Consider the following 113007-nt stretch of genomic DNA (forward strand, 5'->3'; position numbering starts at 1 on the left):
TAGACGCACCCCGACACCACGTCAAGACGAGACGGTCCGTCTCGTCGTTGCTATCGTGGTGCCCCATGACGCCCAACACCGCCCGCCGGCGCGAGACCTCGCGGCGCGCCATCCTCACCGCGGCCTTCGACCTGCTTCAGGAGACGGGGTACGCGAAGCTCAGCATCGAGGGCATCGCCGCGCGGGCCGGCGTCGGCAAACAGACCATCTACCGCTGGTGGCCGTCGAAGGGCGCTGTCATCTTCGACGCCTTCCTCATGCTCAGCGAGGCCACCGAGGGTGGGCCGCCGACGCTGCCGGACACCGGCGACCTGGCGGCGGACCTGACAGTGGTGCTGCGCGCGACGGTCGAGGAGATGAACGACCCCCGCTTCGAGCAACCGATGCGCGCGCTGGCCACCGAGATCGCGCTCGACCCCGAGCTGGCCGCGGCGTACGCCGAACGGTTGGACGGGCCGTTGAAGGAGGCCAAGCGGCAGCGCCTGCGCAGCGCCCAGCAGGCGGGCCAGATCGCCGACGACGTCGACCTCGACGTGGCGGTGGACCTGATCTGGGGGCCGCTGCTCAGTCGCTGGCTGCACCGCAGCGGCCCGCTCACCGCCGAGTACGCCGACCTCGTCGTCAGCACCGCCCTCAACGGATTGCGCCCCCGCCGATCCGACGAGTGACGATCGGTGGGACGACTTTGCGCTGCCGCAGCGTGGTGCGGCAACATCAGGCGCCGTGACGGCACCAGGCACGGCCCCCGACAACGATCTCCCGGCCCGCACGCCCCGGGTGAGTCGGCGGGTCAGACACTGGTTGGCCGGTGCCGGGGTGGCCACCCTGGCCGCCGTCCTCGGCATCACCCTCGCCGTACGCGGCGGCGCCACCCCGGCCTGCGCCGCGCCGCCGACCGGTAACGCCGTCCACAAGGGCAAGGCCAGCTTCTACGACGCGGGCCGCTCGGGTGGCAACTGCTCCTTCCCGGGCCCGCCGGCGGACCGGCTCTACGTGGCTCTCGGCGCAGCCCAGTACTCCGGATCGGCGGCCTGCGGCAGCTACCTGCAGGTGAGTGGTCCGAAGGGCACGGTCCGGGTCATGGTGATGGACCAGTGCGGCGGCTGCGGACCCAGCAAGATCGACCTTTCCACCGAGGCGTTCACCAGGATCGCCGACCGGTCGCAGGGCATCGCGCCCGTCACGTACCGGGCGGTGGTGAACCCTTCGCTCGACGGTGGGCTCACCTTCCGGATGAAGGGCGGCGCTTCGCGGTACTGGTTCGCGGTGCAGGTCGGCAACCACGGCAACCCACTGCGCTCGGTCGAGGCGAAGGGGCCGGGTGGCGGCTTCCGCAAGGCCGTCCGCCAGAGCGACAACCACTGGACCATCGAGGGCGGGATCGGCCCCGGGCCGTACAGCATCAGGGTGACCGACGTGTACGGACGCCAGGCGACCGCGACCACCATCCGGATGGTCACCAAGCAGGTGCAGCGCAGCACGGCCACCCTCGCCAGCGCCTCCCCCACACCCGGCAACTCCCCCGCGGCCCCGCCGACCCCCAGCGCCGCGCCTTCGCCGACAGCGACGGAATCGGCAGCGCCGACGGCGACAGTCGAGGCGCTCGCCGGCGCCGCCGGACTCGACGCCCCTCGCTGCTGACCGACCTGCCGAACACCGTCGTCAATCCTTGCGGGCACGCAGGATCCGCCTCAGCGGAACACCCGCGCGACAATCGTCAGTAGCGCCGCACCGAACACCAGTACGCGGTACACCGCGTACACGATCCAGACGCCGAGCATGCCAACGGCGGTGACGATCAGGGCGGGCCCCACGAAGGCCGCTTCCTCCACCACCCAGCCCCCCGCGATCACCACCGTGACCACGACGCCGAGCAGTACGACAGCGCGTCCCACCCCCTTCGACGCCTGCCACAGGGCTGTCGCGTGGGCCCGAGCGGGCCGGGCGCCCGCCGGGGGCATGGTGGGCGATGCCGGTGCCCGCGCCGCCAATTCGTCGAGTTGCCGGCCCGCGGCGCGGTCCCGTTCGTCGGCGGAACGACGCAGCACCGCCTCCAGCGCGCGCAGGTCGTCCCGGTCACGGAGCAGCCCGGTACGTGGATCACCGAGGAGCAGCAGCGGAACCAGGGGTTCCTCGTCCGTCGAGCGAGCGAGCAGCCACGCATCGCCGAAGCCCTTCAGCTGACCCGGTCGCAACACCGTGACGATCCCGGAGAGCAGGCTGATCCGCGGCGATGCCGGAGCGGAACCGATCACCAGGTCAGCGCCGTCGATCATCGCTTCGGTGTCGATCAGGTCTCGGCAACTCTCGGTGAGACGCCGAACGACTGTGGTGACGATGCCGACCACCACCAGGGACACGACCAGCACGATGGCGCCGAGCAGCTCGTTGCGTTGTGTCGCCACGACGACGAGCACCAGCGCCGGGACGAGGACGACCAGGTACCAGCCGACGAACAGCACGGCCCGGCGTCGGTCCAGCCACCGGTTGAGCCGGGCACGCTCGGGCTGGTCCGGAAAGCGCCGCAGGGGAACCCCGTCGGCCGGCGGGACCAGTTGTCGGCTCAGCTGCTGGAAGCGCTCACCCGCCAGCACCGCCAGGTCCCGCGTGAACTCGTCCTCGTCGTAGGCCACCTCAGCGAGTTCGAACAGCTCGATGGCCGGCCGGCCGTCCACCGGGCTCTTCTCGGGCAGCGGGACACCCAGGCTCACCCCGGCCGCCGGCACCAGGAGCAGGCGCGGGCCCCGCAGCAGGTGCCGGCCGGCGGTCGCGGGTGGGTCGGCGAGCACGACCGCGTCGACCTCGTCCCACCGCAACTGGCGGTTGAGCTTCGATGTCCGCACCGACAAGCCTTGCGGATCGACATCGACGCGGAACGGCAACACCGCGTCCCGCACCAGCCGGCCACCTGTCGCCAGGCCGAACGCCACGGCCGCCGCGCTCAGGAACAGGCCGACCCAGGCGACGTCCAGCATCGCGTACGCGATCCCGACAGCGCCGGTGAGCAACAGCATCCCGAACAGCAGGAGGACGAGACGGTCGAAGTACGGCTGCCGTACCTTCACCAGCTCATCGTTGAGCACGAGGTCAAGCCCTCGCCACGAACGGCGAGGTGAGCTCAGGCCCAGTTGAGGCGGTGGCGCAGGAGCGAACGTTCGGCCGGGTTGGTGGCCAGGGCGAGGGCGCGTTCGTCGGCGGTGCGTGCCTGGGTGGTGTCGCCGAGGTCGCGGAGCAGTTCGGCTCGGGTGGCGTGGAACAGGTGGTAGTCGTTCAGTTCACCGGCCAGGGCGTCGACTTCGGTGAGCGCGATTGACGGCCCGCTGACGTAGCGCAGGGCGATCGCCCGGTGCAGCCGAGTGACAGGTGATGGTGCCAGGCGCAGCAGCATGTCGTAGAGCACCGCGATCTGGGTCCAGTCGGTCTCCTCCCACCGGCCGGCCTCCGCGTGGCAGGCGACGATGGCCGCTTGAAGCTGGTACGGGCCCGGTCTTTTCCGCGCTGCTGCCTGGGCCACCAGCCGGCCAGCGGCGGCGATCGACCGGTGGTCCCAGAGAGCTCGGTCTTGGTGCTGAAGCTGGACGATCTCGTGGTCCCGGTCGAAGCGGGCGCTGGCCCGGGCCCGGTGCAGCCGGATGAGCGCGAGCAGACCCGCGACCTCTGGTTCGGTGGGCATGAGCTGATGCAGCAGGGCTGCGAGGAACTCGGCGTCGTCAGCCAGGTCGCGGGATTGGGCCCGGTCGCCGCCAGTGGACAGGTACCCCTCGTTGAAGAGCAGATAGATCACCGCGAGGACCTCGATGAGCCGCGAGCCGAGATCGTCTTCCGACGGGATCCGGTACGGGATGGCCGCGTCGCTGATCTTCCGTTTGGCGCGGGTGATGCGCTGCCCTACGGTGCTCTCCGGAACGAGAAACGCTCGGGCGATCTGCGCGGTGCTCAGACCGCACACCACCCGAAGGGTGAGGGCGACCTGGGCGGCCCGAGGCAACGCCGGATGGCAGCAGGTGAAGATCAACCGAAGTCGGTCGTCCGGTGGTGGCTCGACCGGCCACGCCACCAGCGCGAGCTTGCGTCGGTGACGCTGGTCGCGGCGGATCTGGTCCAGACCACGGCGGCGGGCCACTGTGTACATCCAGGCAGCTGGCCGCTCAGGAATGCCCTCGACCGGCCAATGGGTCAGCGCGGCCTCGATGGCGTCCTGGACGAGGTCCTCCGCGGCGCTGAAATCACCGACCAGATGCACCAGGGACGCGGCGAGCTGGCCCGCGTGATCGCGGACCACGCGGGCCAGTTCGGCGTGTGTCGGTTTGCTCATCCGGCGATGGGACGGATCTCCACCACCGGGCAGGCCGGCCAGGACCTGGCGATCCGCAGCGCCTCGTCAAGGTCGGCCACCTCGATTTCGGCGTAGCCACTGATGATCTCTTTGCCCTCCACGAACGGACCATCGCAAACCAGCGGCTCGCCTCGGTCCAGCCGCAGCGTGGTGGCGGTGTCCGACGGCATCAGGTAGGCGTGATGAGTGATGGTGTCGTGGTGGTCGGCGAACCACTGCTGCACGCGGGCGTAGGCCCGGTTGCGCTCGGGTTCGTCCATGGCGGCCAGGTCGGCGGCGAACTGTGGTGTGTCGACGAACATCAGCACGTACTTCATCGTTCCTCCAGCAGCGGTCTACGGGACGAGGCGGGTGAAGCGCCTCCACCAACCAGACGACCAGCGAGGGCCCCCATCCGACAACCAGCCGAACCTGTTCCCGGGTACCTGTCAACGACCGGGCGCGGCACTGCGGTGACCACACCCCGTTCCGGCGGCGGTCGACCTCCGGCGTCAGGAACGCTGCGAGAGCGAATCCCGGGCTTCCGCCCTCGTACCCGGCGTAGCATCCGGCGGTGATTTCGGAATCCTTCGATACCCGTGGCGGGCTCACCTACGTGGACCGCCTCGACTTCACCCGGGGCAACCCCCTCAGAGCCGTCCGTCGAATGGCCTGGCCGACGGTGAAGCTGCACGCCGATGACAGCACGCTGACCTTCACCTCGCGTACCGGATCAGACACCCTGGAACACTTCTGGGTGACCGCGCTGGCGCACCGCCCGTTCCACGGGCGGTTCCCGCTGCCGGCGACGGCTGTCTCCTTCGAGGTCGAGGGGCGCGACCAGGTCCTGCTGTTCTGGACTCCGCGCGCGGGCGCGGTAGTGCGGGCACTCGGAAAGCTGGGCTGGGACGCCGAAGACGCCGGTCCCTAGACCCCGTACGTGTCGAGCTGCTGACCGGGCGGGAAAGAGAGAAGGGACACCCTCCGACGCATGTTGACAGCCGTTTCGGGCGAGTGACAGCGTTGTCATCGACTCATTTCCTCCATATGAGACGAGGAGCACATCTTGCTCTATCGGCACTCACCGCACCGCCGTGCGACAGCAGCCGCCGCAGTCGGCATTCTCGTCACGGGGCTGGCGCTCGCCCCGTCCGCGCCGGCCCAGGCCAGCCGCGACAAGGCGAAAGACGGGGCCGTTCGGTCGGGCAACGCACGTTTCGAGGTGCTGTCCCCAACCCTGATCCGCACCGAGTACCAGAAGCACGGCAGGTTCACCGACGCCGCCACCTTCAACGCCATCGGGCGCGACGACTTCCCCCGTACGCGTTTCACCCAGCGCGTCGAGCACGGCTGGCTCACCATCGACACCGGCGCGATGACGCTGCGCTACCAGGTCGGTTCGGGGGCGTTCACCGCCGACAATCTCACCGTGCAGCTCAAGACCGGCAAGCAGCTCGTGCAGGGCCAGCCCTGGGCCGGCCACACCGCGCCGGCCTGCGCGTTCGGCGCGCTCTGCGAGGCCGAGTCGCTACAGCTGAACGGCCCCGGTGTGGCGACCGACCACCAGGGACACACCGGGCGCGGCTTCGCTGCCGGTTTCGCCTCGTCCGGCGACTCGGCCACGTTCGCGCTGGACGCACCGGAGGCCGGGACGAAGCAGCTCACCGTCCGCTACGCCAACAGCACCGGCGGCGACGGCCAGAACGTGGCCCGCACCCTCACCGTTCAGGTCGACGGCGACGCCGGCCGCACGCTGACCCTGCCGCCCACCGCGAACTGGGACACCTGGGCCCTGGCCAGCGTGCCGGTCGACCTCACCGCGGGCCGTCACGAGATCAGCATCGTGCGGGGCCCCAACGACTCCGGCAATGTGAACATCGACAGCCTCGCGGTGGTGAACCCGGATGCGGCGTACCCGGCACCGGCCGCGCCCCAGCCGCAGTCGCTGCGGTTCGGCACCCTGGGCGAGGCCGAGACCGGCGCGCTGACCGGCGGCGCGAGGCCCGCGAACGACCACAACGGCGCTTCCGGTACGGGATTCCTGGCTGGCCTGGAAAGCACCACGTCCGCCGTCGCGCTCACCGTGACGGATGTTCCGGCTGCCGGCGACTACCAGCTGCAGATCCGCTACGCCAACGGCCAGGCCGGTGCCCAGCCGAGCCAGGCGCGCACCATGTCGGTCACCGCCGGGACGGCGGCACCGGTCACGGCGACTCTTGCGCCGACCAGCGGGTGGGACTACTGGAACACCGTTTCCGTGCCGGTCCACCTCGACCGCGGCACCACCACCGTGACCCTGGGCTGCCCCACCGACGCCAGCTGCAACGTCAACGTCGACACCGTCGCCGTGACGAGCAAGGACTCCCCGCTGCTCGCCCCGCACGCGCCGCTCGGCGGCTACCGCCGCGGTCTGGACGGCGTGACCGGTGCCGCGCTCACCGCCCCGGGCCTGCTCTACCAGGACGGCTGGTACCTCCTCGACGACTCGGCCTCGGCCCTGCGCGACACCAAGCCCCGGCCCGCCCCTGAACAGGACGGCTACGTCTTCGCGTACGGGCAGGACTTCACCCGTGGTCTCAAGGACCTGTCGACCCTGACCGGGCCCACGAAGCTGCTGCCCCGGTGGGCGTACGGGGTGTGGTACTCCGAGTACTACGACCGCACCGCCACCGAGTTCCAGGACCTGGTGAACCGGGCCAAGGCCGAGGGTGTGCCGCTGGACGTGCTCGTCCTCGACACCGACGTCAAGGCCCCGGACAAGTGGAACGGCTGGAGCATCGACCCCACCCGCATCCCCGACCCGAAAGCGTTCTTCGCCTGGGCGAAGAAGCAGGGCCTGCACACCGGCATCAACATCCACCCGAGCATCCTCGGCTCGGACCCGAAGTTCGCGCAGGCGCAGGCCACCGCGAAGGGCAAGCTGCAGCGCGTCGGCTGCAACGGCGGCCCCGACTGCTACGCGTTCGACTTTGGCGATCCGGACCAGCTCAAGGCATACATGCAGCTCCACGACGGGATGCTGCCGAAGGGCAGCAAGGGCCCCGACCTGTGGTGGCTGGACTGGTGCTGCGACAACACCAAGTCCTCGCTCGCCGGGGTGACCGGGGACGCCTGGATCAACCAGCAGTACGCCGACAAGACCGGCTTCGCCTTCTCCCGGGCGTACGGCTCGCTGCAGGCCGGCGGTTACGGCAGCCCGACCCCGGTGTCGACCGGACCGTGGGCCGACAAGCGCACCACGCTGCACTTCACCGGCGACACCACCTCCGACTGGTCGACCCTGCAGATGGAGGTCGGCTACACGCCGGGCGAGTCGGCAGCGACCGGGCTGGCCGCTGTCAGCCACGACATCGGTGGGCACACCGCCGGCCTCCAGGAGCCGGGCACCGAGCCGGGCAGCACCAAGCTGCCCGACGACCTCTACGCCCGGTGGGTCCAGTTCGGCACGTTCCAGCCGATCGACCGGCTGCACTCCAACCACAGCGACCGGCTGCCCTGGCAGTACGGTCCGGCGGCCAACGCATCGGCCAAGAAGTTCCTGAACCTGCGCAAGGAACTGCAGCCCTACACCTACGCCGCCGCCAAGGAGGCCACCCGCACGGGCACGCCCATCGTCCGCTCGATGTACCTGGCGTACCCGAATGAGCAGGCCGCGTACGCCACCGCCGGATCGCAGTACCTCTACGGCCCGGACTACCTGGTGGCACCGGTGACGACGCCCGGCACCACCGCCACCACGTCGGTGTGGTTCCCGCCGGGCAACAGCTGGACCGACATCTTCACCGGGAAGACGTACCGGGGCGGCACCACGCAGAACATCACCACCACCCTGGACACCATGCCGGTGTTCAAGAAGCACTGAGACGGCGCTCCTGAGACCGGCCGGGTGGGTTGCCCCACCCGGCCGGTTCGTCTTCCGGCTAGCCGTGTGACCGCCGAGTCATCGACAACCAGCCGAGGAACCGGGCGTGCAGTGCGGCCAGGTCCGGGCACAGCCCCAGGCCGTACGCGTCGTCGAGCGCCTCCCGCATCGACACGGCCAGGTAGAACGCCAGCGCGATCGAATGGCCGTAGAACTCCGCCGCGAGGGCGAGCTGGGCCGGGCGGCACGGCCAGGGCGCAGCACAGTTTCGACACAACCACGCCGGGCGCATCGGCAGGTGCGGGCGGGGACGCACGCTCATCCGACCCGCACCGGAGATCGCCGCCGTTTGACCGGCCTGCTCGGTGCGACGGGCAGGGCCTGCAATCGCACGCCCGCGCGCAGCACGTACAGCTCGCGGCGCGCCACCGCGTCGCCCGCCGCGTGCAGCTGGTAACCCTCAAACCAGACCCACCCGTGGTACGTGTGCCGCTCGGGCAGCTCACGGATGACGCGTACGAAGATCGGGTGCAGGAACTGCACGCTCGCCGCGGTGGTCAGACAAACCACGTCCCCGGCCTTCATCTTCGGGTACGCGCCCGGCGTGCTGACCGGCTCCGGAATGGGCTTCTCGGGTTTGTCGTCGGGCACGGTCTCCCCCTTCGATGCCGTTGGGAAGGGGCCGCTCCCGTGAGTGCTCGCCCGTCAGGAGCGGCCCCGCTACGAACGCGACCGCCGGGTTTCGTGGTCCTCACCAGCCGCGCCGCCTGGTGACACTCTGCTGTGGAGACCACTACGCTCGGAAGGTGCTTCCGTCGTCCGGGCTGACCTGGCTAAACGGGGTCCAGACGTGTGGCATCTCGGGTAGTCGATCTCCGATTTGAGGAGCGTTGAATGGCTGACGTGCCGAGCCCTCTCGCGGACTTCATCGTGAGCGAGATCCGCCGCGCTCGCGGAGCGTCCGGAATGACGCAAGAGTCGTTCGGCCGGGCAGCGGGCTTCAGCGCCTCACACGTCAGCGCCGTGGAAAGCGGCACCCGGGCACTCACGATGGACTTCATCCGGGGAGCCGACCGCGCCTTCAACAACGACGGGTTGTTCGGACGCCTGGTGGTGAAACTCGGCGCACCGTCGTGGTTTCTGCCGTGGCTGGACGCCGAGCGCGGCGCGCGACAGCTTCGTCTGTTCGAGCCGCTCCTGATCCCAGGCCTACTCCAGACCGAGAACTACGCCCGCGTCGTGATGCGTTTGAACGACCTCATGTCCGCCACCGAGGTCGACCAGCAGGTCAGCGCCCGGATGAGCCGACACAAGATCCTCACCGGCGACGCACCACCGCAGGTGGTGGCCGTGCTGGACGAGTCAACGCTGCGCCGCGCCGGCGACGAGCACTCCGGCATCATGGCCGAGCAGATCGCCCACCTCATCACCGTCGCCGAGCTGCCGCACGTTCACATCCACGTGATCCCGGCGGGCGCTGGCCTCCACATCGGGCTGTCCGGGCCGTTCGCGCTCGCGCGAGCCGGCGACGGGGCCTGGGTTGGGCACCTCGAAAATCAGCTGGGCGGCATCGTGGTCGATAACGAAGATGGCCTTCATACTCTTCAGACGAGGTGGGAGAACGTAAGGAACGAGGCACTCCCGCGCCGACAGTCCAACGAGCTGATGAAGGAAGTGCACAGCCATCATGGACCTCACTAACGCCACCTGGCGCAAGTCCCGGCGCAGCGGATCGTCCGGGGGCAACTGCGTCGAGGTCGCCGACAATTTGCCCGGCGTCGTCGGCGTACGGGACAGCAAGGACCCTGCCGGCCCGGCCCTGACCTTCGGTCCGGCGGCTTGGCGGGCGTTCATCGCCCGGCTCGTCGAGCGACCGTAACTGCCGCGACGGGCTTCGCGCCGAACCAAGGTGCCGCAATCGGGAACGTCACAGATCACTGCGGCAGTCCATCGACCTGCTGAAGGAGGGTGAGAGCCATCATGGACCTCAGTAACGCCCGGTGGCGCAAGTCCACCCGCAGCGGCGCGAGCGGCGGGAACTGCGTCGAGGTGGCAAGCAACCTGCCCGGTGTTGTGGCCGTCCGCGACTCGAAGGACGTCGCCGGACCAGCACTGGCCTTTCCCCCAGCCGCCTGGGCCGCGTTCGTCGCCCAGCTCACCGAGCGGCCGTAGCGCCCGTCCCCGAGGGGGATTGGGCGTGGGCGCATTGGGCTGGCATGCCCACTTGGCGCACTGTCGAGATCCCCTATGCAGTTGCCGGACGCCTCGCGCCCATCAGCTGGCCCGCCAACTGCGGTTTTCGTAGCGGCGGCAGCCACCGCCTCGTCTTGGGTCGGCGCGACCTTCGAGACTCGGCGGTGGCTGCTGCAACGTCTACGGACCAACGACACCGTCACCGCAGTTCACAGCAGACCTTTCCTGCAATGAGCCCTTGCCTGCTGCGCGGGAGGCGGTGGTGTCAGCCGAAGAGGGCGGCGGAGATGTCGGCGTAGAAGAGCGCCGGGTCGCGGGAGAGCGAGGCCTTGACCTTGGCGGTGGGGCTGTCGGCGATTACTTCGAGCTTGCCCGCCTCCAGGCCGTCCAGGGCCATGGCGACCACCTCGTGGGGTGGGAGTTTGGGGATGTCGTAGGCGGCCATCATGTCGGTGTCGGCTATCGCCAGGGCCAGCGCGGTGACCTGGGTTTTCTGGTCGGCCAGCTCAAGTCTGATGCCGTTGGTGAGAGACCATTCGGCGGCTTTGGAAGCGGCGTAGCCATTGCTGGCAGGGGCGAAGGTGTACCAGCTCAGCGCTGAGATGACGTTGAGAATGGCACCCCCGCCGAGCCGGGGAGCAAAGGCGCGGGTGACGTTGAGGGTGCCCCAGAAGTTGGTGTCGAACTCGCGGCGGATGTTTTCCGTGGAGGGGCCGAGCAGCGGCGCGTTCGTGGAGATGCCGGCGTTGTTGATGAGGATGTCAAGTTCGCCCACCTCGGCTGCCGCAGCCTCGATGGACGTCGGGTCGGTGATGTCCAGCTGAAGGGGCACCACGCCGGGGATGTCGATGCTCTCGGGCCGGCGGGCGGTGGCGTAGACGGTGGTGGCACCGCGGGCGACGAGAGCCTCGGCGAAGGCCTTGCCGAGCCCACGGTTGGCACCTGTGACGAGGGCTTTCGTACCGTTGATCTGCATGCCCTCCACGCTAAAACCTCACGTTAACGTCAGAGGCAAATCTCTGCGAGGTGGGTCACTGTGCGGCCGCGGGGCCCTTCAGCGGTGGTCATGAGCGGGGGGCGTGGGCTGGCCGAGGGCCGCTTGCGACTCGTCGACGAGTCCGGTCAGGCGCGCGACCTCGGTGTCGGTCAATTGTTCGGCAACTTCGGAAGCTGCGATGTTGGACCGCAGGTGGTCGGTACTGCTCGTGCCGGGGATGACGACCATGGAGGGCGAACGGCGCAGCAGCCAGGCCAGTGCGATCTGGGCCGGTGTGGCACCGAGGCGCTCTGCCGGGCCGGTCAGCTCGGGGTGGCCGCTGAGCCGTCCGGCGGCCAGCGGGAAGTAGGGGATGAAGAGGATGCCCTGGGTCTCGCAGTCGGCGAGGACCTGGACGCCGCTGCGGTCAAGCAGGTTGAAGCGGTTCTGCACCGCCGCGATGGGGGTGATCTGCTGGGCGCGGGCCAGCACCTGCGGGGACGCGCCGGACAGGCCGATGCGGCGGATCAGCCCCTGGTCTCGCAGCTGGACGAGTGCGCCGAGCGAATCCTCCAGCGGTACGTCCTGGTGCGCGCCGGGGGTGTCGCCGACGAGTCGGAGGTAGGTCAGCTCGCTCGCGTCCGTTCCCATGTCGGTGAGGGCCTCGTGAACCTGCCGCCGGATCGTCTCCGGGCGACCGTCGACGACCCAGGACTTGTCCGGGCCACGCTCCGCGCCGACCTTGTTGCCCACGATCACGCCCTCGGGGATCGGCCCCAGCGCCTGCCCGATCAGCTGGTTTACCGTTCGTGGGCCGTAGGCGTTCGCGGTGTCGAAGAAGGTCACGCCCAGCTCGACAGCCAGGCGCAACACCCGCCGCGCCGCCTCCGGGTCGTCCGGGAATCCCCAGACCTTGGGGCCCGCGAGCTGCATGGCGCCGTATCCCACACGATTCATCGACCTCTCCTGCCGTATCACTGCGACGGTATTTCCCGTATCGCTGCCGAACCAGTGATACGCCTTATGCCGTAGCATTGCAACCGTGGAGGATGCGAAGACCCACAGTCGCCGGCAGATCCTGGAAGTCGCAGCCGAGCTCTTGGAACGGGAGGGCGCCCAGGCGCTCTCCACCCGCGCCGTCGCAGCGGCGGCAGGCATCCGTGCCGCCTCCCTGTACCAGCTCTTCGGCGACAAGGACGGGCTCCTTTCGGCGCTGGCCATCCACGCCTTCGACCTCTACATGGCGCAAAAGCACACCGTGTCGTCGAGCGGCAACCCGGTCGACGACATGCGCCGCGGATGGGACATGCATGTCGACTTCGGCCTGAAACACCCCGCCTTCTACCTGCTGATGTACGGCACCGACCGTCCCGGCCGGCGCCCACCTGCCGCGCGGGAGGCTCAAGAACTCCTCATGACGTTCCTCGGCCGCGTCGCCTCCGACGGCCGCCTACGGGTGCCGCCCGTCCTTGCCGCCCACCTCACGCTGGCAGCGGTAACCGGCACCACGCTCTCCCTGATCGGCATCCCCGAGAGCGAACGCGACCCGGAGGTCTCACCGCGCATGCGGGAAGCACTCATCGACGCCCTGACCACCGACACGAGCCCAGCCCCGGACTCCACCCTCGCCGCTCGCGCCCTCGCGCTCGATGCCGCCCTCGGCGGGGCGGATCCAGCTGTCGTCCCGCTCCGCCCCGTCGAGACCGCACTCCTGCAGGACTGGCTCCAGCAACTCGCCCACTAGGACGAGCCGGGCCCCTCGAAGGTCATGTGTCAGACACGGCCTAGTTGCCGACGCCGAGGCTCGACATGAACGCCGCCGGGTAACGGTCACCGCGCGCGGCACCCTTCGGCACGGCCGCCTCGATCTCTTCGAGATCATCGGCCGACAGCTCCACGTCCAGCGCCGGCAACGCCTCGGCCAGCCGCTGCCGGGTGCGTGCGCCGACCAGCGGAACGATGGACGGGTCCTGCGCCGCGACCCACGCGATCGCCAACTGCGCCACTGTGCACCCCTTCGCGTCGGCAACCCGGCGCAACGCCTCCACCAGTGCGAGGTTGTGCGACGCGTTCTCGGCGGAGAAGCGGGGACTGTTATTACGCGGATCGTCCGCGCGCCCCGGCACCCAGTTCCCCGAGAGCAGGCCACGGCCCAGCACCCCGTACGCGGTCAGCCCGATGCCCAGCTCCCGCAGCGTGGGCAGCACGTCGGCCTCGACCGCCCGCGACAGCAGCGAATACTCAATCTGAAGATCAGCGATCGGATGTACGGCGTGCGCCCGCCGGACGGTCTCCGCGTCAACCTCGGAGAGCCCCACGTACCGCACGTAACCGGCGTCGATCATCTCCTTGATCGCGCCGATCGTGTCCTCGATCGGCACCGACCGGTCGAGCCGGGCCGGCCGGTAGATGTCCACGTGGTCGACACCGAGCCGAGTCAGCGAGTAGCTCAGGAAGTTCCGCACCGAAGCCGGGCGGGAGTCCTGACCGGCGAACCGCATGCCCGGCCCCACCTGCTGCCCGAACTTCACACTCAGCAGATAGCTGTCCCGGTCGCGTCCCCGCAACGCCTCCGACAACAGCAGCTCGTTGTGCCCCATGCCATAGAAGTCACCGGTGTCGACCAGCGTGACCCCCGCCTCCAACGCGGCCCGTACGGTGGCGATGCTCTCCTCGCGATCGGCCGGGCCGTACGTGCCCGACATGCTCATCGCCCCCAGCCCCACCGCGGAAACCGTGGGACCCGTGTTGCCCAGAGTGCGTGTCTGCATCGAAACTCTCCCTCATCGGTCGATGTCGGCTCCACCCTGCGCCGCTTTCCGGCCCGCCGGCAGCGGAGCGCTTATCGTGGGAGCGCCGCTCCCTGGCTCGGTGCACAGTCCCGGGGCAGCATGGAGGCATGCAGCGTGAGCAGCTCGCCGACTTCCTGCGGCGCCGGCGCGAGTCCATCCGCCCCGCCGATGTCGGCATCGCCGACGGCCCCCGCCGCCGCACCGCCGGCCTGCGCCGCGAGGAGGTCGCCATGCTCGCCGGCATGTCCGTCGACTACGTCGTCCGCCTTGAGCAGGGCCGCAGCAGCCAGCCGTCGACCCAGCTGCTCGCCGCCCTGGCCCGGGCCCTGCGTCTGAGCGACGACGAGCGAAGCCACCTGTTCCACCTGGCCGGCCACCAGCCGCCGCCCGCCGACGGCATCGCCCGCCTGGCCCGGGCCGGCCTGGTCCGCCTGCTCGACCTGGTGGGCGACACCCCCGCCATGGTCCTGTCCGACCTCGGCGAGGTCCTGGCGCAGAACCGCATGTCGATCCTGCTCACCGGCGACCACACCGGGCTGACCGGCGACCGCCGCTACGTCGCCTACCGCTACTTCACCGACCCGGTCATCCGCGACCTCCACGGCCCCGAAGAATGGCAGCGGCACGCCCGCCAGCAGGTCGCCGACCTGCGCACGGTGGCCGGCCGGCGGGCCGGCGACCCGGCCGTGACCGGCCTGATCGAACGGTTGCGGGCAGCGAGCGACGACTTCCGGCGGCTGTGGGCCGAGCACGAGGTGGCGGTACGCCGGGCCGACCGCAAGACGTTCCTGCACCCGCGCGTGGGCCGCATCACGATGGACTGCGAAACCCTGGTCACCCCCGACCTCGGCCAGCAGCTGCTGGTGCTGACCCCGGCCGACGCCGAGGACCGGGAGAAGCTTGAGCTGCTGCGCGTGCTCGGGGTCGAGGAGTTCCCGGCCGCCGCGCCGCACTGACCCTGGTCGCAAACTGCGGCCGAGCTACACAAAGACGGCCATGCGCTAGCGCCCTTGCCATGCAGCCTTGAACGGGTAATCCAGGTGCGCGGCGTCCCAGGCGGCTTGGTGGGCGACGGACGAGTCGACCTGTACGCCGGATTCTGTGCGCGGCGCGTACCCCGAGGGGTTTGCGCCGGCGGCGGCCATCCATCTCGGCCTGCCGTTGCCGGCAGGCTCCAGCGGCCTACCCGCAGACATCGGGCGGGCAGCCCTCAAGCGTCTGCGCCGGGTCGTCATCTTGCGGTGACGGCCCTTGCTTGGCCTTGCTCCGGGTGGGGTTTACCGAGCCACCCCGGTCACCCGGGGTGCTGGTGGGCTCTTACCCCACCGTTTCACCCTTACCGTCCCCGTTGGGGTCGGCGGTCTGTTTTCTGTGGCACTGTCCCGCGGGTCGCCCCGGGTTGCCGTTAACAACCACCCTGCCCTGTGGAGTCCGGACGTTCCTCGGCGGCGGGCCGAAGCCCGCCGACGCGGCCGCCCGGTCGACTCGTCCGTCGCGCTCTCATCCTAACGACGAGCGTGCTGCCGGTATTGCCGCCCCGCCTGGGCAAGATCGCCCAGTTCATGGAACGGTCCGCCGATTCCGTCTCGCGGGGCGACGGCTAGCCTCGTGGGGCTATGGATCTCTCCCACGCCGCGCTGCTGCTCGCCGCCGGTCTCGCCGCTGGCACTGTCAACGCGGTGGCCGGTGGGGGTTCGCTGATCACCTTCCCGGCGATGATCGCGGTCGGGTTGCCGCCGGTGCCGGCGAACGTCAGCAACTCCGTCGCGGTGTTCCCCGGGTACCTGGCCAGTGTGGCGGGCAGCCGGCAGGACCTGCCGCGTCCCCGTGCGCTGGCCACGCTGGTGCCCACCACCATCGTGGGCACGATCGTCGGGGCGTTGCTGTTGCTGGCCACTCCGGCCCGCGCGTTCGAGTTGGTCGTACCGTTTCTGGTCCTCGGCGCGACGGCGGTCCTGGCGTTCCAGGATCCGCTGCGCCGGCTGGTCGGTCACCCCCGGGACATGTCGCCACGCCAGCGGACGGTCGCGGTGCAGACGATGGTCGCGCTGGGGGCGGTGTACGGCGGGTACTTCGGTGCGGCGCTCGGGGTGATGCTGGTGGCCGGGCTGGCCCTGGTGCTGGACGCGACCCTGGCCCGGGTGAGCGCGATCAAGAATCTGCTCTCCGCGCTGGTGGGGTGCACGACGCTGGTGGTGTTCGCCCTGTTCGGCCCGTTGAACTGGGCGGCCGTCGCGGTGGTCGCGCCGGCCACCCTGATCGGTGGGTACGCGGGCGCCCGGCTGGTCCGTCGGCTGCCGCCGGTGGTGCTCAAGACGGTGATCGTGGTGTTCGGTACGACGATCGGCCTCTACCTGCTGTGGCGCGCCCTGAACTGAGGCCGGAGATCCGCAGGCTCCACCCCGACGCCAGCCAAGATCCGCGCAACATCAGGGAAAGTGCCGCCTCAATCGCCGTTGAGGCAGCAGTTTCCCCGAAAGTGCGCGGATCTTGGCCGGCGGTCGCGAGCCCGGGGTGGCGGGGCGGCGCCGGCGTCAGTAGGCCTCGCCGACCGGCTCCTCGGCGGTGTTCTCGGCACTGGCGGCGCTGCGGTTCCAGCGGGACCAGAGCACCCGCTCGCCGTAGCCGGCGGCCATCACGTGCGCGAAGGCCAGGTAGACGAGCACGCCGACGGCGAGCACCCCGAAGCCGACCCAGAACGGCAACGAGAGCGACTGCTCGGCGAGCTTGCCGGAGATGATCGGTGCCGGCGCGGCGGCACCCCAGCGGACCAGGTTGAACGCGCCGGTGGCCACCCGACGGTCACTGGAGCCGAGGCCGAGCGCCAGGTCGGTGAGGTTGGCGTTGGCGAGCCCCATGCAGAGCCCGGCGAGCACCAGGACCACGAGCGACTCGGCGGTGCTGCTGGAGGTGGCGAAGAGGACCATGCAGACCAGCAGGCCGGCGATGGCCACGCCGACGGTCTGTACCGCGCCGATGCGGTGGGCCAGCCGGTGACCGATGACCAGGATGCCGGTGGCCAGGCCGAGACCCCAGCCGGTGAACGCGAGCCCCAGCGGGATGATGTCCAGGCCGAGGAAGAGCGGCGTGTAGCCGAGCACCACGAAGAACACGAAGTTGTACGCGGCGGTGACCGCGCAGAGGGCGATGAACGCCGGCCGGCGGTAGGTGCTGAAGATCTGGCCGAGGCGTACCGGGGCCTGTCGGTTGGTGGGTTCGCGGAGTTTGCGGGAGGCCACGCCGAGGGCGAGGACCATGAAGACGCCGCAGACGAAGAACGGCAGCCGCCAGCTGATCTCGCCGAGCAGGCCACCGATCAGCGGTCCGACGGCGAAGCCGAGGCCGAGGGCGGTTTCGAAGAGGCCGACCACCCACTCCCGGTCGATGGCCAGGTTGACCAGCACCACCATGGCGGTGGCGAAGAACATCGCGTTGCCCAGCCCCCAGACGCCGCGCAGCACGGAGAGCTGCACGATGTTGTCGCTGAACGAGGCGAGGATCGCGGCGAGGCCGACCACGGAGACGCCGGTGATGAGCACCGGTTTGAAGCCGAACCGGCCGCTGGCGAGCGTCGCCGGGATCATGCCGAGGGCCATGACCGCGATGTACGCGGTGAACAGCAGTTCGACCTGCCAGGCGGTGACGCCGATCGCGTCGCCGATGGCCGGCAGGATCGGGTCGACGACGGCGATGCCGGCGATGGCGAGGAAGGCCACCAGGGTGGTGGCGTAGATGGCACTGCGGTTCGGTTCGGAACGCCGATCCACTCCGACTCCTCAGATAGCTGTATCGTACAGGTATTTATTCTGTATCATACAGCTATGAGCGACGACAGTGACGAGAGCACCCTCGGCCAGATCGAGACCGAGGTCGCCCTGCTGATGCGCTTCGGCGAGGCCACAAGGCGGGCCACCGGCACCGCCGAGCACCGGGTGCTGGACCGCGCGGCGTACGTCATCCTGCGCCACCTGGCCGACGCCGGCCCGCAGAACGTCTCGGCGCTCGCCGCCCGACTCAACCTGGACGGCTCCACCGTCACCCGGCAGGTGTCAGCGCTGCAGCGCGACGGCCTGATCACCCGTACCCCGGACCCGTCCGACGGCCGCGGCACCGTCATCTCCCCCACCCCGGCAGGCCTGCAGCGGATGGCCGCCGTCCAGGCCGCCCGCACCCGGCTCTACGGCGACATGCTGGCCGACTGGAGCGCCGAGGACCGCGCCACCCTCGCCGTCCTCCTGGGCCGCCTCAACCAGGCCCTGATAAACCGCAACCGCCCCCGCTGAACGACCCGCGACACCTGTGCCACCACCAAGATCGCGCAAGATCCTGGTGGTAGTGGCATCCCTCGCGGTCCGACAGCACTACAACAAGGATCAAGCACGATCTTGACGGTGAACCCGCCGAGCCCGCCCGGCCACCCGCCGAGCCCGCCCGGGCCGGCCGGGTTTCAGGAGAACGTTCGGCGCGCCCAGGCGCGGAAGTCGGTGGTGGGCAGGCCGAGGGCGCGGGCCATCTCCGGACGGGCCGGGCTTCCGTTCTCGTTGATCTGCTCGACCGCCTTGACCATGGCGGGCAGCAGGCCGCGCTCGACAGCCTCCTGCGGGGTGAGCACGGGAGCGGTAACCGCCCGGCCGGTGACCTCACTCAGGATGGCCGCGATCTCGGTCATGGTGAGCAGGTCGCCGGCGAGTTCGACGTCCAGGCCGTCGAGCTTCCCCGGGCTGGTGAACGCGAGCGCGGCGGCTTCGCCGATGTCGTCGACGGCGATCCACGGCATCCGCGTGTCTTCGGCGAAGCCGGTGATGATCGTGCCGCTGGACCAGTCGCCGAAGAGGTAGGACCAGCCGAGCAGGTTCTCCATGAAGGTCGAGGGCTTCAGGATGGTCCAGTGCGCGAAGCCACCGGAGCGCACCATCTCGTCGATGGCCGCCTTGCTCTCCCAGTAGTGCGTGTCCCACCGGCCCTCAGCCCAGCCGGGCTGGTTGCGGTGGAAGTCCCCGGCACCCGAGACGCTGCTGTGCACGACGTGCGCCACGCCGGCCCTGCGCGCCGCCTCGACGACGTTGCGGCCACGGGTCACCTCGGCGTCGCCCTGCATGTCCGTCACATCCGGATACGGGATGGAGAAGAGGCCGTCCATCCCGTATGCCGCGGCGAGCAGCGAGTCGGCGTCGTCCAGGTTGCCAGTGACCAGTTCGGCGCCCCGCTCCCGCAGGGCTTGGGCGCCGTCGGCGCCCGGATCGCGGACCAGGGCGCGGACCGGGACGCCACGGTCGAGCAGCGCCCGGGCCGTGGCCCCGCCCTGCTTGCCCGTCGCGCCGATGACGAGAACAGCCATGATGCCTCCCACGAAACAAGTGGGGTGTCCCCCCACTTTTCGTCGGCTACGATACGGGGGACCACCCCACTTCTGCAAGGCGGGTCATGAGAGCGGACGCGAAGCGCAACTACGACCTCATCGTCACGGCGGCGTCCGAGGCGATCGCCCGCGACGGCGCGTACGCCTCGCTGGAGGAGATCGCCCGATCCGCCGGGGTCGGTTCGGCGACCCTGCACCGGCACTTCCCCACCCGGTGGTCGCTGCTCCAGGCGGTCTTCGGCGGATGTGTCCGCAACCTGGCGACGCGCGCCGGAGATCTGCTCGCCGCGTCGGACGCGCTCGACGCGCTGACGACCTGGCTGCACGAGGTGACCGCGTACGCCACGACGACCCGCGGCCTCGCGGACTCGCTCCTGAACGAACCCGCCGAGGAGTCCGAGACCTGCGGCGCGACGCTCGTCGCCGCCGGTGAACCACTGCTCCGCCGAGCCGTCGACGAGGGATCGGTACGACCCGGCATCACCATGGCCGACCTGATGATCCTCGCCAACGGCATCTCACTCGCGGCACAACCGATGGGCGCGGCCAAGGCGGAACAACTGCTGACCCTCGCCCTGCGGGGAATCGGGCCAGCGGTCCGGCCACAGCCCTGAGCCGTCGCCGGCCCGGCCCGGCAGCCCTTGCTGACCCCGCCCTCGCTTCCTGCCCATGGTGGAGGGTGCCTGATTCGTTTGCGACATCAGCTCTACAGCATCTGAAGGCACCTCACTGCCCCCGCGACAACGCCTTCCACAGCAACGACCCGAGACGACCACCCCGAGACGACCAGACCCAGACGATGGCCTGGGCACAGATACGCCCGGGCACCGACCGACGTCGGCACCCGGGCGTATCAGCGGTCAGGCGACCGGCTCGCGGGCCGAGTCGGCGTCGCGCTCGGTGCCCGGGGTGACCCGAGGGTCGCCCTCGTCGGCGAAGTAGTCGTCCGGCTCGGTGCCGTCGATCCCCTCCTCGACCTTCGCGGCCCGCAGCGCCAGCGTCACCAGCGCCGCCACGGCCAGGTTCACCGCCACCGCCACGATGCCCACGTAGATCGTCTTGGTGGTGTCGAACCCGAACTCCGACAGCGGGAACGCCGAGCCACCGAAGTGCTTCCGGGTCGGGCTGGCCACCTGGTAGAGCATCCACATGCCCAACCCCATGCCGACCGCCCAGCCGACGATCAGGCCGGTGCGGTGGAACCAGCGGGTGTAGAGGCCCAGCGCCACCGCCGGCAGCGTCTGCAGGATGATCACGCCGCCGATCAGCTGGAGGTCGATGGAGAACTGCGGATCGAGGAACACGATGCAGGCCACCGCGCCGACCTTCACCACCAGCGAGGTGATCTTCGAGACGTTCGCCTCCTGGGCCGGGGAGGCGTCCCGCTTCAGGTACTCCTTGTAGATGTTGCGGGTGAACAGGTTCGCCGCCGCGATCGACATGATCGCCGCGGGCACCAGCGCGCCGATGCCGATCGCCGCGTACGCGACACCGGCGAACCAGTCCGGGAACTGCTGGTCGAAGAGCAGCGGCACGACGGTGTTGCTGTCGACAGTGCCCTCCTTGGCGCCGGGCAGCGGCTTCACACCGGCCGCGATCGCCATGTAGCCGAGCAGCGCGATCAACCCGAGCAACAAGCTGTACGCGGGCAGCGCCGACATGTTCCGCTTGATCACGTCGCGGTTCCGGCTGGCCAGCACACCGGTGATGCTGTGCGGGTAGAGGAAGAGCGCCAACGCCGAGCCGAACGCCAACGTCACGTACTGAAGCTGGTTGTTGCCGTTGAGCAGGATGCCGTCGTCGGCCCGCTGCGACGCCTGGAACTTGGCGTCCGCCGCATCAAAGATGTCACCCCAGCCGCCCAGCTTGTACGGCAGGTAGACGACCGCCACCAGGATCACGATGTAGATCAGGCTGTCCTTGACGAACGCGATCAGCGCCGGCGCGCGCAACCCCGACTGGTACGTGTAGGCCGCCAGGATGGCGAACGCGATGATGATCGGCAGGTGCCGCGCGATGGTGCTCTCCCCGGTGACGCCCATCGTCTTGAGCACCGCCTCGATGCCGACCAGCTGCAACGCGATGTACGGCATGGTGGCGACGATGCCGGTGATCGCGATCAGCAGCGCCAGCACCGGCGAGTCGAACCGCTTACGGACGAAGTCGGCCGGCGTGACGAAGCCGTGCCGGTGCGACACCGACCAGAGCCGCACCAGCACCAGGAAGACCAGTGGGTAGATGACGATGGTGTACGGCACGGCGAAGAAGCCCATCGCGCCCGCGCCGAACATCAACGCCGGCACCGCCACGAAGGTGTACGCGGTGTAGAGGTCACCGCCGACCAGGAACCAGGTGATCCAGCCGCCGAAGCTGCGCCCACCCAACCCCCACTCGTCCAGGTGCGCCATGTCCTTCGGAGCCCGCCACCGGGCGGCCACGAAGCCCATCACGCTCACCAGCAGGAACAGGAACGAGAAGACGATGATCTCGGTGAGATGGTCCCGCCACATCAGTGACCTCCCCGCTTCTTTGTCATCTGGTAGACCAACGTGGTGGTGCCGACGCCGAGCAGGATGAAGGCCAGTTGCAGCCAGTAGAAACGCGGGAAGCCGAAGACCCGGGGCGAGTCGCCATTGAAGAAGACCGGGACCAGCGGCACCACGATGGGAATGAACAGCAACCAGTTCCAGGGGCTGTGGTCCTTCGCCCTGGTCGGCGCCGTGGTGGTGGGCGCCTCCGGTTCGGGTGCAGCCATCTGACACACCTCCGGGGAGTCGTGGATCTCGATGTAACGGCCGGAGGCTACGGCTTTGTGGCGTCCGTCACGTGACCCGTCAGGCGCGTCGTGCGCCGAGCGGCGAGTGTGGTGCGCCGAATGACGCCCCGCCGGCACGGGACAGCGCAGACGGTGCCTGCCTACTAGCCTGATGGCGACCAAGGGTTGCGGGGTGATCACCGTGTCGCGGTACGAAGTCGAGGCCATGCGGGCGTTGGGCACGTCCTTCAGCACCTACGCCGACGAGCTGGACCAGCAGACCAACTGGGCACTGTCCGGGTTGGAGATGCCGTCGGCGGCGTTCCCCCTGTTCGCGTTGTCCGCCGTCGACGACTACGAACGGTCCCTCTCCGCCGTTGGCGCGGTGACGGCCACCCTGCGCGAGACGTTCGAGGCGATCGGCGCCGCGTTGCAGCGGGTCGCCGGGCACTACGACCAGTTGGAGGCCGACCAGGCCGACGGCTTCCGACGCCCGCACAACTGAGAGGGGCACGAGGTGTCCGGTTGGGACGAGGGCTCGTGGACCGACCCGAGCAGCGACGCCTTCGACACGCTGATGGTGCGCGGTCTTGTGGTGGCCGTGACGAGCACGTTGATCGTCGCCCTCGAACCGTCCGGGTCGGGGATGGCGGCGGCGTCGGTGGCCGCCCTGCTGGTAATGCCGAACGTGGTCGACCCTGAGCCGTGGTTCAACAACTCGGGCACCTGGGGCGAGCTGAAGAACACCTACGACAGCATGCACGCGCAACTGCTCAGCCAGGTTGAGAAGCTGAACGGCTACTGGGACGACTCGGCTGCCCGCCAGTTCCACGCGTTCGCCACCGGCGACCTGTTGCCCGCCCTGGATCGGCTGACCCAGACCTGCGCGCTGATGGATTCGTACTGCGCGCAGATGGCCGTCGGGGTCAGCACCACGCTGGCGGCCTTCCTGGTCGGCACGGCCGCCGCCATCGGTGGTGCGATCGCGGCGAACGCCTCCGGTCCGGTGTCGCCCGCGGTCAAGGTGGCGATCTTCGTGGCCTGGGCGGGCTTCGCGGTCGCTGTCATCGGCCTCCTGGTGGGTTTCGCGTTGCTGGTGTGGCAGTCGGCGAAGAGCCTCGGCGACGCGAACGACGCGCTCGCCAACAAGTTCGCCGACCAGGCCGGGAAGATCGATACCCGCAGCGTCCAGCTGCCCGAGTCGTTGAAGATCGAGATCGGTGATCCGAGCAGGTGGGAGACGCGGTGACGGGGGACGCGGAGGCGATCGCGGCGGCGGCGCGGGAGGCCCAGCGGCAGGGCTACACGGAGGCGTCGCTGCGGCAGGTCCAGAGCCGGGTGAACGAGCTCAACGAACGGGTGGCGTCGCTGCGGGAGGAGAGCGTCTCCGCCAGCGACGGGACGGGCACGGTGACCGTCCGGGTGACCGGCGACGGGGAGGTCGCCGGGGTGTACATCAGCCCACAGGCCATTCGGGACCTCGACGCGGACGCGCTCGGCAACGCCTGCGTGGAGGCGGTCCGCGAAGCCCAGACGCGACTCGCCGCAGTGCTCGGCGAGCGACTTCAGGAGATCACCGGAAACGACGGGGTGGACCAGGCGGTCAGCCTGCGGCAGGCCCTGGACGAGTTCCGCACTGCGGCGGGGAGGGCCAGCTGATGGGGCGTCCCGATCTGGGCGCGTTGACCCGACAGATGAACGCGCTCATCACCGCGACCGTGGAGTTCGCCGAGCAGGCCGCCGACCGGAGGCACGTGGTCTCGTCGCCCGACGGGGAAGTGACAGTCGAGATGTCCGGCAACCGGGAGCTGCTCACCGTCCGGATCGACCCCCGCGCCCGTCGCACGGTCGACAACCTGACCCTCGGTGACCTGGTCGCCGAGACCATTCGGGCGGCCGGCCGCGAGGTCGACCAGGCCCGGCAGGCACTGCTGGATTCGTTGCCGATCGGCGACCACCGGGTCGGTGAGGTGCTGCGCGACCCGCAGCGCCTGCTGCGGAACGGGCCTGGCGCGGAGGCGGCGAGGTGAGCCGCCGACCCCGCTCCCCCCGGGCCAACAGCGCGATCCTGCTGGTCTGGTTCGTCGCCGTGACCCTGCTGCTGGGCGGGCTCGCGCTCGACGGCGAGATGCCCGGCCTGATCCGGCTGGCGCTGGCGCTGCTCTGGGCCGGTCTCGCCCTGCCGACCCTCTACCTGCTGCGGTGGCTGCACCGCAGAGGCACCGCCGGGCAACCGGCCCGGTCGGGGCAGGACCGGACGAGCCGGTGAGCCCCGACCGCCGCTGATCAGAGCGCGGCGAGGTGGGCGGTGTCGTTGACCGTCCGCACGGCCACGCCGCCGTCGGGCCACATGTCGAGCACCGAGATGCCGGCCGCGTCCAGGAAGAGCCGGTGCAGGAAACCGTCGCCGGCCGCGAGGGCGTCGCGCAGCACCAGCTTGATCGGCGAGACGTGGGAGACGACCACCACTGTCTCACCGGGGTACGCGGTGAGCAGTCCGGCGATGACCCGGTTGGCGCGTTCGGCGACGTGGGTGAACGACTCCCCGCCCGGCGGCGCGATCCGGGGTGAGGCGAGCCAGGCGTCCATCTCCCCCGGCCACTGGTCGCGCACCTCGGCGAAGGTGCGCCCTTCCCACTGGCCGAAGTCGCACTCGATCAGGTCGTCCTCGGTGCGGACCGGCACGTCGCCGAGGGCCCCGGCGATCGCCGCCGCGGTGGCCGTACACCGGGACAACGGTGAGCTGAGCACGGCCGCGACGGACGGGGCCAGCTCCGCCACCCGGGCACCGGTGGCGCCGGCCTGGGCCCGGCCACGCTCGGAGAGCGGCACGTCGCCGCGCCCGGAGTAGCGTCGCTGCTCCGTGTACGGGGTTTCGCCGTGCCGGACCAGGATCAGCCGGGTGGCGGTGAAGGTGGGCCGTGGCTCCCAGGAGGCCGGCGCGGTCGCCGGGTCACTGCCGGTCGCCGGCTGGCCGGCGCCGCGCGACGCGGGACGGCCCACGGTGTCAGCCGACGCGGGACGGCCGGTGGTCGCGGTGGCCGGTGGGCGGCCGGCGGCGGCGTCCATGGCGGCGTTGGCGAGGGCGTCGGCGTGCCGGTTCTGCTCGCGCGGGATCCAGCTGAACCGGACCGCAGTGAACCGGCCCACCAGCGCGGCGGCCTGGGCGGCGAGGGGCCGCAGGCCGGGGTGCTTGATCTGCCACCGGCCGCACATCTGCTCGACCACCAGCTTGGAGTCCATCCGGACGTCCACCTCGGCGGCGCCCAGCTCGGCGGCGGCGGTCAACCCGGCGATCAGGCCCTGGTACTCGGCGACGTTGTTGGTGGCCGTGCCGAGCGACTCGGAGCGCTCGGCGAGCACCTCGCCGGTCTCCGGGTCGCGGACCACCGCGCCGTAGCCGGCGGGGCCGGGGTTGCCCCGGGACCCACCGTCGGCCTCGACGGAGACCACGCGCGGCGCCACGACCTACAGGCCCGACTCGTTGGTGCGGACCATGATCCGTCGGCAGTCCTCGCAGCGGACCACGTCGTCGGGGGCGGCCTTGCGGATCCGGGCCAGGTCGGCACCGGACAGCTCCAGGCGGCACCCGCCGCAGCGGCCCGCGGTGAGCAGCGCGGCACCCAGCCCGGTGTCCTCGCGGATCTTGTCGTAGAGGTTGACCAGCTCGGCCGGGAGGTCGGCGGCGAGCGGCTGACGGGCGCCCCGCTTGAACTCCTCCTCCTTGGCGATCTCGGCCAGTGCCTCGTCGCGGCGCTGTTCGGTGGCGGCCCGCTTGTCCCGGGTCTCGGCCAGCCGCTGCTCCACGCCGTCCAGTACGCCCTGCGCGGTTTCCCGCTGCTCCATCAGCTCCAGCTCGGCGTCCTCCAGGTCGCCCTGGCGGCGCTTCAGCGACACCAGTTCGTGCTGGAGCGCCTCCAGCTCCCGGGCCGGGCCGGTGCCGGCGGCCAGTCGGTTCTCGTCCTTCTCCTTGCGGGCCCGGACCTGCTCGACGTCCTTCTCCAACCGGGCGATGTCCCGGTCCAGGTCGTCCACCGCAACCTGGGCGCGGACCCGCTCGTCCTCCATCGACGACAACTCGCGGGCCAGCGCCTCCAGCTCGGCGCGCTCGGGCAGCGAACGCCGGCGGTGGGCGAGCTGGGCGAGGTTGGTGTCGATCGCCTGGAGGTCGAGCAGGCGGCGCTGCACCTGAGGGTCAGCCTTCACGGTCGGGCTCCTTGTCGTCCACAGCGGGTGCGGCGGCGTGCACGGTCCACGGGTCGGTGTCCAGGTCGGACACCAGCGTCTCGACGTCCAGCGCCTCCCGGAGGAAGGCGGCCAGGTCGTCCAGCCACGGTCGTTCGGTCGCCCAGTGGGCGGCGTCGATCAGGGCGGGACCATCGGCGGCGAGGTGCTCGCCAGCCGGGTGGTGCCGCAGGTCGGCGGTGAGGAACGCGTCCACCCCGGCGGCGGTCGCGGCGCCGAGGAAGCTGTCCCCCGACCCGCCGCTGACGGCGAGGGTACGAACCATACGCCCGGGATCCCCCGCCGCGCGAACTCCCCAGGACGTGACGGGGAGCACCGCGGCGGCGTGCCGGGTCAGTTCGGCGAGGGTCATCGGCTCGGGCAGCTCGCCGATCCGGCCGAATCCCCGGTCGTCACCGTGGGCGGGCGAGCCGGGCGCCGGCCGCTGGAGTGGGCGTGGACCGGTGAGCCCGAAGCGGGCGGCGAGGGCGTCGGAGACACCCGGGGAGGCGACGTCGGCGTTGGTGTGCGCCGTGTAGAGCGCCACCCCGGCCCGGATCAACCGGTGGATGATCCGCCCCTTGAAGGTTGTCGCGGCGACCGACGACACCCCGCGCAGCAGCAGCGGGTGATGCGAGACGATCATGTCCGCGTCCGCGGCGAGCGCCTCGTCGACCGTCTCGGGCACCACGTCGACCACGCAGAGCACCCGGCGGACCGGGGCGGCCGGCTCGCCGAGCACCAGGCCCACCCGGTCCCACTCCTCCGCCCAGACCGGCGGAAAACGCCGTTCCAGCTCGGCCACCACGTCGCCGACAGTGGGGGCGGATCCGCTTGTGCTCACGGCGGGCCAGCTTACCGGCGTGGCGGCCACCGGGCGGTGACACCCGGCCCGGCCGCGTCGGACGGACGCCCTAGGCGGCGGTCCAGGAGACGGTCTGCAACGCGGCCAGCGGCATCGCCCAGGGGAAGGCGTGCATGTGCTGTTCCCCCGTCCCGGGCGGATGCAGCGCGATCACGTCGTCGCCGAAGAGCACGGTGACGCCCCACTCGGCCAACCGGGCCACCCCGGCCCGAAACGCCGGGTGGCAGGCCATCGCCGCGTTGGTGTACGGCACCGCCACGATGGGGACGCCCTTGCCCTGGGCCTCGACCAGCAGCCCGAGCGCCAGGGTGTCGGTGATCCCGGCCGCCCACTTGTTGACCGTGTTGACGGTGGCCGGGCAGACGATCATGGCGTCGGCGGGCGGCAGCACGTCCGGGTCGCCGGGATTCTTGTAGTGCGTCCGCACCGGATGGCCGGTCTGCCGAATCAGGGCCGACTGGTCGACGAACTTCGCGCCGTCCGGCGTGGTGATCACGCAGACGTCCCAACCGTCCTGTTGGGCGAGGTCGACCAGACGACCGACGTGCCGTGCCAGCGGCGAACCGCAGGCGATGACGTAGAGCACCTCGCGGTGCCCGCTGTTGCGCGTTGTACCGGCCATCAGACCGGCTCCGCGCTCATACCCCTACTCCCATGTGCTCAGCCAACTCCGCTACCGGAGAAGGCGGCGCACCACGTGTGCGACGGAGGATGTCCGACATCACCTCGTGCGCGATCGGCCGGCAGCGGATCTCCGACGGGGCGAGCCGATCACCGAGCAGCAGCATCTCGCCGGCGTTCGCCACGTCACCGATCTGGGCGTAGCCGCGGGCGATGTCGAGCAGGTGGTGGGCGCGACGCTCGGGCAGCAGCGCGTTGAAGGACGGCTCCGCGATGCGCAGCCGGTGCACCTCCACGGCCCGCCCACCGTCGCCCAGCTCCACTGCGGCGGCGGCCCGGTGCAGCTCGACGTTGGTCGGGCCGAACGACGTCCAGTAGTGGTTGTGGTCGCCACCGAGCAGGTTGGCCGCCTCCTGCGCAGCGTTGATCAGGTCGTCGACGCTGGCCGAGTCGCCGATGCGGGACGCGGCCATCGCGCCCTGGAGCAGCAGCATCCCGTAGACGGAGAGGCGGGCCGGGGAGACCTCGTTGCTCCCACCCGGTGCCAGCCGGTTGGCGATCTGGACGTTCAGCTCCAGCGCGGGACGGGCCCGCCCCATCGCGACCAGGGCGTTGCACACCCGCGTGGTGGCGATCCCGGCCAGCAGGGGGTCGTCGGCGCGCTGGGCCACCGCCATCGACCGGTCGGCGGCCAACCAGGCGAGCTCGCACTCGCCGAGCTTGCGCAGCACCGAGGAGGCGATCTGGTAGACCTGGCCGAGCAGGTGGGCCGCCTCGGCGGCCTGCTCACCGCCGTACGCGGCGTCGGCCGCCTGGGCGTCGCGCAGCAGCTTGGGCAGCGCCCGGGTGAGCATCCCGTAGCGGCCGTACTGGTAGGTGAGCCAGGCGTGGTTGACGGCCTTGCGCATGTCGTCCATCGGCGGCGGGAACGGCGCCGCGTCGAAGTACGCGCTCATCGAGTCGTAGCGTTCCAGCGCCGCCCGGATCTCCTGCACCTCGACCTGGTCGATGCAGTTGAGGGCGTCGGCGCGGCGCTCCGGATCCTTGCCCATCAGCAGCTGGACGTCCATCTGGAGGATGTCGGCGATCTCGTAGAGGACGGAGAACTTGTCCAGCCGGCGGACGCCGCGCTCGACCTTGTCCACCCAGCTCTTGGACTTGCCCAGCCGGTCCGCGAAGACCTGTTGGGACATCTTGCGTCGCCCCCGCCAGTAGGCCACTCGCCGTCCTATGGGTAGCTCGTCCATCTCCCCATCCTCCCCTGCCACCGACGACCAATCGAGTCGGGGCGATGTCCGCGGGTGCGGCGGCCGCTTTTCACTTTCAGGTTTTGGCTGGTCGCACAGGATGTACGTCAGCCGTACAGCTGGTCCTCGTACTTTTCGTGCAAGTTGCACGAGCCGTTCGTCAACCTCAACGATCGTGGGTTACGGCAGTGACGGTGCTCGACATGCGACCTGGCGAACGCCGGGACCGACGAGAGGAGTTGGCACACATGTGGGGGAATGTCGGACCGCGCGTCGCCGAACTGTCGCCGCTGGAACGGGTCCGGCTGCGCCGGGTCGCCATCCGGTACGCCGCACACGGCTGGCAGGTCACACCGGGCGCCTGCCTGGCCCGCAGCCGTTTCGTCTGCGGCCGGGCCGGCTGTCCCACGGTGGGCTGCCATCCCGCCCTGGAGAACTGGGAGCTGGCCGCCAGCGCCGACCCGGCCCGGGTCGCCACCTGGTGGCGGAGCCGCCCGCACGGGGTGCTGCTGCCCACCGGTCGGGCCTTCGATGTGCTGGAGGTGCCCGCCCACCTCGGCCGGCACGTGCTCGACGCGGTCCAGATCCACCCGGCCGGCACCGGCGTACGCGGGCCGGTGCTGGTCACGCCCACCGGGCGGTGGATGTTCCTGGTCCGCCCCGGCGACCCGCTCCGGCCGGAGTTGGAGCACTGCTTCCACGTGGTCCGGCACGGGCCGGGCTCGTGGATCCCCGCGCCGCCCACCCGACTGCCGGAGGGCACTGTCCGCTGGGCGGTCGCCCCGGAGCAGGCCCGCTGGCAGCTTCCGGATTCGTACCTCGTGCAGAACACGTTGATCGGCGCGCTGCGCGCCACCGGGGTGACGCTCACCCCGGACCTGCTCCCCGGTCACCTGCCGCTGCCCCGACGAGGCATGTGAGACGGGCCCGCCCGACGATTCGATCCGGTGGCCGACAGCGTCGCCGGAGCGCCGGTCCTCGTTGACAGGGGGACGGTGCGAACGCGCGCCACGAACGGGGGAACGATGTCCACAAACGACAGGGCGCCTCATCCCGGCGGCACCGAGCCGCCCCGGCGCAGCCACCGACGGCACCGCTGGGCCGGCACCCGACCGGCCGGCTCCCGCCCCGGCCGCCCACGCCCCACCGGCTCCCGCCCCGCCGGCACCCACCGCCCCCTCCGCTAGGCGCTAGTCGGCTAGCGGCAGGTCGACGGAGAGATACTGGCGGGCGTTGTCGGTGATCGCCGCGTGGGTGTGGTCGTCCAGGCGGGCCAACCAACCGAGGCCAGGGGTGCCCATGGCGAGGGCGGCGGTGGCGTACGCGTCGGCCACCCCGAGGTCGGTGCCGACCACCGTCACCGAGCGCAGCCCACTGGCCGGCGTTCCCCGGCGCGGGTCCAGCACGTGCCGGCCTCGCTCGTACACGCCGGAGGTGGCCACCGCCAGGTCCGTCCCGGTGAGCACCAGGCAGGCCGCCATCGCGTCCCACGGGTGCCGGATGCCGATGCGCCACGGCTCCCCGGACGGCGACAGACCCCGCACCCGCACGTCACCGCCGGCGTTCACGCAGTGGTTGACGGCGCCGGCGGCGACGAGGCGGTCCGAGGCGACCTGAGCCGCCCAGCCCTTGACGAAGCCGGACGGGTCGAACCGACCGGTGGCGTACGCGTCGAAGAACCCGTCGGTGGCGCCCCACAGGTCGGCGCAGGTCTCCAGCACGTACCGCAGGTCCGCGGACGCCTCGGAGAGCAGCACCTCACCCCGGTCGAAGCGGCACACCTCGCTCGCCGGCTGGTAGGTGCTGAACCGCGCGTCCACCTCGTGCATCCAGGCGAAGACCTCATCGGCCAGCTCGCGCAGGGTCGCCGGGGGCAGATCGTCGGCGAGGTCCACTGTGACGGCCGTACCCATGATCTGTTCGACCCGGCACAGCCCGGGCCGGGTCAGCGTGGCCCGCACGTCAGAATGCCTGCTCGATGGCGGACCGCAGCGACTGCTTGTAGGAGTTGCTGGTCTCGGTGGCCCCGGAGACGGTGTTGAGGTTGGCGTTCTGCTTCTGCACCACCTCTCCACCGCTGCCGTCGTAGCGGTCGCGCACGTCACCGCTGTGGATGTCGGATTCACCCCCGCTGGGCAGCGACAGCGCGACCGCCTCGACGATCCGGTTACCCGAGACGACGATCTGCACCTGCACGTACCCGTACTCGTTGTCGAAGCCGTTGCCGGTGACCCGGCGGGTGGTCGGCTGGGGTGCCTTGGTGGTACGCGGGGTGCTCGGGGCCTTCGTCGTGGTCTTCGTGCCGGACGGGCGGGCGGTGGTCTTGCCGGGCTTGGGCGACACCGGCGCGTCGGCCGTCTTCGACGGCGTGGCCACCTCCCCGGCCGGGTCCGTGCCCGGCGCGGCCGGGTCGGCGCTCGGGTCGGCGCCCGGCGCGGTGGGGTTGACCGGCTGGGCGGTCGGCAGGTTCTGGGCGACCTGGGTGGCGCCCGGCGAGCCCTTGAACACCACCAGCGCGGTGGTGCTGGCGGCCAGGCCGGTGATCGCGAGGAGCGCGCGACGCATGGGTATGCCCTTCCTACAGCTCGAACGTGGCCAGGTGGATCTGCCGCCGGGGCACGCCGGCCCGGCGCAGCGCCCGCACCGACTGTTCCACCAACCCGGGCGGCCCGCACAGGTAGACGTCGCGCCGGGCCACGTCGGGCACCAGTTGGCGCAGCCCGTCCGGGCTCATCAGCTGGCGGGGTCCGGGGTCGTCGCGGGAACCGATGACGTACCAGAGCGAGGTGTCGCGCTCCTGGGCCAGCCAGTCCAACTCGCGGCTGAGCAGCACGTCGGCCGGTGTGCGGGCCCGGTAGATCAGCGCGGCGCCCGGCGGCAACTCCTCCAGCATCGCCCGGATCGGGGTGATGCCGCTCCCGCCGGCGATCAGCAGCGCCCGCTCGCGCAGCCGGTGCGCGGCGGTGAAGGTGCCCGAGGGGCCCTCGGCCCAGACCCGGGTGCCCGGGTCCAGGTCGCGCAGGTCGGCGGTGTGGGTGCCGACCACCTTGACGGTGATCCGCAGCCAGCGGCCGTTGGCGGCGGCGGAGACGGAGAACGGGTGCGACTGCCACCAACAGCCCCGGGTGAGGAACCGCCAACGGAAGTGTTGGCCGCCGAGCATCGCCAGCCGGCCGAGCCGCTCCCCGGTGAGGTAGATGGAGATGGTGTCGGTGCTCTCGGCGACCACGTCGGCGACCCGCAGCTTGTAGCGCAGGTTGAACGCCAGCGGCGCGATCACCCGGCCCCAGAGCACTGCGGCGACCACCAGGACGTAGAGCGCGATCCAGCCGGTGCGCACCGGGCCGGGCTTGTACAGCTGCGCGCCGTGGGTGAACTGGTGGCCGAAGCCGAGCAGCAGGATCAGGTAGCTGGACAGGTGCAGCAGGTGCCACAGCTCGTAGGGCAACGCCCGCCGGATGGCCCGGATGCTGGTGAACCCGACAAGCACCATGATGCCGGTGGCGACGAACGCGGAGACCATGTCCTCGTAGTCGCCGAGCAACGTGCCGACCTCGGCGAGGATCGACTGGTTACGCAGGTCGGCGTAGCCGACGAGGATCAGCGACATGTGGGCCAGCACGGTGACCAGCAGGGTGGCCCCGATGTCCCGGTGCCAGCGGGCGGTGTGCTCGCCGCCGATCCACCGTTCCAGCACCGGCAGGCGACTCATCATCAGCACCTGCACCAGCAGCAGGTAGCCGGCGACCAGGCCGGTGATCCGGCCGGCGGCGGTGACGGTGGCGGCGGGGGTGCGCAGCGATCCGGCGGGGGTGCCCAACCACCACGGGAGCACGCTGGCGAGCAGGCCGACCAGGAGCAGCACGCCCAGCAGCCGTCGGCCGCCGGGTCCGCGCCGGGCCGGGCTCTGTGGGGGTACGGGTGCGGCCGACCGGCCGCCGTGCCGGGACGAGGTCCCGGTACGACGGCCGGCGGCGTGGGTGTGCGAATACGTCACGCGTACAGCTTCATCGGGGCGTACTTCTGGCGGGGGAAGATCTTGTCGACCTCCGCGTTGGTGAGCCCGAACCGGCCCTGGGCCACCGCGCCGTAGACGTTGAACATGTTGTTGTACTCCGGCACGTCACCGGAGTCCAGCTTGTCCAGACCGTTCCAGGTGCCCAGCAGCGAACCGGCCAGCTTCTTGCCGGACAGCAGGGTGACCACGCCGCCGTGCCCGTGGTCGGTGCCGCCGGTGTTGGAGCCGACCCGCCTGCCGAACTCGCTGGACACCATGATCGTCACGTCGGCGGCCTTCGGGCCGAGGTCGGTGAAGAACGCGGCCATCGCGCTGGCCAGTTCGTTCAACCGGCGGTGGAGCTGGCCACCCTCGCGGGTGCCCTGGTTCTCGTGGGTGTCGTAGCCACCCATGCCGACGGTGGCGACCCGCACGTTGGCGCCGCCCTTGATCAGCTGGGCGAGCTGCTGGAACGCCCGGCCGACGCCCTCGTACGTGACGCCCGCGGCGGGCTGGTACGGCTTGGCGGCGAGCTTCTGGGCGGTGGCCAGCGCGCCCATGCCCTCCTGCACGGCCTCCTCGACCGGGTGGTTGATCCCGGTGAAGAGCCCCTTGATGGCCTTCTCGGTGGCCGCCCGGAACTTTTCGTCACCGTTGAGCCGCAGCGAGCCGACGCTGTTCAGCGAGAGCGCGCCGTTGTTGCCGACGAGCGAGCGGGGCAGCGTGCTGCCGATGCCGACGCTGCGGAACGCCGTGCCCTTGCCGAGGTTGTCGACGAGCCCGTCGAGCCAACCCCGGCCACCGGTCTCGTTGGGCAGTCCGCCCAGGTTGCAGGCGTCCGCGGCCTGGAAGTGGCTGCGGGACAGCCGCTCGTCCGAGACCGCCGGGATGAAGCCCAGCTGACCGGCGGTGAGCCACTTCTCCAGCGGCTTGAATGCGCTGGTCAGCTTGAAGCCGCGGCCCAGGGCCAACGAGTCGTTCCCGAGCAGCAGGTCCGGGCGGGCCTTGGCGAGCACCGGGTCGTTGTCCGGAGCGACGAGGCTCAGCCCGTCCAGCCCGCCGTAGAGGAAGACGTGGATCAGGGTGCCGGTCTTGGTCGCCGCGAACGACGCCGAGGTGGTGACGAACTGGGCGGTGGCCAGCGCGGTGGCGGTGGCCGCGGCACCGGCGACGAAGGTCCGCCGGGTCACGCCCCGCCCGTCCTGCTGGGCCTCCTCCAGGTTTTCCAGGGTGCGGTACCTGTCGAACTCGGCGGCGTTCTCGGCGGCGACGATGTCGGCCTCGGCGCGCAGCAACGCCTCGGCCGGGTTGTCGGCCAGCCGTCGCACGTCCGGGCATTCGGGGTGCAGGGGGAAAGAGTTGTACACAGTCTTCTCCATCGGGTGCCTCACCGGAGGTGGTGCTGGGGGGAAGCGAGGATCGCCCGCGCGACGGCGGTGATGGCCCCGTTGAACGTGGCGTCGACCTTGGCGGTCGCCGCCACACCGGCCACGCCGAGGATGAGGTTCTTCTCCCGCGTGCTGAACTTCTGGCCCACCAGCCGCAGGGAGAGCGCGTCCACGTACGCCCCGGCCGTCGCCGGCGGCTTGGCGACCAGCTTCTCCGGCGCGGTGTACGTGAACGTGGTGCGGTAGCCGGCGAGGATCTCGCCCGCCTCGTTCCAGCCGTTGACCATGGTGCCGGCCGAGGTCCAGGCGACGTAGACGTCCGGGTAGCCGTCCGGAGTGGGCTGGCCCATCGGGTAGTGGCCCAACTCGCGCAGCTTGTCGTTGATCTGGCGCAGCCCCCGGGCGTAAGCGGTGCGCTTGCTGTCGCCGTTGTTGTGCTTCGGCGACGCCTCGGGCGAGACGCCCAGGGTGCGGTACGTGGCCACCAGGTACTCCATCGGCCGGCGCACCTTCTGGCCCACACCGGCCCAGAACTCCGAGGAGCAGAAGAGCGTCATCAGGACCGGCTTGATCATGCCCTTGTTGGTGGTGTACGTCTTGGCCAGCCGGTCCACCAGGGACTTGGGCGGGGTGTCCGAGACGAACCGGGTGGCCAGGCTCTGCGCCACGTACTTCGCCGTCGACGGGTGCGTCGCGATGTAGGTGATGTACGCGTCGATGGCCGCTTCGGCCTTCTTCGGGTCGGCCGAGTTGTTCGCGTGGGTGAACCCGAGGATCTTCACCTTGCCGACGTAGTGCTGCTCGGGGCGGAAGACGTACTTGCCGTCCTGGACCCCACGGCCGGTCTGGAGCATGGCGGCCTGCCGGACGTCCGGCTCCTTGTAGCCGCCGTCGACGCCGACCGAGTAGAGCTCGAGGTTCTCCCGGGCGAGGTTCTCGTTGATGGCGTCCTTGCGGGAGTCCTTCTGGTTCAGGTAGATCAGCAGCGCGGGGTGCTTGTTCGCGGCGACCAGCATCTCCGGGTAGCTGCCCAGGGCGTGCTTGCGGATGACGTCCTGGTCGAACGAGGAGCGGTACACCTCGCCGCCGTCGAAGTCCGCGGCGACGTGCAGGAAGTCGTTCCAGAAGTCGACCATCACCTCGAACAGTTGGCGCTTGGACCAGATCTGCCGGGCGATGGTGGCGTCGACCATCTCCTGCTCCGGCTGGGCACCCTGCTCGTTGAGCTTGTCCCGCTGGTCACGCAGCTGCTGCGTGGAGAGCTTCTGGGTCGGCAGCTCGGCGAGCTTCAGCTCACCCTTGCTCGGCTCCAACTTGTCCGGGTCCAGCTGGGCCCGGATCCAGGCGTCCATGCCCTCGCGCTTGATGTCGGCGAGCAGCGCGGGCGTCACGCCGAAGGTGGCGCGCCGGGCCAGGTGCAGGATCGGGTCCTTGGCCAGGACCGTCTTCACCGTCACCTTCGTCGCCGCCGCGGCGGCGGCCGGGCCGGAGTAGGTGCGCCCACCGGCCGGCGCGTTCTTCTTCAGCGCCTCACCGGCGCGCGAGCCCATGTAGCTCTCGTTCTGCTCGGTGTAGGTACGCACCGTGCTGGGCTGCTGGCCGCTGGGCCGTGCCGCGGTGCCGTCGGTGACCGTGCTGCCGGTCGCGTCGCCGGCCACCGCCTCGTCGCCGAAGAGGCCCCGCAACTGCGGGGTCATGGCGAGCGCCGCGCCACCGGCGACGACGGCGGCGGTGCCGCCGAGGGCCACCATCGCCTTGCGTCGGCCGACCTTGCGACCCGGATCGTCGTCGTCGTCGAGGGTGGGCAGTCCGGTGCCGGCCGGGCGGGCCGGAGCCGGGCGGCCGAGGCCCTCCGGCCCGATCCACTGCGGACCGCGCGGGGCGGGGGCCGGTTGCCCGGCGTACTGCTCACGCGGGTCGACCGGCGCGGCGTAGCCGCCCTGCTGGTGGGGCGAATCGTAGCCGTAGGGCGCGTGCGGGTGGGGGTCGCCGTAGCCGTCAGCGTTGTGGTGCTGGCGTCCGTCCCAACCGCGGTCGTCCCGCGGTCGACGTGGTGGCACATTCTGGTCGGCCATGTACCAATCCCGATTTCTGATGAGCGCCGGAAGCTGCTACCGGGCAGGTGCGGCAGTGCGGCGACTGTTGCCTGAGGGAGTTGCTACGGCAAAGTAACCAAGGCCCCAGGGCCCTTCAAGGTGGCCGGAACACACCCGTGAGGGCACTTAAGACAGCGTTCAGTGCTGCCTTCGCGGCGGGCGGTGGGCGGTGGCCGACCGCAGACTCTCCCAGCAGGGCGTACGCGCGTCAGCCGAGTACGGATCGGACCACTTGCCCGTAGCCGACACTTTCGGCGCCGTTCACCACCAAAGGCAAACTTAAGGTCCGGGTAAGCCGGACATGAGGGGCGCTCGCGTGGAGGAAAAGTAGCAGCAACGGGCGAGCGTGAGCCGCCACCGCAGCGGGTATGCCGCCGAACCGCTGAACGCGTGAGGGGAAGGCAGCGCCATGCTCAGCAAAGAGGATCAGCGCAGATTCGACCAGATCACCCGTCAGCTCCGGGAAAGTGACCCGGCCTTCTTCAAGAAGCTGGACCACCGGGTTCGGGCCCGCAGGGGCCGCTACCTGATGTTGTTGACCATCGTGCTGTGGGCGTCACTGCCGGCGATAGCCGTATTCGCCGGTCGGCTCACCGGCGCGATCTGCGCGGTGGTGCTGGTGGCCAACGCCGCGATCATGTGGCGGTTCCGCCGCCGCTGGACATGACTGCTCCACCGCTCGACGGGACGGCTCACCGGTCGGCCGGGCCGAACGCCCGGTACGCGCGACGCAACCGTTCGAGCGTTCCCGGCCCACCGATGGTCGCGGCCGGCGCTCCGAGCTGGCGCAGCAGCAGGTCGGTGCCGGTCACCAGTCGGGGCGGCCGGTCCGGCAGCGGCACCGGCGCCGACCAGAACCGGTCCGCCGCCTCGGCCAACGGCGTCGCCGACAGCCCGGCGAGCGCACGGGCGGCACCGACCGGCGTCAGGACGTCCACCGCCGACCCGGCACCGTCCGGTTCGGACGGTTCGTCGACCGGCGGGGGCGGTGGGGTGACACCGGTGGCCGCCGCCCGGCGGGCGCGGAGTTCGTCGAGCAACTCCGCGCGGGACCGACCGCGCCAGTGCAACAGCTCGAACGGGTCCGCGTCGAACGCCTCGGCCAGCAGGTAGAACGTCGCCGCGAGGTGCTTGCAGGGCACCGCGAAGTCGGGGCAGTTGCAGCGCTGGGTCAGCTCGTCGACGGCCGCCGGGAACAGCGGCGCGCCGGCGGCGGCGAACAGCTCCTCCAACTCGTCGGGGAGGTCCCCGGCGAGCAGCCGGGCGCTGAAGAACGCCTGCCCGGCCAGCTCGTCCTCGATTCGGGACCAGAGCGCGGCCGGGAACGGCCGCACCCCGATCGACACCTGGTACGGCTGCGGCCGGGAGCCCTGCACCACCGCGCTGACCCGCCCGGGTGTGATGTCGAGTGTGAGCACCTGACCGGCCCGCGCGTACGACCGGCCCCGGGTCAACCGGGTGCCGAGCGCGAACGACTCCAGCACCTCCAGGAAACGCCGCGACCACCAGGACCGGCCGATGGCGCCCCGGGCGCTGCGGGCCCGCAGACCCCCGTCGACCCGGCGGGGACGCCCGTAGTCGGCGAAGTCGCTCACGTCGGCACTCCGCTGCGCTCCGTGCCGACGCGAGGCACAAATTGGCTGTGCCTGACGGTTCGCTCGCTCCGCTCGCTCACTCCACCACCGCCCCGGCCTCCAGGGCGAACAGGTCCCGCAACTGGCCGGTGGACAGCTCGGTGATCCACTGCTCGCCGGTGCCGACGACCCGCTCGGCGAGGCTGCGCTTGTCGGCGATCAGCGCGGCCACCTTCTCCTCGACAGTGCCGGCGCAGACGAACTTGCGGACCTGCACCCGTCGGCGCTGCCCGATGCGGAACGCCCGGTCGGTGGCCTGGTCCTCGACCGCCGGGTTCCACCACCTGTCCACATGCACCACGTGGTTCGCGGCGGTCAGCGTCAGCCCGGTGCCGCCGGCCTTGAGGGACAGGACGAACAGCGGCGGACCCTCCGCCGACTGGAAGCGCTGCACCAGGGTGTCCCGCTCGGCCTTGCCGACGCCACCGTGCAGGAACAGCACCTCCCGGCCGAAGCGCGCCGACAGGTGACCGCGCAACATCGCGCCGAACTCGGCGTACTGGGTGAACAGCAGCGCCCGCTCCCCCGCCGCCAGCACCTCCTCCAGGATCTCGGTGAGCCGGGCCAGCTTGCCGGAACGGCCCTCCAACGGCGAGCCGTCGCGCAGCAGTTGGGCGGGGTGGTTGCAGACCTGCTTGAGCCGGGTCATGGTGGCCAGCACCAGACCGCGTCGCTCGATGCCGTCGCTGGTCTCGATCCGGGCGAGCATGTCGTCGACCACCACCCGGTACAGCGCGGCCTGCTCGGCGGTGAGGTTGCAGAGCACCTCCATCTCCAGCTTCTCCGGCAGGTCGGAGATGATCGACGAGTCGGTCTTGAGCCGGCGCAGCACGAACGGCCCGGTGATCCGACGCAGGCGCTCGGCGGCCTCGGCGTCGCCGTGCCGCTCGATCGGCTCGGCGAACCGCTTGCGGAACGTCGCGGCCGGCCCGAGCAGGCCCGGGTTGGCGAACTGCATGATCGACCAGAGGTCGGCGAGGCGGTTCTCCACCGGCGTACCGGTGACCGCCACCCGCTGCCGGGCGGGCAGCGCCCGGACCGCCTCGGCCTGCCGCGTCGACGCGTTCTTGATCGCCTGCGCCTCGTCCACCACCACCCGGTGCCAGTCGATGCCGGCCAGGTCGGCGGCGTCGCGGGCGGCCACCGAGTAGGTGGTGAGGACCAGGTCCGCGCCGTGCGCGGCCGCGGTGAACTCCGCCCCCCGCGCCCGCTCGGCACCATGGTGTACGTGCACCCGCAGCCCCGGGGTGAACCGCGCGGCCTCCCGCTGCCAGTTGCCGACCAGCGACATCGGACAGACCAGCAGCGTCGGCCCGGCCTCCGGTGGGTCCCCGGCGAGCAGCGCGAGCAGTTGCACAGTCTTGCCCAGCCCCATGTCGTCGGCGAGCACACCGCCCAGGCCGAGGGAGCGCAGGAAGGCCAGCCAGGCCAGTCCACGCTGCTGGTACGGCCGCAGCGTCCCCTCAAAGCCCGGGGGCGGGTCCAGCGGGGTGAGCCGCCGCTCGACCGCGCCGGCGAGCAGGTCGCCCAGCGCCCCGTCGGCGGTCACCTCCAGCACCGGCAGCGCGCCGGTGGCCTCGCCGTCGGCCAGCCCGAGGCGGAGCAGGTCGGCGACGGTCAGCTCGCCGGCGGAGCGGAGCAGGCGCAGACCGGCGGCGAGCCGCCCCGGGTCCAACTCCACCCACCGGCCGCGCAGCCGGACCAGCGGGGTCTTCATCTCGGCCAGCACCGCCAACTCCTCGGCGGAGAGCGGCTGGTCGCCGAGGGCGATCTCCCAGCGGTAGTCGACCAGGGCGTCCAGACCGACGCCGGCGTCGACGCCACCGACCGTGCCCGGCGCGGTACGGCTGCGGGCCCGCAACCGGGCACCCAGGCGCGCCGACGGACGCTGCCACCAGGACGGCAGCAGCACCCCGAAGCCGGCCGCGTGCAGCACCGGGGCGCCCGCGCTGAGGAACCGGTGGGCTCCCTCGACGTCGAGTTCCATCGCCTCCGGGGCGGCGGTCCGCAACGCGGCGTCCAGGTCCGGCCAGAGCCGGCTGGCCCGGCCCAACTCGGCGAGCAGGGTCTCCTGCGGGCTGGCCGTCCGGCCCGCCAGGCCACCGGGTGTCTGCGGCCCGCGCCAGACCTCCCCGGCGTCGACGTGCAGGCCAGGCTCGTCTGCGGCCTGCAACCCGAACTCCAGCCGCCACCGGCCGCCACCGGCCGACCCGACCGGCACCGGCGCGGAGTCGACCGCCGCCCGCGCGGAGTCGGCCAGTGCCGGCGCGGTGGCCAGGAACGGTTCGGTGACCTCGTCGGGGGCCGGCTCGACCAGTCGGAAGCTGGCCCGCACCGGGCCCCCGGCGGCGTCGCGCTGCCAGGCGTCCAGTTCCGCGCCGAGCGTGGCCAGCCCGGCCGGGTCGATGGTGAAGTCCCGCTGCGGGCCGGCGAGCGCGGCCAACCAGGCCGGCGCCGGACCACCCGGGCGCAGCCCCCGGGCCAGCGTGGTGGTCGCCAGCGCGGCCCGCGCGGCGGCGTCGGTCAACGCGTCGAGCGCGTCCGCGACCAGCGCGGCGGCGGTCAGCTCACGGTCACCAGAACCGGCGGTCGCTGCGGCGGCACTCTCGTCGGACCGCTGAGCAGCAGCGGCGGGGGTAGGCGTTGGCGAGCCGGTGGCAGTGGCCGGCAGGACGGTGGCGCGGGCGGCGGGTGGCAGGGCCAGCGCCAGCGATCGCGCCCAGGCGGCATCGGTGCCGGTCAGCAGCGGACGCCAGACCGCCTGCGCGGGCACCCGCGCGGCAGCCCCGGAAGACGCCACCGTTCCGCGAGCGCCGGAGGGCTGGTCACCCACCGTCGCACCGGGCGGCTGGTTGTCCGTCGTCGCACCAGCGCCGGGCAGTTGGTCGCTCGTCGTCATGCGTACACCGGGCAGGACCCGGCCACGGGTCACCAGGTCGGCGGCGAAGTCGGCCAGCTCGGCGAGGTGCCGCAGGGTGGCCCCGGCCACCGCCGGGATGTCGTCCAGGGTGTGCAGCAGCGACAGGGCGTCGTCCGGGGCGTACACCAGAATGGGCACCCGCCAATTGGCCAGGGTGAGCCGGCCGCGGGCCGCAGGTGCGACGGTGGTGCGGATCAGCTCGGGTGAGTCGGTCGGCGCACCCGCCCGGGTGGGCAGGGTGAGCAGCGCGGTGTCCGGTCGGGTCGGCTCGGCGGCCTCGGCGAGGACGGCGGCCAGGTCGGTGTGCCCGGCGGCGAAGGGGTGCGGGCGGTCCCGGGCCGGGCGGCCCGCACGAGCAGCGGGAATCGGCGCCGCGCTGTCCTCGGCCCAGACGGCGAGGCCACCTGTCGAGCTGGCGCCGGTCGAGCTGGCGTCGGGCAACCACAGCCCGTGGATGACCAGCACCCGTTCCCCCTCGTCGTCGCCCGCGACCAGGATAGGTGGCCCAACCTGGCCGGACCGACACCCCCACCTGCGTGACCTTGCAGTTGGTGTTGGTGTTCTGCGAAGAAGGCCTCATTCTGTCGCCGCAGAAAGTGCACGATCGCGTGGCCTGCAGGCTCGGCCGGCAGCAGGCTAGCGTCGGCGGCGTGGTCGATCTGTTGGTTCTTGGCGGGCTCGGGGTGGATGTGCGGGTCCGGGTGCCCGCGCTGCCGTTGCCGGCCGCCGACTCCCACACCGTCGAGCCGATCGAGTTGCGGATCGGCAACACCGGTGCCGGGGTGGCGCTGGCCGCCCGGGCGCTCGGCCTGCGGGTGCTGGTGGTGGACACCCTCGGCGCGGACCCGGCCGGTGAGCTGGTCCGGGCGGCGCTGACCCGGGCCGGGGTTCCGGCGGTGCTGGCCGAGAACCCGGACGGCACCCGCCGTTCGGTGAACCTCGTGGACCCGGGTGGGCGACGCACGTCGCTGTACGACCCGCGCCCGTGGCGGGGCGGCCCGCCGTTCTCCGCCGCGGAGGTGGCCGCGCTGGCTCGTGACGCCCGGCACGTCCATCTCTCGATCATGGATTGGGCGGTGCCGCTGCTGCCCGCCGTGCGGGCTGCCATTGCGGCAGGCGTGGCGCTCTCCACCGACCTGCACGACTGGGACGGCGAGAACACCTACCATCGGCCGTTCGCCGACGTTGCCGACCTCGTTCTGGTGAGCGGGGTGCGGCTGGGCGACCGGGGCGCGTCGCTCGCCGGCACGCTGGCTCCCCGGACAGTGCTGGTGACCAGGGGCGCGGACGGCGCCGAGTTGTTCCCGGGCGACGGCACGGTGACGCCGGTGCCACCCGCCACCGCACCCGCGCCGGTGGTTGACACCAACGGGGCGGGCGATGCCTTCGCGGCCGGGCTGATCGCCGCCCGGTTGCGTGGCGAGCCGCTGGCGGACGCGGCCCGGTACGCGGCGCGGGTCGCCGCCGCGGCCTGCGCCCATGACGGGATGGAGTACCCGCCGGGCCTGCTGCCCAGCGGTTGACGGCACGCCGCCGCGCCGACGGCGTACGGCGGGCAGGGCTCAGAACGCGCCGCACTCGCCGTCGGTCAGCTCGCGCAGGATGTCGGCGTGGCCCGCGTGCCGGGCCGTCTCCTCGATCAGGTGCACCAGAATCCACCGCACCGACGCCTCACCGAGCTGCGGATGCGGCACCACGTGGTCGAGGTCGACGCTCGCGGCGACCGCCCGGGACCGCTCACAGGCCCGCTCGTACGCCTCGACGAGCCCGGCGACGGTCTCCTGGTCGTCGAGCATGAAGCTGGCGACCGCGTCCTCCTCGGAGGTCAGGTAGACGTCGCCGGGCTCGGGGGCCAGCAGGGTCGGGAACCAGTTGCGCTCGACGAGGGTGAGGTGCTTGACCAGCCCGGCGAGCGTGGTAGCCGAGGGCACCAGCCGGCGGCGGGCGTCGGCGTCGGAGAGACCGCGCAGTTTGCGCAGCAGCACGGCCCGGTGGAAGTCGAGGAACGAGGTCAGCACGGCGCGCTCGTCGCCGGTGCGGGCGAGCACCGGACCGAGCGTGGGATCGATCGTCTGCTCCATTCGCCGACCCTAGCCACGGGCCGGTCACCCCGCTGCCCCGCTATCCGCTGCGAGCGGGCGCTGCGCCGGGCAGGATGGGCGCATGGCTTCCTCCGTGCAGATCCCTCTCGTCGGCGGCACGGCGGACGGGCAGACCATCACCGTCGAGCTCGACAGCAACGGTCGCCCGCCGCTGACCCACCATCACCTCGGCTCCGGTGGGCTGGCCGACGCGCAGATCTACGAGTTGGAGAACTTCCGCGAGGACGCCCGCGAGTGGCGCTACCGGTGGACCGGCCCGGCGGTGTGACCGCCGGCTCAGACCCGGGTGAGGGTCTGGCTGCGCAAACTTTCCAACACGCCACGGGTGACCTCCGAGGTGCCCCGCGCCTGATCGCATACCTCCGCCACCCGCCGCGCGGTGGCGTCGGCGCGTTGCTCCCGCTCGTCCCACAGTCGGTCGACCTCGGCCAGCAGCGGCCCCTCGACCTCCCGCTCCACACCGCGTAGCGCCGGCACACCGAGCCGCTGGGCCAGGTCGAAGACCTTTCCGGCGTACGGCAGGGGCAGGAACGGCGTACCGACCATCGCCGCGAAGATCAGGAAGTGCAGGCGCATGCCGACGGCCAGGTCGAAGTGGCGCATCAGCCCCAGCACCTGCTGCGGAGAGTAGGTGCCGTGCAGGATCCGACCCCGCTCGGCGGCGACCATGTGCGACAGCACCCCGTGGGCGTGCCGGATGTCGTCCCGCTCCATGGGCACGAACAGCACGTACGCGTCGATCCGGTGCACCAGGAAATCACCGATCTGGGCCAGCAGCCGGTGGTAACCGTCCACGTCGAGGCGTTCGGCGGCCCGGCCCGGCTCCCGCACGCTTATCCCGACCAACCGCTTGCCGACCGGCACCCCCTCCTCGGCCAGCAGGTGGGCCGGGAACTCCTCCGGTTGCAGGAGGAACGCCGGGTCCGCGGTGACGGTGATCGGGTTGAGCAGGCCAGCCTCCTCCAGCACCATCCGGGACTCCTGGTCCCGGACGGTCACCTGGGTCGCGCTGGAGAGCGTTTCCCGGACCATGCCGGTGTCCACCCCGTCGCTGAGCGGCCCGACCCCCACCGCGTAGGTGATCAGTGGCAGGCCCCGCTCCTGGGCGACCCGGACCACCCGCAGGTAACGGCGGGCCTCCCGGTCGTAGAGGATGCCGCCACCGCCCAGGATGAGCAGGTCGAGCTGGGCCAGGACCAGGGCCGAGTCGGTACGGCTCACGCCCTCCCACGGCACCGCTTCGACGTCCGGGTGCGCGGCCCGGGTGTGCTCCGGGTTCCGGGAGAAGACGATGATCCGGGCGTTCGGTTCCTGCGTCCGCAGATCGGTGAGCAGGCCGGTGAGGATCGCCTCGTCGCCGAGGTTTCGCCCACCGTACGAGCCGAGCACACCGATGGTCAGTCCGGCGCCGTGCGTCATCCGTCGCTCCTCCCCAGGTGCGGTCCGCGCCGGTTTCCCGCTGGGCAGGTGAACAGTCCTGCCGGGAGGACCGACAGTGCACGGCGTCGGCGGCGGTTCAGCCCGCCGGGGTGACGCGTTTCGCCATCTGCCGCGAGGTGACCTCGAAGCCCAGACTGCGGTAGAGGCCGAGCGCCACGGTGTTCGTACCGAAGACGTTCAGACCCAGCTCCGGCACGCCGAGCTGGGCGAGTTCGGCCTCGATGAGCTGGATCATCCGCCGTGCGTACCCGCGTCCCCGGTGCTCCTCGTGCACCTCGATGTTGTGGATCCACGCCTGGTTCGGTGCGGCGGCCGTCGGCAGGGTCACCCAGATCCAGCCGACCTCGGTGTCACCGACCCGGGCCATCCGCAGCAACACGCCCTCGGTGTCCACGCCGGCCGGCAGCGACTCCCCGATCTGGGTGACCGTCCGCTCACGGGCCGCCTCCGGGGTCATCCCCCGGTGGGCCACCAGGTACTCGGCGTACCCCTGCTCCAGTGCCCCCAGCAGGCGGGCCAGTTCCGGCGCCGTCATCGGCGTCAACGTCAACTCCACCGCGTCTCCCCTTCATCGTCGCCAGCAGGCAGTGCAGCAGAACCGGCCTGGACACGCCAACAGATTCACCGCCGGGGCGGGCGGGGTCAGGATGCCGTCGGCGGGTCCAGTTGGCGGGCCAACTGCGTCAGGTCGTGCAGCCGCAGGTCGCCGTCGAGCCCTTTCAGCGCGGCGGTCATCGCCCCGGCCGCCCGCCCGGCCCGCAGGCCGACCTCGGCGTCCTCGACGACCAGGCACCGCGCCACCGGTACGCCCAGCAGCGCCGCGCTCCGCAGGTAGCCCTCCGGGTCCGGCTTGCCGACGCTGACGTCCTCGACCGTGACGAGCACCGGCGCCTTGATGCCGGCGGCGTCGAGCCGGGCCTCGGCGAGCCGCGCGTCGGCGCTGGTCACCACCGCCCAGGGCAACCCCAGTCGGGCCAGCACGTTCAGCAGTTCGTGCGCACCGGGGGTGGCTGTCACGTCGGACAGGTCGTCGTACTGCAACGCCAACTGTCGCGCGGCAGCGGTGGCGACCGCGTCGTCGTCGAGCGCGGGCAGCAGCCGGCGGATGGTCCGATCGGCCGGGCTGCCGTGCGCGATGGCCAACGCCGCCGCCGGATCGACGGCGTACTCGCCGGCCCACCGCTCCCAGGCCCGCTCCACGGCGGCGTCGGAGTCGACCAGGGTGCCGTCCATGTCGAACAGCACCGCGCCGATGCCTGCCAGTTCCACGACCACTCTCCCCGCATCGCTCGCCCCACCCTCCCCCACCTGGCAAGATCCGCGCAACTTCGGTGATCCTGCTGTCTCGTCGCCGGGTGAGGCAGCAGGATCCGTGAAGTCGCGCGGATCATGGCGGCCCACCGCGTCCGCAGGCCGTCGAGGATCGCGGGAATCGGACCTGAGGGTCGCAACGAGGGGTCCGATAGCCGCCAGACGACGAGGCCGCGCGGCCAGATGATCGTTTGCATGACGACGACACTCAACGACAGGGTCGCACTGGTGACCGGAGGTTCCCGGGGCATCGGGGCCGGCATCGCCCTGCGTCTGGCCCAGGACGGGGCCGACGTGGCGCTGACCTACCGGCAGGACGCCGAGCGGGCCGCGACAGTGGTGAAGCAGATCGAGGCGCTGGGCCGACGGGCGCTGGCGATCCAGGCGGACGGCGCCGACCCGGCCGCCGTGCAGGGCGCTGTCGACCGGACAGCCGCCGAACTGGGTCGGCTGGACATCCTGGTGAACAACGCCGCGGTGTTCACGGTCGGCGCCATGGACGAGCTTGGCTCGGCCGAGGTGGAGCAGACCGTCGCGGTCAACATCCGGGCACCGTACGTCGCCGCGCGGGCGGCGCTGCGGCACCTGGGCGAGGGCGGACGGATCATCAGCATCGGCAGCAACGTCGGTGAACGGGTGGTCTTTCCCGGGCTGACGCTCTACGCGATGAGCAAGTCCGCCCTGGTCGGGCTGACCCGGGGCCTGGCCCGGGAACTGGGCTCCCGGAACATCACCGTCAACCTGGTCAACCCGGGGCCGACGGACACCGACGCCAACCCGGCGGACGGGCCGAACGCGGCGGCGATCACCGGATTCACCGCCGTCGGCCGGTACGCCCGCCCCGCCGACATCGCGGCCACCGTCGCGCACCTGGCCAGCCCCGAGGCCGGTTACGTGACCGGTGCGGTGGTCAACGTGGACGGCGGCTTCAACAGCTGAGCACCCGGGCGGCGTCGGCGCCATCCGACGCCGCCCCGGGCTCAACCAACCCAGTGCCGGCTCGTCAGCCGTCGTGGCCCAGCACCGGGCGTACCGCGTCGACGAACGAGATCCGGTGATTCGTGCGTACCTCGATCGCCGCGAGCCAGCGCTCCCGGTGCCGGTCGCGCAGCGGCACACCCCGGTCGCCCGGCTCGTCACCGAGCCGGCGCTGGTCGGCGTGCTCCGCGGTGAGGCTGGTCAACACGGCCCGGCCGACCGCCGCGACCTCCGCCGGGCCCTCCAGCAACACCAGGTTGTACGCCTCGTCGACGGCGCGCATCGCCGCGTACGCCTCGTCGAAGCCGGGCACCGGCTCGCCCCCGCCGGGCTCGAGCCACCGCCGGTCCAACTGCCGGTACGCCTGGTCGCAGGCGCCCAGAAACCCGACGTACGCGTCGCGGCGCAACTCGTCCCGACGCGTCGCCCACCGCTCGACGCTCTCCTGCCGGGCGACGGTGAGTTGGTGGGCCAGTTGCCGGCGGGTGCTGAGCGCGCCGACCAGCCCGGTCAGGGTGGCGGCGGCCAAGGTGGACAGTGAGGTGATCAGCGCGACGGCGACGGTGTCCTGCACCCACCCATCATGGCGTGATCACTCCGGACCGTCCGGCCCGGGCGGGCCTTCGCCGACTGGCCGACCGGCTGGCAGGCCACGATCACCCACCAAGCTCTGCCACGCCGCGGGCGAGGAGGTCGACGCCGGCCGGATGTCTCCCGCCGAGGCCGCCGAGGCGCTCCGGACCGTCCTGACCAGGATGCTGCGCTCCACGGCCTGATCCGGCGTCAGAAAGTGGGCTCTTCCTGCGCGGCGTCAAGTCGGTCGGCTCGACGCTGAAGGTCTGTGGCGATGGCGTCCCAGTCGGGACCGAAGGCGTTCAGATCGCCCGCCGCCAGACGCAGCAGTTCGACATCCTCCGGGCGTTGCAGGCAGGCCAGCCGGAACGCGAGGTTTCGCGCCCACACCGGAAGGCCGATCCAGTCCTCCCTCAGCATCACCTCAAGCATCGCCACGATCTCGTCAGCCGACGCGAACGTCACCACCTCGACGTACGCGCTGGCGACTCTCCCGCTGTACTCGCGACCCGCGAGCATCCGGGCCAGCTCAAGCAGCGACATGCACTCCGGCGAGAAGGGCTGCGCGTCAGACGAGTCCTCGGACTGATCCCTGGCGCCCCTACCCAGCAACGCCCGCAGCCGACCCACCATCTTCACGATCCGAAAGATATCCGCTCCCCGTCCGGCACGGACGCCAGCCGGAACGCGCGTCGGGTCATCATGATCAAGTGATGAGAAACAGCTGCCAGGAGTGCTCCTGGCCTACTTTTCATCACTTGATCACTCCGGACCACGCAACGGCGGGCGGAGGCGCCACCGTGAGGCCGTGACGGCCCCGCGGGCCGCCTGCGCCAGCACAGGCCAGGCTGACGGGTGACGATCAGTGCAGGGTGGGCGCGGCAGGTTTCGAACCTGCGACCCCTCGCTTGTAAGGCGAGTGCTCTCCCACTGAGCTACGCGCCCGGATCGCCCGTGGCGGGCCGGTGGCTGGCAAGCTTACCTGCCCGCCACCGACCCGGGTGCACGGCGTACCCCGGTCAGTTGGTCGCTTCGGCGACGGCCTTGCGCCAACCCTGCTGGTCGCGGGCCTCGCCCGGACCGTTCATCTCGGCGAAGCGGACCACGCCGGTCCTGTCGATGACGAAGGTGCCCCGGTTGGCGAAGCCGGCCACGTCGTTGAAGACCCCGTACGCCTGGGCGACGGCACCGTGCGGCCAGAAGTCGGCCAGCATCGGGAACTGGTAGCCCTCACGGTCGGCCCAGATCTTGTGGCTGTAGACCGAGTCGACGCTGACGGTCAGCACCTGGACGTCGTCGTTCACGTACTCGTCGAGGTTGTCTCGGATCTCGCTCAGCTCGCCCTGGCAGATGCCGGTGAAGGCGAGCGGGTAGAAGACCAGCAGCACGGTGCGCCTGCCCCGGAAGTCCGACAGTCGGACCTCCTGGTTGTTCTGGTCCTTCAGCACGAAGTCCGGTGCCTCGGCACCAACCTCGATGAGCATGCGCACTCTCCTCGGGTCGAGTCGGGTGAACGGCAGCGGCCTGCCACCCGGCGGTGGGCGGACCGTCGGGCGCGCAGAGCGGCGCTGGCTACTTCTTGGCCTTGGCCCCTCGGCGCAGCACCAGACGTGCGCCGCTCCAGTCCCGGCCGGCGTTCACGGTCGAGGTCTGCTGAAGGCCAGCGGTGGGCGCGGACTCCGCGACCTCGCTCGGCTCGACGTGCCCCTCGCGCCCCGCCTTGGGGGTGAGCAGCCACACGACGCCGTTGTCGGCCAGCGGGCCGAGGGCATCGACGAGCAGCTCGAAGAGGTCGCCGTCGCCGTCCCGGTACCACACCAGCACCGCGTCGACCACCTCGTCGGTGTCCTCGTCGACCAGATCTCCACAGCGGTCGGTCAGGGCGTCTCGGAGATCCTGGTCGACGTCGTCGTCGTACCCCATCTCCATGACGACCATCCCCGGTTCGATCCCGAACCGGTCCGCCAGGCTGCGTACCCCGTCGGCGGCCTGACCAGCGGTCGCGCTCACTGTCGCGTGCCTCCTCATCTCGTCCCTGCTCGCGGCGTCGGTGCGACGCCGTCAGGCAAAGTCCACACACTTGTGGGTCTGCGCGCAAGTGGCGCACCGGGTGGAACGGAATTTACCGTGCCAGCAGCGTACGGGCACCGTCGGTAATGGCTTCCGCGGAGACCAGTACGTGACGTGCTGCCGGACCTAATGGTACAAACGAGTCAACTCCCGCCACTCGCCGCGCGGCACCGACATATCCGGCGTCGACGAGCGCGGCGATCACGCCCTCGCCGACCCCGCCGGAGCGGCGTGTCTCGTCCACCACCAGCACCCGGCCGGTCGCCGAGGACTCCCGGATGATGTCGGCCACCGGCAGCGGGGCCAGCCAACGCAGGTCCACCACGCGGGTGCCCACCCCCTCCTCGGCGAGGACGGCCGCGGCCCGCAGCGACATCCGCACCCCGTTACCGAAGGTGATGATGGTGAGGTCGTCGGCCGACCCGACGCGGTAGACCCGGGCCCGCCCGATCGGCACGTGACCGGCCACCCATCCGCCCGGCTCCGGATAGCCGGCCAGCCACTCTCCGTCACCGTCGACGTACAGGTCGCGGGTGTGGTAGAGCGCTATCGGTTCCAGGAACACGCACACACTGCCGTCCACCGCCGCGCTCGCCAGACAGGTTCGCAGCATGGGCGCGGCGTCGTCCGGCCGCGCCGGCACCGCGATCACCAGACCGGGCACATCCCGGAGTACGGCCACCGAGTTGTCGTTGTGGAAGTGCCCGCCGAACCCCTCCTGGTACGCCAGGCCGGCCACCCGCACCACCATCGGGTTGCGGAACGCCCCCTGGGAGAAGAACCGCATGGTGGCCGCCTCACCGCGCAGCTGGTCCTCGGCGTTGTGCAGGTACGCCAGGTACTGGATCTCCGGCACCGGCAGCATCCCGGCCAACCCGGCACCGAGGCCCAGCCCGAGCACCGACGTCTCGTCGAGCAGGGTGTCGAAGACCCGGGCCGCCCCGAACCGGTCGCGCAGCCCCTTCGTCACCCCGTACACGCCGCCCTTGGCGGCCACGTCCTCACCGAAGACCGCCATCTGCGGGTGGTCGAGCATCCCGTCGGCGAGCGCGGCGTTGATGCTCTGCGCCAACGTCATCGGGCCGGCCAGCTCCGGCGGCTTACCGCCGAACGCCTCCGCCCGGGCGGCCGCGCCCGGCCCGCTGGCCCGCGCCGCGGCGTCGGCCACCGCCCGCGCCACCCGCACCGGACGGCGAGGCGCCAGCGTCGACACCACGTCGGCCGCGCCGGCCAGCTTCGGCTCGCCCAGCACCTCCTCGGCCAGCCGGCGGACCTGCCAGCCGGTCTCGTCGTACCGGGAGAGCAGTTCCGCACCGGTCGCCACGCCGGCGGCGGCCAGCAGCCGCGCGGTGCCGGCCACCGGGTCCCGGTCCAGGTCCTCGGCCAGCTCGGCCGGGCTCCGGTACGCGGTCTCCGCGTCCGCCCCGGCGTGCCCCATCAGCCGCACGGTGCGCAGGTGCAGCACGGCCGGGCGCCGGTTGCGGCGCACCCAGGCCGCGGCTTCCGCCGCCACCGCGTACGTCTGCACCGGGTCGCTTCCGTCCGCGCTGAAGTAGCGGATGCCCGGCTTGGCCCGCAGGGTCGCCTCGACCCAGCCCTCCGGCGAGCGGACGCTGATGCCCAACCCGTTGTCCTCGCAGACGAAGAGCACCGGGATGCGCAGCCCGGCGTGGTCGTACCAGCCGGCGGTGTTGAAGGCGGCGGTGGCGCTGGCGTGGTTGACCGAGGCGTCGCCGAACGAGCAGACCACTATCGCGTCCGGTGGCCAGGGGGCGTGTGTGGCGCCGGCGCCGCTGCCGACCCGCACCCCGGCCCCGGTACGCCGTCCGGCGCTGTCCAGCCGGCGCAGCCGCTCCACGGCGAGCCCCATGCCCACGGCGCGGGGCAGGTGCGAGGCGATGGTGGAGGTGGTCGGCACGATGGCCAGGTCGGCGCGGCCGAACACCTTGTGCCGGCCACCGGCGATCGGCTCGAGGCTGGACGCGACCATCCCGCGCAGCACGTCCCGGGCCGCGTCGGCGTACGCCGTGAAGCCACCGGTGACCCGCTCGGACCCGGACGGCTCCGCTTCGGACACCGCCGCGTCGGCGGAGGGCACCCGAGCGGAGGTCGGCTCGGTCTCGGTGGTCGACTCGGTCTCGGTGCTCGGCTCGGTGCTCGGCGCGGGATCGGCGGCGACCTGGGCGGCGCGCAGGCAGTAGAACGCGCCCGAGCGGTAGTGCAGCAACGCCGGATCGGTGGGACGCAGCGCGGCGGCGACGGCGGCGTTGCCCTCGTGGCCGGCCGAACCGATGGTGTAGAAGCCCTCCCCGAAGCTGCGCAACCAGCGGCCGGCCAGGTCGAGTTGCCGGCTGGTCACCTGTGCGTCGAACAGGTCCAGCAGCTGCGCGCCGGTCAGTGGGGCGTCGTCGGTGACCGGGTCGGCGGGGTCACGCCGTCGCTCGGCGGCGGGCAGCGCCGCCAGCGTCTCCCGGAACCGGTCGTCGAGATCTTGCGGGGTGGTCACGTCGGACAGCATTACCGACGGGAGCCCGGCTCGCCCAGTGGGACACGGCCGGCCGGGGTGCGTTCACTGTGACTCGCAGGACTCCGGGCAGCCGCCGTCGGACACCTTCCAGACCAGGTCACGAAGGGTGTTCAGCTCCTCGTCCGTCAGCCCGGACAGCAGTCGGGAGTCGGACATCACCTCGATCACCCGGGCCCGTACGACGCGACCCTCCCCGGTCACCAGCAACGTCTTCTGCCGGCGGTCGGTGGGATCGGTGCGGCGCTCGACCAGCCCGGCCTGCTCCAGCTTGTCGACCAGCACCGTCACGTTCGACCGGTCGCAACCCAGCTGACCGGCGAGGTCGCGGGCCGGCAGCGGGTGATCCGGGTCCAGCTCCTGCAACGCCCGGGCCGCCGCCGGGGTGAGGCCCAACTCGGCGAACGCGGAGCCCTGCCGGTGTCGCAGCGCGGCGGTGACGTGCGCCATCCGGCGCACCACGTCGAAGGCGAGACCGGCGCGATCCACCGGTGCGCCCGCCGCGGGACCCACCTCCTGCGTCACTGCCACATCGTACGCAGTGACGGGCGTCGTCCGGGCCCGCCGGCGCGGCCGGCCCGTCGGCGACCAGCACGAATCGACTGTGGTCATCGGTGTTCGACTGCCGGCGACGAGCAGGGCGCCTCGCTGTCACCTGTCGGCCACCGGGCCTCGCGAGGCTCCCGGAGTCACGAAGATCGGACTCTGGGGAGGATTCGTGTCACTGTCCCGACGTACCATCCTGCTGTCCGGCGCCGCGATCGGCGCCGCGGGCGCGGTCACCGGGCTGCCGACGGCGGCCGGCGCGGCGGCGGGCCGGCCGCTGGCCTACCCGTTCACCCTCGGGGTGGCCTCCGGCGACCCCGACCACGAGGGGTTCGTGTTGTGGACCCGCCTGGCCCCGCAGCCACTGGCCGAGGACGGCCTCGGCGGCATGCCGGACCGCGACGTGCCGGTGCACTGGGAGTTGGCCGCCGACGAGCGGTTCCGGCACGTGGTGCGCCGCGGCGTCGCTGTCGCCCGCGCCCGCTCGGCGCACAGCGTGCACGTGGAGTTGGCCGGCCTGCTGGCCGGGCGCGAGTACTTCTACCGGTTCCGGGCCGAGCGGCACATCTCGCCGACCGGACGCACCCGCACCGCCCCGGCACCGTGGACCATGCCCGCCACCCTCGCGATGGGCTTCGCCTCCTGCTCCCAGTACGAGCACGGCTACTTCACCGCCTACCGGCGGCTGGCCGAGACCGAGCCGGAGCTGATCCTGCACCTGGGCGACTACCAGTACGAGTACGCCCCGGACACGTACAACGTGCCCGGTGGCAACCCCCGTGACCACGAGGGACCGGAGACCCGGACGCTGGCCAACTACCGGCAGCGGCACGCCCAGTACAAGACCGACCCCGACCTGCAGGCCGCGCACGCGGTGGCGCCGTGGGCGGTGGTCTTCGACGACCACGAGGTGGAGAACAACTGGGCCGACGAGGTGCCCGAGGCGCCGGACCCGGAGTTCCCCGCGCGGCGGGCGGCGGCGTTCCAGGCGTACTACGAGAACATGCCGCTGCGGCGCACCTCGATCCCCCGCGGCATCGACATGCAGCTCTACCGGCGGGTGCGCTGGGGGCGGCTGGCCACGTTCCACCTGCTCGACACCCGGCAGTACCGCGACGACCAGGCCTGCGGCGACGGCTACCGGGACTGCGCCGCGGCATCCGACCCGGCCCGGTCGATCACCGGGGCCGAGCAGGAGGCGTGGCTGCTGGACGGCTTCCGCCGCTCGGACGCCCAGTGGGACATCCTGGGCCAGCAGGTCTTCTTCGCGCAGCGGGACAACAACTCCGGCCCGCTCACCGTCACCAGCATGGACGCCTGGGACGGCTACGTGGCCTCCCGGGACCGCATCACCCGGGGCTGGCTGGCCGCCGGGGTACGCAATCCGGTGGTGCTGACCGGCGACGTGCACGCCCACTGGGCCAGCGATCTCAAGCTGGACTACGCCGACCCGACCTCACGCACCGTCGGCACCGAACTGGTCTGCTCCTCGATCACCTCGACCGGTGACGGCGCGGACTCGGCGTCCGGCTCGCACCCGTGGTTCGCGTTCAACCCGCACCTGCGCTTCCAGAACAACCTGCGGGGGTACGTGCGCACCACGATCACCCCGGGGCAGCTCACCGCCGACTTCGACGTGCTGCCGTACGTCAGCCGGCCGGACGCGCCCGCGTACACCAGGGCGTCGTTCGTGATCGAGGACCGGGTGCCGGGCCTGCACCAGACGGCGGACAACCCGCTGCCGTCGGCGCTGCGGGGCGGCGCGCCGTCCGTCGACCTCGGTCAGCAGACCGTCGACCAGGAGACCGTCCGCCCGTAACCCGCCCGACGCGTCACGATCCGCGCACGGCGCCGCCCTCTCCCGCCGGGGCGGTGCGGGGACGCCGCGTGGATCGTGACGCGGGGCGGCCGGGCGGTCAGCCGGGCAGGAAGGAGAAGCGCACCTGACGGGTCGGGTTGTCGCCGTTGGTGTCGACCAGGCAGATCGACTGCCAGGTGCCCAGCGCCAGCCGGCCGCCGAGCACCGGCACCGTGGCGTACGGCGGGACGAACGCCGGCAGCACGTGGTCGCGGCCGTGCCCGGGCGAGCCGTGTCGGTGCCGCCAGCGGTCCTCGGTGGGAAGCAGGTCGGCCAGCGCGCTGAGCAGGTCGTCGTCGGAGCCCGACCCGGTCTCGATGATCGCCAGGCCGGCGGTGGCGTGCGGCACGAAGACGTGCAGCAGGCCGTCGCCCTCACCGGAGACGAACTGCTGGGCCTCCGCGGTGATGTCCCGGACGGCCGGCCGGGACCCGGTCTGGACGGTGATCACGTCGCTGCGCATACACCGCATTCTGCCCCAGGGCAGGCTCAGGAACCGCCGCCACCGCCGCCGGAGTCCCCACCACCGCCACCGCCACCGGAATCGCCACCGCCGCCGCCCCAGTCCCAGCCGCCGGAGTCGCTTCCGTAGTAGCTCGCCGGCGTGCTGGTGTCCGCGTGCCTGGCGCGCTGGCCGGGCACGGGCCGCACCCTCCGGGCCGCTGGTTCCCGCAGGCCGGCACGCACCTGGATCGCGCCGAAGAGCGCTGCGGCCAGACCGAAGATGACGATCGGGAGTGCGGCGGGCTCACCCGACACCAGCACCCAGGTCGCCGGGACCGCCGGGAGCACCCCGACTGCCAACAGCACACCGCCGACAATCACGCGCCGTCCGTTCATGCCACCACGGTAGGAAGCCAGAACAAGCGTCGAAAGCGGGTCGTAGCGCTAAGTTACCGGCGAGTACCTGTGTTGAGCGTCGCGTCCAGGGCACCTAGACGTGACGAGGGGTGCCACCAGGGGGCAGGATGGCGCTAGAGACCTATCCCACACACAACCGAGGGAACGCCTGTGGCTACGGAACGCAAGCGCCCGGTGATCAGCGACGGCCTACCGAGCCAGCTTCCGGACATCGACCCTGAAGAGACCAGCGAATGGGTCGAGTCGCTTGACGGTGTCATCGACGAACGCGGTGCCAAGCGCGCCCGCTACGTCATGCTGCGCCTGCTGGAGCGGGCCCGTGAGCGCCAGGTCGGGGTTCCGCCCCTGACCACCACCGACTACATCAACACCATCACACCGGAGCGCGAACCCTGGTTCCCGGGTGACGAGCACGTCGAGCGGCGGATCCGGGCGTACGTCCGGTGGAACGCCGCCATGCTGGTGCACCGGGCGCAGCGCCCGGAGATCGGCGTCGGCGGGCACATCTCCACCTTCGCCAGCTCGGCGTCGCTCTACGAGGTGGGCTTCAACCACTTCTTCCGGGGCAAGAACCACCCGGGCGGTGGCGACCAGATCTTCTACCAGGGCCACGCCTCCCCCGGCATGTACGCGCGGGCGTTCCTGGAGGGGCGGCTCAGCGAGCACCAGCTCGACGGGTTCCGCCAGGAGCTGTCGCACCCCGGCGGTGGGCTGCCCTCGTACCCGCACCCTCGGCTGATGCCGGACTTCTGGGAGTTCCCCACCGTCTCGATGGGTCTCGGCGGTCTGAACGCGATCTACCAGGCCCGGTTCAACCGGTACCTGCAGCACCGCGGCATCAAGGACACCTCCCAGCAGCACGTCTGGGCGTTCCTCGGCGACGGCGAGATGGACGAGCCGGAGACGCTCGGCGCCATCGGCGTGGCCGCCCGCGAGGAGCTGGACAACCTCACCTTCGTGATCAACTGCAACCTGCAGCGGCTGGACGGCCCGGTCCGGGGCAACGGCAAGGTCATGCAGGAGCTGGAGGCGTTCTTCCGGGGTGCCGGCTGGAACGTGATCAAGGTCGTCTGGGGCCGCGAGTGGGACCCGCTGCTCGCCGCGGACACCGACGGCGCGCTGGTCAACCTGATGAACACCACGACCGACGGCGACTACCAGACCTACAAGGCGGAGTCGGGCGCGTACGTGCGGGAGCACTTCTTCGGCCGGGACGCCCGGACCCGCAAGATGGTCGAGCCGCTCAGCGACGACGAGATCTGGAACCTCAAGCGGGGTGGGCACGACTACCGCAAGCTCTACGCGGCCTACAAGGCGGCCACCGAGCACACCGGTCAGCCCACCGTCATCCTGGCGAAGACGATCAAGGGCTGGACGCTCGGCTCGCACTTCGAGGGCCGCAACGCGACCCACCAGATGAAGAAGCTGACGCTGGAGGACTTGAAGACCTTCCGCGACCGGCTCTACCTCGACATCCCGGACTCGGCGCTGGAGGACAACCCCTACCTGCCGCCGTACTTCCACCCGGGCGAGAAGTCCGAGGAGATGGCATACCTCAAGGAGCGGCGCGAGCAGCTCGGCGGGTTCCTGCCGTCCCGGCGGACCAGCACCAAGCGGCTGGCCATCCCCGGCCCGGAGCGGTTCGCCGACGTCAAGCGCGGCTCGGGCAAGCAGAAGGTGGCCACCACGCAGGCCTTCGTCCGGCTGCTCAAGGACGTGATGAAGGACAAGGAGTTCGGCAAGCGCTGGGTGCCGATCATCCCGGACGAGGCCCGCACCTTCGGTCTCGACTCGATCTTCCCGACCGCGAAGATCTACTCGCCGCACGGCCAGCGCTACACCTCGGTCGACCGCGAGCTGTTCCTGTCGTACAAGGAGTCGACGACCGGGCAGATCCTGCACGAGGGGATCAACGAGGCCGGTTCGGTGGCCTCGTTCACCGCCGCCGGCTCGTCGTACGCCACGCACGACGAGCCGATGATCCCGATGTACATCTTCTACTCGATGTTCGGGTTCCAGCGCACCGCCGACGGGCTGTGGGCGGCGGCCGACCAGATGGCCCGCGGCTTCCTGCTCGGCGCCACCGCCGGTCGGACCACGCTCAACGGTGAGGGTCTTCAGCACGAGGACGGGCACTCGCTGCTGATCGCCGCCACCAACCCGGCCGTGGTCGCGTACGACCCGGCGTTCGCGTACGAGATCGCGCACATCATGGAGCAGGGTCTGCACCGGATGTACGGGGACGCGCAGGAGAACGTCTTCTACTACCTGACGGTCTACAACGAGCCGACGGTGCAGCCGGCCGAGCCGGCCGACGTGGACGTGGAGGGCCTGCTCAAGGGCATCTACCGCTACTCGCCGGCCCCGCAGGTCGACGGCCCGAAGGCCAACCTGCTCGCCTCGGGCACGGGGATGCAGTGGGCGCTCAAGGCCCAGCAGCTGCTCGCCCAGGACTGGGGGGTGGGTGCCAGCGTCTGGTCGGTGACCTCCTGGACCGAGCTGCGCCGCGACGCGGTGGAGACCGAGGAGTACAACCTGCTCAACCCGGGCGCCGAGGCGAAGGTTCCGTACATCCAGCAGAAGCTGGCCGACGCGGACGGGCCGAAGGTCGCGGTCAGCGACTTCATGCGCGCGGTACCGGACCTGATCGCCCGCTGGGTACCCGGCGACTACACGTCGCTCGGCACCGACGGTTTCGGCATGTCGGACACCCGGCACGCGCTGCGCCGGCACTTCCACGTCGACGCGGAGTCGATCGTGGTGGCCACGCTGCGGCAGCTCGCCCGCAGCGGCGCGGTGCCGGCCACGGTGCCGGCCGAGGCCGCCAAGAAGTACGCGATCGACGACGTCAACGCCGCCCCGGTCGGCGAGACCGGCGGCGACAGCTAGGTCCTGGTTCACCCGGACGAAGGGGCCCGGCACGCGGTCGCGTGCCGGGCCCTCGTCTTTCGGTACGCCCCCGCGCCGTCCCCGCCCATCTGGACGCCGCCCCCGGACCGGGCACCGCCGCGGCCAAGTGCCGCCCCGCCGCAAGATCACGCTCGATCGTGGATGTAGTGGCTTCGGCCAGCGGTGAGGCCACTACATCCAGGATCGAGCACGATCTCCACGAGCTCGGGGCCTCCGGGCCGAGCCGGGCCGGGCCGGGCCGGGTCCAGCAACGCGCGCGAAGTGGCGCGAGCGCACACCCTCAGGACGCGATCCGGCGGTGGTCCGGGAGCCCTGGCGGGGATCCGGACCACCGCCGTCGCGGGTGACGCCGGGAGGATGGGCGCTCGTCAGCCGACGGCGGCCAGGTCGGTGAGCCGGGCCAGCGAGTCCTCCAGGTCGGCGCCGACCCGACGCAGTCCGAGGCGCAGCAGGGCCGCCTTGACCGGGCCGGCCGGCCAGCGGACCACGATGAGGCGCACGATGGTGCCGCCCTCCTCCTCGTCGGCGGTGAGCTGGACGTAGATTTCGGTGCGCGCCTCCGCACGAGCACCGGCACCCTTGGCCCGCTCCCGCCAGCCGATCAGCGTCGGCTCCTGGTAGGCGATCACCTCGGCCTCATGCGCCGAGCCGCGCCCCGCCTGGACCAGCTGTCGTCGCCCGAAGCCCTCACCCGAGAGCACTTCGGCCGCACGGACCCCGGCCAGCCAGGCCGGCAACTGCTCGGCCCGCTGCACGACATCCCAGACCACTTCAATTGGCGCCGCCACGTGCGCACTGCGTTCCACGAGGATCATTTCCGTCTTTCCTCCGGTGAGGACATCCCACGATATCGGCACTCTATGCGTTAAATCGGACTTACCAGGACGGGTTCGGAAAAAGACACGCCGATCAACCATTGCGGAATGCGCCAGGCCGGCCTATGGCGCATTCATCGACAGCGCCCTAAAGTCCCGAGCACGTTTCACGTTGACCGGGAGGGCGTATGTCGACAGCACCCATGCCCCAGTTCCCCACCGGCTTCCGCTGGGGCGTCTCCACATCGGCCCACCAGATCGAGGGCGCCGCCACTGTCGACGGCCGAGGTCCGTCCATCTGGGACACCTTCGCGCAGTCACCCGGGCGGATCAGCGACGGCAGCAGCGGCGCGGTCGCCTGCGACCACTACCACCGGCACACCGAGGACGTGGCGCTACTTGCCGGCCTGGGCGTCGACGCGTACCGGTTCTCCATCGCCTGGCCCCGGATCCAACCCACCGGCGCCGGCCCGGCCAACCCGGCCGGCCTGGACTTCTACGACCGTCTGGTGGACGAGCTGCTGGCCGCCGACGTCGACCCGGTGGCCACCCTCTACCACTGGGACCTGCCGCAACCCCTCGAAGACACCGGCGGCTGGCTGCACCGCGACACCGCCGCCCGGTTCGCCGAGTACGCCGAGAAGACGGCCGCCCGGCTCGGCGACCGCGTCCGGCTGTGGATCACGCTGAACGAACCGTTCATCCACATGAGCCTCGGCTACGGCATGGGCCAGCACGCCCCCGGCCGGATGCTGCTGTTCGACGCCTTCCCGGCCGCCCACCACCAACTGCTCGGGCACGGGCTCGCCGTCGCCGCGCTACGGGCCCACACCACCAGCCCGGTGGCGATCGCCAACAACTACTCGCCGGTGCGGATACTCGGCGACAGTGACGCCGACCGGGCCGCCGGGGCGGCGTACGAGGCGCTGCACAACCGGCTCTTCACCGACCCGCTGCTCGGCCGCGGCTACCCCGAACTACCCGGCCTCGACCCGGGCATCGTCCACCCCGGCGACCTCGACACGATCGCCGCGCCGATCGACGTGCTCGGGGTCAACTACTACAACCCCACCGGGGTACGGGCCGCCGAGGAGGGTTCACCCCTGCCGTTCGACCTGGTTGCGCTGGACGGCTACCCGCGTACCGCCTTCGACTGGCCGGTGGCCCCCGACGGGCTGCGCGAGCTGCTCGGCTGGCTGCACGACACGTACGGCGACGCGCTGCCACCCATCGAGATCACCGAGAGCGGCTGCGCATACGACGACGTGCCGGACGAGGACGGGCGGGTGGCCGACCCGCAGCGGATCGCGTACCTCGACGGGCACCTGCGCGCGGTCCGGGCCGCCCTCGACGACGGGGTGGACGTCCGCGGGTACTTCGTCTGGTCGCTGCTGGACAACTGGGAGTGGGCCGAGGGGTTCACCAAGCGCTTCGGTCTGGTGCACGTCGACTACGCCACCCAGACCCGTACGCCGAAGTCGTCGTACACCTGGTTGCGGGACGTGATCGCGGCCAGCCGGCCGGGGTCGGCGCGGTGACCACCCTCGACCCGACGCCGGCATCGCTGCCGGCGGCGCTCGCCGAGCCGACGGTGCCGGTCCGGCGCGGCTGGATCGGTCTGATCTTCGCGGCCAACCTCGGCGTGTGGATGGCGTTCTTCACGCCGATCCAGGTGCTGCTGCCGCAGCAGATCGAGCAGATCGCGCCCGGCGACAAGGAGAACATGCTGGCCGTGGTCACCGGCCTCGGCGCACTGGCCGCGGTGCTGGCCAACCCCCTCGCGGGCGCGTTCTCCGACCGGACCTGCCTGCGGATCGCCGGCCGCGAGTTCGGTCGTCGGCACGTCTGGACGGTGGGCGGGGCGGTGCTCGGCGCGGCGGCCCTGGTGCTGCTGGCCCAGCAGCGGACCATCCTCGGTGTCGCCCTCGGTTGGGTGGCCGCGCAGGTCTGCTTCAACGCCATGCTGGCCAGCCTCAGCGCCGCCGTCCCGGACCGGGTGCCGGTGCGCCAGCGCGGTGGCGTCTCGGGCTGGGTGGGCATCCCGCAGGCGCTCGGGTTGGTGCTCGGCGCGGTGCTCGTCACCGCAGTGGTCACCGGCAACACCGCCGGCTACCTGGCCATCGCCGTGGCCATCCTGCTGCTGTCGCTGCCGTTCGCGCTGCTCACCCCCGACGAGCCTCTGCCGCGGACGCACCGACCGGTGCTCCGGACGCGGGCGCTGCTGGCCTCGATGTGGATCAGCCCGCGCCAACACCCGGACTTCGCCTGGGCCTGGATCACCCGGTTCCTGGTCCAGTTGGGCAACGCGCTGGGCACCCTCTACCTGCTGTACTTCCTCAGCGACGGGGTGCGTCACCCCGACCCCGAGGGCGGCCTGCTGGTGCTGATCCTGCTCTACACGCTCGGCATGATGCTGACCGCTGTGGTCGCCGGCCGACTGTCCGACCGGTCCGGCCGCCGCAAGGTCTACGTGATCGTCTCCGGGTTGATCATGGCGGTGGCGGCGCTGCTGCTCGCGGTCGCCCCGCTCTGGCCGGTGGCCATCGTCGCGGCACTGCTGCTCGGCGCCGGCTACGGCGTCTACCTCTCGGTGGACGCCGCGTTGATCACCCAGGTGCTGCCCCGGGCCACCGACCGGGCCAAGGACCTGGGCGTGATCAACATCGCCAACTCGGCGCCGCAGGTGCTCGGCCCGGCGCTCTCCGCCCCGCTCGTGGTGTATCTGGGCGGCTATCCCACGCTCTACGCGGTCACCGCCGTGGTCACCCTCCTCGGCAGCGCCCTGGTCGTCAAGATCCGTTCGGTGCCCTGAGTCAGGGGGCCGTGCCCAAAAGCGCTCGCCGCCCGCCGTAGGCTGGGGGACGTGACAGTACGTGTGCGCTTCGCCCCCTCCCCGACCGGTATGTTCCACGTCGGCGGCGCCCGCTCGGCGCTGCAGAACTGGATCTACGCCAAGCAGCAGGGCGGCGTGTTCGTGCTGCGGATCGAGGACACCGACGCGGCGCGCAACAAGCCCGAGTGGACCGAGGGCATCCTCTCCGCCCTGGACTGGATCGGCATCACCCGGGGCAGCTACGAGGGCCCCTACTTCCAGTCGGCGAACGCCGGTGAGCACCGGGCCGCCGCCGCGCGCCTGTACGAGTCGGGCCGTGCCTACTACTGCGACTGCACCCGTGAGGACGTGCAGGCCCGCACCGGCTCGCAGTACCAGGGCTACGACGGCTACCACCGCGACCTCGGCCTCGGCCCCGGTGAGGGTCGCGCGCTGCGCTTCCGTACGCCGGACGAGGGCACGACAGTGGTGGTCGACCTGATCCGCGGTGAGCCCACCTTCGAGAACAAGCTCATCGAGGACTTCGTCATCGCCCGGGGCGACGGCTCGCCGGTCTTCCTGCTGGCCAACGTCGTCGACGACATGACCATGGGGATCACCCACGTGATCCGGGCCGAGGAGCACCTGCCCAACACCCCCAAGCAGCAGCTGCTCTGGGAGGCCCTCGGGGTCAAGCCGCCGGTCTGGGCGCACGTGCCGGTGGTGGTCAACGAGAAGCGGCAGAAGCTCTCCAAGCGCCGGGACAAGGTCGCCCTGGAGGCGTACCGCGACGAGGGTTACCTGGCCGGCGCGATGCGCAACTACCTCATGCTGCTCGGCTGGGCCCCGTCCGGCGACCGGGAGATCGTGCCCTGGTCGGTGATCGAGGACGAGTTCCGGCTGGACGAGGTCAACCTCTCCTCGGCGTTCTTCGACGAGAAGAAGCTGCGCGCGTTCAACGGTGAGTACATTCGCGCGCTGCCGGTGGCCGAGTTCATCGACGCCTGCCAGCCGTGGCTGACCGGCACCGACACCATCGCGCCGCCACCCTGGCAGCCCGAGGAGTTCGACGCCGACGCGTTCGCCGCCGTGGCGCCGCTGGCCCAGACCCGGATCGCGGTGCTCAGCGAGATCGTGCCGAACGTCGACTTCCTCTTCCTGGCCACGCCGCTGATCGACGAGGCGGCCTGGACCAAGACGATGAAGGACGGCTCCGCCGAGCTGCTGGACGATGCCGTCGCGGCGTTCGAGGCGCTGGAGTCCTGGGATGCCGAGTCGTTGAAGTCGACGCTGGAGGCGGTCGGCGCCGAGCGGGGCCTCAAGCTCGGCAAGACGCAGGCACCCGTACGGGTTGCTGTCACCGGTCGCACCGTGGGTCTGCCGCTGTTCGAGTCGCTGGAGGTGCTCGGTCGCGAGCGCACCCTGACCCGCATCCGCGCCGCCCGCCTCCGCCTGGTCTGACTGTTGCGCATCGACGCGTCACGGGCGCGTCGCCGGCCCAACTCCGCATCGCCCCGCCTTTGCTCTGCACCCCAATAGGCACCGGTCGCAGACCGTAACCGTCGCTTCCGCGGGTGCAGAGCAAAGGATGGCGCGCACACCTGACCCACCCGGGTTGGTGAGTGTCAGAGAGTCACCGAACCCCTCGCTGGCGGCGGAACACGAGGCCGGCTCCGAGCGCGGCGAGCAGCAGCACGCCGCCGAGCCCCCAGAGCCACCAGCGGCCGCCGGAGTCGGACTGCTCCGACGCGGCCGGCACCGTCGACGCCGTCGAGCTGGCGGGGGTGGTCGACGCCGGCACGGCGGAGGGCGACGCGCCAGCCGAGGGCGACCCGGTAGCTGTGGTCCCGGCGGCGGTCGACGGCGAGGCGGACGGGTCGGCGGCCGTACCGGTCGTGAGGGTGAACCGCACTTCGCCCTTCACCGGGTGCCCGTCGGCGGACGCGAGCTGGTAGCCCACGATGTAGAGACCCGCCGCCGCGGGCTTGAACGGCACCCGCACCCGGCTGCCGGCGAAGACCGGTGGGCCGCCAGCGACCACATTGTCCGGTCCGGTTATGGTGATCTTCGTCGTTGTCGGTGACGGCGTGGCGAGGAACCGCAGCTCGACCCGGGCGGGTGCCGTCGCCACGCGGGCACCGTCGCGCGGGTTGCTGCCGGTCAGCTCGTTGTGGGCGGCGGCCGGTGTGGGCGGCACCAGAAACGACACACCGAACGCCACGCCGAGGACCACTGGCATGACCCGCACCGTACGTGTAACCCTGCCCCCCATGAACCCCTCCGTAAGGGTACGATCCGCCCGCTGATCAAACGGCTCCTCATTAGTCGAGCAGAGATCGCAGATAGTTCCAATTACTGTTCCGAAAGCTGCAACTCATCGACGTTCTGCGGAGTCTGTAGGAGTGGACGCGGCCATCTGGTCGATGCCCGCACCGGCAGGTCGGTCCGGACGTCACGACGAAGCCATCCATCGAGCGGGGCGAGGAGGCGGGATGGTCCGACACATGAGGCGGTTGGCCGCCGTGTTGGCGGGCACGCTGGCGGCGGCACTGCTGTCGCTGGGCACCGCCGGCTCGGCCTCGGCCGCGCCGAAGCCGGCACCCGCCGGAGTGGACATCACCGGCACAGGGCTGTCCGAGCCGCTGCGAATGCGCGCGGACGCCGAGCCCGCTCTCGTGGGCGCGATCATCGATCAGGTCAACTTCCTCGCTCGCACCGGCATGCCAACCGGTCCGAAGGCGGCCAACCTCGGTCCGAAATACACGGTCGTGGTGCTCGCCGGCGATACGCCGAAGCAGACCTACGACCTCTATCCGAAGGCGGTCGGTGGCCCCCGCGTCTACCGGCCGGCCAAGCAGCCGGACGGCCGCAAGACCAGCGCCGGCTGGTTCCTGGGTCGGCTCAGCATGTCCGAGACCCTGCGCACCGCCGGTGTGCCGCTGGAGCGGCAGTTCGACACGGTCAGCGGCGGCGCGGGCGGCGGCGAGCGGGTGCTCCCGGAAGACACGCTCGACCCGGCGAAGGACCTCGACGAGGCGCTGGGCGACCTGCAACGCCTGCTGCTGCTCAACGTCGGCGTGATGTTGACCATCACGGTCGGCCTCGCCGGGATCGCCCTGCTGATCCGCCGCCGCACCCGCTGAACCGGCGCCGCACACGGCCGGCGCCGCACACGCTGAGCCGACACTGACGCTGAGCCGGCGCCGCACACGCTGAGCCGGCGCTGGCACCGGCGCACGTGCTGGCCAGCGCCTCAACCGGCGCTGGTCAGCACCAGCGGCGCGGTGGGCGCTCCCGGCGGGTGGCCCGTGGACGCGGTCGGACCGGGCCGTGCCGGTGCGCCCCGGCCCAGCCGGGAAGTTCACTCAGGCAACCAGCGGGGACGTCGAAGTCGGGCTCGCCGAGGGTGTTGGGCTCTGCGGAGCGCTGGCGCGGCAGCACGGGCTCGTCGTCAGCCCGCCCGGTGAGCGGCTCCGCCGGGTGCGATGGTGCGCCGCCGACCGCTCGGCGGTGCTTACCCGCCGCCTGCGGGTCGTGGTGCCCCGGCCGGCAGGGCTCGCCCTGGGCGCAGCCGTGCTCGGCCTCCCCGTGCGCCATCCCGGTCTCCTCACGCTCGCCCCACCCTCGGGTGCTCTCCCCGAGGTGCCCTGTCACCGTACTGGCCGGGACCGACGGGCCGCGCGCAGCGTACCCGGCGTCCGGACGGGCCGGTCCCCGGCGACGCCGCCGAGCACGGAACCCGGTTACGCAGTTCACAGCATCTTTTCGTGCCGTTCACCGAAGGGCCCGCCGGAGGGCGGACCGGGCGGGGCGCGGTGCGCGTACCCCTTTCGGCGCATGGCGGTGCCGTCGAGGTCCTCCCCCGGTCGGAGTTCGACCGGCGACGGCTGTGGTGGGATCGGGTCATGCGTCCGCCACCGTGGCTCGACTCCGGCACCCTCGGCCGTGATCTCGTGCTGGCCGGCGCGTCGCTGGCCGGTGGTCTGGTGTTGCACGCCCTGGGTTGGCAACCGCAGGTCCGCCCGAACGCGGAGGTGCCCTCGGCGTTGTTCCTGCCGCCGCTGGTGGCGGTGTGCGTCGCCGTCGCTCTTCGGCGGGTCGCACCGCGCGCCAGCCTGGCGCTGGGCACCGGCGCGCTGGTGGTCGACACGGCGCTGGGTAGTTCGCTGGGCACGGTCCTGGTCTACACACAGGTGCTCTACGACGCCTGCGTGTACGGCCCGCCCCGGCTGTGGCGGTGGCTGCTGCGGATCACCGTGGCGCTGAGCCTGCTCGGGACGGTCGTCGGGGTGCTCAGGTACGGCCACTGGCGTGGGGCGGCGCTCGGGGTGCTGGTGGTGCTCGCCGGGCTGTTGCCGGTGCTGACCGGCATCAGTGTGCGGCAGTACCGCGACCAGGCCGCCGCCGAGCGGGCGCGGGCCGAGCAGACCGCCCGGCTGGTCGAGTTGGACCGTCGGCAGGCGGTCAGCGCCGAACGGGCCCGGATGGCCCGGGAGTTGCACGACGTGGTCGCCAACCACCTCAGCGCGGTGGCCATCCACGCCACCGCCGTGCTGTCGGTGCCCGGCTTGGATCGCGGTCAGGTGGAGTCGGCGTTGCGGGTCATCCGGGAGAGCAGCGTGCAGGGGCTGGCGGAGATGCGTCAGATGATCGAGGTGTTGCGCGAACCCGGGAGCAGCGGTGGCCAGGCCGCGCCGGAGGTGGTCACCGCGCGGTTGGCCGAGGCGGACGGGCTGGTCGAGCGGGCTCGGGCGGCCGGTCTCACGGTGCGGGTCCGGACCGATGGCACGCCGGGCGCGCTGCCGGTGGGGGTGGACCTCGCCGCGTACCGGATCGTGCAGGAGTCGCTGACGAACGCGCTGAAGCACGGTACGGGTGAGGCGGAGCTGACGATCGCGTACCGCCCGGCCGAGGTGGTGCTGACGGTGGAGAACCCGGTCCGCCGGGGCGCGGCCGGGCTGCCGGGCGCCGGGGCCGGGCTGATCGGCATGCGGGAGCGGGCCACGCTGCTGGCCGGTCGGTTCACTGCCGGGCCGTGCGACGGTCGCTGGCAGGTGCGGGCCGCCCTGCCCACCGGGGAGACCGGGTGACCGGGGCGGCGCGGCCCGCGGACGACGCGGGCGCGGCGACGGTACGGGTGGTGCTCGCCGACGACCAGCCGGCGGTACGCGCGGGACTGGCCCTGATCTTGAACGGCTCACCGGGTGTCCGGGTGGTCGGCGAGGCTGCCGACGGTGACGCCGCGGTGCGCCTGTGCCGGGAGCTGCGCCCCGACGTGGCGGTGCTCGATGTGCGGATGCCCCACTCCGACGGGATCTCCGCGACCCGGGCGATCGTCGCCGACGGGCTCGCCGACGTGCTGGTGCTCACCACCTTCGACCTCGACGAGTACGTCTTCGGGGCGTTGCGGGCCGGCGCGGCCGGGTTCCTGCTCAAGGACACCGACGCCGACGGTCTGGTCAGCGCGGTGCGGACGGTGGCCCGGGGCGACGGGTTCATCGCGCCCACTGTGACCCGCCGCCTGATCACCGCGTTCGCGGCCACCACGCCGGGCGCGTCGGCGGACACCCGGGCCGCGCTGACCACCCTCACCCCGCGCGAGCGTGACGTGCTGGCCTGCCTCGGGTTGGGCCTGTCCAACCAGCAGATCGCCGACCGGCTGGTGCTGGCGGAGAGCACCACCAAGACCCATGTGAGCCGGATCCTGGCGAAGCTGGACCTGCGCAGCCGGGTGCAGGCCGCCATCCTGGCCCAGGAGTTGGGTCTGCCCGCTCCCCCGCAGCCGTGAGCCGTGCCGACCGGTGCCGACGTGGTTGGCCTGCTCACGACGTGTCAGGCTAGGGCGGTGAGCACGCCGGGCGGTGGGGAGCTGTCGGCCACGCTGCGCCGTATCGAACGATCGGCGGGGGCGTTGGCCACCTCCAGCGTGGCCCGGATGGACGAGACGCTGCCCTGGTTCCGGTCGCTGCCGGCCGACCAGCGCTCCTGGGTGATGCTGGTCGCCCAGGCGGGCGCGAGGTCGTTGGTGCAGTGGCTGCGCGAGGGCGGCGGCACGGCGGACAGCACCCAGGAGGTCTCGGACGAGGTCTTCGCCGCCGCCCCGCAGGCGCTGGCCCGGTCGATCACCCTCCAGCAGACCGTGGCGTTGATCAAGGTGACGATCGACGTGGTCGAGGAGCAGGTGTCGCACCTGGCCGCCGAGGGCGAGGAGCAGCAGTTGCGCGAGGCGGTGCTGCGCTTCTCCCGGGAGATCGCGTTCTCCGCCGCCCGGGTGTACGCGCGGGCCGCCGAGTCGCGCGGCGCGTGGGACGCCCGGCTGCAGGCGCTGCTTGTCGACGCCCTGTTGCGCGGTGACTCGCCGGACGTGCTGGCCAGTCGGGCCGCCGCGCTCGGCTGGACGGACGCGCCGCCGGTGGCGGTGGCGGTCGGCCGGTCGCCCGGTGGCGAGGTCTCCGCGGTGCTGCACGTGGTCTACCGGCAGGCCCGCCGGATCGGCGTGGAGGTGATCGGCGGTGTGCACGGCGACCGGCTGGTCATCGTGCTGGGCGGCGCACCGGATCCGCTGACCGCCACGGCGAAGCTGCTGAGCGCGTTCGGGGATGGCCCGGTGGTCGTCGGTCCCGCCGTACCGAGCCTGGACGAGGCGACCGAGTCGGCGCGGGCCGCGCTGTCCGGCTTTCGGGCCGCGCCGGCATGGCCCAGCGCGCCCCGCCCGGTGCCGGCGGCGGACCTGCTGCCGGAGCGGGCCCTCGCCGGTGACGCGGAGGCCCGTCGGCGGCTGCGCCACGATGTGTACGCGACGCTGGTGCGTGCCGGCGGGGAACTGCTGGCGACCCTGGACGCGTTCCTGGCCGCCGGTGGCACGTTGGAGAGCGCGGCCCGGGCACTGTTCGTGCACCCGAACACGGTGCGTTACCGGTTGCGCCGGATCGCCGAGGTGACCGGGTTCTCGCCGTTGTCTCCGCGCGACGCGTTCGCCCTCCAGGTCGCGCTGACCGTGGGTCGGTTGGACCCGGTTGCCCCGCTCGCCTCTGCGGTCCCGACTCAGACAATGACCCCGGCCGCCCGGAAATCCCCGCAAAACGAGGGTGATCCTCGCCGATCTTTGTAGGAAACCTCCAAAGGTCCTAGTACGGTTTGGTCGAAGGCGGCACAGCGTTACCCGCCTTTATCCGGGAGAGTCATAGGCGTGCTCGCTGTACTTAGTCCCGGCCAGGGTTCTCAGAAACCCGGCTTCCTGACCCCCTGGCTCGACCTGACCGGCACTGAGGCGCGACTGCGCGAGTGGTCGGCGTTGGCCGGGGTCGACCTGCTGCACCTGGGCACCGCCGCCGACGCCGACGAGATCAAGGACACCGCCCGCACCCAGCCGTTGCTGGTCGCCGCGGCGTTGCTCGCGGCCGAGCACCTGCCGTTGGACGGCGTCGCGCTCACCGCCGGCCACAGCGTCGGCGAGTTGGGTGCCGCCGCGCTGGCCGGAGTGCTCTCCGCCGACGCCGCGATCACCCTGGCCGGCGTCCGCGGCCGGGAGATGGCCGCCGCCTGCGCGCTGGAGCCGACCGGGATGGCCGCCGTGCTCGGCGGTGACCCCGACGAGGTGATCGCCGCGATCGAGGCGAACGGGCTCTACCCGGCCAACCGCAACGGCGCCGGGCAGATCGTCGCCGCGGGCGCCCTGGACGGGCTCGACAAGCTCGCCGCCGCCTCGCCGGCCCGGACCCGGGTCATCCGGCTCCAGGTGGCCGGCGCGTTCCACACCCCGTACATGGCTCCGGCCGAGACCGCGCTCGCCGCGGCGGCCGCCGGGATCGCCGCCGCCGACCCGGCCCGGACCCTGCTGTCGAACCTCGACGGCACCGCCGTCGACAACGGCGCGGCCATGGTGCAGCGCCTCGTCCGTCAGGTCACCGCGCCGGTGCGCTGGGACCTGTGCATGCGGACGCTGGCCGACCTCGGCGTCACCGGCGTGATCGAACTGCCCCCGGCCGGCACCCTCGCCGGTCTGGTCAAGCGGGAACTCAAGGGCGACGGCGCCCCGGAGATCGTCACCCTCAACACCCCGGACGACCTGCCGGCCGCACGGGACCTGATCGCCCGTATCGGAGGTCGTTCATGACTGGCAGTCGCATCGTCTCGATGGGGCACTACCAGCCGTCCCGGGTGGTGACCAACGACGACATCGCCCAGCTCGTCGACACCAACGACGAGTGGATCCGTGACCGGGTCGGCATCGTCAGCCGGCGGATCGCCGACAGCGAGACGGTCGCCGACATGGCCGCCGCGGCCGCCGGCAAGGCGCTCGCCAACTCGGGCCTGACCGCCGCCGACATCGACCTGGTAGTGGTCGCCACCTGCTCCTCCATCGACCGCAGCCCCAACGTGGCCTGCCGCGTCGCCGCCAAGCTGGGCATCACCGCGCCGGGCGCGTTCGACCTCAACACCGCCTGCTCGGGCTTCGCCTACGCGCTGGGCACCGTCGACCACGCCATCCGGGCCGGGGCGTCGCGCAACGCGATCGTCATCGGCGCGGAGAAGCTGTCCGACTTCACCGACTGGACCGACCGCTCCACCTGCATCATCTTCGCCGACGGGGCCGGTGCCGCGGTGGTCTCCGCCACCGTCGACGACGAGCCGACCGGAATCGGCCCGGTCGTCTGGGGTTCGGTGCCGGACAAGAGCGACGCGGTCCGCATCGAGGGCTGGCGCCCGTACATCCAGCAGGAGGGGCAGGCGGTGTTCCGCTGGGCCACCACCGCGATCGCGCCGCTCGCGCTCCAGGCCTGCGAGCGGGCCGGGGTCGAGCCGTCGGAGCTGGCCGCGTTCGTGCCGCACCAGGCCAACGCGCGGATCATCGACGGCATCGCCAAGCGGCTCAACATCCCCGACGCGATCATCGCGAAGGACATCGTCGAGTCCGGCAACACCTCCGCGGCGAGCGTTCCGCTGGCCCTGTCCAAGCTGGTCGAGCGCCGGGAGGTGCCCTCGGGCGCGCCGGTGCTGCTGTTCGGCTTCGGCGGCGGTCTGACCTACGCCGGTCAGGTCGTCCGCTGCCCCTGATGACCCCCTCGGGCGCGTACGCGTCGAGGAGTGGCGGTGGGCGACGCCGACCGCCGGATAATCCCGATGAAAGGAACCAACCGCAATGACCCGTGACGAGATCACCACCGGCCTCGCCGAGATCCTCGAAGAGGTTGCCGGGGTGAACCCGGACGACGTGGCCGAGGGGAAGTCCTTCACCGACGACCTCGATGTCGACTCGCTCTCCATGGTGGAGGTCGTGGTCGCGGCCGAGGAGAAGTTCGGCGTCAAGATCCCGGACAACGAGGTGCAGAACCTCAAGACCGTCGGTGACGCTGTCAGCTACATCGCGGCCCAGTCCTGATCATGAGTCGTTCCGACGTCGTCGTCACCGGGCTCGGCGCGACGACCCCGCTTGGCGGGGACGTCGCGTCGACCTGGGACGCCATGCTCGCCGGCCGCTCCGGGGTGAGTGCTCTCACCCAGGAGTGGGCCGAGCAACTGCCGGTCCGGATCGCCGCCCAGTTGGCGGTGGAGCCGTCCGAGGTGCTGGACCGGGTCCGCCTGCGCCGCCTGGACCGTTCCGAGGCGATCGCGATCATCGCGGCGCAGCAGGCCTGGGCGGACGCCGGCCTCGCCGGCTCCGACCTTGACGGGGAGCGGTTGGCCGTCAGCGTCGGCTCCGGCATCGGCGGTGCCACCACCCTGCTCGCCCAGGACGACATCCTGGAGGCCTCCGGACCACGGCGGGTCTCCCCGCACACCATCCCGATGCTGATGCCGAACGGTCCGGCTGCCTGGGTGGGCCTGGAGCTCGGCGCGAAGGCCGGCGTGCACTCGGTGGCCAGCGCCTGCGCCACCGGCGCCGAGGCGATCGCCCTGGGCCTGGACATCATCCGCTCCGGCCGGGCCGACGTGGTGGTGGCCGGCGGCACCGAGGCGGTCATCCACCCGCTGCCGATCGCCGGCTTCAGCTCGATGCGGGCCATGTCGACCCGCAACGACGACCCGGAGCGGGCCTCCCGCCCGTGGGACCGGGGCCGGGACGGCTTCGTCCTCGGTGAGGGCGCCGGCATCGTGGTGCTGGAGCGGGCCGAGCACGCCGCAGCCCGGGGCGCCCGGGTGTACGCGCGCCTCGCCGGTGCCGGCATCACCTCCGACGCGTACGACATCGTGCAGCCGCACGCCGAGGGCGAGGGCGCCATCCGGGCCATCGCCAAGGCGATCGCCGACGCGGACATCGCCAAGCGCGACATCGTGCACGTCAACGCGCACGCCACCTCGACCCCGGTCGGGGACATGCTGGAGATCGGCGGGCTGCACAAGGCGCTCGGCGACCACCCGGTGCTGTCCGCGACGAAGTCGATGACCGGTCACCTGCTCGGCGCGGCGGGCGCGCTGGAGTCGATCGCCACCATCCTGGCGATCCGCGACAGCATCGTCCCGCCGACGATCAACCTGGACGACCCGGAGCCCGGCCTCACCCTGGACGTCGCCGCGCACAAGGCCCGCCCGATGGAGATCCCGGCCGCGTTGAACAACGCGTTCGGCTTCGGCGGCCACAACGTGGCGCTCGTTTTCGCCCGACCCTGAGCTACTGCGTAAGGGCGTGTGTCGAAGTCCTCGGTCGAGCCGAGGCGGAGTCCAGGCGGCGGTCCGGCAAGGCGGAGGTTGGGCCGGATACCGGTGTTGTATCCGGCCCAACCTCCAACGCGGCCGGCCGTTGTCTGGGCCCGCCGCAGGCCGGCCAGGGGCTTCGACACACGCACTAGGGCCTCTCCTCGACGAGGAGGGGCCCTTACGTCGTTCAGCCCCGGTTGCGGGGGTGCTGTTTCGCGGTGCGTTCGTTGCCGTGGCGGTAGTTGCCGGTCCAGCGGGCCATCACCAACTGCGGATCGTCGTCGACCTCGGCGAGGAACTCCTCGGCCCGCGCGCCGCGCAGCGTCCCGGCGACCCGTCCGTGGTGGGTGATCACCACTGTGCCGTCCGCCCGTTGCGTGTGCCGGAATCCCGCTGCCGCTCCCATGGGGGGAGGTTGTCAGACCGGCCGGGGTCGGGGCGACCCGATTTCGGTGGCGCGGAGCCGATGCCGATTGACGCCGGGACAGCGCCTGGCTTAGATGGGCCGACTGAAGATCGACTGACGGGGATCACCACCATGGACACTCGTACCCGCGTTGCCGTGTCGGCGCTGCTCGCCCTCGGCCTGCTGGCCGGCTGCGGTGACGACGCCGCCCCCACCGGTGCCACGGCCGGCGGCCCTGCGCCGCAGGCCACGGGTGAGCCCTGGTACGACGAGGTGGCCCCGGCGTCGCCCGGCGGCACGACCGGCGGTACGGGTTCGCCCTGCCCGGTCCCGGTGTCGTTTCCCCTGGCCGACGGGTGGACGGCAAAGGCCATCGAGCAGCCCAAGGGTGAGCTGGCCGAACTGGTCGGCGAGGCGCTCACCAAGCGCGGCGGCACCACGGTGCGCTGCGAGGTGGACGGCCGCTCGGCCGGTGGCGGATTCCTGCGGATCTGGGCTGCGGACTCGCCAACCGGCACACCGCGCGCCGCGCTGGAGGGTTTCGCGGCCGGGGCCGGCGAGACGGTCACCGGGGCACAGTTCCGCGACCTACGCGCCGGCGGCTTCGACGGCACCGAGATGACCTGGATCGCCACCAACCCGCTGGTCGAGGAGGAGTCGCGCAACTGGGCGCTGGCCGTCCAGTCGGCCGGGCAGACGCTGGTCTTCGCTGTCAACGAGGGGCTGATCACCGAGCGGACCGACGTGCTGCCGGCGTACCGGCTCGCGGTGCGCGGGCTCGCGCCGGGCGAGTGAGGTCGCCCGGCGCACGCGTCGACAAGTCAGGTGCGACAGGTGCTCGCGGGCAGTCCGGGGACGGCCACCGGGGACCGGCCGCCCGGCCGGGCCTTGCCGCCGAGCACGGCGGCCAGCGCGGTCATCGACGCCCGGCTGGAGGAGTACGTGGCCAGCAGCGTCGGTGACGTGGCGCCGGCCAGCACGTACGGGGTGTCCATGGCGACAGTGACCGCCGCGTCGGCGCGCAGGTCCTCGGCGCCGTCGCCGTAGCCCACCAGGTGCACGACAGTGCCGCCGCTGGGCTTGACCGACACCCCGGCGGCGGTCAGCGCGGCGGTGAGCGTGGCCCGAGTGCCGTCCCGACCGCCGGACGAGGTGACGGTGACCGGCCCCCGTACCTCCGCGCCGCAGGTGCCCCGCAGCACGGTGACGGCGGCGGCGGCCAGCGCCTCGGCCGCCGCCCGGTGCGCCGGGGTGTTGAGCGTGGACATCTGCGCCGCCGGCAGCTCCGCGAGCTGGAACTTCATGGTCAGCACCCGGGTTACCGCCTCGACCAGTCGGGTCCGGGGCAGTGATCCGCCGCGCAGCGCGGCGAGCAACCCGTCGTACGCCTGAGCGACGTTCGGGGTCATCAGGATGAGGTCGTTGCCGGCGTTGAGCGCCCGGACCGCCGCCTCGCCGGGAGCCCAGCGCTTCGCGGGCGGCATGTTCATCCCGTCGGTGATCACCACGCCCTTGAAGCCGAGTTGGCCGCGCAGTACGTCGGTGAGCAGCTTGTGCGAGAACGTCGCCGGGGTCCCCGGGTCGATCGCGCGCGCGTCCAGGTGACCGGACATCACTGCCATCGCGCCCGCGTCCATCCCGGCGGTGAACGGTGGCCACGCGCCGCTCTGCAACGCCGCTGCGGACTGGGTGAGCACCGGCAGATCCTGGTGCGAGTCGTCGGCGCTGTGGCCGTGCCCGGGGAAGTGCTTCAGGGTGGCCGCGACCCCGCTCGCCTGGAGGCCCCGGACCGCTCCGCCCACCTGCGCGGCGGCCTGCTTCGGGTCGGCGCCGTAGGACCGGGAGCCGATCACGGTGCTGCGGGTGGCCAGCACGTCGGCCACCGGGGCGAAGTCGATGTTGATGCCCATCGCGGCCAGCTCGGTGCCGGCGGCCCGCCAGGCCGCCTCGGTGAGCTTCGGGTCACCGGCCGCGCCGGCCGCGAGGGCGCTGGGCAGCACGGTGACCCCGTCGGTCACGCGGGTGACGACGCCGTACTCCTGGTCGGTGCCGATCAGCAGCGGTGCGGGGCCGGTGGCGAGCCGACCGGCGGCGGCACGCAGGCCGGTGGTGAGCTCGTGCACCTGCTGGGGGTTGTCGACGTTGGTGGTTTCCTGGTTGCCCTTGGTGGGGTCGTCGGCGCTGAAACCGACCAGGATCAGGCCACCCAGCCGGTACTTGGCGATCATGTCGGCGGGGGTGTCGACCCCGGCGAGGGCCTGGTTACCAGCCGCCGAGCCGGCGGAGACCTTTGTCGCCGAGTCGCCGTAGGCGTAGGGCATCAGCACCTGGCCGACCAGGTCTTCGTCGGACAGCGTCGCCACCAGCGCGGCCGCCCGGCCGGCGGGATCGGCGGCCGGCGGCGCGGCCGGGGCGCTCGGACCACCGGACGGGGCGGTGGGGCTGGGCGTCGGGGCGGGGCGGGGCGAGCCGCCCGAGCAGCCGGCGACGAGCAGGGCGGTCAGGGCGGCGACAGCGACAGGAGCGCGCCACGGGCGATTCGACACGCCGCCCATCCCACCAGCTTCTCCCTTATCGGGGCAACTTGACCTTACCGCCCGTGCGTGCCTGGGCGGACGGGCGTGCACGTCGCCGACTCGCGGACCGTCGGGTCAGCCCACCCGGGTGAGCAAGGTCACCGGGGCGCCGTCGCCCGCGTACCGGTAGGGCTCCAGGTCAGCGTCCCACGCCGTGCCGAGCGCCTTGTCGAGGGCGTGCGCCAGCGCCTCCGGGGCCCGCGAGGCCGCCATCAGCGTCCGAAGCCGGTCCTCGCCGAGTTGGATGTCGCCGGCCACGCCGACCGTCGCCCGGAAGAGGCCACGGGCCGGCACGTACATGAAGCGCTCGCCGTCGGCCCCGGGACTCGGTTCCTCGGTGACCTCGAAACGGATCATGGGCCACTGCCGTAGGGCAGCGGCCAGCTCGGCGCCCGTCCCCGGACGACCGGTCCACCCGCACTCGGCCCGGCGTGCGCCGGGGTCGACGGGCTGAGCCGTCCACTGCAGGTTGACCGGCGCGGCTAGGACGCGCGCGATCGCCCACTCGACGTGCGAGCACACGGCGAGCGGGGTCGAGTGGACGTATACGACGCCACGCGTTGGCACGGTGACCTCCCGGAGAGCGAGGTGCGTCTTCCCCTACGACCTCGTCCACCCAGGTGGCTGCTGCAACACATGATGACTTGTGTGACGCGTGGTGCGCCAGGGAATCGGAAAAATCGCCGGTCGGAATAGCCGGACGGGTGGTCGCCGTTGCCTCTCAGGACACCGCGACGACCAGCATGATGTCGTGGTCCTGTACAGTTCCACCGGCGGCTTATGCCGCGTTACACCTTCGCGGGTCGAGTTCACGTACGGCCCGCACACAGCCCCCGGACGTCCAGTCCTCCCGTACGTCTTGCAAGGAGTACCTCCGTGGCGAGCAACACCTCTAAGACCGCGCGCGCGTCCGTCCGGGCCGGCCAGGCTGGCCAGGGTGGCGCCCTCAGCGTGCTGGGCGAGTTCAAGTACCTCATCCCGCTCAACGGCGGCAAGCACGCCTACGTGCGGAACCTGACCAACGGCAAGACCGCGCACCTGCGCACGGACTCCGACGCGTTCGTCGAGGAGATCCGCGTGCTGGCCGCCGCCGGCCACGCCGCCAAGATCCGGGCGGAGATCAACAACCTGGCTGCCACCCACCCGGGTGACGGCTGGGAGGCCACCGAGAAGCGCCTGGTCGCGGCCGGCGTCTTCGAGGGCTGAGCCCTCCCCCACCGCACCAACCGAAACCGCCCGCCGGGACAGTCCGGCGGGCGGTTTCGCGTGTCCGGGGTCGGGTCGGGCCAGCCCGTCGAGCAGGGGGCAGGTCAGCCTGGGTCGATCAGGGCGACCTCGCCGGTGGCCAGGTCGTAGAGCCCGCCGACCACTGCCACCCGGCCGGCGGCCACCGGCCCGGCCAGCAGGTCGTCCGCGCGCAGGATGCGCACCGTGCGCCGGACGTGCCGGCGGATCGCCAGCGGCTGCACTGCCGGGTCGTCGATCCCCACCTCGGTCACCGCCGGGGCGATCTCGTCCACCAGGTGCGCCAACGACCCCCCGGGACGCTGTCCGGCGCGCAGCGCCCGCACGGTGGCCTCCACCGCGCCGCACCGCTCGTGGCCGAGGACCATCACCAGCGGTACGCCGAGCTGGCCGACCACGTACTCGATCGAGCCGCAGACCGCGCGATCGAGCACGTGCCCGCCGGTACGGATCACACAGATCGCGCCGAAGGTCTGGTCGAAGATCGCCTCCAGCGGCACCCGGGAGTCGATGCAGCCCAGCACCACCGCGTACGGCTGCTGGTCGCCGGAGGCAGCGGCAGCGGCCGTGACGTCGTGTCCGTGCACCGGCTGGCCGCTGACGAACCGCCGGTTGCCGGCGAGCAGATCGGCCAGCGCGGCCCGGGGCGTACCGCCGGCCTGCCGCCCCTGCCCCGACGTCGCGCCCATGGGCGCTCCCGACGACCCCATGCCGTTCAGCTTGGCCCGCCGCCGTCCATCGCGGGTGCGGTCGGGAATGTTCGCCAGGGCGCGATTGGCGTGCTGTGATGGCGGGTAGCCGGTGTTACCGCCGGGTATCCCGGTGCTTGTGGTGCTGGGCGGCCCTGGGGAGGTGGCGATGCCGGAGCGGTTCGAGGTCGGTCTGCCGGACGGCGTACGGCTCAACGTCGAGGCGACAGGGCCGACAGACGCCCAGATCACCGCCATCCTGCTGCACGGCTGGACGCTGGACGGACGCGCCTGGCACCGGCAGGTCGACGCGCTCACCGCGACGCCGTTCGGGGACGCGGTGCGGGTGGTCGCCTACGACGCGCGAGGGCACGGCCGGTCCAGCTGCATGGCGTTGCCCACCGCCACCCTGGCCCAGTTGGGTGACGACCTGGCCGCGGTGATCGACGCGGTGGCGCCGGCCGGCCCGGTGGTGCTGGTCGGGCACTCGATGGGCGGCATGACGATCATGGAGTACGCCCACCGCCACCCCGCGCACTTCGCCGCCCGTGCCGCCGGCCTGGTCTTCGTCTCGACCACCGCTGAGGGGCACACGCACACCGTCTACGGGCTCTCGCCGCGGATCGCCCGGTTGATCCGGCTGGCCGAGACGACCGGCGCCGGCGTACTGGCCCGGTGTGGCTCGTGGCGGGCGCCCCGGGCACTGCTGAACGCGCTGCAACCGAGCATCCGGTGGATGCTCTTCGGCGACCGCTGCGAGCCGGCCGACATCCGCCTGGTGACGTCGGCGGTGGCTCGTGCCTCGCTGCGCTCGATCGGCGGGTTCCGCGCCTCGATCGGCACCCAGCACCGACTGGACACCCTCGCCGCGCTGGCCCACCTGCCGGCCGCCGCCCTGGTCGGCGACCGGGACCGGCTGACCCCACCGCCGTGCGCCGAGTCGATCGCGGCGGCCCTGCCGGCCACCGAGCTGACCGTCTGCCCGGGTGCCGGGCACATGTTGATGATGGAACGCCCGGACGAGGTCAACGCCGCGCTCACCGGCGTGGTGCGGCGGGTGCTCGCCGAATCGCCGTCGGCCAGCTGCGACGTGACCCCGGCCGAGACGGGTGCCTGAGCACGTTCGCGCACCTCGGGCGCGGCGGGTCGAGCCCGGGGCCGTACCCTTCTGCGGTTGGCCCGCGCGGTTCCCGCCGCCTGCCGGCGACCTTTGAAGGAGCGTGCGTTGACCGACCAGAACGGCCTTGAGCAGGAGATCGCCGTCGAGCAACGACACCTCGACCGGGTGTACGCCCGACTGGCCGAGCTGCGGCAGTCGGCCGTCCGTGCCGAACGCGACGGCTACCGGATGGCACGGGTGGGCACGCACGGTGCCCTGGTCGAGCGCGACGCGATGGTCTTCCACGCGGCGCAACGGCGGCACACCCTGGACGCCGAGCACGAGGGGCTGGTCTTCGGCCGGTTGGACCTGCGCGACCGTCAGGTGCTGCACGTCGGGCGACTCGGGATCCGCGACGAGGACGCCGTCACACTTGTCGTCGACTGGCGTGCGCCGGCCGCCGCCGCCTTCTACCAGGCGACCCCGGCGCAGCCGCTGGACGTGGTGCGGCGCCGCACCATCCAGTCCCGCGCCGAGCGGGTCACCCGGATCGAGGACGACCTGCTGGACCCGACCGCCGCCCCCGAGGGGATGACGGTGGTCGGTGACGGCGCGTTGCTGGCCACCCTCTCCAAGGCCACTGGTCGGGGCATGCGCGACATCGTGGCGACCATCCAGCGGGAACAGGACGAAGCGATCCGCTCCCCCGGCTCCGGGGTCACGATCGTGGCGGGCGGCCCCGGCACCGGTAAGACCGCTGTCGCCCTACACCGGGCAGCCTTCCTGCTCTACTCCGACCGCAGTCGCTACGCGGGCGGCGGCATCCTGGTGGTCGGCCCGTCGTCGGTCTTCGTCGAGTACATCGGCTCCGTGCTGCCGTCGCTCGGTGAGGACACCGCGACCCTGCACTCGCTGGGCACCCTCTTTCCGGGCATGACCGCCACCCGCACCGATCCGCCCGAGGTGGCGGCGGTGAAGGGCTCACTGCGGATGCGCCGGGTGCTGGAGCGTGCGGCCCGCGACGCGGTGCCGGGCGGCCCGGGTGAGCTGCGGCTGCTCTACCGGGGCACGCTGCTGCGGTTGGACCGGGCCGCGCTGGACCGGATCCGGGACCGCGCGCTGCACCGCGGCGCACCACGCAACGAGGTGCGCCGGGCCGGTTTCGACGGGGTGTTCGCGGCGCTCTGGGCGCAGGCCCGTGAGCTGAGCAGCGGCCGGCTGCCGGAGCAACCGGCCTTCGAGGCCGAGATCGCCGAGCGGTCGGAGTTCCGGGAGTTCCTCAAGGCGTGGTGGCCCCGACTGCACCCCCGGCACGTACTCGGTTGGCTGGCGCAGCCGGACCGGCTGCGCCGGTACGCCGCGGGAATCCTCTCCTCGGCGGAGATCCGGCTGCTCACCGCCGCGTACCGGAACCTGGACTCGGCCGGGCTGACCATCGCCGACGTGGCGTTGCTGGACGAGTTGGACGCGCTGCTCGGTAAGCCCGCGCAGCCGGCCAAGGCGCGACGCGATCCGTTCCAGCTCGCCGGTGGTGTCCGCGAGCTGAGCACCCTCGGCGAACGGCAGCGGGCGGCCCGCGCGGCGGCCCGGGAGCGGCCGGAGGACTACCGGGACTACGCGCACGTGGTGGTGGACGAGGCGCAGGACGTCTCGCCGATGCAGTGGCGGATGGTCGGTCGCCGTGGCCGGCTGGCCTCCTGGACGGTGGTGGGCGACCCTGCGCAGACCGCGTGGACCGGCGACCCGGAGGAGCTGACCCGAGCCCGGGACCAGGCGCTGGGCCGGCGTAAGCGACACGAGTTCACGCTGACCACGAACTACCGCAACTCGTCGGAGATCTTCGCGGTGGCGGCGGCGGAGATCCGCCGGCTCTATCCCGACCTGCCGCTGCCGACCGCCGTCCGCTCCACCGGGGTCGAACCGGTCGAGCTGGTGGTGCCGGCCGCCGGGTTGGAGACCGCGACCGTCGAGGCCGCCGCCGGCCTGCTGGCCGAGGTGGAGGGCACGGTCGGGGTGATCACGCCGGTCCCCCGCCGTGACGAGGTCGCCGGTTGGCTCGGCGCGCTCGGCGCGCCCAGGTTGCAGGTGGTGACCAGCCTGGAGGCCAAGGGCATGGAGTACGACGCGGTGGTGCTGGTCGCCCCGAGCGAGATCCGGGCGGATCCGGGCGCCGGGGTACGCACCCTGTACGTGGCGCTCTCCCGGGCCACCCAGCGGCTCACCACCATCGACCCGACCGGCTGACCTGCGCGGACCGCCGCCAGCGCGAGGCATCACCCGTACACTTGCACACATAGCGATGTGAGCATACATTTGACCGGGTCCCGGCCGGCGGCGGAAGGTGAATCTCGTGGGCGCAGGTCATGACCACCACCATGGGTCCGTCGCCAATGCCGCACACCAGCACCGGGGTCGACTCTGGGCGGCGTTCGGGCTGCTCGCCACCCTGATGGTGGTCGAGGCGGTGACCGCCCTGCACACCGGCTCACTCGCCCTGCTCTCCGACGCCGGGCACATGTTCACCGACGTGCTCGGCATCGGGATGGCGCTCGCCGCGATCACGGCGACCCGGCGGGCCACCAACGACCCGCAGCGCACCTTCGGGCTCTACCGGCTCGAGGTGCTCGCCGCGCTGGCCAACGCCGTCCTGCTCTCCGGCGTGGCGATCTACGTGGTGATCGAGGCGATCCGTCGGTTCGGCGACCCGCACCAGGTCATCGCCGGCCCGATGCTCGCGGTGGCCGTGCTCGGTCTGCTCGCGAACATCGCCGCCTTCGCCCTGCTGCGCGCCGGGGCCCGGGAGAGCATCAACCTCCAGGGCGCCTACCTGGAGGTGCTCGGTGACCTGCTCGGCTCGGTCGGCGTCATCGGGGCGGCGCTGCTCATCACCGTCACCGACTGGTGGTGGGCGGACCCCCTGGTCGCGGTCGCCATCGGCGTGTTCATCCTGCCGCGCACCTGGCGGCTGGCCCGCGCCGCTATCCGCATCCTGGTGCAGGCCGCCCCTGAGCACCTCCAGGTGACCGCCGTGCACGACCGGCTGGCCGCGGTGCCCGGCGTCGTCGAGGTGCACGACCTGCACGTCTGGACGCTCACCTCGGGCATGGAGGTGGCCTCCGCACACCTGACCATGGCGCCTGGGGCGGAGGTCGGCGCGGTGCTCACCGCGGCGCGTACGGCCCTGCACGACGACTTCCGCATCGAACACGCGACGTTGCAGATCGAGCCGGGCGCCGCCTCCGGCGCGTGTGGCTCCATCGAGTGGTGACGATCTTTTCGGAGCATTGCTCACTTTTAAGGTAATTTTCCGTGGTGACGCACGCACCGTCCGTCACATTGGCTGCAGCGGCCCCACCGGCACCGGTAGGCTCGGTCCCGGCCTCCACCAGGCGGCGCCTCCCGGCGCCGGTGGCGGTCGCCGCCTAATCGCCCAACCGGGCGAACCGGGGAACCATGTTCCTGGGGTGCATCCGCGTCAGCGGTAGGGATCTTCCGTCCCGAACCCGTCAGCTAACCCGGTCGGCGGCTGACGGAAGGACATGCGCAGTGGCACCAGCACGACCACCCGCCGCCCGACTGGCGGCCCTGATCGTCGCGATGTTCGCCCTCGGCGTCGCGCTTCCGGCCGGCACCGCCTCGGCCGCTCCCCCGACCGGCCTGCGGGCCGCCGCACCCGACTCCGACGAGGAGGGCGGCACCCCGGCGTTGCGCGCCCAACTCGAGGCGGCCAGCAAGGGCTACCTGGACGCCAAACGAGCCCTGGACACCTCGGTACAACGGCAGAAGCAGCTCACCACCCAGCTGAAGACCATCGAGGTCGAGATCGACCAGCGCAACGGCAAGGTCGGCGAGATCGCCGAGGTGGCGTACCGGACCGGACGACTCGGCGCGATGTCGGCGCTGCTCAACAGCAGCACCCCGGAAGGCTTCATGGACCGGGCAGCCGCCCTGGACGCGGTGGCCGCCAACGAGGACCGGGTGCTGCGCGACCTGCTGAAGAGCAAGGACCAGGCCACCCGCACCCGGGTCGCACTGGACGGCGAGATCATTGAACAGCGCAAGCAGGTCGCGGTGATGGCCAAGCGCAAGGAACAGGCCGAACGGGCCCTGACCGTGGCCACCACACCCAAGACACAGAGCACCGCCGACACCGGCTCCAACCGGGGCACCTCCACCGCCAACGCGACGGCCGCGCCGCGCAACTCCGACGGCTCCTGGCCTTCCGAGTCGTGCAGCGTGAACGACCCCACGCCGGCCAGCGGCTGCATCACCCCCCGTACCCTGCACGCGCTCAACCAGGCCAAGGCGGCGGGCTTCACCCGGTACGTCTCGTGCCACCGCCCCAGCGGCTCCGGTGAGCACCCGAAGGGCCGGGCCTGCGACTTCGCCGCACAGAAGGGCGGCTTCGGCGGAGCCGCGACCGGCGGCGACAAGACCTACGGCAACAACCTGGCCGCGTACTTCATCCGCAACGCGGACCGGCTCGCCGTGCTCTACGTGATCTGGTACAAGCAGATCTGGCTGCCCAGCAGCGGATGGAAGTCGTACAGCGGGGCGCACGGGACCCCGTCCACCGACCACACCAACCACGTACACCTGTCGGTCTACTGACCCACGCGTGGAGATGCCTGTGAGTCATCGTGATGACTCACAGGCATCACCCGCGTCCGGGGCCGGCTACGTCGCCGGGCGTACCCCTGATGTCGTCGCTCGGCGGACGACCCGGCCAGGGCCGGCGGGCAGCATCGCGGTATGCCTCGGATCCGACCCACCACCCGCAAGGCGCTGCTCACCCTGCACCTCGTCACCTCGCTCGGCTGGCTCGGCACCGACCTGGTGCTGCTCACCCTCGGCATCGCCGTGCAGCGGGGCGCCGACCCGGCGGTGGTCTACCCGGTCACGGCCCTGATCGGCACGGTGCTGTTCGCGCCGCTGAGCGTCCTGGTCTGGCTGATCGGAGTGGCCAGTTCGCTGCTCACCCCGTGGGGCCTGCTGCGGCACCGCTGGGTGCTGGTCAAGCTCGTGCTCACCACCGTGATGGTCGGGCTGGTGCTGTTCCTGCTCACCCCGAACCTGCGCCACGCCGGAGCGGTCGGCGCCGCCCTGCCCGCCCGGGATCGCGCCGACCTGGTCATCGCGCCGGCCGTGTCGACCAGCCTGATGATCATCGCGACGGTGCTCTCCACCTACAAGCCGTGGGGCCGCCGACGCACCGCCGCAGCCACCGTCGCCGGCCGCGGCCGCGCCACCGCACGGTCCTAACGACCCCCGCCCACCCATGACGCTCGTGGCCGGCGTCCACCCATGATCGCGCGTGGCCGGCGCCCACCCGTGATCGCGCTCGAACCAGGATGTAGTGGCCTCGATGCGACAGGAGGCCACTACATCCTGGATTGAGCACGATCATGAAGCGGGGTGGCGGGCCGGGGCGGGGCGGAGGGTCAGGCCGGGGGCGGTGGGGGTTCGCCGGTGCGGTCGAGGGCTGCGCCCAGCCGGGTGGCGAGGGCGAGGTGGGCGGCTCGGGCCTGGCGGAACGCGTACCGGAACAGCGGCGTCGGCGCCGTCAGGGTGATCTCCACGTCGATGCGGACCAGGCCGTCGGGCTCGGCGCGCAGTCGGGTGTGGTTGCGCACCGTGGTCGCCGGCCACTGGCGGGCCACCATGACGATCTCGTCGGTCTCGCTGATCAGCACGTCCGCGTGGTACGTGGTCCGGAAGCGCAGCGGGCCGGCCACCAACCGGTCGTTGATCGTGTAGCTGGCCCGCGCCCCGGGCCGGGGCGGCACCCGGCGGACCTGGACGATCAGCGGATGCAGCTCGCCCTGCCGGGTCAGGTCGCTGAGCAGCGCCGCGGCCTCGGCTGGTGAACTCCGGGCCTGGACGGTGTAGCTGAAGGTATCGCTGCTGAGCACACCGTCTCCCGCCGCCGTTGGTCGCCCGATCGTCCCGTACCGATGTCCGGCTGGCAACGCCCGATCGCACCCGACGCCGCGCCGGGCCGGGCCGATGCGGCGAGCCGCCACCATCTGCCCCATTAAGCTCAGTTAGTGCGAAATCTTCCGAAGATGCCGGAGCGCGGCCACCTGTACGGGGACAACCGATGAGCGGGCACGTGATGGTCTTCGCGCCCACTCCACAGCTGACGGTGACCGTTGACCAGCCAAACGATCACCCCGAGCTGCACCTGCACCCCGGCGGGCAGGGCGTCTGGCAGTCCCGGATGGTGATCTCCCTCGGTGTCGACGTGGTGCTCTGCACCGCCCTCGGTGGTGAGATCGGCCAGGTGCTGGAGCCGCTGCTGGTCAGCGAGGGCGTGGACCTCAAGGTGGTGGTCCGCGACTCCGGCAGCGGCGGGTACGTGCACGATCGCCGGGACGGCTCCCGGCAGGAGATCGTCGACGTACCCGGGCAGCCACTGAGCCGGCATGAGATCGACGAGTTGTACAACCTCGCCCTCGGTGAGGGCCTGCGGGCCTCGGTGAGCATCCTCAGTGGACCCAACGAGCCCTGGCTCGTACCGGCCGACCTGTACCGACGCTTCGCCGCCGACCTCGGCGCGAACGGCGGCCGGGTGGTGGTCGACCTCTCCGGCGATCACCTCGGTTCGGTGCTGGAGAGCGGGGTGTTCTTCCTCAAGGTGAGTCACGAGGAGTTGATCCGCGACGGCCGCGCCCGCAGCGACGACACCGTGGAACTGACCCAGGCCATGTACGAGTTGCACGCGGGCGGCGCCGAGACCGTCGTGGTGAGTCGCGCCGACCAGCCGGCGTTGGCGCTCATCGACGGGGAGTTGTTCCAGGTCGAGATGCCCCGGCTGGAGGCCGCCGACCCGCGCGGCGCGGGCGACTCGATGACCGCCGGAGTGGCGGCCGTCGTGGCCCGGGGCGGGGACATCCGCACCGCCATCCGCACCGGCGCCGCCGCCGGCGCGCTGAACGTGACCCGGCACGGCCTGGGCACCGGACGACTGGACTCGATCACCGGCCTGGTGGACCGGGTCCGACTGGTGCCGGCGGACAGCCGGCAACAGGAGCGGACCACCCCGGACGAGTTGGCCGACCGGGTGGCCGAGCGATGACACTGCGAGTGTTGATCACCAACGACGACGGGATCGCGGCGCCGGGCATCCAGGCGCTGGCCTGGGCGGCCCGACAGCGGGGCCTGGACGTGGTGGTCGCCGCGCCGATGGAGGAGGCGAGCGGCACCAGCGCCGCGATGAGCGCCATGGAACGCGACGGGCGGGTCGTCGTGAACGACCACCCGCTGCCGGACCTGGCCGGTGTGCCGGCGTACGGGGTCGCCGGGTCCCCCGGCTTCATCACGCTGATCGCCCTGCACGGGGCGTTCGGTCCACCGCCGTCGGTGGTGCTCTCCGGGGTCAACCGGGGTGCCAACGCCGGCCGGGCGGTGCTGCACTCCGGGACCGTGGGCGCCGCGTTCACCGCCGCCACGAACGGGTGCCGGGCGATGGCGGTCTCCCTCGACGTGCTCTCGGCCGGCGAGGCGACGGCCGCGAGCGGTGGCGCCGCGGTGGACGCCGCCGCCCGCGTACGCGACGCCGAGCGGCACTGGAGCACCGCCGCGCGGGTCGCCCTGGACCTGCTCCCCCGGTTGACCTCCGCGCCGTCGGAGAGCGTGCTCAACGTGAACGCCCCGGACCTGCCGCACGGGCAGCTTCGCGGGGTGCGGCGAGGCAGCCTGGCCAGCTTCGGCCAGGTGCAGATGACGGTGGCCGAATCCGGCCACGGCTTCGTCCGTACCTCGCTGGAGGAACCGGGGCAGGCCGCACAGCCCGGCACGGACGTGGCGTTGCTGGCCGCCGGGTACGCGTCGGTGACGGCCGTCCGAGCGGTCACCGAGGCGACCGACATCGACCTGACCGGCCTGGACGAGCAGCCCTGACGGGCGCTCAGGCGCCGGGCAGCACCTCGGGGGTGGCGGCGCCGGCGAAGTAGGGCTCCGGGGCGCCGAAGAGGCCGAGCAGGCCCGTCACCCAGAGCTGCCGGTGCACGAACCGGCTCGGCTCGGTGACGACCAGCTTGACGTCGCTGACCTCGGCCGTCTGGAAGCCGGCCACCATGGCGCTGATGCCGACCGAGTCGATGAAGGTGACCAGCCTCATGTTGAGTTCGATGCGCAGCGGCCGGCCCTTGGCCAGCACCTCCGCGATCGCTTCGCGCACCTCGTACGCGGTGTCGACGTCGATTTCGCCCCGTGGGGCGATCTCCACGACACCACCGGACAGAACCGACTTCACGATCGACAGGCTCACGCGAGCACCTCCACCCGCCCGTCCCCCGGGCGCCTCATCAGTACGCGGGCCGCGACCGAGAGTATTCCTCCGATGGCCTCGGTCGCCACCCCTCGGGATGAGCAATTCGCGGATCCGGGCCCAAAAAGCTGCCCATATCCGCACTTTTCAGTATTTGATTACTCAAGAGTTTTTGTTATCTGAACATCGACGATCAGTCGGGACCGACGCGCCGCCGAACCAGGGTAGCGGTCCGGACGCGGCACGCCCGACAACCGGCCCCCGACGTACGCCAGCCCCGTGCGCCGTCGGCGTGTCGCACCCGGTCGGCGGGTGTGATCCGTGCCGCCGGTTGCCCACGCGCCCTAGCATCGGCCGGGACACCCGCCGTGACGGAGAGGATCTTCGATGATCAAGCGACTTGCCGGGTTGGCCGGCGTCGGCGTTCTGCTCGCCCTCGTCCTGGCCTGCGGTTTCGGTGGCGGAGACGACGATGACGACGATGACGACGACTTCGCCCGCGGCGTCACCGTGTCAGCGGTGCGCTGAGTCGGTGGCGCGCCGGGTTGCCGGCGCGCCGAGCTGGCGGTGCTCCGCGGCGGTCGGGGTTTGCGCCCGGCTGACGCGGGGCACTGCGGGGTGGACGACACCGTGACGCGCTGGAAAGACGCCGAAGTCCGAAGTGGCCGGCGGCTTCGGCACCCGAGGAGGTAACCACGATGTTCGGAACCAACCTGCTGGACCGCCGCAGCAAGCCGGAGCGGATCGCTGAGCAGGCCTGGGAGCACCTGCTCTCGGCGGTCAGCTCCGCCGGAGACAGTGTGCTGGACACCGCCCGCTCGGCCCGTCGCAACAGCAGTGACCTCGCCGACGGGGCGGGTGACCTGGTGGGATCCGCCGCCGAGGAGGCGCGACGCCGCGCCTCGCTGGCCTTCGACGCGCTCGCCGGCCGCCAGCCGGCACTGCCCTGGACGCTGCTGATCGGCGCCGCGCTCGCCGGCGCGGCGGTCGGTTGGGCGGTCGGTTCCGCCGCGCGGGCCGCGGGCAGCCGCGACGACCGTGCCGTCGACGACGTGGAGTTCGTCGACGTCGACCGCCCCAACTCCCCCGCCGTCTGAACGACAGCGCCACGACGGGCTCCACTCGACTTGGGTCGGGTGGAGCCCGTCGTGGTGCTGGGGTGGAACCGGTCCGCCGGGTGCCGGACCCCTCAGGCGGCCCGGCGGACCGGTGTCTGGTGGTGATCCGGGGTCCCGACCCGGATCACCCGCTCAGCGACTCGTGCAGGTGATGGCCGTCGGGGGCGTGTTGCTGCCGGTCCAGGAGCCGAGGAAACCGGCGGTGGTGCTGGCCCCGGCGGCGAGCGCGCCGTTCCAGCCGCTGTCCCGGACCGTTACCGCGGCCCCGGTCTGGGTGTGGGTGCCGCCCCAGAGTTGGTTGACCTGCTGGCCGTCGGTGAAGGTCCAGCCCAGCGTCCACCCGGCGATGGGGGCGCTGCCGGTGTTGCTGACCGTCAACTCGGCGTGGAAGCCGCCTGACCAGGAGCCGGTCACCCGGTAGGTCGCCGCACAACCGGCGGCCGGCGGCGGGGTGGTCGGCGGGGGCGTCGTCGGCGGCGGGGTGGTCGGGGGCGGCGTGGTCGGGGGCGGCGTGGTCGGGGGCGGCGTGGTCGGCGGGGGCGTGGTCGGCGGGGGCGTGGTCGGGGGCTCGCCGCTGGGCTCGGCGACCAGGATCCCGCGACCGTTGGTGCCGAGGTAGACCCGACCGTAGACACGCGGGTCGCCGGTCAACGCCTCGGTCGGGTTGCCGTACTGGTGGCGGTCGTCGTTGACGCGTACCCAGGTCGCGCCGGTGTCGTCGGAGCGGTGCACGCCGGGTTGACCGTTCACCGTGCCGTAGAGGAACACTGCGGGGTTGGTCCGCCCGGGTGCCGCCTTGCCGAAGCCGACGTTGCCGCTGGCGCTGACGCCGCTCAGCCTGGTGAAGCTCGCACCCGCGTCGGTGGAGCGCCACAGGCCACCCGGCCCGGCCAGCCACACCTCGCCGGCCCGGCCCGGCAGGGCCTTGAACCGCACGTCGGTGGTGGGCAGACCGGTCGCCGCGGTCGGGGTGAAGCTGGCCCCGCCGTCGGTGCTGAGGTAGAAGCGCCCGCCGCTGAAGCCGTAGAACCGGGCGGGGTCGACCCGGTCGGACTCGATCGTCGCGTTCGCCGGAATGCCGGTCGACGGCGCCCAGGAGTTGCCGAAACCGACCGCGTGGACCACGCGTTGACCGGCGTCACCGGGTGCCCAGACGAACCGGCTGCCGTCCGCGGCGGCGGCCACCGTGCCACCCAGGTTGACCCCGGACGGTTCGGTGCCCTGGAACCAGGTGGCGCCGCCGTCGGTGGAGAATGCGACGTGACTGTCGTTGGGGCGGTCGGCGTCGGTGAAGTTGCCGGCGCGTACCAGCACCGCGGGCTTGTTCTCCGCGTAATCCAGGCTGGTGGTGCTCGTGAAGACCGGCTGGGTGAACAGCATCGACGGGATGGTGTCCAGGTCGGTGTGTCGGAACCCGCCGACGTCGCCGAGCGCGCTGATCAGCGGTGCGCCGCTGGGCGGGCTGACCAGGTCGAGGACGGCGGTCTCCTCCAGCCCTCGGACCATCGGCCGGAGCGTGAACTGACCACCGGTGTCCCACTTGGTCAGGTCGGTGGTGCCGTAGATGGTGGCGCCGGTGCCGTACATCATCCGGTTGGAGTCGTGCGGGTCGATCTCCACCGACTCGTTCATCCAGCCGAGCTTGGGGCTTTCCTCAGGGGGCGCCGGGTTGACACCGAAGGTCAACCAGGGCACCGAGCTGATGTCCATGGTGTAGCGGCGGGACCTCTCCGGGTAGTTGCTGAACTCCCAGATCCGCGTCCAGCTCGCCCCGCCGTCGGTGCTGCGGAAGAAGATGGCGTCCGGCCACCAGGACACCTGGGTGGCGACCAGCAGGGTGTTCGGCCGTTGCCGGTCGATGGTCAGCCCGCTGTAGCCGAAGTAGGCGTCGGCACTGGTGGACGGCACCGGGCTGATCCGCGTCCAGGCCCCGGTCGACCTGGTGAACTTCCAGACGTCGCCCTTGCCGCCGTCGTACGGGCCGCCGGTGTCGCTGGTGGCGATGTAGAGGTGACCACCGACCGGGTCGACGACCCCCTTGTGGGCGAGGTAGCCGGTGGGCTGACCGGGGATGCGCGCCCAGGTAACGCCGCCGTCGGTGCTGCGGTAGACCGGGTTGTCCTTGTCCGCCACGCCCACGTAGATGGTCTGCGTGGTGGAGCCGGCGGTGCCGGTGCTCTTGTCGAAGCTGACCCAGGTCAGGCCCTGGTTCTGCCCGTTGTAGCCGTTCGGGTCGCTGGGGTCGGCCCGGTAGTTGCCGCCGTTGGGGAAGGCGGTGACGCGGGCCCAGGTCGCGCCGTGGTCGGTGCTGCGCCAGAGCCCGTTGCCGCCCTCTGCGCCGTAGTACACGATGCTGTTCCGGTTGGGGTCGACGGCGAGCCGCTCCCCCATTCCCCGGCCCGGCATGTTCCCGCCGTTCTTGAACGGCAGCTCGGTGGCCTGCCAGCTGGCGCCCTTGTCGGTCGAACGCAGGATCGCGCCGTTGTTCGGGTCCCAGCCGTTGGTGTACATGCCGACCGCGGCGTACACCCGGTTGGTCTGCACCGGGTCGGTGGCGATGCTGACCACGCCGTTGTAGCCCCACCGGTCGGCGCCGACCCAGTCGAGCAGCGGCGTCCAGGACTGGCTGCCCTGTTCCCAGCGGTACGCCCCGCCGATGTCGGTGCGCGCGTAGATGAGGTTCTTCTCGGTGGGGTTGAAGACGATGCCGGGGACGAAGCCGCCGCCGCCGACCGGGACGTTCCGCCAGGTGTACGCCTCCGCCGCGGCCGGGGCGGGGGACGACCCGGCGGCGGTGAACGGGACCACCACGACGGCGGTGGCGGCGGCCAGCACGGACACGACGGTGCCGGCGAGACTTCTCCGCATCTGCGGTTCCTCTCGATGGAGCCCCGGGGGACGGGGTCGATCGCCTGGTGACGCCGTGGCCCGGGGGACGAGCACGACGACGGGGACGGACGGAGCTGCCCTGGCTCCATCACCCGACGCGACGGCTCCCGCGATCGAGGAACGCGATTACCGTAACCGAAAGCCGCTCGCTTTGGAAGCGCTCCCATCATCGATGTTGGTCCTCGCCTCCACGCCGGGCCGCCCAGGTCGGGCCACGCCCTCACCCGGTCCGGGCGAGGGCGGCTCACCTCGGGCGGCGGCAGGCTGGCGGCACGGCGGACCTCCGGCCGCGACCAGCGCCAGGTCCGCCATCGCCACAGCGGAGGAGGACAGATGGCCATCGCGGAGATCAACCGCACCGATCAGGACATCCAGTCCGCCGTCCTCGACGAGCTGACCTGGGAACCGCGGGTGCAGCCGCACGAGATCGGCGTGACCGTCGCCGAGGGCGTCGTCACCCTGACCGGCCGCGTGGACAGCTACGCCAAGAAGTGGGCCGCCGAACGGGCCGCGCACCGGGTCACCTCGGTCCGGGCGGTCGCCAACGACGTGGCCGTGCAGCTCACCGACAGCACCGAGCGCGCCGACAGCGACCTGGCCGCCGCAGCCAGCCACGGGCTGGAGTGGGACGCGTTCGTGCCCATCGAGAAACTCCAGGTGACCGTCTCGGCTGGCTGGGTGACGTTGCACGGCGACGTCGAGTGGGAGTACCAGCGCCGAGCCGCCGAACGCGCGGTCGCCCGACTGACCGGCGTCCGCGGGGTCAGCAACGGCATCACCGTCCGACCGGCCAGCGCGCCGGACGGCCACAACCTGGCCGAGCGGATCGTCGACGCGCTGGCCCGGGCCGGAGCGACCGAGGCCGAACGGATCAGCGTCCGGGTGCACGGTGACACGGCGATCCTCGCCGGGTTGGTGCACTCGATGCCCGAACGGGCCGAGGTCGAGCAGGTGGCGTGGTCCGCGCCGGGCATCCGGGAGGTGCAGAACCACATCGCGGTCGCCCCGGTGCTGCGCTGAGCCCGCCAGCGCCGAGCGGGCGCCGAACCACCCGGGGTGGGTGAGCCCGCCTCACCCGCCCCGGGAGCAGGCTGGTGGCATGAGTGATCCGAACGGGCTGATCCAACCGGGACGTACCGCGCCTGGTTTCACATTGCCGGCCACCCCGGACGGGGCTCTCGTCGGGCCTGAGCAGTTCCGTGGCCGGCCCGTCGTGCTCGCCTTCTACCCCGCCGACTGGAGCCCGGTCTGCGGGGACCAGATGTCGCTCTACCAGTCGGCGGCACCCGTCTTCGCTCAGTACCAGGCGGTGGTGCTCGGCGTGTCGGTGGACAGCATCTGGTCGCACCGGGCGTTCGCGGAGAGCAAGGGCATCGAGTTCCCCCTGCTGTCCGACTTCGAGCCGAAGGGCGAGGTGGCCCGCCGCTACGGCGCGTACCTGCCGCAGCGGGGCGAGGCGGCCCGCGCGCTGGTCGTGCTCGACCCGGCCGGGACGGTGACCTGGAGCTACCTGTCGCCGCCCGACGTGAACCCCGGCGCCGACGGCATCTTCGACGCGCTGGACCAACTCGCCGCCGATCGGAAGGTGATGGCCGGATGAGCACGCCACTGCAGGTCACCGCCCGCCTTCGCGACCCGGTGACCACCGAGGACCACATCCGGGGACCGGCCGACGCGGCGGTGACCATCGTCGAGTACGGCGACTTCCAGTGCCCGTTCTGCGGTGCCGCGTACCCGAACCTGCACGAGTTGCTGCGGCAGCGGGCCGACACCGTCCGGCTGGTCTACCGCTACTTCCCGATCGCCAACGTGCACCCGTACGCCGAACGCGCCGCCGAGACGGCCGAGGCCGCCGGTGTCCGCGGCCGGTTCTGGGAGATGCACGACTGGCTCTACGAGCACCAGGACCAGCTCGACCCGGTGCACCTCTCGCTCGGTGTCGAGCAGGTCGGCCTGCCGCCGGACGAGTTGAACGCCGAGGTGGAGAACCGGACGCACGCGGACCGGGTGCGCCGGGACTTCGTCGGAGGCATCCGCAGCGGGGTGAACGGCACCCCCACCCTGTTCGTCAACGGCGTCCGGCACGACGGCGGGTACGACCTGCCCGACCTGCTGACGGCCGTGGACGCCGCCGCCAACGCCTGACCCGTGTCCGTTCAGATCAGCCGCAGCTCGCGCGCCCGCCGGACCGCCTCACGCCGGCGGGTCGCGTCGAGCTTGCGGTAGATGTTGCGGACGTGGGTCTTCACCGTGTTGACCGAGAGGGACAACTCGCTGGCGATCTCCACGTTGGACAGGATGCTCTGCAGATAGCGCAGGATGGTCAGCTCCCGCTCGGTGAGCGGCTCGTCGAGTGCGCCCCGCATCCCGGTGGCCGGCCCGGCGGTGCTCTGCCCCGCACCCCGGACCAGGTCACTGACGAGCGCGAAGTGCGCGGTGCCGGCGTCCAGGTGCGCGGCGAGCAGGTCCCGCACGGGCGGCTCCGCCCGGGTGAAGACCCTCCGGCAGCCCTGCGGGCCGGCCAGGTCCAGCGTCTGCTCCAGGATCCGGCCGGCCCGACGCCCGTCCCCGGCCCGCTCGGCCAGCACCGCGTCCAGCAGGCCCGCGTCCAGCCGTACCGGTAACGGCCAGGCGGTGGCGGCCGGCGCCTGCCATGCCGGCAGGGTGCGCGCGGCGGCGGCGGTGTCGCCGGCCAGCAGTTGCATCTTCGCCAACGTCACCGCGAGCACCGGGTCCGTCCCCTCCTCGGCGGCGTCGGTCAGCAGGTCGCGGGCGGAGTCCAGGTCGCCCCGCGCGGCACGCAGTTCGGCTTCGGCGGCCAGCAGCAGACCGGTCAACCTGGCGGCGGACGGCCGGTCGGCCAACGCCTCCCGGGCCCGGACGAGCAGCCGCTGGCCGGCCGCCGGGTCGCCGGAGTCGCGGCGCAGCTGAGCCCCGCACAACGCGGCCACCGCCGCCGCCACCGGTTCCCCGGAAGCGGCGGCCAGCCACTCGTCGCCCACCTCCGCGTCGCCGGACCAACCGCCCGCCACGTCGAGCGCCGCGAGGGCGAGGGCGAGGTTCGCGGTGGCCTCGTCGGGCTGGTCGCGCAGCAGCGCCACCACCGCGAGAGCCAGGTACGCGTAGCCGCAGTCGAGCCGACAGGACCAGCCCCGGCAGGGCGGCATGCCGAGGGCGTCCCGGGCCGCCTGCTCGGCCGACCGCAGTTCGCCGCGCACCGCGAGCAGCAGCGCGGCGCGGCTGGCACCGACCAGCTCGGTGCGCGGTCGCTCAGCCTCCCGAGCTGCCGCCCGGGCCCGGACGAACCGGGCGGTGGGCAGCTCGCCGTCGGCCATCTCGACCAGCCCCAGGGCGGTGCCGGTGAACGCCCGCAGGTCCAGGTCGTCCGCAGCGCCGCCGCCACCGGCCGTCGGGGCGGAGCTGACCACACCGGTCGGCGGGCTGTCCGGCACCCGGGTCGGCGTGGCGTCCGACGGGCGGGTACGCAGCAGGCGAGCGGCGGCGGCCCGCACCTCACCGCGGTCGTCGGCGAGCCGGGCCACGGTCAGCTCCAGCGCGGTGACCAACCGCAGGAACCGGTCCCGGCGCGGCACCGGCAGGCCCGCGGCGTGCCCGGCGGCGGCGCGCAGGTGACCGTCGGCCGCCGGCAGGTCACCGGCGTACGCCCGCTCGGCGGCGCAGGCCAACGCCACCTCCGGGTCGGCGCGGATCACCTCCGCTGGCGGCGGCGCGGGTGCCGGCGCGTGCACCGGGCCACTGTCGTAGCGGGTCAGCTCCGGCCAGTGCGCGACGAACAGGTCACCGGCCAGGTCCCAGCGGCCGGCGGCCAGGGCGTGCCGTAGTCCGTCGGCGGGCCGGCCGTCGCCCGCGTACCAGTCGGCGGCCCGCACGTGCAGCTCGCGCAGCTCGTCGGCGGGCAACCGGGCCAGGTCGGCGCGGAGCAGGTCGGCGAGCAGCGGCTCACACCGGTACCAGGGTGGCCGGGTGTCCTCCCGGTGCAGCAGACCACCGGTTCCGGCCAGGTCGGCCAGCGCCTGCCCGGCGTCGGCGCGGCCGGTGAGGGCCTCGGCCAGGTCGGCGCAGACGGTGTCGACCAGGGCGGTACGCCGCAGCAGGTCCACCTCGCCCGGGTCGAGCGTCGCCAGCACCTCCTCGTGCAGGTAGCCGGCGATCTCCGGTTGGTCCCCGCCGAACTGCCCCACCCAGCGCTCCGGGTCGGGTTGTCCGCGGACCGCCAGGGCCGCGATGCGCAGCGCGGCCGGCCAGCCGCCGGTGCGCTCCCGAAGCCGGTGCACGGCGCTCGCCGGCAGCGCGGCGGCGTGGGCGGTGAGCAGATCGGCCACCTCGTCGTCGGTGAACGCCAGCTCGTCCGGGCCGATCTCGGTCAGCTCACCGGCGAGGCGCAGCCGGTGCAGTGGCAGGTGCAGCCCGGCGCGCGCGCCGATCACCAGCCGGAGCCGCCGGCCGGCGTGCCGCAGCAGGAACTCCAGGCCGGTCAACGCCGCCGGGTCGGTGACCCGGTGCAGATCGTCAAGGATCAGCAGCACCGGCCGGTCGGCGGCGGCGAGCCTGGCGGCCAACGCCTCCAGTTGGTCGGGGCGCGGTGGCCGGTCGGGCACCGGGCCGTCGTCGGTCGACCCGATCGCCGAGCGCAGCGCCGCGGCGAGGTACGCCCAGAGCCGGTCGGAGTCGTCGCCGGCCTCGACCGACATCCAGGCCGAGACGGGGGTGTCCGCGGGCGACACCGACAGGTCGCCGGAGTCGGGCACGACCTCGCCGGGCTGGACGTCGGGTGCGGCGCCGCCCAGCCGCACCCAGGAGGCGAGCAGTGTCGTCTTGCCCCAGCCGGCGGGGGCGGCCACCACCGTCACCGGTCCCGCACTGCCCTCGTCCAGCCGGCGCAGCAGGCGGGGCCGGGCCACCACCGGTTCCGGCGGCACGGCCGGTGTCAGCCGGGACGCCAACAGCGGTGGCCCCGGCGCCGGTTCGACCCGTACCTGATTCTGTTCCAGCACCCAGCCCCACCCCCACCACACGCTCCGCCCCCGGTCGGCGAGCGGTTACCCGACCCGGGCCGGTTCACCCCTTCCGGGCGAGCGCGCTTCACCCGGCCGCGACCGACGATCGGGGGACGTGAACCGGGAGGACGGGTGGTGCCGATGGGACGGCTGGCACGGGCGGGACCCGCCCTCGGCGGCGCGGCGCTGGCCAGGGCGGCACGGTTGCTGCGCGTACCCCGTGGGGGTGGCCGGCCGGGCGCGGACGGCGACGCCGCCGCGCCGGCCCGGTGGGAGGTGGTGACCGTCGACCGGCCCCCGGAGCAGGTCCTTCCGGACGGCCGCTGGCCGGAGCCGCTAGGCCGCCTGGACGGGGCGATCGAGGTGCGGGTGCGGCCGGCGCCCGGCGATCGGGGCACCGAGCTGGCCGCCCGGCCGCTGGCCGGCGTCACCCCGCCCACCGGGCTGGCCGCGCACCTGGTCGGCGACGACCCTGCTCTGCTGGTCCGCCGGACGCTGCGCCAGGTCAAGCAGCGGGTGGAGACCGGTGAGGTGCTCCGCGCGGACCGCTCCGCGCTGGACCGCCCCGAGGTTCCCGGGTGAGGGCGCTGTGCTGGGTGGCCGCCGGTGAGCTGGGGGTACGCGAGGTGCCCGACCCGGAGCTGCGCAACGAGCGGGACGTCATCGTGCGGGTGCGGCGCAGCGCCACCAGCGGGGGTGATCTGCCGCTGCTGTCCGGCCGGCACCCGCTGCTGCGCGCCGGCGACGTGCTCGGCGCGGAGTTCCTGGGCGAGGTGGTCGAGGTCGGCCCCGGGGTTCGCCGACACCGGGTCGGCGACCGGGTGGTGGTCGGCGCGAGCGTGGCCTGCGGCGGCTGCTGGTACTGCCGCCAGGGCCGGCACTCCTGCTGCGACAACGCCCATGCCGACCTGGCCAGCGCCGACCCCGACTGGGCCCGCTCGGACGTCGGGTGCTTCGGCCGGCCGAGGGCGGCCGGCGGTTTCGCCGGCGGTCACGCCGAGTACGTGCGGGTGCCGTACGCCGACGTGAGCGCGTTCCGGGTCCCGGACGGCGTCGACGACGACCGGGCGGTGTTCGCCGCCGACGCCGCGCCGAGTGGGTGGCTCGCCGCCGAGGTGGGTGCGGTGCGCCCCGGCGACGTGGTGGCGATCTGGGGCGCCGGGGCGGTGGGCCAGTTGACCGCGTGGGCGGCGGTGCGGCGCGGTGCCACCCGGGTGCTGATCGTGGACCGGTACGAGGAGCGGTTGCGGATGGCCGAGCGGCACTGCGCCGCCGAGCCGCTCGACTACCGCCGCGACGACATCGCCGCCGAGCTGCGCGACCGCAGCGGTGGGCGCGGGCCGGACGTGTGCGTGGTGGCGGTCGGCGCGCCGCCGACCCGGTCGGTGGCCGACCGCTTCGGCGGCCAGCACGCCGACCGGCCGGACGCGCTGCGGGAGGCGGTGCACGCCTGCCGCAAGAGCGGCATGGTGGTGGTGCTCGGCGGGACGGCCGGGTTCGTCGACGCGTTCCCGCTGGGTGCGCTGACCGAACGGCGGCTCACGCTGCACGGTGCGGGCCGGCCCGACCTGCGCGACGTGCCGATGCTGCTGGACCGGATGGCCCGCGACGAGCTGCGGACCGAGCACCTGGCCACCCACCGACTGCCGTTGGCGCGGGGCCCCGAGGGGTACGCGCTGTTCCGGGACCGGGCCGACGGTTGCGTACGGGCCGTGTTCACGCCGTGACGAGTGTCGATCGGCGGGGGCGAATGGCAGACTCCGGGGATGGCCGTGGAGCGAACGTACGACGTGGTGTTGTTCGGCGCGACCGGGTTCACCGGCGGCCTGACCGCCGAGTACCTGGCCCGACACGCACCGGCCGGGCTGCGCTGGGCGCTGGCCGGGCGCAACCCGCAGCGCCTCGCCGCCGTCCGGGACCGGCTCGCGGCCATCGACCCGGGCCTGGCCGACCTGCCGTTGCTCACCGCCGAGGTGACCGACGCCGACTCGCTGCGGGTGGTGGCGGAGAACGCCCGGGTGGTGGCCAGCACCGTCGGCCCGTACGTCCACCACGGGGAGCCGCTGGTCGCCGCCTGCGCCCGGGCCGGCACCGACTACCTGGACATCACCGGTGAGCCGGAGTTCGTCGACCTGATGTACGTGCGCCACCACGCCGAGGCGGCACGCACCGGCGCGCGGCTGGTGCACGCCTGCGGCTTCGACTCCGTCCCGCACGACGTGGGCGTCTGGTTCACCGTCAAGCAGCTGCCCGCCGACGTCCCGATCACCGTGGACGGGTACGTGCGCGCCGGCGGCCGGTTCTCCGCCGGCACCTACCATTCGGCGCTCACCGCGTTCTCCCGTAGCGGGCAGGCCAGCCGGGCCGCCCGGGAGCGCCGGGCGGTCGAGCCGCGCCCGACCGACCGTCGAGTCCGGGCGGTGCCGGGCCGGCTGGCCCGCTCGGCGGAGCTGGGCATCTGGACGGTGCCGCTGCCGACCATCGACCCGCAGGTGGTGCGCCGCTCGGCGGCGGCCCGCCCGGAGTACGGCCCGGACTTCCGCTACCGGCACTTCGCCGCGGTGAAGCGGCTGCCCACAGTGCTTGTCGGTGCCGCCGGGCTCGGCGCGCTGGTCGGGCTGGTGAAGCTGCCGCCCAGTCGGCGCTGGCTGCTCGGCCGGCTCGCGTCCGGGCAGGGGCCCACGGCGCAGCAGCGGGCGTCGTCGTGGTTCCGGGTGCGGTTCGTCGGCACCGGCGGCGGGCAGCGGGTGGTCACCGAGGTCGCCGGCGGTGACCCCGGCTACGACGAGACGGCGAAGATGCTCGGCGAGTCGGCGCTGTGCCTGGCGCTCGACGAGCTGCCGCCGACCGCCGGGCAGCTCACCCCGGTGGCCGCGATGGGTGACGCGCTGCTCGACCGGCTGGTCCGGGCCGGCCTCACCTTCCGGGTGCTGGAACGCTCGGCTTGACCCTCGACCGGGTCGAGGGGGCAGGATGCCCAGCGTGAGTCACCTGCACAGCATCGGCGAGCTGGCCCGGGCCAGCGGCCTGACGGTCAGCGCCCTGCGCTTCTACGACTCGGCCGGCGTGCTGGAGCCGGCCCTGGTCGACCCGGTGACCGGCTACCGCTGGTACACCGACGAGCAGGTCGCGCCGGCCCGGCTGGTGGCCGGGCTGCGCCGGATCGGCATGCCGGTGCCGCAGATCGCCACCGCGGTACGCGCCGAGCCGGCAGTGGTGCACCAGCTGCTCGACACGCACCTGCGCCGGCTCGCCGACGGGCTCGACGACGCCCGCCGTGAGGTCGACCGGCTCCGGGCCCTGCTGGACCCGACCCCGCCGACCGCCACCACGCTGCTGGTCTCCCCCGCCGCCCTGGCCGCCGCGCTCGACGCGGTGCGCTTCGCCGTCACCGTCGACCCGGAGATGCCGATGCTCGCCGGCGTGCTGTTCGACGTGGAGACCGACGGCGTCCGACTCGTCGCCACCGACCGGTACCGACTGGCGCTGGCTCGGGCCGCTGCCGACGTCGACGGCCCGCCGGTGCGGGTGTTCGTGCCGGTGGCCCTCGTCGACCAGCTCCGGCCACTGCTCGACGCCGCCGACACCTGGCCGGTCCGGCTGACGGTGGCGGGCGCGGACCTGCGGGTGCGGGTGGCCGAGGGCACGGTGACCGGCACCGCCCTGCCGTACGACTTCCCGGACTACCGCCGGTTGCTGCGCAAGGCGGTCGGCGAGCGGTCCACCGCGCGCCGGATCCCGGTCGACGTGGCCTCCCTGCGCGCCGCGCTGGCCGACCCGGCGGCCCCCACCGTCGCCCGCGACCATGACGGCACGACCCGTGCGGTCACCGTGCTCGGCGTCGACGACCGGGGCGGGCTGCGGCTGCTCCCCGCCGCCGACCTTGGCACCGACGCGCTGCGGGTCGGGGTGGACGGTGGCTACCTGCTGGACGCGTTGAACGCGGCCGGTGCGCCGCAACTGGTGCTGGAGCTGGACGGGCCGATCGCCCCGCTGGCCGTACGCCGACCGGACGACGCGGACACCTACTCGGTGCTGATGCCGATCCGGCTCTAGAACCTCCCCGTCCCGGGCGGAAAAGCCCGCGACGGTAGCATCTGGTGGTTCACCTGTGACCCCGGACGGAGGCGTACGGAGCAGCATGCTCGACATGGAGTTGATCCGGAAGGATCGCGAGGCGGTGGCGACCGCGCTGGCGAAGCGTCTGGATCCCGCCGAGGTCACCCGTGCCCTGGACGAGATCCAGCGGCTCGACCAGGAACGCCGCGCCCTGATCACGGAGATCGACGCCGAGCGGCAGCGCCGCAAGGCCGAGGCCCGGGCGTACGCGCAGGCGAAGCGGGCCGGCGAGGAGCCGCAGGTCGCCGCGCCGGAGGCGGAGCGTCGGCAGCTCGCCGAGCTGGAGTCCCAGCTCGACGAGGTGCAGGCCCGGCTGCGCGACGCGATGAGCGAGCTGCCCAACCTGCCCAGCGACGACGTGGTGGCCGGCGGCAAGGAAGCCAACCGGGTGGTGAAGACCTTCGGTGAGCCTCCGGTGATCGAGAAGGTCCGCGACCACGTGGAGCTGAGCCGGGCGTTGGGCCTGGTCGACTACGAGCGCGGCGTCAAGCTCGGCGGGTCCGGTTTCTGGATCTACACGGGCATCGGCGCCCGGCTGGAGTGGGCGCTGCTCAACTACTTCGTCGACCAGCACATCAAGGCCGGTTACGAGTTCCTGCTCCCGCCGCACCTGCTGCTGGATTCGGCCGGCTTCGCCGCCGGGCAGTTCCCCAAGTTCTACGACGACGTCTACCACCTGGATGCGGCGTCCGCCCCGCGCGGCCAGTTCCTGCTGCCCACGTCGGAGACGGCGATCCTCGGCGCGTACCAGGACGAGATCCTGGAGACCCCGAAGCTGCCGCTGAAGGCGTTCGCGTACACCCCGTGTTACCGGCGGGAGTCGGCCGGTTCGCACTCGGACGAGCGCGGCACGGTGCGGGGGCACCAGTTCAACAAGGTGGAGATCTTCCAGTTCACCCTGCCGGAGCAGGCCGACGCGGCGTTGGAGGAGATGCTCGCCCACGCCGAGAGCCTGGTCGAGGGGCTGGGTCTGCACTACCAGCGCACGCTGCTCTCGGCCGGTGACGCCAGCGCCTCGATGAAGAAGACGCTCGACATCGAGGTGTGGATGCCGAGCACCGGCAAGTACAAGGAGGTGTCGTCGGTGTCCTGGGCCGGCGATTACCAGGCTCGTCGGGCGGCCATCCGCTACCGCGAGCCGGGCGGCAAGCAGACCCGCTTCGTGCACACCCTCAACGGCTCGGCGCTGGCGACGAGCCGGCTCTTCCCGGCCATCCTGGAGCAGTACCAGCAGGCCGACGGCAGCGTCCTGGTCCCGAAGGTCCTCCAGGAGCGCCTGGGCACCGACCGGCTGACCCCCCTGCGCTGAATCAGTCGGCGGCGGGGCTGGTGCGATCCGCACCAGCCCCGCCGTCGTCGTTTCGGGCCACGGGTGTCAGACCGTGGTCGATCCCGCCGGTTCAGGCACCGAACACCTCCGCGTGGGTCAGCCGGGCGTCACCGGGCTGCCAGTCGGCGACCGCGATCGCCACGTACCGTCCGGAGGACCTGGTCGTGACCGTGGTCTCGGGTTTCGGCTTCGGGACCGAGGCGACCGTCACGTAGCCGAGTCCGTCGGCCGAGGTGGCCACGGTGATCGGCCGCCGCCGACCGGGGGTCCAGGTCAGGCGGACCGATGCCAGATCCCGGAGCGATCCGAGGTCGATCACCAGTCGGCCGTTCGGGCCGGGTTGCCAGGCGGTCCCCGGGTCGCCGTCGACGGCGGCCGACGGGTCGGTCATGCCGGCCGGGAGCGGTGACGTCGGGTAGGTCGTCCGGGACCGGGCCAGGTCACGTGTCGGCGTCACCGTCCCACCCGCGAACGCGACGTCCTTGCGGTGTCCGGCGGGAACCGTCACTCGCTGTCGGGCGCCGCCGGCCGCGGACTCCACCTGCACCTTCACGATGTGCCCGGCGGGCGCGGTGATTCGGAGGTGGTGCGAGTCGGTGACGTCGAACCGGGTACCGGCGGGGATCGCCTTCCCCGGCTGTGCCGCGGTCGCGGTGAACCGGGGCGGCTCGACGCGTGCGGTAAATGCGGCGAGGTCGACCTGGTAGGTGCTGGTCCCCGATCCGGTGACCTGGCTTCCGTGGTACAGCCGCAGCGTGGCGCGCTGCGCAAGCGTGACGGCCGCCGTGATGTCGTCGTCGGACAGGTTGAACAGGCTGAGGTATCCGTCGGCGTCACTCACCCGCAACGCCTCCGGACCGCCGCTGGGCATTGTTCGCGACGCCGCAGCGGCCAGGGCCGACCTGTCCGCGCCCGCGTACCCCTCGATGATCAGCCGGGTGCTGCCGGTGGCCGGCCCGCTGGACAGGGTGACGGTGGTGGCGGTCACGGTGATCGGATTCTGGGCGTTGTGGACCACCAGACCCGCTCGTCCGTCGACGTCGAGCCAGGAGCCGGTGATGGTCGGGCTGTCCGGCACCACCGCCGCGTCGCTCCAGTCGGTGCCGTCGAGTGAGGTCTGGATGACGTAGCGGGTGCCGTACGCGGCCTCCCAGTCCAGGCGTACGCCGCTGATGTCGATGGGCTCACCGAGGTCGACGGCGAGCCAACTGTCCGCGCGGGCGCGTTCCTCGCGGGCGACCGCCCAGCGGGTGCCGGGGTTGCCGTCGGTCGCGCGCGCAGCGGGGTAGGCGGGGTCGGCGGACGAGGCCGTGGTGGGCCGCCCGATGGCGCGGTCGACCCCGCCGGCGTCGAGCACGGCGAAGGCGAACAGCGAGTAGCCGTACTGGTTGACGGGGGATCGGCCGAGCATCCGCACGTACCGGGCGGGACGAGGCGCGAAGCTGATCTGGTCGGTTCCGCCGTCGCCGACGCCCGATTGTCCGGCCAGGGTGACGGACCCCTGTTCGCCGGTGAAGGTACGGGTGCCGGTGAGCCCGGGTACGCCGGGCATGTCCAGGTTGAACAGGGTGAGCGCGCCCTCGTCGGCACCGATGCCGGTGGTGGCGTACACGACCGTTCCGGTGGGCAGCGTGACGTATCCGGCGGTGCCGCCGGCGACGCGGAGAACGGTCGCCGTGGCGTCGACACCGTCTCGGGCCACTGTGTACGCGGCGGAGGTGCGGCCGAGGACCGGCGCGGACTGCCTCGGCAGCAGCGAGGCGGCCCGGGTGTCGAACAACCAGTTGTCGTGGGCGGGGGCCCACTGGAACGAGACGAATCCGGTCTTGCTGACCGCCGCGGCGAAGGCGGTCGCGCTCTGGTGGGCGGTCAGCCCGGCCTGCTCCCCGAAGTCCCTGGTGCCCGCCGCCGCCGCGAAGAACGCGGTGCTGGCGACCGGCTGGACCACGCCGCCGTTGGCTGCCCGCCAGGCATGGAAGAGATAGCTGATGGCGACCTCGGCCCGGGCCTCGGGCTCGTACTTCGGCTCGCCGCTGAACTTGGTGAGCCGATTCTCGGGCGGGTAGTTCAGGTAGGGCATGAGCCGGTCGGCGAGGTCCGCCTCGGCCCGGGCGGCGTGCCGGTCGCCCTGGACCTGCGCGAGGAAGGCGAGCGGCAGGACGTCACGGCCGTACAGGTGGTAGCGGTCCGCGACCATCGGCATGAAGGGTTCGCCGGCGTCGCTGGCCAGCAGCCGCATGGTCCGCCACAGCTCGGCACCGCTGGGTTGCCTGGTGAGTGCCTCGGGGAGCGGTTGGCCGGCGGTCAGGAAGTGCGCCGCGGTACGACCCGCGGTGCGCCACAGTTCCTCCTGGTAGTGCGGGCCGAAGGAGCCGTGGTTCTCGACCAGGAACGTGTCGTGGATGTTGTGGGCGGTGTTCCAGTCCGCGACCGCCCGCCCGTCGACGACGGCGGGGTTGGCACGGTCGGCTGCCGGTAGTCCGGTCGCGTTGAGCGTCCACATCGAGAACCGCTCGCGCCACGCCGCGGCTGCGGGGTCGTCCGGCGCCCAGGCCAGACCGGGCGCGATCGCCTGGGCGTAGACCCCCATCTCCTCGAGCTTGGTGTCCCCGATCCAGCCACCGGTGAGGCCGTTCGGCGTCCAACCGCCACTGAGCGGGTCGTTACCGGTGCCGAGGGAGTGGGCGTACGCGGCCTGCCCGCGGGCGATGCGGTCGACGTTGGTGCGGGTCACCTCGTCCAGGTCGGACCAGAGCAGTCGGGCGGCCAGGACGAAGTACAGCTCGAAGGTGCTGTCCCAGAACAGCTGTCGGCCCCACTCGGTGCCGCCGGTGAGCCGGTTGGTGGCCGCGAAGCGGCGGATGGTGGCGACGGTACGGGCGTGCAGCGTGTCCCGGTCGACGCCTGCCGCTGCCGCGTCGTACCCGGGCGAGGTGAGCAGGACCGCGTTACCGAGGACGACCGCGAACCTGAAGTCCGCGAGGCGGTACGCGTTGATCGCCGGATCCCACTGCTCCTCGGCCCATCGGGTGTGGGCGAGCAGCAGCGCGTGGTAGGTGTTGGCAACCGGGCCGATGGCCGCGGCCGGTGACGTGGTGGCGGATGGCGCGGCCTGGGCGACGGCGGGTCGGGCGATGGCGAGTCCAGCGCCGATGGCGCCGCCAAGGATGAGCAACCGCCGCCGGCTCAACTCGAGTTCGGATATGCGCATGGTGGTCCTTCGGTGTGACAACGTTGTCAGACAGCCTCCGGTGATCGTTTCCGGATGTCAAGACCGACGTCGTCGCCTCAGGGACGACGAGGGCGGTGGGCGCGCTTCGCCACGAGCGCGGCCAGGAGCAGGGCGGCCAGGGCGGCCAGCAACACCGCCGGGCCGATCCGGTCGAGGGCGTCGGCCAGGGCTCGCTGGACCTGGGCGGCCACCCGGATGACCGGGTCGTGCAGCGCGTCGCGGCGACCGGCGGCCAGCCGTAGCTCGTACCAGCCGTACCAGGCGACGTAACCGCCGGCGAGCAGCAGCACCAGGCCGCTGAGGCGGGGCACCAACGCCCCGGCGACGCGCAGCCGGGCCACCAGGCCGTCGCGCAGCAGCGCCACCCCGAGCGCGGCGACAGCGACCACCAGACCCATCCCGAGGGCGTACGCGCCGAACAGCGCCAACCCCTGACCGGTCGAGCCGGCCTGGAGGCTGGTCACCACGATGGCCAGGAACGGCGCGATGGCGCAGCCGAGCGACGCCAGCGCGTACGCCGCGCCGAACAGCGCCATCGACGGCCAGGACCGGGTCAGCCGGGGCGCCCGGGCGGACCAGCCGGGGGTCGGCAGCCGCCGACCGGCGAGCAACCAGCAGCCGACCACCACCAGCAGCACGCCGAGCGTCACTGTCAGCCACGGCAGCCGGGGCCGCAACCAGCCGGCCAGCGGCGCGAGCGCCAGGCCGAACGCGCCGAAGACCAGCACGTACCCCACTGTCAGCCCGGCCGCCGCGGTGAGCGCGCGGCCGACCGCGCCGCGAGTGTCCGACGTCCCGGCGACCAACAGCGAGAGGTACGCGGGCAGCAACGCGAAGCCGCACGGGTTGACCGCGCCGAGCATGCCGGCGGTCAGCGCGAGCAGCAGTGTGCCGGTCACGCCCCGGCCAGTGCGGCGACCCTGGCGGTGAGCGCCTCACCGTCCAGGAATCCCTGGTGGACGACCGTGCCGCTGCGGTCGATGACCACGAAGATGCTCTGCTCGGTCACCTTGAACCGCTTCCAGAGCACTCCCTTGCTGTCCTCGATCTGCGGTGTGCCGTCGAGCTCGAACTCGGTGACGAACTCCTTCATGGCTTTCCGTTCACCCAGCCCGGCCACGCCGACGATCGGCACGGTGTCCCGGTACTTCGGGGCGATCTCGGCCACCGTCCAGGCCTGACTGGCGCAGGTGGCGCACCACGGCGCCCAGAACCACAGCACCACCGGTCTGCCGGCGAGCTGCGCCGCGTCGAACGCGGCCCCGCCGAGGGTCGTCCCGGTGAAGCGCAGCACGTCCGGGACCTGCACCGGAGCGGCCTGCGGTCCGCCGGTGGGCGAGGCGGTCGGCGAGGGCGGTGTCCCGGTCGGCGCGGCACCGGGCGGGGCCGATCCGGCGGCGGTGGGTCCGCCCGGCGCGGTGCCGGTGCAGGCGGCGACGCCGAGCAGGGCCACCACGAGTGCCCCAGCGGTGGCACCACGGCGTAGCTGTCCGGCCGCTGCCCAGCGGCTCAGCTGCCCGGCCGCTGCCCAGCGGCTCAGCTGCCCGGCCGCTGCCCAGCGGCTCAGCTGCCCGGCCGCCGTCCACCTCCTGCTGATCCGCATCCGTTCCTCCGTCTCCGGTCCGGAAGGGACCCTTGCTGGACCTGGGGCCTACCTACTCGGCCTTGGCGAGTCGGAGGGCCAACTCGGGGCAGACCTTGACCGCCTTCAGCGCCCCCTCCCGCAGCCAGGTCGGCACGGGGGTGGCCGGGAAGGCGGGATATCCGTTCGCGTCGAGGCGGATGAAGTCCGGGACGACGTGCGCGCACAGGCCGTGCCCGTCACAGCGCGACCAGTCCAGGGTGAGCTTCTGCGGGTTCGCGTCGGGTGCGCCCGGCAGCCCCATCACGCCCTTGACCCGCCGGCCGCAGCCGTCGCCGGTGCTGTGCAGCCGCAGGTCCTCGGCGAAGACCTCGATCGCGGAGAGCGCGAACCGGGCGGTGCCGTCGGGGTGGCTGCACGCGCCCCGGCCCTTCACCTCGCCGGCCGCGGCCCGCACCACGTCGGCCGGTTGGCTGCCGGCGACGGCCAGGTCCACCGCGCGGGCCAGGTCCGGCAGGCCCATCTTGCACGGTCCGCACTGCCCGGCGGACTCACCGGCCAGGTAGCGCACCACCTGGGCGGCCTCCCCGAGCGGGCAGGTGTCGACACCGAGCGGGACGATGATGCCCGCGCCGAGCGTGCCGCCGACCGCTGCCAGGCCCTTGCGGGAGACCTCGGCCTTCTCCGCCGCCTCCGGGGTGATCCACTTGCCGTGGTAGCCGCCCATCAGGATGCCCTGGACGTCCGGCACCTCGCACAGGTCGAGGACGTCGCGCAGCGGCATGCCGGCGGTGCACTCCACAACGGCCGGTCGGCCAGCCGCCCCGGTCACGGTGAGTAGCACGGTGCCCGGCTCGTCGTCGGTACCGAGCGCCGCGTACTCGTACGGGCCCAGTCGGGCGCCGACGGCGAGCTGGGCGTACGTCTCGGCGTTGGACAGCAGGGTGGGCAGGCCGCTGACCCCGGAGTCGCTGGAGCGCTTCTTGGTGCCCGGCGGGATGTGCGGCAGCCCGTTGATCCCGTTGACAAGTGCGCCGCCCTCGCCGGAGATGAACCGGTGCGGCACTGTGACGATCGTTGTCTGCACCGGCATCCGGCGCTCGTCGAGGGCGTCCATCAGCGAGTCCCGGCCGACCCCGTCGTCCGCCACGCCGATCACGATCTCGTCGGCGTCCAGGGCGTACGCGGCCAGCGCCGCCCCGTCCAGGATCAGGTGCGGGGCGCGGGTCAGCAGCACCTTGTCCTTCCAGCTGGCCGGCTCCCCCTCGGTGGCGTTGACCACCACCACGGCGGCGAGGTCCTGCCGCTCGCAGGACTCCAGCACCGCGCGCAGTTTGCGGGCGAACGGGAACCCTGCCCCGCCCTTGCCCTTGAGTTGCATGCCCTCGGCGAGCCGGAGCAGTTGCGCCGGCTCCATCGGGCCGATCGGTCCGTGCACCTCCTCGTGCGCGATCAGGTCGAGTCGGCCGTACTCGGCGAAGCCGGCGGTGAGCCGGGGCTCGCCCACACAGGCGACCGGTGGCACGGCGGTGCGCATCATTTCGCCTCACCCCGCAGCCCGGCCCAGTACGCCCCGTCCACCGCGTCGGCGCTGGCCTTGCGCCGCTTGGACCGGCCCTCGCCGGCTGCCCGCTTGGCCCGCCGTGACGCCAGGTCGACAAGGGTGGGGGTGTCGTCGACGGGCACCTCGTCCGGCACGTACCGGGCCGGCGGACGCCAGTAGTCCGGCTCCTCGGGCAGGTCGTCCTCGGCGCTGTGCCGGCCGCTGCCGCTGCGCGGCGCCGACGAGATCGGGCTGCTGGAGATCGGGCCGGCCGAGATCGGCTCGACGGAGACCGGGCCGGCGGAGATGGGCTCGTCGGCCTGCCACCGGCGTGGACTGTCCCACGGCTCCTCGGCCTCGTCGAGGGTCGGCCGCGGCGGCGCCGAGTAGCGGCTGCCGTCGTCCTCGCTGCGGGACCGGCGACGGGACCGCTCGGCGGCCGGCTCGTCGACGCGCCGCCGGCCGGCCGGTGCCACCTCGTCGCGGGTACGCGAGGCGCGCCGCCGGGTCACCGGCTCGGCCTCCTCCTCGTCGCGTCGACGGATGTCGGTCTCGTCCACGCTGCGGCGGGTCGACCGGCGGGTCGTCGGCTCCTCCTCGGCGCGCCGGCCGCGCGAGGACCGTTCGGTGTCGCGGTAGGCCGCCGGCTCCTCCTCCCGTCGGCGTCGGCTGGGCCGGGTCGGTTCGACGAGCGAGCCGGGCTCGGGCACCACCGGGACGGTGAACCGTTCCGGGTCGCGGCGGGCGGGCGGGGCGGTCCAGGTGGCGGTGGCGGTGTCCGCCCAGGCGGGACGCTTGTCGGTGGCCTTCGGGCGCCGACCCAACCCGGCCAGCAGCGATCGGGCGGTCTTCGCCTCTTCAGCCCGGCCGACCATCACCGCGTTGCGCACCGCTGCCTGGTGCTGCTCGCGGCTGCGCCGACCGATGGTGACCGAGAACCGCACCAGCAGGGCCAGCACCACCAGCAAGACGCAGCCCAGGTAGCTGAACATCACCCAGGGCGCTGCGGCCCGACCGGCGTTGAGGCCGTGCAGGATGGCGAAGGGCCAGGCCAGGTACGCGGTCGAGTGCAGCGCGCGCCAGAGCCACCTCGGACCGACGCCCGCGAAGCGGGCGCGGATGATGCCGGTCCAGATCACGCTGACCATCAGCAGCGCGGCGACGGTGCCGAGCCCGACGTAGAAACCCCCGCCGCCGACGAACGGCACCAGCGCGTCGGTCGCCGCCGCCCGCCCCGTGCCGATCTTGGTGAGGACGTGGAAGCCGAGCCCGGCCACCCCCAGCACACCGGTGGCCCGGTGCGCCGACTGCATCAGCACCCGGTGCGGGATACGCAGCACCAGCCGGTCGGTGGCGAGCAGACCGAGCATGACGGTGAGACTCAACGACACCAGGGAGACCACCCCGGCGAAGAACTCGGTGAAGAAGAAGCCGTACGCGTACGCCGTCTGACCGGTGCCGGTCAGCATGATCGCCGCCCAGAGCGCGGCGAGCACCGAAGCGATCAGCAGGGCGCTCGCCGACCGGGACGGGGTGCGCACCCCCCGACTGCTGGCGGTGGTCCGGATCGTCGCCTTCTTGTCCTGCTGTGCCCGGGCCATCTGCTCCTCGATCGTCTCGCGGCGGCGTACCACCGGCCGACCCCTGCTCCCCCATCCAGTACGGACCGGCGGGGCGCGCGGATCACCCGCCGCGAAAAATTTCTGGGCCGAGATCGAACCGAGGGGCACGGCCGTGCGTTGCACCCCGCTCCCACCCACCAGATCGGACAGTGACGAACGTGCATGCATTGACACTCCGTGCAACACGCTTGTAACCTTTCAGCAAATTTCAGTCCGGGTTGCAAGATTCCGGCAACCGGGCGTTCCCCCACCGCACCACCACCCCCGCTCCCGCTCCCGTCAGGAGTCCCCATGCACCGACGTCGACGCGGCTCGGCGCTCCTCGCCCTCGGCCTGATCGCCAGCCTGCTCGTCCCCACCACAGTGACGGCACCCCCGGCCGTCGCCGCCCCGTCCGGCGGCAAGAAGGTCATCGTCCAGCTCTTCGAGTGGAACTGGCCCTCGGTGGCCAACGAGTGCCAGAGCACCCTCGGCCCGAAGGGCTACGGCTACGTGCAGGTCTCACCCCCGCAGGAGCACGTGCGGGGCAACCAGTGGTGGCTGGCGTACCAGCCGGTCAGCTACCGGATCGAGTCCCGCAAGGGCACCCGGGCCCAGTTCCAGTCGATGGTGAACACCTGCCACGCGGCCGGGGTCAAGGTGATCGTCGACGCGGTGGTCAACCACATGTCCGGTCAGGACAACGGCGGCATCGGCTGGGCCGGCTCGTCCTACTCGCACTACGACTACCCGGGCATCTACCAGACCCAGGACTTCCACCACTGCGGGCGCAACGGCGGCGACGACATCGCCAACTACAACGACCGGTACGAGGTGCAGAACTGCGAGCTGGTCAACCTCTCGGACCTGAAGACCGAGTCGGACTACGTCCGCACGAAGATCGCCTCGTACCTCAACGACCTGCTCTCCCTCGGCGTCGACGGCTTCCGGATGGACGCCAGCAAGCACATGCCGGCCGCCGACATCGCCGCGATCAGGGGCAAGCTGTCCCGCTCCGCGTACATCGTGCAGGAGGTCATCTACGGTGCCGGCGAGCCGGTCCAGCCGACCGAGTACACCGGCAACGGTGACGTGCACGAGTTCCGCTACGGCAAGGACCTGGCCCGGGTTTTCCGGTCCGAGCGGTTGGCGTACCTGCGCAACTTCGGCGAGGGCTGGGGGCACCTGCCCACCGGCCCGGCGTCGGTGTTCGTCGACAACCACGACACCCAGCGCGACTCCGGCGGAGTGTTGACCTACAAGGACCGGGGGATCTACGCCCTGGCGAACGCCTTCATGCTGGCCTGGCCGTACGGCTCCCCCACCGTCATGTCCAGCTACACCTTCAGCAGCCGCGACGCCGGCCCGCCGTCGGACGGGGCCAACAAGACACTCAACACCACCTGCTACTCCGGCTGGGAGTGCGAGCACCGTTGGCCGGTGATCGCCAACATGGTCGGCTTCCGCAACGCCACCGAGGGCGCCGGGGTGGCCAACTGGTACGACAACGGCAACAACCACATCGCGTTCAGCCGCAGTGGCAAGGGCTTCATCACCGTCAACGACGAGGACGCCGCGGTGAACGGTCGCTCGTACTACACGGGGTTGCCCGCCGGCCGGTACTGCGACGTCATCCACGGCACGTACGCGGGCGGCACGTGCAGCGGACCAGTGATCACGGTGGACGGTAACGGCTGGTTCGCGGCCAACGTGCCCGCGCACGACGCCGTGGCCATCCACATCGGCGCACGAATCTGATTCGGTCGGGGCCTCCGGGCGGCGGATTTCGCCGAACCGGGGGCCCCGGCGCAATCGCCACCATAGAGTGATTTCGTGTCGTTTGACCGAAAGACTCCGTCCCGCCGTCGCGGCGTCTGGGTGACCGCCGCCATCGGCGTACCCGCGCTGCTGGTGACCGCGCTGCTGGTCGGCCAGGCCCTCACCCCCAGCTCGACGGCCCCCGACGACAGCAACGTGGTGGTGGCCGACCCGACCCCGAGCAGTGTGGAGCAGAGCCCGGACGAGTCGGTCCCCCCGGCCGCGCCCGCCCCGGACGGGCTGCCGGTGGTCGACTACGACCCCGCACCCGGCGGGTTCCCCGCCGATCCGGCCACCATGGACGTCACGCCGCTGACCGACGGCGCGCACCCGACCAGACGGATCGCCGCGTACGACGCGCCCGGTGGTCGTCCGCGCGCGTTCCTCGAACCGACGATCCGCGGTGTGGAGCTGACCATGCCGATCGCCCAGCGGCGGGCCGGCTGGACCGCCGTCCTGCTGCCCTCGGCCAACCGGCGGCTCGCCTGGCTGCCACCCGGCGGGTTCGAGACGGTGCCGCTGCGCGACCAGATCGTCGTCGAACGCAAGGCGCACCGGCTCACCTGGTACCGGGCCGGCAAGGCGGTGCGTTCCTGGGAGGTCAGCCTCGGCCAGTCCGGCCAGGAGACTCCACTCGGGCGGACCTTCATCCTGGGCCGCACCCCACCGCCGGAGTCGGTCTACGGCGGGGTGGACATCTACGCCCTCGGTTCGGTGCCGGACGATCCGGAGTCGGTGCCGGACGGGCTGCGCGGCGCGCACATCGGCGTGCACACCTGGCACAACGACGACGAGCTGGGCGAGAACACCACGAACGGCTGCATCCGGCTGACCCGCTCCGGGCAGCGGGAGCTGCTCGCCGAGGTCCGCCCCGGCAGCAGCGTGGTGGTGGTCGACCAACTGGCCGCTCCGCCGCCGACCGCCTGAGCGCCGGCACAGCCGGTCACTCGCCGAGCAGCCAGCCGTTCCGCTCGGCGACCCGGATCGCGTCGGCCCGGTTGCGGGCACCGGTCTTGCCGATCGCCGCCGACAGGTGGTTGCGGACCGTCCCCTCGGACAGGTGCAGAGCCCGGGCCAGGTCGGCGACGGTGCCGCCGCCCCGAGCGGTCCGCAGCACCTCGGTCTCCCGCTCGGTCAGTGGGCTCGCGCCGGTGGCCAGGGTCTCCGCGGCCAGCGTCGGGTCGACCACCCGCAGGCCCGCGTGCACCCGACGGACCGCGTCGGCGAGCTGCCGGGCCGGGGTGTCCTTGACCACGAACCCGCTCGCACCGGCCTCCATCGCCCGACGCAGGTAGCCGGGTCGACCGAAGGTGGTCACCACCAGCACCCGGCAGGTCGGCAGCGCCACCCGCAACGCCGAGGTGGCGGCGATCCCGTCCAGGCCGGGCATCTCCACGTCCAGCAGGGCGACGTCCGGGGCGCTGCGTCGCGCCTCGGGCACCACCTGGTCGCCCCGACCGACCTCGGCGACCACTGTCAGGTCCTCCTCCAGCGAGAGCAGGGCGGCCAGCGCACCCCGGACCAGCGCCTGGTCGTCGGCGAGCAACAGCCGGATCGGCGTGGGACCGCCGCTCACCGGGCCGCCTCCTGGCTGTGCACACGCAGCAGAAAGCCGTCGCCCGTCGGCCGGCGACCGACGGTCACCACCGCGTCCAGCCGCCGCGCCCGCTCCCGCAGGCCGACCAGCCCGTGCCCGCTCGCGTCGGGAGTGGACGGACCACGGCCGTCGTCACTGATCTCGACCCGATCCGGGTGCACCCGGATCACGCAGCACCGCGCCCCACTGTG

General features: G+C 72.2%; 107 protein-coding genes, 1 tRNA gene, 1 other RNA gene, 4 pseudogenes and 1 riboswitch (1 of these 114 only partly in view). Of the genes and pseudogenes, 56 read left to right on the top strand and 57 right to left on the bottom strand.

What is annotated here, in order from left to right:
• Window positions 1-65 precede the first annotated feature (65 nt).
• The gene (locus tag AB0C03_RS12735) at window positions 66-668 is read left to right on the top strand and encodes a TetR/AcrR family transcriptional regulator (protein ID WP_030330154.1); all 603 of its coding nucleotides are present in this window, start codon (window positions 66-68) and stop codon (window positions 666-668) included.
• 55 nt (window positions 669-723) lie between these two features.
• A complete protein-coding gene (locus tag AB0C03_RS12740; RefSeq protein ID WP_030330156.1) occupies window positions 724-1641 on the top strand; it encodes an expansin EXLX1 family cellulose-binding protein in 918 nt (305 codons plus the stop codon).
• A 50-nt stretch (window positions 1642-1691) separates the two neighbouring features.
• On the opposite strand, the gene AB0C03_RS12745 is transcribed toward AB0C03_RS12740, so the two are convergent.
• Genes AB0C03_RS12745 through AB0C03_RS12755 form a run of 3 tightly spaced genes read right to left on the bottom strand, consistent with a single transcriptional unit; the run spans window position 1692 to window position 4653 of the window.
• Window positions 1692-3065 (bottom strand): hypothetical protein, encoded by a 1374-nt coding sequence (locus AB0C03_RS12745; protein WP_156057389.1) that lies wholly within the window; start codon window positions 3063-3065, stop codon window positions 1692-1694.
• Between the two features lie 53 nt (window positions 3066-3118).
• The gene (locus AB0C03_RS12750; RefSeq protein WP_030330159.1) at window positions 3119-4315 is read right to left on the bottom strand and encodes an RNA polymerase sigma factor; all 1197 of its coding nucleotides are present in this window, start codon (window positions 4313-4315) and stop codon (window positions 3119-3121) included.
• Entirely contained in the window at window positions 4312-4653 is a 342-nt protein-coding gene (locus AB0C03_RS12755; RefSeq protein WP_030330161.1) for a YciI family protein, read from the bottom strand. The genes AB0C03_RS12750 and AB0C03_RS12755 overlap by 4 nt, the downstream gene beginning before the upstream one ends.
• A 236-nt stretch (window positions 4654-4889) precedes the next feature.
• Between AB0C03_RS12755 and AB0C03_RS12760 the strand changes: the two genes are divergently transcribed.
• Both AB0C03_RS12760 and AB0C03_RS12765 read left to right on the top strand, forming a co-directional pair.
• A complete protein-coding gene (locus AB0C03_RS12760; protein ID WP_156057391.1) occupies window positions 4890-5246 on the top strand; it encodes a hypothetical protein in 357 nt (118 codons plus the stop codon).
• 135 nt (window positions 5247-5381) lie between these two features.
• Entirely contained in the window at window positions 5382-8177 is a 2796-nt protein-coding gene (locus AB0C03_RS12765) for a TIM-barrel domain-containing protein (RefSeq protein ID WP_357636585.1), read from the top strand.
• A gap of 58 nt (window positions 8178-8235) precedes the next feature.
• On the opposite strand, the gene AB0C03_RS12770 is transcribed toward AB0C03_RS12765, so the two are convergent.
• A complete protein-coding gene (locus AB0C03_RS12770) occupies window positions 8236-8499 on the bottom strand; it encodes a hypothetical protein (protein WP_030330167.1) in 264 nt (87 codons plus the stop codon).
• Window positions 8496-8828 (bottom strand): hypothetical protein, encoded by a 333-nt coding sequence (locus AB0C03_RS12775; protein ID WP_357636589.1) that lies wholly within the window; start codon window positions 8826-8828, stop codon window positions 8496-8498. Before AB0C03_RS12775 ends, AB0C03_RS12770 begins: the two co-directional genes overlap by 4 nt.
• 243 nt (window positions 8829-9071) lie before the next feature.
• On the opposite strand from AB0C03_RS12775, the gene AB0C03_RS12780 reads away from it, so the two are divergent.
• The 3 genes from AB0C03_RS12780 (at window position 9072) to AB0C03_RS12790 (ending at window position 10349) form a co-directional block, all read left to right on the top strand.
• Window positions 9072-9878 carry a helix-turn-helix domain-containing protein gene (locus tag AB0C03_RS12780; RefSeq protein WP_030330170.1) on the top strand — a complete coding sequence of 269 codons (807 nt, stop codon included), beginning with the start codon at window positions 9072-9074 and terminating at the stop codon, window positions 9876-9878.
• Window positions 9865-10056, top strand: a complete 192-nt coding sequence (locus AB0C03_RS12785; protein ID WP_030330171.1) for a DUF397 domain-containing protein — start codon at window positions 9865-9867, stop codon at window positions 10054-10056. The genes AB0C03_RS12780 and AB0C03_RS12785 overlap by 14 nt, the downstream gene beginning before the upstream one ends.
• Window positions 10057-10157: 101 nt before the next feature.
• Entirely contained in the window at window positions 10158-10349 is a 192-nt protein-coding gene (locus AB0C03_RS12790) for a DUF397 domain-containing protein (protein ID WP_030330172.1), read from the top strand.
• A 286-nt stretch (window positions 10350-10635) separates the two neighbouring features.
• Here the strand turns inward: AB0C03_RS12790 and AB0C03_RS12795 are convergent, their stop codons facing one another.
• Both AB0C03_RS12795 and AB0C03_RS12800 read right to left on the bottom strand, forming a co-directional pair.
• Window positions 10636-11346 carry an SDR family oxidoreductase gene (locus tag AB0C03_RS12795; protein WP_030330174.1) on the bottom strand — a complete coding sequence of 237 codons (711 nt, stop codon included), beginning with the start codon at window positions 11344-11346 and terminating at the stop codon, window positions 10636-10638.
• 78 nt (window positions 11347-11424) lie between these two features.
• The gene (locus AB0C03_RS12800; protein WP_209444514.1) at window positions 11425-12381 is read right to left on the bottom strand and encodes an aldo/keto reductase; all 957 of its coding nucleotides are present in this window, start codon (window positions 12379-12381) and stop codon (window positions 11425-11427) included.
• A 7-nt stretch (window positions 12382-12388) separates the two neighbouring features.
• On the opposite strand from AB0C03_RS12800, the gene AB0C03_RS12805 reads away from it, so the two are divergent.
• Entirely contained in the window at window positions 12389-13090 is a 702-nt protein-coding gene (locus AB0C03_RS12805) for a TetR/AcrR family transcriptional regulator (protein WP_081883755.1), read from the top strand.
• A gap of 40 nt (window positions 13091-13130) precedes the next feature.
• Here AB0C03_RS12805 and AB0C03_RS12810 read toward each other — a convergent pair whose 3' ends face one another.
• On the bottom strand, window positions 13131-14117 hold the full coding sequence (locus tag AB0C03_RS12810) for an aldo/keto reductase (RefSeq protein WP_030330181.1): 987 nt from the start codon (window positions 14115-14117) through the stop codon (window positions 13131-13133).
• A gap of 128 nt (window positions 14118-14245) precedes the next feature.
• On the opposite strand from AB0C03_RS12810, the gene AB0C03_RS12815 reads away from it, so the two are divergent.
• A complete protein-coding gene (locus AB0C03_RS12815) occupies window positions 14246-15094 on the top strand; it encodes a helix-turn-helix transcriptional regulator (protein ID WP_030330183.1) in 849 nt (282 codons plus the stop codon).
• Between the two features lie 116 nt (window positions 15095-15210).
• Here the strand turns inward: AB0C03_RS12815 and rnpB are convergent.
• Window positions 15211-15626, bottom strand: an RNA gene (gene rnpB, locus AB0C03_RS12820) — RNase P RNA component class A.
• Between the two features lie 128 nt (window positions 15627-15754).
• On the opposite strand from rnpB, the gene AB0C03_RS12825 reads away from it, so the two are divergent.
• Entirely contained in the window at window positions 15755-16516 is a 762-nt protein-coding gene (locus tag AB0C03_RS12825; protein ID WP_030330185.1) for a sulfite exporter TauE/SafE family protein, read from the top strand.
• Between the two features lie 156 nt (window positions 16517-16672).
• On the opposite strand, the gene AB0C03_RS12830 is transcribed toward AB0C03_RS12825, so the two are convergent.
• Complete coding sequence (locus tag AB0C03_RS12830; protein ID WP_030330186.1) at window positions 16673-17905, bottom strand: MFS transporter; 1233 nt, start codon at window positions 17903-17905, stop codon at window positions 16673-16675.
• A 54-nt stretch (window positions 17906-17959) separates the two neighbouring features.
• Here AB0C03_RS12830 and AB0C03_RS12835 point away from each other — a divergent pair, with 54 nt between their 5' ends.
• Window positions 17960-18421, top strand: coding sequence for a MarR family winged helix-turn-helix transcriptional regulator (locus AB0C03_RS12835; RefSeq protein WP_030330188.1), 462 nt, complete (start codon window positions 17960-17962; stop codon window positions 18419-18421).
• 164 nt (window positions 18422-18585) lie between these two features.
• Here AB0C03_RS12835 and AB0C03_RS12840 read toward each other — a convergent pair whose 3' ends face one another.
• Window positions 18586-19476, bottom strand: coding sequence for an NmrA/HSCARG family protein (locus AB0C03_RS12840; RefSeq protein ID WP_357636598.1), 891 nt, complete (start codon window positions 19474-19476; stop codon window positions 18586-18588).
• Between the two features lie 86 nt (window positions 19477-19562).
• On the opposite strand from AB0C03_RS12840, the gene AB0C03_RS12845 reads away from it, so the two are divergent.
• The gene (locus AB0C03_RS12845; protein WP_357636601.1) at window positions 19563-20111 is read left to right on the top strand and encodes a TetR/AcrR family transcriptional regulator; all 549 of its coding nucleotides are present in this window, start codon (window positions 19563-19565) and stop codon (window positions 20109-20111) included.
• A gap of 246 nt (window positions 20112-20357) precedes the next feature.
• Here the strand turns inward: AB0C03_RS12845 and mctP are convergent, their stop codons facing one another.
• Window positions 20358-22007, bottom strand: a complete 1650-nt coding sequence (gene mctP / locus AB0C03_RS12850; RefSeq protein ID WP_357636604.1) for a monocarboxylate uptake permease MctP — start codon at window positions 22005-22007, stop codon at window positions 20358-20360.
• The gene (locus AB0C03_RS12855; RefSeq protein WP_030330196.1) at window positions 22007-22252 is read right to left on the bottom strand and encodes a DUF3311 domain-containing protein; all 246 of its coding nucleotides are present in this window, start codon (window positions 22250-22252) and stop codon (window positions 22007-22009) included. Before AB0C03_RS12855 ends, mctP begins: the two co-directional genes overlap by 1 nt.
• 202 nt (window positions 22253-22454) lie before the next feature.
• Between AB0C03_RS12855 and AB0C03_RS12860 the strand changes: the two genes are divergently transcribed.
• From AB0C03_RS12860 to AB0C03_RS12880, 5 genes are read left to right on the top strand one after another with little or no spacing between them, the layout of a single operon-like run.
• The gene (locus tag AB0C03_RS12860; RefSeq protein WP_156057393.1) at window positions 22455-22757 is read left to right on the top strand and encodes a hypothetical protein; all 303 of its coding nucleotides are present in this window, start codon (window positions 22455-22457) and stop codon (window positions 22755-22757) included.
• Window positions 22758-22769: 12 nt separating this feature from the next.
• A complete protein-coding gene (locus AB0C03_RS12865; RefSeq protein WP_030330200.1) occupies window positions 22770-23501 on the top strand; it encodes a hypothetical protein in 732 nt (243 codons plus the stop codon).
• Complete coding sequence (locus tag AB0C03_RS12870) at window positions 23498-23911, top strand: YbaB/EbfC family nucleoid-associated protein (RefSeq protein ID WP_167337285.1); 414 nt, start codon at window positions 23498-23500, stop codon at window positions 23909-23911. Before AB0C03_RS12865 ends, AB0C03_RS12870 begins: the two co-directional genes overlap by 4 nt.
• Entirely contained in the window at window positions 23911-24282 is a 372-nt protein-coding gene (locus AB0C03_RS12875; RefSeq protein ID WP_030330204.1) for a YbaB/EbfC family nucleoid-associated protein, read from the top strand. Before AB0C03_RS12870 ends, AB0C03_RS12875 begins: the two co-directional genes overlap by 1 nt.
• Window positions 24279-24521, top strand: coding sequence for a hypothetical protein (locus tag AB0C03_RS12880; RefSeq protein ID WP_357636610.1), 243 nt, complete (start codon window positions 24279-24281; stop codon window positions 24519-24521). The genes AB0C03_RS12875 and AB0C03_RS12880 overlap by 4 nt, the downstream gene beginning before the upstream one ends.
• 17 nt (window positions 24522-24538) lie before the next feature.
• Here the strand turns inward: AB0C03_RS12880 and AB0C03_RS12885 are convergent, their stop codons facing one another.
• The 5 genes from AB0C03_RS12885 to AB0C03_RS12905 form a co-directional block, all read right to left on the bottom strand.
• A complete protein-coding gene (locus AB0C03_RS12885; protein ID WP_030330208.1) occupies window positions 24539-25717 on the bottom strand; it encodes a bifunctional RNase H/acid phosphatase in 1179 nt (392 codons plus the stop codon).
• Between the two features lie 3 nt (window positions 25718-25720).
• Window positions 25721-26458: a zinc ribbon domain-containing protein gene (locus AB0C03_RS12890; protein WP_030330209.1), complete on the bottom strand. Its 738-nt coding sequence runs from the start codon at window positions 26456-26458 to the stop codon at window positions 25721-25723.
• The gene (locus AB0C03_RS12895; protein WP_374224276.1) at window positions 26448-27284 is read right to left on the bottom strand and encodes a Nif3-like dinuclear metal center hexameric protein; all 837 of its coding nucleotides are present in this window, start codon (window positions 27282-27284) and stop codon (window positions 26448-26450) included. The genes AB0C03_RS12890 and AB0C03_RS12895 overlap by 11 nt, the downstream gene beginning before the upstream one ends.
• Before the next feature lie 106 nt (window positions 27285-27390).
• Entirely contained in the window at window positions 27391-27963 is a 573-nt protein-coding gene (locus AB0C03_RS12900; RefSeq protein WP_030330214.1) for a flavoprotein, read from the bottom strand.
• A gap of 16 nt (window positions 27964-27979) precedes the next feature.
• A complete protein-coding gene (locus AB0C03_RS12905; protein ID WP_030330215.1) occupies window positions 27980-29209 on the bottom strand; it encodes a helix-turn-helix domain-containing protein in 1230 nt (409 codons plus the stop codon).
• 248 nt (window positions 29210-29457) lie between these two features.
• Here AB0C03_RS12905 and AB0C03_RS12910 point away from each other — a divergent pair, with 248 nt between their 5' ends.
• Window positions 29458-30129 carry a bifunctional DNA primase/polymerase gene (locus AB0C03_RS12910; RefSeq protein ID WP_030330217.1) on the top strand — a complete coding sequence of 224 codons (672 nt, stop codon included), beginning with the start codon at window positions 29458-29460 and terminating at the stop codon, window positions 30127-30129.
• Between the two features lie 270 nt (window positions 30130-30399).
• On the opposite strand, the gene AB0C03_RS12915 is transcribed toward AB0C03_RS12910, so the two are convergent.
• From AB0C03_RS12915 to AB0C03_RS12935, 5 genes are read right to left on the bottom strand one after another with little or no spacing between them, the layout of a single operon-like run.
• Entirely contained in the window at window positions 30400-31122 is a 723-nt protein-coding gene (locus AB0C03_RS12915; RefSeq protein ID WP_210865465.1) for an FAD:protein FMN transferase, read from the bottom strand.
• Between the two features lie 49 nt (window positions 31123-31171).
• Entirely contained in the window at window positions 31172-31774 is a 603-nt protein-coding gene (locus AB0C03_RS12920; RefSeq protein ID WP_030330220.1) for an FMN-binding protein, read from the bottom strand.
• A 13-nt stretch (window positions 31775-31787) separates the two neighbouring features.
• Window positions 31788-33206: a ferredoxin reductase family protein gene (locus tag AB0C03_RS12925; RefSeq protein WP_030330221.1), complete on the bottom strand. Its 1419-nt coding sequence runs from the start codon at window positions 33204-33206 to the stop codon at window positions 31788-31790.
• The gene (locus AB0C03_RS12930) at window positions 33203-34585 is read right to left on the bottom strand and encodes a DUF1501 domain-containing protein (RefSeq protein WP_030330222.1); all 1383 of its coding nucleotides are present in this window, start codon (window positions 34583-34585) and stop codon (window positions 33203-33205) included. Before AB0C03_RS12930 ends, AB0C03_RS12925 begins: the two co-directional genes overlap by 4 nt.
• Before the next feature lie 8 nt (window positions 34586-34593).
• Complete coding sequence (locus tag AB0C03_RS12935) at window positions 34594-36669, bottom strand: DUF1800 domain-containing protein (RefSeq protein WP_030330223.1); 2076 nt, start codon at window positions 36667-36669, stop codon at window positions 34594-34596.
• 430 nt (window positions 36670-37099) lie between these two features.
• On the opposite strand from AB0C03_RS12935, the gene AB0C03_RS12940 reads away from it, so the two are divergent.
• On the top strand, window positions 37100-37357 hold the full coding sequence (locus AB0C03_RS12940; RefSeq protein WP_030330224.1) for a DUF3040 domain-containing protein: 258 nt from the start codon (window positions 37100-37102) through the stop codon (window positions 37355-37357).
• Window positions 37358-37382: 25 nt separating this feature from the next.
• Here AB0C03_RS12940 and AB0C03_RS12945 read toward each other — a convergent pair whose 3' ends face one another.
• Both AB0C03_RS12945 and AB0C03_RS12950 read right to left on the bottom strand, forming a co-directional pair.
• The gene (locus AB0C03_RS12945; RefSeq protein ID WP_030330225.1) at window positions 37383-38327 is read right to left on the bottom strand and encodes an SWIM zinc finger family protein; all 945 of its coding nucleotides are present in this window, start codon (window positions 38325-38327) and stop codon (window positions 37383-37385) included.
• Between the two features lie 34 nt (window positions 38328-38361).
• Window positions 38362-41709 carry an SNF2-related protein gene (locus tag AB0C03_RS12950; RefSeq protein ID WP_030330226.1) on the bottom strand — a complete coding sequence of 1116 codons (3348 nt, stop codon included), beginning with the start codon at window positions 41707-41709 and terminating at the stop codon, window positions 38362-38364.
• A 185-nt stretch (window positions 41710-41894) separates the two neighbouring features.
• Here AB0C03_RS12950 and AB0C03_RS12955 point away from each other — a divergent pair, with 185 nt between their 5' ends.
• Window positions 41895-42767 carry a carbohydrate kinase family protein gene (locus tag AB0C03_RS12955; protein ID WP_357636620.1) on the top strand — a complete coding sequence of 291 codons (873 nt, stop codon included), beginning with the start codon at window positions 41895-41897 and terminating at the stop codon, window positions 42765-42767.
• Window positions 42768-42806: 39 nt separating this feature from the next.
• Here AB0C03_RS12955 and AB0C03_RS12960 read toward each other — a convergent pair whose 3' ends face one another.
• Entirely contained in the window at window positions 42807-43325 is a 519-nt protein-coding gene (locus tag AB0C03_RS12960; RefSeq protein ID WP_357636623.1) for a DinB family protein, read from the bottom strand.
• Between the two features lie 82 nt (window positions 43326-43407).
• Here AB0C03_RS12960 and AB0C03_RS12965 point away from each other — a divergent pair, with 82 nt between their 5' ends.
• Window positions 43408-43614, top strand: coding sequence for a DUF8847 domain-containing protein (locus tag AB0C03_RS12965; protein ID WP_030330229.1), 207 nt, complete (start codon window positions 43408-43410; stop codon window positions 43612-43614).
• 8 nt (window positions 43615-43622) lie between these two features.
• Here the strand turns inward: AB0C03_RS12965 and AB0C03_RS12970 are convergent, their stop codons facing one another.
• The 3 genes from AB0C03_RS12970 to AB0C03_RS12980 all read right to left on the bottom strand — a co-directional run bounded on the left by AB0C03_RS12970 (window position 43623) and on the right by AB0C03_RS12980 (window position 46055).
• Window positions 43623-44765 carry a polysaccharide pyruvyl transferase family protein gene (locus tag AB0C03_RS12970; RefSeq protein ID WP_030330230.1) on the bottom strand — a complete coding sequence of 381 codons (1143 nt, stop codon included), beginning with the start codon at window positions 44763-44765 and terminating at the stop codon, window positions 43623-43625.
• Between the two features lie 97 nt (window positions 44766-44862).
• The gene (locus AB0C03_RS12975) at window positions 44863-45342 is read right to left on the bottom strand and encodes a GNAT family N-acetyltransferase (RefSeq protein WP_357636626.1); all 480 of its coding nucleotides are present in this window, start codon (window positions 45340-45342) and stop codon (window positions 44863-44865) included.
• A gap of 86 nt (window positions 45343-45428) precedes the next feature.
• Window positions 45429-46055, bottom strand: coding sequence for an HAD-IA family hydrolase (locus tag AB0C03_RS12980; RefSeq protein WP_030330232.1), 627 nt, complete (start codon window positions 46053-46055; stop codon window positions 45429-45431).
• 237 nt (window positions 46056-46292) lie between these two features.
• On the opposite strand from AB0C03_RS12980, the gene AB0C03_RS12985 reads away from it, so the two are divergent.
• Complete coding sequence (locus AB0C03_RS12985) at window positions 46293-47036, top strand: 3-oxoacyl-ACP reductase family protein (protein WP_357636630.1); 744 nt, start codon at window positions 46293-46295, stop codon at window positions 47034-47036.
• A gap of 64 nt (window positions 47037-47100) precedes the next feature.
• Here the strand turns inward: AB0C03_RS12985 and AB0C03_RS12990 are convergent, their stop codons facing one another.
• The 8 genes and pseudogenes from AB0C03_RS12990 to AB0C03_RS13020 form a co-directional block, all read right to left on the bottom strand.
• Entirely contained in the window at window positions 47101-47649 is a 549-nt protein-coding gene (locus tag AB0C03_RS12990; RefSeq protein WP_210861987.1) for a hypothetical protein, read from the bottom strand.
• A gap of 209 nt (window positions 47650-47858) precedes the next feature.
• Window positions 47859-48281 carry a hypothetical protein gene (locus AB0C03_RS12995; protein ID WP_357636844.1) on the bottom strand — a complete coding sequence of 141 codons (423 nt, stop codon included), beginning with the start codon at window positions 48279-48281 and terminating at the stop codon, window positions 47859-47861.
• Between the two features lie 240 nt (window positions 48282-48521).
• Window positions 48522-48593: transfer RNA gene (locus AB0C03_RS13000), tRNA-Val, on the bottom strand.
• Between the two features lie 74 nt (window positions 48594-48667).
• Entirely contained in the window at window positions 48668-49132 is a 465-nt protein-coding gene (locus AB0C03_RS13005) for a peroxiredoxin (protein WP_030330239.1), read from the bottom strand.
• 88 nt (window positions 49133-49220) lie between these two features.
• The gene (locus tag AB0C03_RS13010; RefSeq protein ID WP_030330240.1) at window positions 49221-49658 is read right to left on the bottom strand and encodes a DUF3052 domain-containing protein; all 438 of its coding nucleotides are present in this window, start codon (window positions 49656-49658) and stop codon (window positions 49221-49223) included.
• Between the two features lie 112 nt (window positions 49659-49770).
• Window positions 49771-51747: pseudogene (locus tag AB0C03_RS13015) on the bottom strand (transketolase C-terminal domain-containing protein); the annotation flags it as partial.
• Window positions 51748-51864: 117 nt separating this feature from the next.
• A pseudogene (locus tag AB0C03_RS32325) lies at window positions 51865-52236 on the bottom strand (transketolase); the annotation flags it as partial.
• A gap of 51 nt (window positions 52237-52287) precedes the next feature.
• Window positions 52288-52692, bottom strand: coding sequence for a MarR family winged helix-turn-helix transcriptional regulator (locus AB0C03_RS13020; RefSeq protein WP_245233577.1), 405 nt, complete (start codon window positions 52690-52692; stop codon window positions 52288-52290).
• A 268-nt stretch (window positions 52693-52960) separates the two neighbouring features.
• Here AB0C03_RS13020 and AB0C03_RS13025 point away from each other — a divergent pair, with 268 nt between their 5' ends.
• Window positions 52961-54607 carry an alkaline phosphatase D family protein gene (locus tag AB0C03_RS13025; protein ID WP_030330246.1) on the top strand — a complete coding sequence of 549 codons (1647 nt, stop codon included), beginning with the start codon at window positions 52961-52963 and terminating at the stop codon, window positions 54605-54607.
• Between the two features lie 97 nt (window positions 54608-54704).
• Here AB0C03_RS13025 and AB0C03_RS13030 read toward each other — a convergent pair whose 3' ends face one another.
• Together AB0C03_RS13030 and AB0C03_RS13035 are read right to left on the bottom strand one after the other, a co-directional pair.
• Window positions 54705-55109, bottom strand: a complete 405-nt coding sequence (locus tag AB0C03_RS13030) for a YjbQ family protein (protein WP_030330248.1) — start codon at window positions 55107-55109, stop codon at window positions 54705-54707.
• Window positions 55110-55135: 26 nt separating this feature from the next.
• On the bottom strand, window positions 55136-55486 hold the full coding sequence (locus AB0C03_RS13035; RefSeq protein WP_210858982.1) for a hypothetical protein: 351 nt from the start codon (window positions 55484-55486) through the stop codon (window positions 55136-55138).
• Window positions 55487-55657: 171 nt separating this feature from the next.
• Between AB0C03_RS13035 and aceE the strand changes: the two genes are divergently transcribed.
• Window positions 55658-58396, top strand: a complete 2739-nt coding sequence (gene aceE / locus AB0C03_RS13040) for a pyruvate dehydrogenase (acetyl-transferring), homodimeric type (RefSeq protein ID WP_030330252.1) — start codon at window positions 55658-55660, stop codon at window positions 58394-58396.
• A gap of 389 nt (window positions 58397-58785) precedes the next feature.
• Here the strand turns inward: aceE and AB0C03_RS13045 are convergent, their stop codons facing one another.
• The gene (locus AB0C03_RS13045) at window positions 58786-59232 is read right to left on the bottom strand and encodes an SRPBCC family protein (RefSeq protein ID WP_030330254.1); all 447 of its coding nucleotides are present in this window, start codon (window positions 59230-59232) and stop codon (window positions 58786-58788) included.
• A 188-nt stretch (window positions 59233-59420) separates the two neighbouring features.
• Here AB0C03_RS13045 and AB0C03_RS13050 point away from each other — a divergent pair, with 188 nt between their 5' ends.
• The 3 genes from AB0C03_RS13050 to gltX are packed head-to-tail and all read left to right on the top strand — an operon-like array spanning window position 59421 to window position 63505.
• Window positions 59421-60770 carry a GH1 family beta-glucosidase gene (locus tag AB0C03_RS13050; protein WP_036411063.1) on the top strand — a complete coding sequence of 450 codons (1350 nt, stop codon included), beginning with the start codon at window positions 59421-59423 and terminating at the stop codon, window positions 60768-60770.
• A complete protein-coding gene (locus AB0C03_RS13055; RefSeq protein WP_030330257.1) occupies window positions 60767-62044 on the top strand; it encodes an MFS transporter in 1278 nt (425 codons plus the stop codon). The genes AB0C03_RS13050 and AB0C03_RS13055 overlap by 4 nt, the downstream gene beginning before the upstream one ends.
• Window positions 62045-62095: 51 nt before the next feature.
• Window positions 62096-63505 carry a glutamate--tRNA ligase gene (gene gltX, locus AB0C03_RS13060; RefSeq protein ID WP_030330259.1) on the top strand — a complete coding sequence of 470 codons (1410 nt, stop codon included), beginning with the start codon at window positions 62096-62098 and terminating at the stop codon, window positions 63503-63505.
• A 172-nt stretch (window positions 63506-63677) separates the two neighbouring features.
• Here gltX and AB0C03_RS13065 read toward each other — a convergent pair whose 3' ends face one another.
• The gene (locus AB0C03_RS13065) at window positions 63678-64283 is read right to left on the bottom strand and encodes a copper resistance CopC family protein (RefSeq protein ID WP_245233571.1); all 606 of its coding nucleotides are present in this window, start codon (window positions 64281-64283) and stop codon (window positions 63678-63680) included.
• A 253-nt stretch (window positions 64284-64536) separates the two neighbouring features.
• Between AB0C03_RS13065 and AB0C03_RS13070 the strand changes: the two genes are divergently transcribed.
• Complete coding sequence (locus AB0C03_RS13070; RefSeq protein ID WP_210865432.1) at window positions 64537-65187, top strand: hypothetical protein; 651 nt, start codon at window positions 64537-64539, stop codon at window positions 65185-65187.
• Window positions 65188-65311: 124 nt separating this feature from the next.
• Here AB0C03_RS13070 and AB0C03_RS13075 read toward each other — a convergent pair whose 3' ends face one another.
• Window positions 65312-65641, bottom strand: a complete 330-nt coding sequence (locus AB0C03_RS13075; protein WP_030330264.1) for a hypothetical protein — start codon at window positions 65639-65641, stop codon at window positions 65312-65314.
• 308 nt (window positions 65642-65949) lie between these two features.
• On the opposite strand from AB0C03_RS13075, the gene AB0C03_RS13080 reads away from it, so the two are divergent.
• The 7 genes and pseudogenes from AB0C03_RS13080 to fabF all read left to right on the top strand — a co-directional run bounded on the left by AB0C03_RS13080 (window position 65950) and on the right by fabF (window position 72655).
• Window positions 65950-67134 carry a sensor histidine kinase gene (locus tag AB0C03_RS13080; RefSeq protein ID WP_030330266.1) on the top strand — a complete coding sequence of 395 codons (1185 nt, stop codon included), beginning with the start codon at window positions 65950-65952 and terminating at the stop codon, window positions 67132-67134.
• Complete coding sequence (locus AB0C03_RS13085; RefSeq protein ID WP_210863430.1) at window positions 67131-67832, top strand: response regulator; 702 nt, start codon at window positions 67131-67133, stop codon at window positions 67830-67832. Before AB0C03_RS13080 ends, AB0C03_RS13085 begins: the two co-directional genes overlap by 4 nt.
• A 3-nt stretch (window positions 67833-67835) precedes the next feature.
• A complete protein-coding gene (locus tag AB0C03_RS13090; RefSeq protein ID WP_374224270.1) occupies window positions 67836-69155 on the top strand; it encodes a PucR family transcriptional regulator in 1320 nt (439 codons plus the stop codon).
• Window positions 69156-69233: 78 nt separating this feature from the next.
• Window positions 69234-70151: pseudogene (locus AB0C03_RS13095) on the top strand (ACP S-malonyltransferase); the annotation flags it as partial.
• A gap of 5 nt (window positions 70152-70156) precedes the next feature.
• The gene (locus AB0C03_RS13100) at window positions 70157-71101 is read left to right on the top strand and encodes a beta-ketoacyl-ACP synthase III (RefSeq protein ID WP_357636646.1); all 945 of its coding nucleotides are present in this window, start codon (window positions 70157-70159) and stop codon (window positions 71099-71101) included.
• 85 nt (window positions 71102-71186) lie between these two features.
• Window positions 71187-71426, top strand: coding sequence for an acyl carrier protein (locus tag AB0C03_RS13105; protein ID WP_030330276.1), 240 nt, complete (start codon window positions 71187-71189; stop codon window positions 71424-71426).
• Window positions 71427-71428: 2 nt separating this feature from the next.
• A complete protein-coding gene (fabF, locus tag AB0C03_RS13110; protein ID WP_030330277.1) occupies window positions 71429-72655 on the top strand; it encodes a beta-ketoacyl-ACP synthase II in 1227 nt (408 codons plus the stop codon).
• Window positions 72656-72869: 214 nt separating this feature from the next.
• Here fabF and AB0C03_RS13115 read toward each other — a convergent pair whose 3' ends face one another.
• Complete coding sequence (locus tag AB0C03_RS13115) at window positions 72870-73088, bottom strand: hypothetical protein (RefSeq protein ID WP_030330279.1); 219 nt, start codon at window positions 73086-73088, stop codon at window positions 72870-72872.
• 132 nt (window positions 73089-73220) lie between these two features.
• Here AB0C03_RS13115 and AB0C03_RS13120 point away from each other — a divergent pair, with 132 nt between their 5' ends.
• Window positions 73221-73883, top strand: coding sequence for a lipoprotein (locus AB0C03_RS13120; protein ID WP_357636650.1), 663 nt, complete (start codon window positions 73221-73223; stop codon window positions 73881-73883).
• 26 nt (window positions 73884-73909) lie between these two features.
• On the opposite strand, the gene AB0C03_RS13125 is transcribed toward AB0C03_RS13120, so the two are convergent.
• Together AB0C03_RS13125 and AB0C03_RS13130 are read right to left on the bottom strand one after the other, a co-directional pair.
• Complete coding sequence (locus AB0C03_RS13125; protein ID WP_357636653.1) at window positions 73910-75643, bottom strand: glycoside hydrolase family 3 protein; 1734 nt, start codon at window positions 75641-75643, stop codon at window positions 73910-73912.
• Between the two features lie 96 nt (window positions 75644-75739).
• The gene (locus AB0C03_RS13130; protein WP_030330284.1) at window positions 75740-76231 is read right to left on the bottom strand and encodes a DUF3145 domain-containing protein; all 492 of its coding nucleotides are present in this window, start codon (window positions 76229-76231) and stop codon (window positions 75740-75742) included.
• 309 nt (window positions 76232-76540) lie between these two features.
• On the opposite strand from AB0C03_RS13130, the gene AB0C03_RS13135 reads away from it, so the two are divergent.
• Entirely contained in the window at window positions 76541-76870 is a 330-nt protein-coding gene (locus AB0C03_RS13135; RefSeq protein ID WP_030330285.1) for a hypothetical protein, read from the top strand.
• Window positions 76871-76974: 104 nt separating this feature from the next.
• Here AB0C03_RS13135 and AB0C03_RS13140 read toward each other — a convergent pair whose 3' ends face one another.
• The gene (locus AB0C03_RS13140; RefSeq protein WP_210863459.1) at window positions 76975-77598 is read right to left on the bottom strand and encodes a carbonic anhydrase; all 624 of its coding nucleotides are present in this window, start codon (window positions 77596-77598) and stop codon (window positions 76975-76977) included.
• A gap of 169 nt (window positions 77599-77767) precedes the next feature.
• Between AB0C03_RS13140 and AB0C03_RS13145 the strand changes: the two genes are divergently transcribed.
• From AB0C03_RS13145 to AB0C03_RS13165, 5 genes are all read left to right on the top strand, one after another.
• Entirely contained in the window at window positions 77768-78715 is a 948-nt protein-coding gene (locus tag AB0C03_RS13145) for an alpha/beta fold hydrolase (protein WP_357636656.1), read from the top strand.
• 108 nt (window positions 78716-78823) lie between these two features.
• A complete protein-coding gene (locus AB0C03_RS13150; RefSeq protein ID WP_357636659.1) occupies window positions 78824-80941 on the top strand; it encodes a HelD family protein in 2118 nt (705 codons plus the stop codon).
• 106 nt (window positions 80942-81047) lie between these two features.
• A complete protein-coding gene (locus AB0C03_RS13155) occupies window positions 81048-81965 on the top strand; it encodes a cation diffusion facilitator family transporter (RefSeq protein ID WP_030330292.1) in 918 nt (305 codons plus the stop codon).
• A 141-nt stretch (window positions 81966-82106) separates the two neighbouring features.
• Window positions 82107-82238, top strand: a riboswitch (cyclic di-AMP (ydaO/yuaA leader).
• A gap of 5 nt (window positions 82239-82243) precedes the next feature.
• Entirely contained in the window at window positions 82244-83308 is a 1065-nt protein-coding gene (locus tag AB0C03_RS13160; RefSeq protein WP_030330294.1) for a coiled-coil domain-containing protein, read from the top strand.
• A gap of 141 nt (window positions 83309-83449) precedes the next feature.
• Window positions 83450-83959, top strand: coding sequence for a hypothetical protein (locus AB0C03_RS13165; protein ID WP_357636663.1), 510 nt, complete (start codon window positions 83450-83452; stop codon window positions 83957-83959).
• Window positions 83960-84138: 179 nt separating this feature from the next.
• On the opposite strand, the gene AB0C03_RS13170 is transcribed toward AB0C03_RS13165, so the two are convergent.
• Entirely contained in the window at window positions 84139-84609 is a 471-nt protein-coding gene (locus tag AB0C03_RS13170; RefSeq protein ID WP_357636666.1) for an SRPBCC family protein, read from the bottom strand.
• Window positions 84610-84797: 188 nt separating this feature from the next.
• On the opposite strand from AB0C03_RS13170, the gene AB0C03_RS13175 reads away from it, so the two are divergent.
• Both AB0C03_RS13175 and surE read left to right on the top strand, forming a co-directional pair.
• Window positions 84798-85775 (top strand): 1-phosphofructokinase family hexose kinase, encoded by a 978-nt coding sequence (locus tag AB0C03_RS13175; RefSeq protein ID WP_209444515.1) that lies wholly within the window; start codon window positions 84798-84800, stop codon window positions 85773-85775.
• The gene (gene surE / locus AB0C03_RS13180) at window positions 85772-86599 is read left to right on the top strand and encodes a 5'/3'-nucleotidase SurE (protein WP_030330301.1); all 828 of its coding nucleotides are present in this window, start codon (window positions 85772-85774) and stop codon (window positions 86597-86599) included. Before AB0C03_RS13175 ends, surE begins: the two co-directional genes overlap by 4 nt.
• 7 nt (window positions 86600-86606) lie before the next feature.
• On the opposite strand, the gene AB0C03_RS13185 is transcribed toward surE, so the two are convergent.
• Complete coding sequence (locus AB0C03_RS13185; RefSeq protein ID WP_030330302.1) at window positions 86607-86969, bottom strand: STAS domain-containing protein; 363 nt, start codon at window positions 86967-86969, stop codon at window positions 86607-86609.
• A gap of 387 nt (window positions 86970-87356) precedes the next feature.
• Between AB0C03_RS13185 and AB0C03_RS13190 the strand changes: the two genes are divergently transcribed.
• Both AB0C03_RS13190 and AB0C03_RS13195 read left to right on the top strand, forming a co-directional pair.
• Complete coding sequence (locus AB0C03_RS13190; RefSeq protein ID WP_156057395.1) at window positions 87357-87497, top strand: hypothetical protein; 141 nt, start codon at window positions 87357-87359, stop codon at window positions 87495-87497.
• Between the two features lie 170 nt (window positions 87498-87667).
• Complete coding sequence (locus AB0C03_RS13195) at window positions 87668-88066, top strand: hypothetical protein (protein ID WP_030330304.1); 399 nt, start codon at window positions 87668-87670, stop codon at window positions 88064-88066.
• A 153-nt stretch (window positions 88067-88219) separates the two neighbouring features.
• Here AB0C03_RS13195 and AB0C03_RS13200 read toward each other — a convergent pair whose 3' ends face one another.
• On the bottom strand, window positions 88220-90955 hold the full coding sequence (locus AB0C03_RS13200) for a cellulose binding domain-containing protein (RefSeq protein ID WP_357636671.1): 2736 nt from the start codon (window positions 90953-90955) through the stop codon (window positions 88220-88222).
• Between the two features lie 354 nt (window positions 90956-91309).
• Between AB0C03_RS13200 and AB0C03_RS13205 the strand changes: the two genes are divergently transcribed.
• The 3 genes from AB0C03_RS13205 to AB0C03_RS13215 all read left to right on the top strand — a co-directional run bounded on the left by AB0C03_RS13205 (window position 91310) and on the right by AB0C03_RS13215 (window position 93121).
• A complete protein-coding gene (locus tag AB0C03_RS13205) occupies window positions 91310-91996 on the top strand; it encodes a BON domain-containing protein (RefSeq protein ID WP_030330308.1) in 687 nt (228 codons plus the stop codon).
• A 79-nt stretch (window positions 91997-92075) separates the two neighbouring features.
• On the top strand, window positions 92076-92576 hold the full coding sequence (locus tag AB0C03_RS13210; protein WP_210861600.1) for a redoxin domain-containing protein: 501 nt from the start codon (window positions 92076-92078) through the stop codon (window positions 92574-92576).
• Window positions 92573-93121, top strand: coding sequence for a DsbA family protein (locus AB0C03_RS13215; RefSeq protein ID WP_030330312.1), 549 nt, complete (start codon window positions 92573-92575; stop codon window positions 93119-93121). The genes AB0C03_RS13210 and AB0C03_RS13215 overlap by 4 nt, the downstream gene beginning before the upstream one ends.
• Window positions 93122-93132: 11 nt before the next feature.
• Here the strand turns inward: AB0C03_RS13215 and AB0C03_RS13220 are convergent.
• Window positions 93133-96059 (bottom strand): annotated as a pseudogene (locus AB0C03_RS13220) (winged helix-turn-helix domain-containing protein).
• 76 nt (window positions 96060-96135) lie between these two features.
• On the opposite strand from AB0C03_RS13220, the gene AB0C03_RS13225 reads away from it, so the two are divergent.
• From AB0C03_RS13225 to serS, 5 genes are all read left to right on the top strand, one after another.
• Window positions 96136-96576, top strand: a complete 441-nt coding sequence (locus tag AB0C03_RS13225) for a hypothetical protein (protein ID WP_247680512.1) — start codon at window positions 96136-96138, stop codon at window positions 96574-96576.
• A complete protein-coding gene (locus tag AB0C03_RS13230) occupies window positions 96573-97721 on the top strand; it encodes an alcohol dehydrogenase catalytic domain-containing protein (RefSeq protein WP_030330316.1) in 1149 nt (382 codons plus the stop codon). Before AB0C03_RS13225 ends, AB0C03_RS13230 begins: the two co-directional genes overlap by 4 nt.
• Before the next feature lie 39 nt (window positions 97722-97760).
• Window positions 97761-98942: a saccharopine dehydrogenase family protein gene (locus tag AB0C03_RS13235; RefSeq protein WP_030330318.1), complete on the top strand. Its 1182-nt coding sequence runs from the start codon at window positions 97761-97763 to the stop codon at window positions 98940-98942.
• Window positions 98943-98985: 43 nt separating this feature from the next.
• Entirely contained in the window at window positions 98986-100050 is a 1065-nt protein-coding gene (locus AB0C03_RS13240; protein ID WP_030330320.1) for a DNA polymerase III subunit beta family protein, read from the top strand.
• A gap of 85 nt (window positions 100051-100135) precedes the next feature.
• Complete coding sequence (gene serS, locus AB0C03_RS13245) at window positions 100136-101422, top strand: serine--tRNA ligase (protein WP_030330322.1); 1287 nt, start codon at window positions 100136-100138, stop codon at window positions 101420-101422.
• Between the two features lie 91 nt (window positions 101423-101513).
• On the opposite strand, the gene AB0C03_RS13250 is transcribed toward serS, so the two are convergent.
• The 5 genes from AB0C03_RS13250 to AB0C03_RS13270 form a co-directional block, all read right to left on the bottom strand.
• Entirely contained in the window at window positions 101514-104654 is a 3141-nt protein-coding gene (locus tag AB0C03_RS13250; protein ID WP_357636682.1) for a discoidin domain-containing protein, read from the bottom strand.
• Window positions 104655-104731: 77 nt separating this feature from the next.
• A complete protein-coding gene (locus AB0C03_RS13255; protein WP_357636685.1) occupies window positions 104732-105574 on the bottom strand; it encodes a cytochrome c biogenesis CcdA family protein in 843 nt (280 codons plus the stop codon).
• Window positions 105571-106278 (bottom strand): TlpA family protein disulfide reductase, encoded by a 708-nt coding sequence (locus AB0C03_RS13260; protein ID WP_357636688.1) that lies wholly within the window; start codon window positions 106276-106278, stop codon window positions 105571-105573. The genes AB0C03_RS13255 and AB0C03_RS13260 overlap by 4 nt, the downstream gene beginning before the upstream one ends.
• A 52-nt stretch (window positions 106279-106330) precedes the next feature.
• The gene (locus AB0C03_RS13265) at window positions 106331-107797 is read right to left on the bottom strand and encodes an NADH-quinone oxidoreductase subunit NuoF family protein (RefSeq protein ID WP_210860372.1); all 1467 of its coding nucleotides are present in this window, start codon (window positions 107795-107797) and stop codon (window positions 106331-106333) included.
• The gene (locus AB0C03_RS13270) at window positions 107794-109434 is read right to left on the bottom strand and encodes a hypothetical protein (RefSeq protein ID WP_280940599.1); all 1641 of its coding nucleotides are present in this window, start codon (window positions 109432-109434) and stop codon (window positions 107794-107796) included. Before AB0C03_RS13270 ends, AB0C03_RS13265 begins: the two co-directional genes overlap by 4 nt.
• A 279-nt stretch (window positions 109435-109713) precedes the next feature.
• Between AB0C03_RS13270 and AB0C03_RS13275 the strand changes: the two genes are divergently transcribed.
• Both AB0C03_RS13275 and AB0C03_RS13280 read left to right on the top strand, forming a co-directional pair.
• Window positions 109714-111159, top strand: coding sequence for an alpha-amylase (locus AB0C03_RS13275; RefSeq protein WP_210860617.1), 1446 nt, complete (start codon window positions 109714-109716; stop codon window positions 111157-111159).
• Window positions 111160-111234: 75 nt separating this feature from the next.
• A complete protein-coding gene (locus AB0C03_RS13280) occupies window positions 111235-112146 on the top strand; it encodes a L,D-transpeptidase (protein WP_357636693.1) in 912 nt (303 codons plus the stop codon).
• 16 nt (window positions 112147-112162) lie between these two features.
• Here AB0C03_RS13280 and AB0C03_RS13285 read toward each other — a convergent pair whose 3' ends face one another.
• On the bottom strand, window positions 112163-112795 hold the full coding sequence (locus AB0C03_RS13285; protein WP_357636696.1) for a response regulator transcription factor: 633 nt from the start codon (window positions 112793-112795) through the stop codon (window positions 112163-112165).
• On the bottom strand, window positions 112792-113007 hold the end of the coding sequence (locus AB0C03_RS13290; protein ID WP_357636699.1) for a sensor histidine kinase. It continues 915 nt past the right edge of the window; the window shows 216 of its 1131 coding nt (coding positions 916-1131); the start codon falls outside the window, past its right edge; its stop codon occupies window positions 112792-112794. Before AB0C03_RS13290 ends, AB0C03_RS13285 begins: the two co-directional genes overlap by 4 nt.

Origin of the sequence: Micromonospora parva (genome assembly GCF_040649675.1) — a bacterium.
Taxonomy (GTDB): domain Bacteria; phylum Actinomycetota; class Actinomycetes; order Mycobacteriales; family Micromonosporaceae; genus Micromonospora; species Micromonospora parva.

Coding starts and splice junctions, on each gene's coding strand:
- AB0C03_RS12735 (WP_030330154.1), top strand. CDS start 66: ATGACGCCCAACACCGCCCGCCGGCGCGAGACCTCGCGGCGCGCCATC.
- AB0C03_RS12750 (WP_030330159.1), bottom strand. CDS start 4,315: ATGAGCAAACCGACACACGCCGAACTGGCCCGCGTGGTCCGCGATCAC.
- AB0C03_RS12755 (WP_030330161.1), bottom strand. CDS start 4,653: ATGAAGTACGTGCTGATGTTCGTCGACACACCACAGTTCGCCGCCGAC.
- AB0C03_RS12770 (WP_030330167.1), bottom strand. CDS start 8,499: ATGAGCGTGCGTCCCCGCCCGCACCTGCCGATGCGCCCGGCGTGGTTG.
- AB0C03_RS12780 (WP_030330170.1), top strand. CDS start 9,072: ATGGCTGACGTGCCGAGCCCTCTCGCGGACTTCATCGTGAGCGAGATC.
- AB0C03_RS12785 (WP_030330171.1), top strand. CDS start 9,865: ATGGACCTCACTAACGCCACCTGGCGCAAGTCCCGGCGCAGCGGATCG.
- AB0C03_RS12790 (WP_030330172.1), top strand. CDS start 10,158: ATGGACCTCAGTAACGCCCGGTGGCGCAAGTCCACCCGCAGCGGCGCG.
- AB0C03_RS12795 (WP_030330174.1), bottom strand. CDS start 11,346: ATGCAGATCAACGGTACGAAAGCCCTCGTCACAGGTGCCAACCGTGGG.
- AB0C03_RS12800 (WP_209444514.1), bottom strand. CDS start 12,381: ATGCTACGGCATAAGGCGTATCACTGGTTCGGCAGCGATACGGGAAAT.
- AB0C03_RS12810 (WP_030330181.1), bottom strand. CDS start 14,117: ATGCAGACACGCACTCTGGGCAACACGGGTCCCACGGTTTCCGCGGTG.
- AB0C03_RS12815 (WP_030330183.1), top strand. CDS start 14,246: ATGCAGCGTGAGCAGCTCGCCGACTTCCTGCGGCGCCGGCGCGAGTCC.
- AB0C03_RS12825 (WP_030330185.1), top strand. CDS start 15,755: ATGGATCTCTCCCACGCCGCGCTGCTGCTCGCCGCCGGTCTCGCCGCT.
- AB0C03_RS12835 (WP_030330188.1), top strand. CDS start 17,960: ATGAGCGACGACAGTGACGAGAGCACCCTCGGCCAGATCGAGACCGAG.
- AB0C03_RS12840 (WP_357636598.1), bottom strand. CDS start 19,476: ATGGCTGTTCTCGTCATCGGCGCGACGGGCAAGCAGGGCGGGGCCACG.
- AB0C03_RS12845 (WP_357636601.1), top strand. CDS start 19,563: ATGAGAGCGGACGCGAAGCGCAACTACGACCTCATCGTCACGGCGGCG.
- mctP (WP_357636604.1), bottom strand. CDS start 22,007: ATGTGGCGGGACCATCTCACCGAGATCATCGTCTTCTCGTTCCTGTTC.
- AB0C03_RS12855 (WP_030330196.1), bottom strand. CDS start 22,252: ATGGCTGCACCCGAACCGGAGGCGCCCACCACCACGGCGCCGACCAGG.
- AB0C03_RS12875 (WP_030330204.1), top strand. CDS start 23,911: ATGGGGCGTCCCGATCTGGGCGCGTTGACCCGACAGATGAACGCGCTC.
- AB0C03_RS12900 (WP_030330214.1), bottom strand. CDS start 27,963: ATGGCCGGTACAACGCGCAACAGCGGGCACCGCGAGGTGCTCTACGTC.
- AB0C03_RS12905 (WP_030330215.1), bottom strand. CDS start 29,209: ATGGACGAGCTACCCATAGGACGGCGAGTGGCCTACTGGCGGGGGCGA.
- AB0C03_RS12910 (WP_030330217.1), top strand. CDS start 29,458: ATGTGGGGGAATGTCGGACCGCGCGTCGCCGAACTGTCGCCGCTGGAA.
- AB0C03_RS12915 (WP_210865465.1), bottom strand. CDS start 31,122: ATGGGTACGGCCGTCACAGTGGACCTCGCCGACGATCTGCCCCCGGCG.
- AB0C03_RS12920 (WP_030330220.1), bottom strand. CDS start 31,774: ATGCGTCGCGCGCTCCTCGCGATCACCGGCCTGGCCGCCAGCACCACC.
- AB0C03_RS12930 (WP_030330222.1), bottom strand. CDS start 34,585: ATGGAGAAGACTGTGTACAACTCTTTCCCCCTGCACCCCGAATGCCCG.
- AB0C03_RS12935 (WP_030330223.1), bottom strand. CDS start 36,669: ATGGCCGACCAGAATGTGCCACCACGTCGACCGCGGGACGACCGCGGT.
- AB0C03_RS12940 (WP_030330224.1), top strand. CDS start 37,100: ATGCTCAGCAAAGAGGATCAGCGCAGATTCGACCAGATCACCCGTCAG.
- AB0C03_RS12960 (WP_357636623.1), bottom strand. CDS start 43,325: ATGGAGCAGACGATCGATCCCACGCTCGGTCCGGTGCTCGCCCGCACC.
- AB0C03_RS12965 (WP_030330229.1), top strand. CDS start 43,408: ATGGCTTCCTCCGTGCAGATCCCTCTCGTCGGCGGCACGGCGGACGGG.
- AB0C03_RS12970 (WP_030330230.1), bottom strand. CDS start 44,765: ATGACGCACGGCGCCGGACTGACCATCGGTGTGCTCGGCTCGTACGGT.
- AB0C03_RS12985 (WP_357636630.1), top strand. CDS start 46,293: ATGACGACGACACTCAACGACAGGGTCGCACTGGTGACCGGAGGTTCC.
- AB0C03_RS12995 (WP_357636844.1), bottom strand. CDS start 48,281: ATGGTGGGTCGGCTGCGGGCGTTGCTGGGTAGGGGCGCCAGGGATCAG.
- AB0C03_RS13005 (WP_030330239.1), bottom strand. CDS start 49,132: ATGCTCATCGAGGTTGGTGCCGAGGCACCGGACTTCGTGCTGAAGGAC.
- AB0C03_RS13020 (WP_245233577.1), bottom strand. CDS start 52,692: ATGGCGCACGTCACCGCCGCGCTGCGACACCGGCAGGGCTCCGCGTTC.
- AB0C03_RS13030 (WP_030330248.1), bottom strand. CDS start 55,109: ATGCGCAGCGACGTGATCACCGTCCAGACCGGGTCCCGGCCGGCCGTC.
- AB0C03_RS13035 (WP_210858982.1), bottom strand. CDS start 55,486: ATGAACGGACGGCGCGTGATTGTCGGCGGTGTGCTGTTGGCAGTCGGG.
- AB0C03_RS13045 (WP_030330254.1), bottom strand. CDS start 59,232: ATGATCCTCGTGGAACGCAGTGCGCACGTGGCGGCGCCAATTGAAGTG.
- AB0C03_RS13050 (WP_036411063.1), top strand. CDS start 59,421: ATGTCGACAGCACCCATGCCCCAGTTCCCCACCGGCTTCCGCTGGGGC.
- AB0C03_RS13065 (WP_245233571.1), bottom strand. CDS start 64,283: ATGCCAGTGGTCCTCGGCGTGGCGTTCGGTGTGTCGTTTCTGGTGCCG.
- AB0C03_RS13070 (WP_210865432.1), top strand. CDS start 64,537: ATGGTCCGACACATGAGGCGGTTGGCCGCCGTGTTGGCGGGCACGCTG.
- AB0C03_RS13075 (WP_030330264.1), bottom strand. CDS start 65,641: ATGGCGCACGGGGAGGCCGAGCACGGCTGCGCCCAGGGCGAGCCCTGC.
- AB0C03_RS13080 (WP_030330266.1), top strand. CDS start 65,950: ATGCGTCCGCCACCGTGGCTCGACTCCGGCACCCTCGGCCGTGATCTC.
- AB0C03_RS13100 (WP_357636646.1), top strand. CDS start 70,157: ATGACTGGCAGTCGCATCGTCTCGATGGGGCACTACCAGCCGTCCCGG.
- AB0C03_RS13105 (WP_030330276.1), top strand. CDS start 71,187: ATGACCCGTGACGAGATCACCACCGGCCTCGCCGAGATCCTCGAAGAG.
- fabF (WP_030330277.1), top strand. CDS start 71,429: ATGAGTCGTTCCGACGTCGTCGTCACCGGGCTCGGCGCGACGACCCCG.
- AB0C03_RS13115 (WP_030330279.1), bottom strand. CDS start 73,088: ATGGGAGCGGCAGCGGGATTCCGGCACACGCAACGGGCGGACGGCACA.
- AB0C03_RS13120 (WP_357636650.1), top strand. CDS start 73,221: ATGGACACTCGTACCCGCGTTGCCGTGTCGGCGCTGCTCGCCCTCGGC.
- AB0C03_RS13125 (WP_357636653.1), bottom strand. CDS start 75,643: ATGGGCGGCGTGTCGAATCGCCCGTGGCGCGCTCCTGTCGCTGTCGCC.
- AB0C03_RS13140 (WP_210863459.1), bottom strand. CDS start 77,598: ATGGGCGCGACGTCGGGGCAGGGGCGGCAGGCCGGCGGTACGCCCCGG.
- AB0C03_RS13145 (WP_357636656.1), top strand. CDS start 77,768: ATGCCGGAGCGGTTCGAGGTCGGTCTGCCGGACGGCGTACGGCTCAAC.
- AB0C03_RS13165 (WP_357636663.1), top strand. CDS start 83,450: ATGCCTCGGATCCGACCCACCACCCGCAAGGCGCTGCTCACCCTGCAC.
- AB0C03_RS13175 (WP_209444515.1), top strand. CDS start 84,798: ATGAGCGGGCACGTGATGGTCTTCGCGCCCACTCCACAGCTGACGGTG.
- surE (WP_030330301.1), top strand. CDS start 85,772: ATGACACTGCGAGTGTTGATCACCAACGACGACGGGATCGCGGCGCCG.
- AB0C03_RS13190 (WP_156057395.1), top strand. CDS start 87,357: ATGATCAAGCGACTTGCCGGGTTGGCCGGCGTCGGCGTTCTGCTCGCC.
- AB0C03_RS13195 (WP_030330304.1), top strand. CDS start 87,668: ATGTTCGGAACCAACCTGCTGGACCGCCGCAGCAAGCCGGAGCGGATC.
- AB0C03_RS13200 (WP_357636671.1), bottom strand. CDS start 90,955: ATGCGGAGAAGTCTCGCCGGCACCGTCGTGTCCGTGCTGGCCGCCGCC.
- AB0C03_RS13205 (WP_030330308.1), top strand. CDS start 91,310: ATGGCCATCGCGGAGATCAACCGCACCGATCAGGACATCCAGTCCGCC.
- AB0C03_RS13210 (WP_210861600.1), top strand. CDS start 92,076: ATGAGTGATCCGAACGGGCTGATCCAACCGGGACGTACCGCGCCTGGT.
- AB0C03_RS13215 (WP_030330312.1), top strand. CDS start 92,573: ATGAGCACGCCACTGCAGGTCACCGCCCGCCTTCGCGACCCGGTGACC.
- AB0C03_RS13225 (WP_247680512.1), top strand. CDS start 96,136: ATGGGACGGCTGGCACGGGCGGGACCCGCCCTCGGCGGCGCGGCGCTG.
- AB0C03_RS13235 (WP_030330318.1), top strand. CDS start 97,761: ATGGCCGTGGAGCGAACGTACGACGTGGTGTTGTTCGGCGCGACCGGG.
- serS (WP_030330322.1), top strand. CDS start 100,136: ATGCTCGACATGGAGTTGATCCGGAAGGATCGCGAGGCGGTGGCGACC.
- AB0C03_RS13250 (WP_357636682.1), bottom strand. CDS start 104,654: ATGCGCATATCCGAACTCGAGTTGAGCCGGCGGCGGTTGCTCATCCTT.
- AB0C03_RS13260 (WP_357636688.1), bottom strand. CDS start 106,278: ATGCGGATCAGCAGGAGGTGGACGGCGGCCGGGCAGCTGAGCCGCTGG.
- AB0C03_RS13265 (WP_210860372.1), bottom strand. CDS start 107,797: ATGATGCGCACCGCCGTGCCACCGGTCGCCTGTGTGGGCGAGCCCCGG.
- AB0C03_RS13275 (WP_210860617.1), top strand. CDS start 109,714: ATGCACCGACGTCGACGCGGCTCGGCGCTCCTCGCCCTCGGCCTGATC.